At 60.2% G+C, this 115,343-nt stretch carries 95 protein-coding genes and 2 pseudogenes (1 of these 97 running past the window's edge); 40 read left to right on the top strand and 57 right to left on the bottom strand.

Features of this window, described 5'->3' with window-relative positions; all coding sequences use genetic code 11:
• Together BAC01S_RS33220 and BAC01S_RS30010 are read right to left on the bottom strand one after the other, a co-directional pair.
• Positions 1-1,296: the 5' portion of an N-6 DNA methylase gene (locus tag BAC01S_RS33220; RefSeq protein ID WP_245616471.1), read on the bottom strand. Its footprint begins 867 nt before the window's first position; only the first 1,296 of its 2,163 coding nucleotides appear in the window; its start codon is at positions 1,294-1,296; the stop codon falls past the left edge of the window.
• Positions 1,297-2,314: 1,018 nt separating this feature from the next.
• Positions 2,315-2,971 (bottom strand): DUF4865 family protein, encoded by a 657-nt coding sequence (locus BAC01S_RS30010; protein WP_052408672.1) that lies wholly within the window; start codon positions 2,969-2,971, stop codon positions 2,315-2,317.
• 615 nt (positions 2,972-3,586) lie between these two features.
• Here BAC01S_RS30010 and BAC01S_RS01545 point away from each other — a divergent pair.
• Both BAC01S_RS01545 and BAC01S_RS01540 read left to right on the top strand, forming a co-directional pair.
• Positions 3,587-4,453, top strand: coding sequence for a LysR family transcriptional regulator (locus BAC01S_RS01545; protein ID WP_027793180.1), 867 nt, complete (start codon positions 3,587-3,589; stop codon positions 4,451-4,453).
• Positions 4,454-4,558: 105 nt separating this feature from the next.
• Positions 4,559-4,855: pseudogene (locus tag BAC01S_RS01540) on the top strand (IS3 family transposase); the annotation flags it as partial.
• A gap of 85 nt (positions 4,856-4,940) precedes the next feature.
• Here the strand turns inward: BAC01S_RS01540 and BAC01S_RS30005 are convergent.
• Positions 4,941-5,198 (bottom strand): hypothetical protein, encoded by a 258-nt coding sequence (locus BAC01S_RS30005; protein WP_043200797.1) that lies wholly within the window; start codon positions 5,196-5,198, stop codon positions 4,941-4,943.
• A 193-nt stretch (positions 5,199-5,391) separates the two neighbouring features.
• Positions 5,392-5,586 carry a hypothetical protein gene (locus BAC01S_RS01530; protein ID WP_027793178.1) on the bottom strand — a complete coding sequence of 65 codons (195 nt, stop codon included), beginning with the start codon at positions 5,584-5,586 and terminating at the stop codon, positions 5,392-5,394.
• Between the two features lie 294 nt (positions 5,587-5,880).
• Between BAC01S_RS01530 and adh the strand changes: the two genes are divergently transcribed.
• Both adh and BAC01S_RS01520 read left to right on the top strand, forming a co-directional pair.
• Positions 5,881-7,401: an aldehyde dehydrogenase gene (gene adh, locus BAC01S_RS01525; RefSeq protein ID WP_027793177.1), complete on the top strand. Its 1,521-nt coding sequence runs from the start codon at positions 5,881-5,883 to the stop codon at positions 7,399-7,401.
• Between the two features lie 83 nt (positions 7,402-7,484).
• A complete protein-coding gene (locus BAC01S_RS01520) occupies positions 7,485-7,865 on the top strand; it encodes a DUF779 domain-containing protein (protein WP_043200940.1) in 381 nt (126 codons plus the stop codon).
• Between the two features lie 12 nt (positions 7,866-7,877).
• Here BAC01S_RS01520 and eutC read toward each other — a convergent pair whose 3' ends face one another.
• Together eutC and BAC01S_RS01510 are read right to left on the bottom strand one after the other, a co-directional pair.
• Positions 7,878-8,672: an ethanolamine ammonia-lyase subunit EutC gene (eutC, locus tag BAC01S_RS01515; RefSeq protein ID WP_027793175.1), complete on the bottom strand. Its 795-nt coding sequence runs from the start codon at positions 8,670-8,672 to the stop codon at positions 7,878-7,880.
• Positions 8,669-10,075, bottom strand: a complete 1,407-nt coding sequence (locus BAC01S_RS01510; protein WP_027793174.1) for an ethanolamine ammonia-lyase subunit EutB — start codon at positions 10,073-10,075, stop codon at positions 8,669-8,671. The genes eutC and BAC01S_RS01510 overlap by 4 nt, the downstream gene beginning before the upstream one ends.
• A gap of 157 nt (positions 10,076-10,232) precedes the next feature.
• Here BAC01S_RS01510 and BAC01S_RS01505 point away from each other — a divergent pair, with 157 nt between their 5' ends.
• Complete coding sequence (locus tag BAC01S_RS01505; RefSeq protein ID WP_027793173.1) at positions 10,233-10,712, top strand: AraC family transcriptional regulator; 480 nt, start codon at positions 10,233-10,235, stop codon at positions 10,710-10,712.
• 339 nt (positions 10,713-11,051) lie between these two features.
• On the opposite strand, the gene BAC01S_RS01500 is transcribed toward BAC01S_RS01505, so the two are convergent.
• Both BAC01S_RS01500 and BAC01S_RS01495 read right to left on the bottom strand, forming a co-directional pair.
• Complete coding sequence (locus BAC01S_RS01500; RefSeq protein WP_027793172.1) at positions 11,052-11,555, bottom strand: GNAT family N-acetyltransferase; 504 nt, start codon at positions 11,553-11,555, stop codon at positions 11,052-11,054.
• 103 nt (positions 11,556-11,658) lie between these two features.
• On the bottom strand, positions 11,659-11,895 hold the full coding sequence (locus BAC01S_RS01495; RefSeq protein ID WP_027793171.1) for a hypothetical protein: 237 nt from the start codon (positions 11,893-11,895) through the stop codon (positions 11,659-11,661).
• A 503-nt stretch (positions 11,896-12,398) separates the two neighbouring features.
• On the opposite strand from BAC01S_RS01495, the gene BAC01S_RS33560 reads away from it, so the two are divergent.
• The 5 genes from BAC01S_RS33560 (at position 12,399) to BAC01S_RS30000 (ending at position 18,813) form a co-directional block, all read left to right on the top strand.
• Positions 12,399-12,842 carry a hypothetical protein gene (locus tag BAC01S_RS33560; protein WP_084168124.1) on the top strand — a complete coding sequence of 148 codons (444 nt, stop codon included), beginning with the start codon at positions 12,399-12,401 and terminating at the stop codon, positions 12,840-12,842.
• 167 nt (positions 12,843-13,009) lie between these two features.
• Entirely contained in the window at positions 13,010-14,575 is a 1,566-nt protein-coding gene (locus BAC01S_RS01490) for a recombinase family protein (protein WP_027793170.1), read from the top strand.
• Positions 14,572-15,474 carry a plasmid partitioning protein RepB C-terminal domain-containing protein gene (locus BAC01S_RS01485; protein ID WP_027793169.1) on the top strand — a complete coding sequence of 301 codons (903 nt, stop codon included), beginning with the start codon at positions 14,572-14,574 and terminating at the stop codon, positions 15,472-15,474. The genes BAC01S_RS01490 and BAC01S_RS01485 overlap by 4 nt, the downstream gene beginning before the upstream one ends.
• Complete coding sequence (locus BAC01S_RS01480; protein ID WP_027793168.1) at positions 15,471-16,373, top strand: plasmid partitioning protein RepB C-terminal domain-containing protein; 903 nt, start codon at positions 15,471-15,473, stop codon at positions 16,371-16,373. Before BAC01S_RS01485 ends, BAC01S_RS01480 begins: the two co-directional genes overlap by 4 nt.
• Positions 16,374-17,697: 1,324 nt before the next feature.
• Positions 17,698-18,813 (top strand): replication initiation protein, encoded by a 1,116-nt coding sequence (locus tag BAC01S_RS30000; protein WP_245616469.1) that lies wholly within the window; start codon positions 17,698-17,700, stop codon positions 18,811-18,813.
• Positions 18,814-18,822: 9 nt separating this feature from the next.
• Here the strand turns inward: BAC01S_RS30000 and BAC01S_RS33555 are convergent, their stop codons facing one another.
• Entirely contained in the window at positions 18,823-19,038 is a 216-nt protein-coding gene (locus BAC01S_RS33555) for an AbrB/MazE/SpoVT family DNA-binding domain-containing protein (RefSeq protein WP_084168122.1), read from the bottom strand.
• A gap of 464 nt (positions 19,039-19,502) precedes the next feature.
• Between BAC01S_RS33555 and BAC01S_RS33215 the strand changes: the two genes are divergently transcribed.
• Positions 19,503-20,099, top strand: coding sequence for a hypothetical protein (locus BAC01S_RS33215; RefSeq protein ID WP_156954270.1), 597 nt, complete (start codon positions 19,503-19,505; stop codon positions 20,097-20,099).
• Positions 20,100-20,536: 437 nt separating this feature from the next.
• On the opposite strand, the gene BAC01S_RS01460 is transcribed toward BAC01S_RS33215, so the two are convergent.
• The 9 genes from BAC01S_RS01460 to BAC01S_RS01420 all read right to left on the bottom strand — a co-directional run bounded on the left by BAC01S_RS01460 (position 20,537) and on the right by BAC01S_RS01420 (position 33,364).
• Positions 20,537-23,995 (bottom strand): ATP-binding protein, encoded by a 3,459-nt coding sequence (locus BAC01S_RS01460; protein WP_027793167.1) that lies wholly within the window; start codon positions 23,993-23,995, stop codon positions 20,537-20,539.
• A gap of 5 nt (positions 23,996-24,000) precedes the next feature.
• Complete coding sequence (locus BAC01S_RS01455) at positions 24,001-25,257, bottom strand: metallophosphoesterase family protein (RefSeq protein ID WP_027793166.1); 1,257 nt, start codon at positions 25,255-25,257, stop codon at positions 24,001-24,003.
• A gap of 129 nt (positions 25,258-25,386) precedes the next feature.
• Positions 25,387-26,586, bottom strand: a complete 1,200-nt coding sequence (locus BAC01S_RS33210) for an HNH endonuclease (protein WP_052408670.1) — start codon at positions 26,584-26,586, stop codon at positions 25,387-25,389.
• Positions 26,587-26,633: 47 nt separating this feature from the next.
• A complete protein-coding gene (locus BAC01S_RS01445) occupies positions 26,634-26,909 on the bottom strand; it encodes a hypothetical protein (RefSeq protein ID WP_027793165.1) in 276 nt (91 codons plus the stop codon).
• Positions 26,910-27,731: 822 nt separating this feature from the next.
• A complete protein-coding gene (locus tag BAC01S_RS01435) occupies positions 27,732-29,570 on the bottom strand; it encodes a TniQ family protein (RefSeq protein ID WP_027793163.1) in 1,839 nt (612 codons plus the stop codon).
• Complete coding sequence (locus BAC01S_RS01430; protein WP_027793162.1) at positions 29,567-30,562, bottom strand: ATP-binding protein; 996 nt, start codon at positions 30,560-30,562, stop codon at positions 29,567-29,569. The genes BAC01S_RS01435 and BAC01S_RS01430 overlap by 4 nt, the downstream gene beginning before the upstream one ends.
• On the bottom strand, positions 30,559-31,485 hold the full coding sequence (locus BAC01S_RS34310) for a Mu transposase C-terminal domain-containing protein (protein ID WP_052408669.1): 927 nt from the start codon (positions 31,483-31,485) through the stop codon (positions 30,559-30,561). The genes BAC01S_RS01430 and BAC01S_RS34310 overlap by 4 nt, the downstream gene beginning before the upstream one ends.
• Positions 31,434-32,576 carry a hypothetical protein gene (locus BAC01S_RS34305; RefSeq protein ID WP_052408668.1) on the bottom strand — a complete coding sequence of 381 codons (1,143 nt, stop codon included), beginning with the start codon at positions 32,574-32,576 and terminating at the stop codon, positions 31,434-31,436. Before BAC01S_RS34305 ends, BAC01S_RS34310 begins: the two co-directional genes overlap by 52 nt.
• A complete protein-coding gene (locus BAC01S_RS01420; RefSeq protein ID WP_027793161.1) occupies positions 32,573-33,364 on the bottom strand; it encodes a hypothetical protein in 792 nt (263 codons plus the stop codon). The genes BAC01S_RS34305 and BAC01S_RS01420 overlap by 4 nt, the downstream gene beginning before the upstream one ends.
• Positions 33,365-34,230: 866 nt before the next feature.
• On the opposite strand from BAC01S_RS01420, the gene BAC01S_RS34300 reads away from it, so the two are divergent.
• The 10 genes from BAC01S_RS34300 to BAC01S_RS01375 all read left to right on the top strand — a co-directional run bounded on the left by BAC01S_RS34300 (position 34,231) and on the right by BAC01S_RS01375 (position 48,165).
• On the top strand, positions 34,231-34,533 hold the full coding sequence (locus tag BAC01S_RS34300) for a hypothetical protein (RefSeq protein ID WP_156954269.1): 303 nt from the start codon (positions 34,231-34,233) through the stop codon (positions 34,531-34,533).
• Between the two features lie 9 nt (positions 34,534-34,542).
• A complete protein-coding gene (locus tag BAC01S_RS01410; protein WP_027793160.1) occupies positions 34,543-36,342 on the top strand; it encodes an N-6 DNA methylase in 1,800 nt (599 codons plus the stop codon).
• A gap of 19 nt (positions 36,343-36,361) precedes the next feature.
• Positions 36,362-37,978: a type I restriction-modification system subunit M gene (locus BAC01S_RS33545; RefSeq protein WP_084168120.1), complete on the top strand. Its 1,617-nt coding sequence runs from the start codon at positions 36,362-36,364 to the stop codon at positions 37,976-37,978.
• A complete protein-coding gene (locus tag BAC01S_RS29980; RefSeq protein ID WP_084168118.1) occupies positions 37,975-39,276 on the top strand; it encodes a restriction endonuclease subunit S in 1,302 nt (433 codons plus the stop codon). The genes BAC01S_RS33545 and BAC01S_RS29980 overlap by 4 nt, the downstream gene beginning before the upstream one ends.
• A gap of 35 nt (positions 39,277-39,311) precedes the next feature.
• On the top strand, positions 39,312-42,605 hold the full coding sequence (locus BAC01S_RS01395) for a type I restriction endonuclease subunit R (protein ID WP_027793158.1): 3,294 nt from the start codon (positions 39,312-39,314) through the stop codon (positions 42,603-42,605).
• Between the two features lie 3 nt (positions 42,606-42,608).
• A complete protein-coding gene (locus BAC01S_RS01390) occupies positions 42,609-43,319 on the top strand; it encodes a YgjP family zinc-dependent metalloprotease (RefSeq protein WP_027793157.1) in 711 nt (236 codons plus the stop codon).
• A gap of 92 nt (positions 43,320-43,411) precedes the next feature.
• Positions 43,412-44,863 (top strand): hypothetical protein, encoded by a 1,452-nt coding sequence (locus tag BAC01S_RS01385; RefSeq protein ID WP_027793156.1) that lies wholly within the window; start codon positions 43,412-43,414, stop codon positions 44,861-44,863.
• 324 nt (positions 44,864-45,187) lie between these two features.
• Positions 45,188-45,865, top strand: coding sequence for an ABC-three component system protein (locus BAC01S_RS29975; RefSeq protein WP_245616467.1), 678 nt, complete (start codon positions 45,188-45,190; stop codon positions 45,863-45,865).
• The gene (locus BAC01S_RS33535) at positions 45,807-46,259 is read left to right on the top strand and encodes an ABC-three component system middle component 5 (RefSeq protein ID WP_084168114.1); all 453 of its coding nucleotides are present in this window, start codon (positions 45,807-45,809) and stop codon (positions 46,257-46,259) included. The genes BAC01S_RS29975 and BAC01S_RS33535 overlap by 59 nt, the downstream gene beginning before the upstream one ends.
• A complete protein-coding gene (locus tag BAC01S_RS01375; protein ID WP_027793155.1) occupies positions 46,246-48,165 on the top strand; it encodes a hypothetical protein in 1,920 nt (639 codons plus the stop codon). Before BAC01S_RS33535 ends, BAC01S_RS01375 begins: the two co-directional genes overlap by 14 nt.
• Positions 48,166-48,637: 472 nt before the next feature.
• Here BAC01S_RS01375 and BAC01S_RS34295 read toward each other — a convergent pair whose 3' ends face one another.
• A complete protein-coding gene (locus BAC01S_RS34295) occupies positions 48,638-48,859 on the bottom strand; it encodes a hypothetical protein (RefSeq protein ID WP_043200792.1) in 222 nt (73 codons plus the stop codon).
• A 350-nt stretch (positions 48,860-49,209) separates the two neighbouring features.
• Here BAC01S_RS34295 and BAC01S_RS33530 point away from each other — a divergent pair.
• Positions 49,210-49,358, top strand: a pseudogene (locus BAC01S_RS33530) (transposase domain-containing protein); the annotation flags it as partial.
• Positions 49,359-49,415: 57 nt separating this feature from the next.
• On the opposite strand, the gene BAC01S_RS33525 reads toward BAC01S_RS33530, so the two are convergent.
• The 5 genes from BAC01S_RS33525 to BAC01S_RS01350 form a co-directional block, all read right to left on the bottom strand.
• Positions 49,416-50,108 (bottom strand): DUF4145 domain-containing protein, encoded by a 693-nt coding sequence (locus BAC01S_RS33525; RefSeq protein ID WP_084168112.1) that lies wholly within the window; start codon positions 50,106-50,108, stop codon positions 49,416-49,418.
• A gap of 197 nt (positions 50,109-50,305) precedes the next feature.
• Positions 50,306-51,343: a hypothetical protein gene (locus BAC01S_RS01360; protein WP_027793154.1), complete on the bottom strand. Its 1,038-nt coding sequence runs from the start codon at positions 51,341-51,343 to the stop codon at positions 50,306-50,308.
• A 45-nt stretch (positions 51,344-51,388) separates the two neighbouring features.
• The gene (locus BAC01S_RS01355; protein WP_156954267.1) at positions 51,389-54,247 is read right to left on the bottom strand and encodes a TrlF family AAA-like ATPase; all 2,859 of its coding nucleotides are present in this window, start codon (positions 54,245-54,247) and stop codon (positions 51,389-51,391) included.
• 117 nt (positions 54,248-54,364) lie between these two features.
• Positions 54,365-54,727, bottom strand: a complete 363-nt coding sequence (locus BAC01S_RS34290; RefSeq protein ID WP_156954266.1) for a hypothetical protein — start codon at positions 54,725-54,727, stop codon at positions 54,365-54,367.
• A 31-nt stretch (positions 54,728-54,758) separates the two neighbouring features.
• The gene (locus BAC01S_RS01350; RefSeq protein ID WP_027793152.1) at positions 54,759-55,619 is read right to left on the bottom strand and encodes a hypothetical protein; all 861 of its coding nucleotides are present in this window, start codon (positions 55,617-55,619) and stop codon (positions 54,759-54,761) included.
• A 416-nt stretch (positions 55,620-56,035) separates the two neighbouring features.
• Here BAC01S_RS01350 and BAC01S_RS01345 point away from each other — a divergent pair, with 416 nt between their 5' ends.
• Entirely contained in the window at positions 56,036-56,989 is a 954-nt protein-coding gene (locus tag BAC01S_RS01345; RefSeq protein ID WP_084168110.1) for a M48 family metallopeptidase, read from the top strand.
• Positions 56,990-57,210: 221 nt separating this feature from the next.
• Here the strand turns inward: BAC01S_RS01345 and BAC01S_RS01340 are convergent, their stop codons facing one another.
• The 9 genes from BAC01S_RS01340 to BAC01S_RS01295 all read right to left on the bottom strand — a co-directional run bounded on the left by BAC01S_RS01340 (position 57,211) and on the right by BAC01S_RS01295 (position 67,616).
• A complete protein-coding gene (locus BAC01S_RS01340) occupies positions 57,211-58,461 on the bottom strand; it encodes a hypothetical protein (RefSeq protein WP_027793150.1) in 1,251 nt (416 codons plus the stop codon).
• A 519-nt stretch (positions 58,462-58,980) separates the two neighbouring features.
• On the bottom strand, positions 58,981-59,268 hold the full coding sequence (locus BAC01S_RS01330) for a hypothetical protein (protein ID WP_027793148.1): 288 nt from the start codon (positions 59,266-59,268) through the stop codon (positions 58,981-58,983).
• A 256-nt stretch (positions 59,269-59,524) separates the two neighbouring features.
• A complete protein-coding gene (locus BAC01S_RS33195) occupies positions 59,525-60,139 on the bottom strand; it encodes a hypothetical protein (RefSeq protein ID WP_052408665.1) in 615 nt (204 codons plus the stop codon).
• A gap of 84 nt (positions 60,140-60,223) precedes the next feature.
• Positions 60,224-61,426: a hypothetical protein gene (locus BAC01S_RS34285; RefSeq protein ID WP_156954265.1), complete on the bottom strand. Its 1,203-nt coding sequence runs from the start codon at positions 61,424-61,426 to the stop codon at positions 60,224-60,226.
• Between the two features lie 461 nt (positions 61,427-61,887).
• Positions 61,888-63,399, bottom strand: coding sequence for a TniQ family protein (locus BAC01S_RS01315; RefSeq protein WP_084168108.1), 1,512 nt, complete (start codon positions 63,397-63,399; stop codon positions 61,888-61,890).
• 1 nt (position 63,400) lies between these two features.
• The gene (locus tag BAC01S_RS01310) at positions 63,401-64,336 is read right to left on the bottom strand and encodes a TniB family NTP-binding protein (protein WP_245616466.1); all 936 of its coding nucleotides are present in this window, start codon (positions 64,334-64,336) and stop codon (positions 63,401-63,403) included.
• On the bottom strand, positions 64,326-66,287 hold the full coding sequence (locus BAC01S_RS01305) for a DDE-type integrase/transposase/recombinase (protein WP_027793144.1): 1,962 nt from the start codon (positions 66,285-66,287) through the stop codon (positions 64,326-64,328). Before BAC01S_RS01305 ends, BAC01S_RS01310 begins: the two co-directional genes overlap by 11 nt.
• Before the next feature lie 12 nt (positions 66,288-66,299).
• Positions 66,300-66,731 (bottom strand): hypothetical protein, encoded by a 432-nt coding sequence (locus BAC01S_RS01300; protein ID WP_245616464.1) that lies wholly within the window; start codon positions 66,729-66,731, stop codon positions 66,300-66,302.
• Positions 66,732-67,208: 477 nt separating this feature from the next.
• The gene (locus BAC01S_RS01295) at positions 67,209-67,616 is read right to left on the bottom strand and encodes a helix-turn-helix domain-containing protein (protein WP_043200911.1); all 408 of its coding nucleotides are present in this window, start codon (positions 67,614-67,616) and stop codon (positions 67,209-67,211) included.
• A gap of 1,496 nt (positions 67,617-69,112) precedes the next feature.
• Between BAC01S_RS01295 and BAC01S_RS33190 the strand changes: the two genes are divergently transcribed.
• The gene (locus tag BAC01S_RS33190; RefSeq protein ID WP_052408664.1) at positions 69,113-70,306 is read left to right on the top strand and encodes a sigma-70 family RNA polymerase sigma factor; all 1,194 of its coding nucleotides are present in this window, start codon (positions 69,113-69,115) and stop codon (positions 70,304-70,306) included.
• Position 70,307: 1 nt separating this feature from the next.
• The gene (locus BAC01S_RS29950) at positions 70,308-71,921 is read left to right on the top strand and encodes an NERD domain-containing protein (protein ID WP_043200789.1); all 1,614 of its coding nucleotides are present in this window, start codon (positions 70,308-70,310) and stop codon (positions 71,919-71,921) included.
• On the opposite strand, the gene BAC01S_RS29945 is transcribed toward BAC01S_RS29950, so the two are convergent.
• The 6 genes from BAC01S_RS29945 to dnaA form a co-directional block, all read right to left on the bottom strand.
• Positions 71,896-73,611: a hypothetical protein gene (locus tag BAC01S_RS29945; RefSeq protein ID WP_027793141.1), complete on the bottom strand. Its 1,716-nt coding sequence runs from the start codon at positions 73,609-73,611 to the stop codon at positions 71,896-71,898. The two genes, BAC01S_RS29950 and BAC01S_RS29945, sit on opposite strands and share 26 nt — an antisense overlap.
• The gene (locus BAC01S_RS01280) at positions 73,608-76,697 is read right to left on the bottom strand and encodes a C-terminal helicase domain-containing protein (protein WP_027793140.1); all 3,090 of its coding nucleotides are present in this window, start codon (positions 76,695-76,697) and stop codon (positions 73,608-73,610) included. Before BAC01S_RS01280 ends, BAC01S_RS29945 begins: the two co-directional genes overlap by 4 nt.
• A gap of 133 nt (positions 76,698-76,830) precedes the next feature.
• The gene (locus BAC01S_RS29940) at positions 76,831-78,504 is read right to left on the bottom strand and encodes a DNA cytosine methyltransferase (protein ID WP_084168102.1); all 1,674 of its coding nucleotides are present in this window, start codon (positions 78,502-78,504) and stop codon (positions 76,831-76,833) included.
• 597 nt (positions 78,505-79,101) lie between these two features.
• Positions 79,102-81,573 carry a DNA topoisomerase (ATP-hydrolyzing) subunit B gene (gene gyrB, locus BAC01S_RS01265; RefSeq protein ID WP_027793137.1) on the bottom strand — a complete coding sequence of 824 codons (2,472 nt, stop codon included), beginning with the start codon at positions 81,571-81,573 and terminating at the stop codon, positions 79,102-79,104.
• 114 nt (positions 81,574-81,687) lie between these two features.
• Complete coding sequence (gene dnaN / locus BAC01S_RS01260) at positions 81,688-82,791, bottom strand: DNA polymerase III subunit beta (protein ID WP_027793136.1); 1,104 nt, start codon at positions 82,789-82,791, stop codon at positions 81,688-81,690.
• Positions 82,792-83,071: 280 nt separating this feature from the next.
• Complete coding sequence (gene dnaA, locus BAC01S_RS01255; RefSeq protein WP_027793135.1) at positions 83,072-84,682, bottom strand: chromosomal replication initiator protein DnaA; 1,611 nt, start codon at positions 84,680-84,682, stop codon at positions 83,072-83,074.
• A 407-nt stretch (positions 84,683-85,089) separates the two neighbouring features.
• Between dnaA and rpmH the strand changes: the two genes are divergently transcribed.
• From rpmH to yidC, 4 genes are all read left to right on the top strand, one after another.
• Positions 85,090-85,224 (top strand): 50S ribosomal protein L34, encoded by a 135-nt coding sequence (rpmH, locus tag BAC01S_RS33515; RefSeq protein WP_026120950.1) that lies wholly within the window; start codon positions 85,090-85,092, stop codon positions 85,222-85,224.
• Positions 85,225-85,289: 65 nt separating this feature from the next.
• Entirely contained in the window at positions 85,290-85,820 is a 531-nt protein-coding gene (gene rnpA, locus BAC01S_RS29935) for a ribonuclease P protein component (RefSeq protein ID WP_084168098.1), read from the top strand.
• An 82-nt stretch (positions 85,821-85,902) separates the two neighbouring features.
• On the top strand, positions 85,903-86,133 hold the full coding sequence (yidD, locus tag BAC01S_RS33510; protein ID WP_027793133.1) for a membrane protein insertion efficiency factor YidD: 231 nt from the start codon (positions 85,903-85,905) through the stop codon (positions 86,131-86,133).
• A gap of 30 nt (positions 86,134-86,163) precedes the next feature.
• Positions 86,164-87,840: a membrane protein insertase YidC gene (gene yidC / locus BAC01S_RS01240; RefSeq protein ID WP_027793132.1), complete on the top strand. Its 1,677-nt coding sequence runs from the start codon at positions 86,164-86,166 to the stop codon at positions 87,838-87,840.
• Between the two features lie 126 nt (positions 87,841-87,966).
• Here yidC and BAC01S_RS01235 read toward each other — a convergent pair whose 3' ends face one another.
• A complete protein-coding gene (locus tag BAC01S_RS01235; protein WP_027793131.1) occupies positions 87,967-88,386 on the bottom strand; it encodes a transcriptional regulator in 420 nt (139 codons plus the stop codon).
• Positions 88,387-88,716: 330 nt separating this feature from the next.
• On the opposite strand from BAC01S_RS01235, the gene mnmE reads away from it, so the two are divergent.
• Both mnmE and BAC01S_RS29930 read left to right on the top strand, forming a co-directional pair.
• Positions 88,717-90,117 carry a tRNA uridine-5-carboxymethylaminomethyl(34) synthesis GTPase MnmE gene (gene mnmE / locus BAC01S_RS01230; protein WP_027793130.1) on the top strand — a complete coding sequence of 467 codons (1,401 nt, stop codon included), beginning with the start codon at positions 88,717-88,719 and terminating at the stop codon, positions 90,115-90,117.
• 265 nt (positions 90,118-90,382) lie between these two features.
• On the top strand, positions 90,383-91,405 hold the full coding sequence (locus BAC01S_RS29930; RefSeq protein WP_043200785.1) for a S1C family serine protease: 1,023 nt from the start codon (positions 90,383-90,385) through the stop codon (positions 91,403-91,405).
• A gap of 54 nt (positions 91,406-91,459) precedes the next feature.
• Here BAC01S_RS29930 and BAC01S_RS34280 read toward each other — a convergent pair whose 3' ends face one another.
• The 3 genes from BAC01S_RS34280 to BAC01S_RS01205 all read right to left on the bottom strand — a co-directional run bounded on the left by BAC01S_RS34280 (position 91,460) and on the right by BAC01S_RS01205 (position 92,646).
• Positions 91,460-91,624, bottom strand: a complete 165-nt coding sequence (locus tag BAC01S_RS34280; protein WP_156954264.1) for an Ac45/VOA1 transmembrane domain-containing protein — start codon at positions 91,622-91,624, stop codon at positions 91,460-91,462.
• Between the two features lie 64 nt (positions 91,625-91,688).
• A complete protein-coding gene (locus tag BAC01S_RS34970; protein ID WP_027793128.1) occupies positions 91,689-91,850 on the bottom strand; it encodes a hypothetical protein in 162 nt (53 codons plus the stop codon).
• 169 nt (positions 91,851-92,019) lie between these two features.
• On the bottom strand, positions 92,020-92,646 hold the full coding sequence (locus tag BAC01S_RS01205; RefSeq protein WP_027793127.1) for a LysE family translocator: 627 nt from the start codon (positions 92,644-92,646) through the stop codon (positions 92,020-92,022).
• A gap of 527 nt (positions 92,647-93,173) precedes the next feature.
• Between BAC01S_RS01205 and sap1 the strand changes: the two genes are divergently transcribed.
• A complete protein-coding gene (gene sap1 / locus BAC01S_RS01200) occupies positions 93,174-93,515 on the top strand; it encodes a surface attachment protein Sap1 (protein ID WP_027793126.1) in 342 nt (113 codons plus the stop codon).
• Positions 93,516-93,749: 234 nt separating this feature from the next.
• On the top strand, positions 93,750-94,304 hold the full coding sequence (locus BAC01S_RS01195) for a YaeQ family protein (protein ID WP_027793125.1): 555 nt from the start codon (positions 93,750-93,752) through the stop codon (positions 94,302-94,304).
• A gap of 27 nt (positions 94,305-94,331) precedes the next feature.
• Here BAC01S_RS01195 and BAC01S_RS01190 read toward each other — a convergent pair whose 3' ends face one another.
• Complete coding sequence (locus BAC01S_RS01190) at positions 94,332-94,742, bottom strand: VOC family protein (protein WP_027793124.1); 411 nt, start codon at positions 94,740-94,742, stop codon at positions 94,332-94,334.
• Between the two features lie 495 nt (positions 94,743-95,237).
• Between BAC01S_RS01190 and ada the strand changes: the two genes are divergently transcribed.
• From ada to BAC01S_RS01170, 4 genes are all read left to right on the top strand, one after another.
• A complete protein-coding gene (gene ada, locus BAC01S_RS29925) occupies positions 95,238-96,428 on the top strand; it encodes a bifunctional DNA-binding transcriptional regulator/O6-methylguanine-DNA methyltransferase Ada (RefSeq protein WP_043200782.1) in 1,191 nt (396 codons plus the stop codon).
• A gap of 53 nt (positions 96,429-96,481) precedes the next feature.
• Positions 96,482-97,471 carry a DNA-3-methyladenine glycosylase family protein gene (locus BAC01S_RS01180; RefSeq protein ID WP_043200899.1) on the top strand — a complete coding sequence of 330 codons (990 nt, stop codon included), beginning with the start codon at positions 96,482-96,484 and terminating at the stop codon, positions 97,469-97,471.
• A gap of 232 nt (positions 97,472-97,703) precedes the next feature.
• Positions 97,704-99,326 (top strand): glutamate--cysteine ligase, encoded by a 1,623-nt coding sequence (gene gshA / locus BAC01S_RS01175; RefSeq protein ID WP_027793122.1) that lies wholly within the window; start codon positions 97,704-97,706, stop codon positions 99,324-99,326.
• Between the two features lie 143 nt (positions 99,327-99,469).
• The gene (locus tag BAC01S_RS01170) at positions 99,470-99,934 is read left to right on the top strand and encodes a hypothetical protein (RefSeq protein WP_027793121.1); all 465 of its coding nucleotides are present in this window, start codon (positions 99,470-99,472) and stop codon (positions 99,932-99,934) included.
• A gap of 46 nt (positions 99,935-99,980) precedes the next feature.
• Here BAC01S_RS01170 and BAC01S_RS01165 read toward each other — a convergent pair whose 3' ends face one another.
• Both BAC01S_RS01165 and BAC01S_RS01160 read right to left on the bottom strand, forming a co-directional pair.
• The gene (locus tag BAC01S_RS01165; protein WP_027793120.1) at positions 99,981-101,543 is read right to left on the bottom strand and encodes a DHA2 family efflux MFS transporter permease subunit; all 1,563 of its coding nucleotides are present in this window, start codon (positions 101,541-101,543) and stop codon (positions 99,981-99,983) included.
• 149 nt (positions 101,544-101,692) lie between these two features.
• Positions 101,693-102,211: a MarR family winged helix-turn-helix transcriptional regulator gene (locus BAC01S_RS01160; RefSeq protein ID WP_027793119.1), complete on the bottom strand. Its 519-nt coding sequence runs from the start codon at positions 102,209-102,211 to the stop codon at positions 101,693-101,695.
• 15 nt (positions 102,212-102,226) lie between these two features.
• Here BAC01S_RS01160 and BAC01S_RS34275 point away from each other — a divergent pair, with 15 nt between their 5' ends.
• Both BAC01S_RS34275 and BAC01S_RS29915 read left to right on the top strand, forming a co-directional pair.
• A complete protein-coding gene (locus BAC01S_RS34275; protein WP_156954263.1) occupies positions 102,227-102,781 on the top strand; it encodes a hypothetical protein in 555 nt (184 codons plus the stop codon).
• A gap of 176 nt (positions 102,782-102,957) precedes the next feature.
• Positions 102,958-104,502: an efflux transporter outer membrane subunit gene (locus BAC01S_RS29915; protein WP_156954262.1), complete on the top strand. Its 1,545-nt coding sequence runs from the start codon at positions 102,958-102,960 to the stop codon at positions 104,500-104,502.
• 31 nt (positions 104,503-104,533) lie between these two features.
• On the opposite strand, the gene BAC01S_RS01145 is transcribed toward BAC01S_RS29915, so the two are convergent.
• From BAC01S_RS01145 to gspG, 8 genes are read right to left on the bottom strand one after another with little or no spacing between them, the layout of a single operon-like run.
• Positions 104,534-105,313 carry a type II secretion system protein N gene (locus BAC01S_RS01145; protein ID WP_027793118.1) on the bottom strand — a complete coding sequence of 260 codons (780 nt, stop codon included), beginning with the start codon at positions 105,311-105,313 and terminating at the stop codon, positions 104,534-104,536.
• Positions 105,314-105,357: 44 nt separating this feature from the next.
• The gene (gene gspM, locus BAC01S_RS01140) at positions 105,358-105,885 is read right to left on the bottom strand and encodes a type II secretion system protein GspM (RefSeq protein ID WP_043200778.1); all 528 of its coding nucleotides are present in this window, start codon (positions 105,883-105,885) and stop codon (positions 105,358-105,360) included.
• Complete coding sequence (gene gspL, locus BAC01S_RS01135) at positions 105,861-107,264, bottom strand: type II secretion system protein GspL (protein WP_027793116.1); 1,404 nt, start codon at positions 107,262-107,264, stop codon at positions 105,861-105,863. Before gspL ends, gspM begins: the two co-directional genes overlap by 25 nt.
• A gap of 34 nt (positions 107,265-107,298) precedes the next feature.
• Entirely contained in the window at positions 107,299-108,444 is a 1,146-nt protein-coding gene (gene gspK / locus BAC01S_RS01130) for a type II secretion system minor pseudopilin GspK (RefSeq protein WP_084168094.1), read from the bottom strand.
• The gene (locus BAC01S_RS01125) at positions 108,441-109,145 is read right to left on the bottom strand and encodes a PulJ/GspJ family protein (protein ID WP_027793114.1); all 705 of its coding nucleotides are present in this window, start codon (positions 109,143-109,145) and stop codon (positions 108,441-108,443) included. Before BAC01S_RS01125 ends, gspK begins: the two co-directional genes overlap by 4 nt.
• Positions 109,123-109,527, bottom strand: a complete 405-nt coding sequence (gene gspI, locus BAC01S_RS01120) for a type II secretion system minor pseudopilin GspI (protein WP_027793113.1) — start codon at positions 109,525-109,527, stop codon at positions 109,123-109,125. The genes BAC01S_RS01125 and gspI overlap by 23 nt, the downstream gene beginning before the upstream one ends.
• Position 109,528: 1 nt before the next feature.
• Positions 109,529-110,047 carry a GspH/FimT family pseudopilin gene (locus BAC01S_RS01115; RefSeq protein ID WP_062859416.1) on the bottom strand — a complete coding sequence of 173 codons (519 nt, stop codon included), beginning with the start codon at positions 110,045-110,047 and terminating at the stop codon, positions 109,529-109,531.
• Between the two features lie 16 nt (positions 110,048-110,063).
• Positions 110,064-110,552: a type II secretion system major pseudopilin GspG gene (gene gspG, locus BAC01S_RS01110; protein ID WP_043200775.1), complete on the bottom strand. Its 489-nt coding sequence runs from the start codon at positions 110,550-110,552 to the stop codon at positions 110,064-110,066.
• 170 nt (positions 110,553-110,722) lie between these two features.
• On the opposite strand from gspG, the gene BAC01S_RS01105 reads away from it, so the two are divergent.
• Positions 110,723-111,136 carry a general secretion pathway protein GspC gene (locus tag BAC01S_RS01105; RefSeq protein WP_027793110.1) on the top strand — a complete coding sequence of 138 codons (414 nt, stop codon included), beginning with the start codon at positions 110,723-110,725 and terminating at the stop codon, positions 111,134-111,136.
• 20 nt (positions 111,137-111,156) lie between these two features.
• Here BAC01S_RS01105 and gspF read toward each other — a convergent pair whose 3' ends face one another.
• The 3 genes from gspF to gspD all read right to left on the bottom strand — a co-directional run.
• Complete coding sequence (gspF, locus tag BAC01S_RS01100; protein ID WP_027793109.1) at positions 111,157-112,374, bottom strand: type II secretion system inner membrane protein GspF; 1,218 nt, start codon at positions 112,372-112,374, stop codon at positions 111,157-111,159.
• Positions 112,375-112,427: 53 nt separating this feature from the next.
• On the bottom strand, positions 112,428-113,951 hold the full coding sequence (gene gspE, locus BAC01S_RS01095; protein ID WP_027793108.1) for a type II secretion system ATPase GspE: 1,524 nt from the start codon (positions 113,949-113,951) through the stop codon (positions 112,428-112,430).
• A partial coding sequence (gene gspD / locus BAC01S_RS29910; RefSeq protein ID WP_043200773.1) for a type II secretion system secretin GspD occupies positions 113,948-115,343 on the bottom strand: 1,396 nt, incomplete at its 5' end. The genes gspE and gspD, both read right to left, overlap by 4 nt.

The following is a 115,343-nucleotide window of genomic DNA, read 5'->3' as shown; positions in this document are numbered from 1 at the left end:
TGCGATGTCCCCAGCGCCATCCATACCGAACGTTTCGATGTCGCAAAAGGCGATCGGGTACTTGATGTCGTCAGAAATTTCCTCCTCATCCTCCGTCATTCGCTGCAGATAAAGAACACTTGATCGAACGTTGATCTTGTTGGGACGGAATGTTTCATCAGGGAGACGCACTACTGCCAACAACTTAGCTTTGCTCAGAAGCCATTTGCGTATCGGCGCGGCCGTGTCGGTGTTCAGAACGCCCTCATCGATAACGGTGCAAATCTCTCCACCGCGGCGAGTAGAGAGGACCATCTTTTGCAGGAACAGAAGTTGGCCCTTCGCTGTTTGAATTTCGAACTGTTCTAGGTCCTTATCGGACAATGCACCGCTCTCGGACGTACCGAACGGCGGGTTAGTAAGAATGAAATCACAATCTGGATTTTCAATATTCCAGTTCTTTGCAGAATGCGCCAAGCTGTTTTCAGGCTGAATGTTCGAATGCCCGTCGCCGGCGACGATCATGTTCATTTTGGCCGCGCATGCCACGCCCTCGTTGGCATCGGAGCCAAAAAATACTTGCTGTCGGATTTTTCTAACCAGTTCGCTATGCGTCGCCGCGCTAATTAGTCGGTCTGCAAGTTTCTGATTCGCACTCTTGAGGCCATCCCCCATCAAATACACTAGAAAGCCACCCGTACCGCACGCAGGGTCAAGCACCTTCGGTGGCGTCGAACCAGACAGAAGGGCATTCATGATCTTCTCCTGTCCTACGAGTGCAGACATGAGGCGAACAAGGGGCCGCGGCGTAAAGTATTGACCGAGCTTCTTGCCCTTCAGCGTCGCGCGAACAAAGTATTCAAACGCGGCGCCTTTTGAATCTGTAGTGCTATCGGTGAAATTAACTGCTGCAAGTTGACGAACTAGATATAGAAACGTTTTTGCGACTTTCAGGTGGATCGGATTCGCTAAAACGTCGCCATAGGACTTGTCGGTGCGAATCTTCTTGATCATGTCCAGAATCGCGCTTTGGACTTGATCTGCTTTGGCGTCGGCCAACGTCGCCAGCTCGTGGAAAGTATAGCTGTAAGGTAAATTGAAGCCCTCTTCGGTATCGGCCTTCTCCTCTAGCAACTTGAGGAACAGCAGTTTGGAAAAGTCGTCAAAAACGTGATTCTCGTCCTTCTCGTTCTTGCGAATGGCGTCATGGCATCGGGAGAATAGTGCGTTCAACTGCCGCAACGGCAGGCTCGGCCGGAAAGGCAGTGCGGATGATCCGTCCAGCGGACCATCCTCCCCGGGAAGCTCGATGCGCACGGCCTGCGGGTCCGTCTTGAAATCTTTCAGGACAGACTTAAGTTGACTCTTGGCAGGAATCTTGGACGACAGCTTGCCATTCCACTGAATTGGCTCCCCCGTCTTCGCATTGTAAGAGCGGATTTCGGCTCCGTTGCAAACAACGACAAACGGAACGTCGTAGCCGTCAGCGCGCGCATATCCAAGTGCCTGCTTTTTGTCCTGCTCGGAAAGCTTCTTGGCAATCCGTTTTGCTTCGATCAGAAACGCAGGTTTACCCTTCGGATACGTCTTGTCGTTCGGCCAGACCAGAATATCAACAAATCCAGCCTCATAGCGGTCCGATGAAGACGCTGCAGTCTCGAAATGGAGGTCCGTCGCGATCTCATAGCCTCGCCTCTACAAATAGGGAAGGATGCGTTTGATGACTGTTTCGGTCTCGTTTGCGGACTTTGACATTTTTCTACCAATCCTAAGGTCGGTCCAGCCAGCGTGAGAATCGACGAACCCCACGCTTCGGCAAATCCGTCTGATTCTAGAGCACGGTCGCCTTTGTAGAACAAAAAAAAGCGGGTTCCTCCTTGGAACCCGCTCGGATGCAGCAGGACTTGAACACGTCCGTCAACACCATACCCATCAAGGCTATCCATCGAAGCAGCGAGGCCACATACCAACCAAAAATTGACATATTTGCTGGTTTTCCTCGCGCGTCGGCAGCCGCTCATCGTATCAACAGCGGACTAGGTTGATATTTTAGCCCGAGTCGAACGATATGGCCCAGTATTACATCATGCCTCGGACAACGCTGCGGCGCTTCAGCACCGGTCACGAATCCCGCTGCCAATAACCGAGGGGCAACCAATGGTGACGCGCTGCGTTGGGCGACGGACCCGTTTGCTGAGCCCCCCCGTACGGCAAACCTAGGAAATCGACTGGACAACCACTTTCAGCACGTCGTCGACTTTCGAACGTCCGACAGGTTGCCGCTTTGTGAACGGCACCGATGAAGACCGATTGACGCCACCCCGCTTTTCAAAATCTAAATCCGGGAACCACCATTCATGAGAGCAGCAGATGTCTTGACCGCGCGCTTCGTTTGCGTGTGTTCCGCAGCATCTCCGTCCGCCGCCGTCGTTCCGCGCCAGCCGGGCGCGGCCAGATACGCGATCTCGTAGCCGATTCCCACCTCGGGTTCGCTCAGCGGCGCCGCGCTGATCTCAAAGCGTACCAGCTTCCACGTCGTCACATCGATACCGACGATTGCGGCGATGTTATTCGGCTGCCCAGCGAGGCTGTCCGCACGGATCGCCTCCGACTTGCGCAGCGCGACTAGATCGGTGCGTTCGTCGAGTTCGAACTCGTGCTTGTAGATCGCGAGCGCGTGTCGATGCACGTCGCCGATCTGCACCGAGATCGGTAGCCAAGTGCGAATCGTGGGGCGTCCGAACGAATCGAGCACTGGCTGGAAGCGCGGACCGGTGACGAAATCGGCAGCTGCGTCCTCCGCTAACCAAAGGTAGATCGACGTATACGCATGATGCGGCGCGCCGTGCTTGCCGCGCTCGCGCAGAGCGAATGCCTTGAACGCGAGACCCTGCGCATCGTCCCATTTCGCGCCGCGCTCCCGACCGCGCGCGCGGATTTGGTCGATGTTGTAGTCGAACGGCAGGCGGTGTTCGTATTGCTTGATCAGCATGATCTGGCTCCTTTGCTCAGCAGAGTGTCGGACGACCACGGTAGCAAACGGCCTGCGCGCGCCTCAATTCGCGATCGCGTATTTCAGCGATGAAGAATTCGTATCGCTGTCGCACGCATGTCGTCTAGCGGCACGATGCAAGCGGCGCATTGCGGGCGCCGCGTACGCAATGCTGAGCAGTTGTACGCCCGGAGCACAGTTCGCACGATCGAGAGGCCTAGCCTCGTTTTCGTCACGTGTGAGCACCTCGAGCAGTGTCGCCTTGCGGCGTTTGCCGTCGGCGCGCTACGCGATCATGCCGGCGTAGCAGACGCGCTCGGCGCCTTTATGCTGCCGCTGGCATTGTCATTGTCGCAACCAGGTACCACGGGCATGTGAGCTATTGCGTGCGGGGCGAGCCGAGGAGAGCGGTAGCGAGCATGATGCCGGCCAGACGGCGCCCGCACAGTGCCCGGGTTGATAACGGATTCGGGCGGATACGCGTCGCGATTCCTTGCGCCAAGGGCGTGGCACCTGCTTGTCAAGGCAGTCGGATGACGCTAACGTGGCATTTTGTGCGACGGCAGAAAACGGGCCCTGCCGTGTCTCAACGGCGGCAAAAATAAACGAATCCCCATGAAGACACTCGATCTCGAAGCGGTACAGGCGTTCGTGCTGGTCGCCGATTTACGTAGCTTCACGCGCGCGGCCGATGTACTGGATAGCACGCAGTCGACGGTCAGTCTAAAGCTGAAGCGGCTAGAGGAGCGGCTCGGCCACCGTTTGATCGAGCGCACTCTGCGGATGGTGCGACTCTCGCCGAAGGGCGAGATCTTCCTGCAGGCCGCGCGGACTCTTCTTCAGGTGCATGACGACACGATCAGCGTGCTAATGCGTGAGCGCGCGACGCTGAAGGTCGGCATCAGCCATCACATTGTCGGGCCGGATTTACCGCTCCTGCTGCGGCACGTACATCGGGCCGACCCGGGGCTGCTGGTCGAGCTACGCGTTGCAAGCTCGCGCGATGTCGAGGCAGATTTCGACCGCGGGGCGCTCGACGCAGCGCTGGTGCTGCGCCACGATGATAGCCGCCGCGACGGCGATACGCTGCAGGCCGAGCCATTCGGCTGGATGGCAGCGCCAGGCTGGACCCAACATGACGGCGAACCGTTGCGTATCGCGACCCAAGCCGCACCGTGCAGGGTCCGCGCGATGGCGATCGGCGCGTTGCAGGCGGCCTGCGTTCCATGGGTCGAGGTCTTCGTCGGGGGCGGTATCGCGGCGCTCGCAGCAGCCGCACAGGCGGGCCTTGCGGTCGCGCCGCTGGCCCGCCGCGTTGCGCCGGTCGGCACGGAGGACGTCGGCCCGCGCCTGCGTCTGCCGCCTTTGCCGCCGCGCGACGTCGTGCTTTATTCTGCGACCCGCGACTTGCAGGTGCGAGCAGCGCTGCGTACGCTAGTCAGCGCGTTCAGGTCCGTGCCTGCGGCGAATGCCATGGCATAAAGGACGCCCCCGTCCGCGCCACCCGCAACCTCAGTGCACGTCGCGCGCGACCGGTTCCGCGACGATTGATGCGAGCGTGCCATTCGCCGTTAGTTCGCTCACTGGTACGCGAGTCACGAGTTCCAGCGCAAACTGGCCAACTACGGTATGCGCTGCTCGATGAGCCGCAAGGGAAATTGTTGGGACAACGCCCCGACGGAAAGCTTCTTCAACAGCTTGAAGAACGAGCGGGTTCACGCCACGCGCTATCGGACGCATCAGGACGCGAAGGCCGATCTGTTCGAATACATCGAAGTGTTTTACAACCGCAGTCGTCGCCATTCGTCTCTCGGCCTCGTTTCTCCCGAGCAGTTCCTTCGGGACTGGATCAAGGCTCAGCAGACCAAGGATGCAGTTGCATAACTCGGGACCCTTGGAAGGCGAAAAACCGAGGGAACCTCAGCAGGCTCAGCGCCGCTAGCAAAACCGACCAACAGCACCCGCGCACTCAAGCCAGCGCCCGAACCCGAAACGCCTTCTTTTCGCGCCGCGGCAACCAGCGGCCGCGCGCCTCGAAGCCGTCGAGCTGGCGCAGCAGCATGTCCACAGTGGCGAGCTGGACGTGTGTGAGGTGGTTCTGCTTGAGCAGCGTATAGAGTCGTTTGCGCCAGTACGAGACGCCCATTACCGGCGTTTCGAAGTCGCCCGTCAGCGACGGCGGCATCACATGCGCGATGTGCGCAATTTCCTGTTCGACGAATGTCATGGCTCACCCCGCGTGGCGACAGCGTAGTTTCTTATCGTATGGATCTACTTTAGATCGTCACGGTACGCGCACCAGCTATCAGGTTGAATAGGTAGGGTTGGCCAGCAGCTCGAACGTTAGCAATCCTTTGGTTGATCCGACCGCCAGCCACGCCATAGCGCTGGGCCGACGCAGCCCCGCAGCTGCACGGCACTCACAGGAACGGCTTGCCGTCCACCTGCTCGTAAACCACGTTGCCCTCGTCGTCCTCGAACTGTTCGAGGTAATTGCGCGCGCCGCATAGCGGGCAGCGAAACAGCGGCCCCTGGCCTTCGTTCTTGATAACCACGTCGCCCTGTTCCCAAGGCGTGCCGCACGACTGGTTGCGGCAAACGAACGATTCAGACATATAGCTCCTCCTGACGATAACGGCCGCAAAGCCTACAGCAAACGCGGCCGGCGCGCAGAACTTCCTGTTCCCGCTGTTCAGTTTTTGAGCAGCGCGCCGCAAAACTGTTCAGTTGCGACGCACCCCTCTCCCTCGCTCGTCGGCTCCCCTCACCGTGCATCGCCCGCCCAGGCGCGTTACGCCTCGGTGCGGCGCCGCGTCGCGCGCGTTGGCACGGTTCTCGCATTAGCGCCCCGTGGTTGCGCGGTGCGCCGCGCCCGTCCATATCGATATCGAGAACAGAGGAGCACGACGATGAATCACGCGGAAATGCAGTTCCTGACCACCGGATTCCCGTACAAGAAACAATACGGCAACTTCATCGGCGGCGAGTGGGTCGCGCCGCTCGGCGGCGAATACTTCGACAACATCTCCCCCATCACCGGCCATCCGTTCACCTCGGTGCCGCGCTCGCGCGAGGCCGATATCGAGCTCGCGCTCGACGCCGCGCACAAGGCCAAAGCCGCCTGGGGCAAGACCTCGTCCACCGACCGCGCCAATATCCTGAACCGCATTGCCGACCGCCTCGAACAGAACCTGCAGACGCTGGCCGTCGCCGAGACCATCGACAACGGCAAGCCGCTGCGCGAAACGCTGGCCGCCGACATCCCGCTCGCCATCGACCATTTCCGCTACTTCGCGGGCTGCGTGCGCGCGCAGGAAGGCGGCATCTCCGAGATCGATCACGACACCGTCGCCTATCACTTCCACGAGCCGCTCGGCGTGGTCGGCCAGATCATTCCGTGGAACTTCCCGATCCTGATGGCCGCATGGAAAGTCGCGCCCGCGCTCGCCGCCGGCAACTGCGTGGTGCTCAAGCCCGCCGAGCAGACGCCCGCCTCGCTGCTCGTGCTCGTCGAGCTGATTCAGGACCTGCTGCCGCCCGGCGTGCTCAATGTGGTGAACGGCTTCGGCCTCGAGGCAGGCAAGCCGCTGGCGTCGAGCCGCCGCATCGCCAAGATCGCCTTCACGGGCGAGACCACCACGGGCCGGCTCATCATGCAGTACGCGAGCCAGAACATCATTCCGGTCACGCTGGAGCTGGGCGGCAAGAGCCCGAACATCTTCTTCGCCGACGTGATCGATCGCGACGACGGCTATTTCGACAAGGCGCTCGAAGGTTTCGCGATGTTCGCGCTGAACCAGGGCGAGGTGTGCACGTGCCCGTCTCGCGTGCTGATCGACGAGAAGATCTACGACCGCTTCATGGAGCGCGCGGTGAAGCGCGTCGAGGCGATCGCCCAGGGGCACCCGCTCGACCCGAAGACGATGATCGGCGCGCAGGCCTCGCAGGAGCAGATGGAAAAGATCCTCTCGTACATCGACCTCGGCAAGCAGGAGGGCGCGCAATGCCTGACCGGCGGTGAGCGCAACAAGCTCGCCGGCGAGCTTGGCGACGGTTACTACGTCAAGCCCACCGTATTTCGCGGCCATAACAAGATGCGCATCTTCCAGGAAGAAATCTTCGGGCCCGTCGTTTCCGTGACGACCTTCAAGACCGAAGACGAAGCCCTCGAAATCGCCAACGACACGCTCTATGGCCTCGGCGCGGGTGTCTGGACACGCGACGGCACGCGTGCGTACCGCTTCGGCCGCGCCATCCAGGCCGGGCGCGTGTGGACCAACTGCTACCACGCTTACCCGGCGCACGCGGCGTTCGGCGGCTACAAGCAGTCGGGCATCGGGCGCGAGAACCACAAGATGATGCTCGACCACTATCAGCAGACGAAGAACCTGCTCGTCAGCTATAGCGAACAGCCGCTCGGCTTCTTCTGAGCGGGCAGGCGGGCGGGCGCCCGATGCTGTGCGCGCCGCCCGCCGTCTGCCTCCAGAATATCAACGCAAGGAACGAGGCCAGCATGGTTGAACGCGTCATCGCCACACCCAGCGCACTCGCGCTGATCGAAGGGCTTGCGCACGAGCACGGCCCACTGCTTTTTCACCAATCCGGCGGCTGCTGCGACGGCAGCGCGCCGATGTGCTTTCCGGCCGGCGAGTTCATGGTCGGCATGTCGGACGTGCGGCTCGGCGAAATCGGCGGCATGCCGTTCTACATGAGCGCGTCGCAGTTCGAATACTGGGAGCACACGCAGCTCATCATCGACGCCGTGCCCGGCAACGGCGGCATGTTCTCGCTCGAACGGCCGACGGGGCTGCGCTTTCTCACGCGTTCGCGTTTATTCGACGACGACGAAAGCGCATGGCTTGCCGCGCATCCGGTCGCGCGGGCAGACGCTTGAAGTACGGTGCATTCAATCGCGCTGCGCGGACAGCGGCGTCGACGATCCCGCTCGCGCATCGTCGAGCCCGTCGTCGCTGTCGTCTTTGAGGTTGACGCCCGTGAAGCCCAAAGCGCGCGCCCGCGTGAGCAGGTAGTGCAGCTTCGCGGCGGCGGCCGCATAGCCGAGCCCTTCCGGCCGCACGTTCGAGATGCAGTTGCGTTCGGCATCCGTGCGGCCGACCCGCGGCGCGGCGGTCAAATAGAGGCCCATGCTGTCCGGCGAGCTCAGGCCCGGGCGCTCGCCGATCAGCATCACGACGAACGCCGCGCGCAAACTCTCGCCGACCTCGTCGCCCAGCGCGACGCGCGACTGGCGTGCAACCACCAGCGGGCCAACTCGCCACCCTTCGAGTTTCGGCAGCAACGCATCGAGCAACGGCAGCGCATGCGTGGCGACAGCACGCGAGGAGAGGCCGTCCGCGATCACGAAGACGACATCGACGGGTCGCGTTAGCGCATCGCGCAGCGCTTCGAGGCTTGCCGCATCGAGCTTCCGGCCGAGATCCGGTCGGCGCAGATAGTGGTCGCGATCGAGCGCTGCGCTATGGACGTCGAGCGATGCCAGCCCGCGCTCGCGCAACGCCGCATGCAGCGCGGGGGCGTCGAGCGGCTGATGCACTGCGTCACGCGCCTGCGCGTGCGCGAGCTCGAACGCCAGCAGGGCAGCCGTGGGCAAACCGCTGCCCGCGCGGCCCAGCGCGATGCGCGCACGCGTATAGCGGCGCAAGGCGTCCCACGGATTCGCCTCGACGGGTCCCCGGCTCATGCGCCCTCCACCCAGTTCGTAGCCTGCGCCAGCAGCGGCGGCTCGGCCGACGCGCCCAGCAATGCGCCGCGTGCATCGACGATCTGCATCTGCGCGAGCCACGCCTCGAATTCCGGCGCGCGACGCAGCCCGAGCACGTCGCGCAGATAGAGCGCGTCGTGAAACGACGTGCTCTGGTAGTTGAGCATCACGTCGTCGGCGCCGGGCACGCCCATGATGAAATTCACGCCCGCCACGCCGAGCAGCGTGAGCAGCGTGTCCATGTCGTTCTGGTCCGCCTGCGCGTGGTTCGTGTAGCAGATATCGCAGCCCATCGGCACGCCCAGCAGCTTGCCGCAGAAGTGATCTTCGAGCCCCGCGCGGACGATCTGTTTGCCGTCGTAGAGATATTCCGGCCCGATGAAACCGACCACCGTATTCACGAGCAGCGGCCGGTAGCGCCGCGCGACGGCATAGGCGCGCGCCTCGCAGGTCTGCTGATCGACGCCGTGATGCGCGTTCGCCGAGAGCGCGCTGCCTTGGCCGGTCTCGAAGTACATGACGTTGTCGCCGATCGTGCCGCGGCCGAGCGCGAGCGCCGCCTCGTGCGCCTCGTCGAGCAGCGCGAGCGAGATGCCGAACCCCGTGTTCGCCGCCTGCGTGCCGGCGATCGACTGAAACACGAGGTCGACGGGCGCGCCTTTTTCGATCGCCGCCAGCGTGCTCGTGACGTGGGTGAGCACGCACGACTGCGTCGGCACGGTGTAACGCTCGCGAAAGCCGTCGATCATCTCGAGCAGGCGCATGATGGCGGCGAGATTGTCGGAGGCGGGATTGACGCCGATCACCGCATCGCCGCAGCCGTACATCAGGCCGTCGAGCATCGAAGCGGCGATGCCCCGCACGTCGTCGGTGGGATGGTTGGGCTGCAGGCGCACCGAGAGATGCCCCGGCAGACCGATCGTGTTGCGAAAGCGCGTAACCACGGGCCGCTTTCTCGCCACCGCGATCAGATCCTGATTGCGCATCAGCTTCGAAACGGCAGCCGCCATCTCGGGCGTGAGGCCGTCCGCGACCGCCGCGAGCGTGGCGGCCTGCGTGCTGTCCGCCAGCAGCCACTCGCGGAACTCGCCCACCGTGAGATGCGCGATGGGTGCGAAAGCCTGCGCGGAATGGCCGTCGAGGATGAGGCGCGTGACCTCGTCCATTTCGTACGGAATCAGCGGCTCATCCAGGAAGGCGCGCAGCGGCAGATCGGCGAGCGCGAGCCGGGCAGCCACGCGTTCCTCTTCGGTTGCGGCTGCGAGGCCCGCGAGTTCGTCGCCCGAGCGCTGCGCGCTGGCCTTCGCCAGCAGCGTGCGCAAACCGTCGAAGCGGTAGACGCGGATACCCAGGGTCTGGACGTGCGACTGCGCGTGGCTCATCGGGCTCGCTCCTGTGCCGGCGGCTGTCTTGCCGCCGGCTTCCACGATAGCGCCAAAAAAACGCAGCGTCACGCCAGTGAACGCCTCGCATACGACGGTGCTATCGTGGATCTCTTACCCGGCGGCCAGCGCCGCCTATCTTCATGGAGGCGCCACCATGCAACAGCGCGACGTCAAGATTGTCACCCTCGAACCGATGAACCTGCTCGCAGTGGGACACGTTGGCCCGTACACGAAAATCGGCGATGCCTTTTTCACGCTGGCGCAGTGGTTGGGCCAGCGCGGCGTGCCTACGGCGGGCGCAAAGCTGGTCGGCATCTTTTACGACGACCCGGATCGGGTCGAGGAGTCGAAGCTGCGCTCGAAGGCGGCCATTCACCTCCCGGACGCATCGAAGGTCACGCCCGCTTCACCGGTGGAATCCCTGCAGTTGCGCGGCGGCAAGCACGCGGTGCTGCTCCATGAAGGACCGTATGAAGGTCTGAAAGCCGCCTGGATGTGGTTTTACGCGGACTGGCTGCCGAAATCGGGCCATGAGGGCGATTTCAATGCGGCTTCGTTCGAGGTGTATCTGAATACGCCTGAAGAAGTCGCACCCGAGGCGTTGCGCACGGAGCTTTATTTGCCGCTGGCTTGAGTGCCTGGGTTGATGCGGTGTTGCCGGAGAAGGCTTCGACGCGCTTGCTCCGGCGTGGGCTTTAAGGGTTTTCTTGTTTACTTGTATATAAACGTAGTAATAGTTAACAAGATCGCGGGTTTCCTGTGGATAAGCGGGGAAAACCGTTAAGTAGTCAATGGCTTGGCCGTTTTATAACTGCGCGCGGCGCGCGTGAACAACGTAGGGCTGCCGATGACAACTTTTCGGGCCGCGCGGCGCGGCGTGACTTGTCCCCATTCCGTTCACAGATATTCAGCCGGGTTTTTCGGGGGTTATCCGCATGAGGGTGTGGATAGTCTGCCTGAGCGTGCTTTCGGCTCAGCGCGGCATGTCCGCAAGTAACGCCCAGCGCTCGTGATCGCGCCACTCGCCGTCGATCCGGAGATAGCGCGGCGAGAATCCCTCCTTCTGAAAGCCGATTCGGCGCACGAAGGAGATGGAAGCCACGTTGCCAGGTTGGATATTCGCCTCCAGGCGATGCAGACCGAGGTCGTCGAACGCGTAATTGACGGCGGCTCTCAACGCTTCCGTCATGAAGCCCTGCCCTGCGTACTGCTGCATGCCGTAATAGCCCAAATAAGCGCTCTGGAAAGCGCCCGCGACGATTTCGTTGATGTTCACGACAACTTCGTTCGCAGTCACCTCACGGGCCACGAGGCCGACATTCGGGCCGACCAGCGTGCGTGCGAACCAGGCGTCGAAGCCTGCCTGGTCGGTAAATGAGGTGACCCAAGGAAGATGGTGCGATTGACTCGCGCGATTGGCAGCGATCAGGTCTTCTGCGTCAGAGCGGGCTACGCGGGTTATGCGAACTCTGGGCATCAGTCTTTCCGGCAAAGACGGTTGTTTGGATCGGGATCTGCGGGGCCTTCGGTTTGCGAGGCATATATTCTCCTGGGGCGCATCATATGCCTTGAACACGAAATTACCGACAGCCACTCTGGTCCAGAGACAACTGGATCGAAAATTTTCCGTTAGCGTCAGGGTCGCGCTCCTCGGTCCACACGCCCCGGAGGTCCACGCCTTTGTAGATAAATGCCAGGTAGGCTGGCAATACTACCTTGGACATCAGGAGACCAAAGATCAATATCAGCGCTGAAGTCACCAGGCCAGAAACAACGCCCCAGATAATTACACCTGAAACCGTGGATGGATTGATCATGGTTTTTGTGGAAATTAGTCGCCGGAAACGACTGGCCAGTCAGACCGCGGACGGCATGAGACATCCGTAGAAAAACGCCCGGTTATACCGGGCGTGAATCTTCAAATGCGACTGCTTCTGTTCGTTATCTGTTGCGCTTGACGCTGTAGATGGTCGCATATCCGGAGAAACTGGCCCTTGCCAGATAAGGCTCCCCAGCCGGGGCGGATGCATAACGTGAGAAAAACGGACGCATAAGCCGAGAATTTCCGACCAGAGCCACGTCAAATACGGCGCGGTCGAAGCCCCAGAAACGAGCTCTCCCGTCAGCGGACGGCGGTCGCGCACGCGCGCCGTTTTCGAAAAACTGCGCTTGAAGTAAGGAAATTTTAGCGATTTTCGCGGGTGATGGGAATCTGCTGGATGTGCGCCGACGACCCTTCACTACCCCCTCTCAGGCCAGCGATTTCGCCGGTGGGTCAGCCGGTCGCGGGCGCCTGTCCCGACCCGACACGGAGGGGCCCATGAAATCGACCCGCCTTTGTCTTGCCTGCGGCAATGCGTTCGTGCCGCTTCTGCATGTTCCCCATCAGCGATATTGCTCCTCGGGGCCGTGCCAGCGCGCCCGTCGACGCGACTGGCAGCGCGACCGGCTCCGTGTCGACAGCGACTATCGCGACAACCAGGCTCGCGCACAGGCGAAATGGCGCGCGAGCCACTCGAGCTACTGGCGCGAATATCGAGCTGCTCATCCGGCGTATCGCGAGCGCAATCGCAGTATGCAGCGATTGCGCAATGCGCGACGGAGTCGCAAGCCGATTGCAAAGATGGATGTCATCAGGCTCCCACGGCCGCTCGGCTCTGGTTTCTACCTGCTGTCTCGCGCGAACGATGCCGCTGTCGCAAAAATGGACGCGTGGACAGTTCACATAGCCGTGCTGTCTGCACCGACAGCGCCGCCGACATGATTGCAAAGAGATGACCTGATACGCATTGGCGTCGGGCCTGCTACCTTTGCCTTGTCATCGTTCGTTTTCGAACGCGACCTTCTGATGTGAAGCCGCGACGCTCGCATCCGGCGCTCACTTGCGCCCGGTGTCTGCCGCGTGTCCGTCTCTGAGTTGCGGGGTGGAGCATGTCATTCAATAACGCGGATGCACCGGTCGCCGCCAGTTCGTCTGCCGGGCGCGCAGCAGAGTACGTGCGCATGTCGACCGAACACCAACAGTATTCGACCGAGAATCAGCGCGACCGGATTCGGGACTACGCTGCCCGCCGTGGATTCCAAATCGTCCGCACGTATGCCGATGAGGGCAAAAGCGGTCTACGAATTGACGGACGGCAGGCACTGCAAAATCTCATTTCCGATGTCGTCAATGGCAATGCCGACTTCAGCGTCATCCTCGTCTATGACGTGAGTCGATGGGGGCGATTCCAGGATGCCGACGAGAGCGCGTACTACGAGTACATCTGCCGCCGTGCTGGCATCCAGGTGGCGTACTGCGCCGAGCAGTTCGAGAATGACGGGTCACCTGTTTCGACTATTGTTAAAGGTGTAAAACGGGCCATGGCGGGTGAATACAGCCGGGAGCTGTCGGCGAAGGTGTTCGCCGGCCAGTGCCGTTTGATTGAAAAGGGATTCCGGCAAGGAGGGCCGGCTGGCTATGGACTGCGCCGCGTGTTGGTCGACGACCACGGTCTCATGAAAGCAGAATTGCGGCGCGGTGAGCATAAAAGCCTGCAGACGGACCGGGTAATCCTCATGCCGGGACCGGAAAGCGAAGTGCGGATAGTCAATTTAATCTACGACTGGTTTATCGACGGGTCGCTCGATGAATACGAAATTGCCGCTCGTCTGAACGGCATGCACGTGCGAACTGACCTTGACCGGGAATGGACTCGAGCCACGGTGCGGGAGGTATTGACCAACGAGAAATACATCGGCAACAACGTGTACAACCGTGTGTCGTTCAAGCTGAAAAAGATGCGGGTGACCAACCCATCGGACATGTGGATTCGAAAGGAAGGCGCATTTCAGGCCATCGTGCCGAGCGAGACGTTCTATACCGCTCAAGGCATCATGAGAGCGCGAGCGCGTCGCTATTCAAATGAGGAGCTAATCGAGCGCCTGCGCAATCTGTATCGCAGTCGCGGCTTTCTGTCCGGTGTGGTGATTGATGAAACCGACGGCATGCCTTCGACGTCGGTCTACGTGTACCGGTTTGGCAGTTTGATTCGCGCCTATCAGACGGTAGGTTTCACACCTGGCCGGGACTATCGTTACATCGAAACCAACCGGTTCCTCCGGCAACTGCATCCGGAAATCGTCGCGCAAACGGAGACGAAAATCGCGGATTTGGGTGGCACGGTGATGCGCGACCCGGCAACCGACCTGCTGACGGTCAATGACGAGTTCACGACATGCATCGTGCTCGCGCGCTGCCAGGCGCATGACAACGGTCGCAATCACTGGAAGGTGCGCTTTGATACCAGCCTTCTGCCGGACATCACGGTTGCTGTGCGGCTCGACCAGACGAATGAATCGACGCTGGACTACTACCTGTTGCCACATCTGGATTTTTGCCAACCACGAATTCATCTGGCAGACCAGAATCCCATCGAGTTTGAGAGCTATCGCTTCGATACGCTGGATTACCTCTATGGCATGGCTGAACGCGCCCGTCTCAGGAGGGTTGCGTGAATACGCGGCAGCAGCCCGGAGAAATCCGGATGGTCCCCGTCTCACAGATTGAAGTTATCAATCCGCGAGAGCGTAATGGTCGGGTTTTCAAGGAAATCGTCGACAACATCAAGACCATCGGCCTCAAGAAACCTATCGTGGTCACGCCGCGAGCCACGGCCGGCGGCATCGAAAAATATCTGCTCGTATGCGGCGAGGGTCGACTGAAGGCGTTCCGCACGCTCGGTGAAACGACTATTCCCGCACTCGTGGTGAGCGTCAGCGATGAGGACGCGTTCATCATGAGCCTGACTGAAAACATCGCGCGCAGACAGTGTCGTCCCATCGAACGGCTTGCCGGCATCCGGCAATTGCAGGAGCAGGGATATACGCCGAAAGTCATTGCCGAAAAGACGGGTCTGACGCAGACCTACGTCCACGGTATCCTCACGCTGCTGCATCAGGGAGAAGAGAGACTCGTCGTTGCCGTGGAGAAAGGTCTCGTTCCCTTGAATGCGGCCCTCACCATTGTGGGCGCCGGCGAAGACGACGCTGAAATTCAGGCTGCACTTCAGGAAGCCTACGAGTCGGGCAAATTGCGGGGCAAGCAGTTGATGAACGCTCGCCGCGTCATCGAACGCAGAAAAGCGCTCGGAAGAAGCACTGCTCGCAATATGACCAGCAAGGCTGTTGCTGTCACGACTTCGAGTCTCGTGCGCACGTACGAGCGCGAAGTGGAACGTCAGAAATCGATGGTCAGGAAGGCCGAATTCACACAACAGCGTTTGCTGTTCGTCGTCGGCGCATTGAGGCAACTGTTTGCCGATGAGAACTTCGTCAACCTCCTGCGTGCGGAAGGACTGGCCAGCCTCCCGAAATATCTTGCCGAACGCGTCTGGCCAAGCGGGAGCGTTACATGACTGGCGTCACCCTTGGATTCATCCCTGAGCCTCTGTCGGTGCCAGTCGGCAACATCTTGCCATCACGCAGAATACCGGCGCCCGTGGTCGAATCGCGGAAATACAAGCAGATAAGGACCTCCATTGAGGAGGTCGGTCTCATCGAACCGCTCTCTGTAACAGCTGCGGACCAGACCTCCGGTCAACACGTTCTGCTGGATGGTCATCTGCGCTTACTCGCCATCCAGGACCTGAGGCACGAGACCGTTGCCTGTCTCGTTGCGACCGATGACGAGAGCTACACGTATAACAACCGTGTCAATCGCCTTTCGACAATCCAGGAGCACTATATGATAAGGCGCGTAATCGACAGAGGCGTATCACCTGAACGACTGGCGAAAGCGCTTTCCGTGGACGTGTCGCTGATTGTAAAGAAGATGTCGCTCCTCGACGGTGTATGCCCAGAGGCAGCCGAACTCCTCGGCGACCGGCAGTTCTCGCCGGAACTTGTTCGCGCAATTCGTAAAATGAAGCCGACGCGGCAGGTGGAATGCGTTGAGCTGATGGTGGCCGCGAACAACGTGACAGTCTCATACGCCGAAGCATTGTTGGTGGCCACGCCTGCAGCGCTGCTTGTAGAGGGCAAGAAACCACGCAAATTGACGGGCGGTAGCCCGGAACAAATGGCGAAAATGGAGCGAGAAATGAGCAACCTGCAGGGACAGTACAAGCTCGTTGAGCAGACTTACGGTCAGGACGTGCTGAATTTAGTGCTTGCAAAAGGGTATCTCGCCAAGCTTCTCGAAAACGAATCCGCACGACAATACGTTGCCCAACGCCATCCGGACTTGATGGCGGAGTTCGAGTCCATCATCGCAACGATTTCTCTCGACCAGCAGCAATTCAGCGCGGTCGTCTAGCCGATTCCTGACATAGTGGCTGGACATATTCCGTATGCAATCGGCTGGCGTTTGAGCAGCAATTGGCCGAGGGCGCACCTGCCTGCTCATGCTCAATGGTCTCTCGGCGATAACCGTTCAAACACCTACTTGACCGGCAAGCCGGGCATCGAGGCATCGACCTTGATGGCCTCGTGCTCGCGAAAGTAGTCGTCGACCGCGTTTTGGGCAACGAAGGCGCAAAACAAAGGACGTGAATAGCGGGCAACCAGGATGAGATGACCGGGGGCGGGTCATTTAGTTTGCCTGACCGGCGGTGCGGCGCGGGACCAGTGCAGTTGACGGACGAGCACGCCGCCAACTCTCGTCCTGGCCAGCCGCTTTTTTTAGCTAATCCGCTTAGTCCACTTTGTCAAGGAATTGGCCGGCCTCATCGGTGACTTGTGCCGAGGCCGTTCGAAGCTGCCTTCGCCATGTGCGACACCGAGGGGCTCGCAACGATGCATACCGTCCAGGCAAGGAGCGAAATCGGACTCGTGTTTCGTGCCGCTCTGTCATCCAGAGAGAAATCGGAATTCAACCCTGAAACGGCGCCGCGCTATTTCTGACATCGCTCCCGCGTCACCAGGACGGGGCAATTCGGTGGTGACAGTACTATCTCCGAGTGCGGAGCCACCGCGCTGACCAAGGTCGACGATTGCGGCCGCAACATTTCCTGGGCAATGAGCCACGCAACGCTCTTCGATGGTCGTCTGTCCGTCTCACGACCAAATGCAAAGGAGCCCGGTGGCCGGTTATCGGCGAACTCGCCGGGACCCAAAGCTCACACTACGGAGCGGTTCGCCAGCTCTGGGTCATGCTGGCTCGCCTATCCCGATTACAGAGTCTATAAATACTATGGAACGCATCGACCAGCAATAAATCCGCGCGCCGCAGGTCATTATTCGCCGCGTCACTGGGAGTGAGCGATGCAGAGTACAAGCTAAAGCGATGCAGCGTACAAGTCAAGGCGATGCGGAGTACAAGCGGGAGCGATGCAGAGTACAAGTGGAACAGTCATTTGCCAAGCTAAATATCTGTTGCGTTTGCTACGACTTTTCAGATAGGCAATATTTTTTATTTCATGCCCGTCTTGCTCACATATACAGATACATCTCCACCTGCATGTGTTTGCAATGACCAGACCGCCAATGTCGACTCGCCGCGCTGCCGGCATCGCACAGCTTTCCACGCGAGCCATCAGAGCGCTTCGTGGCGCCGGCTTTCGAGAGTCACTTCAGCAGGCTTCGCTCACCCTGCGATGCCATCGCGATGAATCACGCCGTCCTGCCCACGGGGCATCAGCATGATGAGCTCGCAGACGTCAACGAATGCCGTGAACAAGGTCACTGAGCTTCGCGCGCTCGCAAATCTCACTGCGGAGGCCGCCCTTTCCGCCGCTCCGGGTCAGCAAGTGACGGTGCTGGAAGCGGCGGAGCAACTTGGTCGCTTCGCCGACGGCCTCGAACGTCGCGCAAATAATGAGCTGGCTGGACCAGCGGTTCTTGAACTGCCGTCAAATGCGACGGTGGAAGAGGTTCAGCAAGCGCGGCGCCGGCAGGCGGCACGTCGGGGTACGGAAGTGTACCTCCCGAGTTGGTCCACGATGGCCAGGGCGCTGCCGAATGCGTTTCTTCGCTCAGCCTTGTTCTCTGCCGGTCGCACTGTGCAGGCCGACAACGCAGGGGTGCTGTCAGGCGACCCGACTCTCCTGGTGGCCGGAAAGGAAATTGCCTCGTTCAAGAACATGACCTTGGTTTTTTCCGGGTACGAACTCTGTCAGTTCGACCGCATCGTCTACGCAACGTGTCTGGACTATTTCCGAGAGGTGCCGCTGTGTCCCGAAGAGAGCACACGCCACGTGCGGACGACCTTTTATGAGTTCGTGCGTCGCATCGGCAATGAATATAGCGTCAAGGCACATCGAGCCATCCGCGCCAGCCTGCTTCGTCTGAGTCTTGCGCAGATGCGCATGCGCTACAACCGGCTGAATATCGAAGTACCAAAGCTTTTGTCCGTGACATTTGAGGACGGCGGGCTTTCTGAGGATTTCAAGGGAAGTGATGTGCTTCTGCTGCGCGTGACGACATCCATCGCGGAACTATTCGGGCCGGGAAGCTGGACCGCTGTTGATAACGAGGTAGCGGGGTATGACGGGTTGAAGGGCTGGCTGGCAAACTTCTACGCGGGACACGCCGGTCCGCTGTGGTTGCCTATTTTGACGCTGTACCGCCTTTCTGGCTACGAGTCTCACATGCGCAATTTCCGGACAAGCCTCATTCGTGCGCTTGAAAAGCTCAAGGACCCTAGGACGCCAACGTGCTGTCACGTAGCGAAGTACTTTTTTTCGAAAGACGGCGAGAGGATTTACGTTGTTCGCTCCGAATGGGCTGCCACTGCCAACGATGCACCCGACGCGTAGATACGGTCATCAGTCCTCCCACGGATTCATGTCTCCGATGCTGACATGCCGGTCGGCCTCTAGCACGCCAGCGAACTCACGGATGGACCTCGATTTCGCGCGCACGAAGACATCTCCGTCGGGCGTGAGCACCCATGTCAATCGCGCGCCCGGTCCGACACCGAAAGCCTTACGAACTTGGGCGGGGACAGTAGTCTGACCTCTTGCGTTAATTCTTGATTCCATGACTGCAGTGCTCCCAGATGTGTGGCTCTATGTTGGCGCCAGGCGCACGTGACTGCGCATCAGTTGCCGGTGCATGGGCACTGGTAGTCGCGTAGCCTGCGGCGTGTGCGGACCGGTAGCGAACGACTCATCCCTGTTTGCAGCGTAGCCCTGCAAGAAGTATCAAAACCGATGATACTCCGTGATACCTGCTGTTCCGAACACCGGTCGCGAATGTCGCGAGGCGTCGACCTCTACGATTTTCGCACTTGTCGTTCGCAAGCTGGAGGCTATGGGGCACGAGCTTTAACGGTGAGAGACCAACATGCTCGATAATCGCCCCTCGTTTGAGGTCGCCCGTCGCTCGCTAACGGCTGCCTGAGGCGCGGGAGCGCGGGATTCGCCCCCTTACCAATTTCGGTTGACTCGGTTGACCTGCGCCAGCTTTGAGCTAGACTGGTATGGCACCACCATTGGAGTCACTCATGACTGGCGCCAAACCGAAATTCGCTGACCCTGTACCCACTGTTGTCACTGCGCGCGAAGCGGCGCTCAGCCGTCTCGCCACGTTCGTCCACAGGCTGGATGAGGACGAAGCCAATGCATTGAGCACGTTGTCCGATGATGAACTCGAGCATCAGTTCAAGTCCTGTCTGATGCAGGCTGCCTCGCACAAGGACAACCAGGGCCGACCGGGCTTCGAAGCAATCGTCGATTCGGACGAAGTCCTCCGGAGACGAGAGGCGTTAGTGCGTGAGGGACGTCTGATGAAACCGGCCACTTTCCTCCGGGGCCTAGGTGTTACCAAGCAGGCGCTGAGCAAAGCGGTCAAGTCTGGGCGGATGTTCAGTCTGGATGTCGGGCCTGCGACGTACTACCCGGCGTTCTATCTCGACCTGGAAGTCGACCGGAAGGAGCTTCAGAAGGTGACGCAGGCACTTGGGTCTCTGCCGGGCTGGAGCAAGTGGCAATTCTTCACTCAGCCCAAGGGGTCGCTCGGGCCGCGCACGCCGCTCGAAGCGCTCGCCGAAGGGATGGTGGACGATGTCAAAAAGGCCGCGAAGGCCTTTGTTGAGCGCTAGCCTGAGCTACGCCGCTCCTTCTTGAATCGATTGTGTTAGCACGGTTTCGTATGTGCATCGCAGGTTTGGGGGCACCATTTTTTACGTCATGACATGCGCGTGTCTGGCCGGAACATTGGGCCTCCCCATCAATTGTTGAGCTTCGGCGCCGGCATTGTTGCGACAGGCGTTGACGAGGTGCCGACCGTCAGCACACTGGGAAATCGAGGGGATGTCTTGAATACAGGGCGGTCGGCTTACTGTGCGCCAGCAATTTCACGAACGACTGGAAATCCAAGCTGACGGTATATGCCGTCATTGCGGGAATTTCACGATAGTTTGCATAACTAACGTGTTGCCACTTTCTGCAGCATCGATGATTTGCGCACGCTGTTCATCCAATGTGATTTTCGACATTGCAAGGTCCGCTGGTTCGTTGGCCGATGATAGTTCGTTGCTTACAGGTGTACGACATTGATGGCGTCGCCCAATGTGTCTCGAGCGAGCGCTTCCATGTGATGGTGGTGGGTCAAAAAAATCACCTGGGTCTGTTTGGCAAGGGACGCCAATGACCGTAAGCCCGCAGCCGACCGCGCATCGTCATAGTTGATGAACAGGTCGTCCGCTATGAAGGGGAGCTTGGACGCCTGCTCCAGGCGAATTTCTAAAGCGGCCAAGCGTAGTGCCAGGAATAGCTGGTCTCGGGTGCCGTCGCTCATGCCCGAGATACCGACATGCTTGCCGTCGGGACGGCGCCCCTCCAGCACCATGGGTTGCTTGTCGAAGTCCACGACCAAGCGCTCAAAGGAACCCTGGGTCAGTTCTGCAAATATTGTGCTGGCCTTGGCCAGCATCGGGCCTTGCTTATCCTGACGATAGCGGTCAATGGACCAGCGCAACAATCGGGCCGCAGTGAACACCTTCACGTAGCGCTCGGCCGCATCGGCCATCTTCGACAAAGCTTCTTGCCGCTGACCCTCTGCCTCCGCCGCCGCGTCCGAGCCGCCAATCGCCGTCAATGTGGACTCTGCGGTCGCCAGTTCTGCCGATAGCACTCCCTGGCGCTCGACGATAGTCTTGAGGTCGCCGGACAGCGCGGCAATCTCCGTGGCAATCTCCGGCAAGTTGGCCGCTGCAATCTCACCCTCAACGTCTTGTCTCGATTGGCCATCTCCGCCCGCCATCAGGTCGCGCCTTAGTCGAGAGGCTTCCTCCAGCAATCGACGCTTTTCATCGGATTGAGCGATGCATTCAGCCAAAGCCTCGCGCGTAGATACGCCGGCCCGCGCCTTCAAAGGCTCAATAACGGCCTCTGCCTCGTGCTTCGCGGTCTCCAACTCGACGACGTGCTGCTCCGCCGCTCTCAGCGCAGCGGTTAGCCGCTCTCGTTCACTTCGCGCTTCATTGGCTTGCCGCACCTTGACGACAAGCTGTTGCACTACCTCCGCGGGCTCCTGGCCGTCTAGGGGCACGGCAATAGCGCCGCACAACGCTTCAACATCCTCGGCAAACAAGGCGAGGTCGGACTTCATCGTATCGATGCGCTCCGCCTGAATTTGGCAAACCTTGCGTGCCTTTTCCTCGATTTCGCCAATCAGTTCCAGAGCGCCTTCGACAGTGCCGGTATCGTAGGCAGCGTCCAGTCCAGCATTCGACAGCGTGGACGCCCAATCGTCAGCCCACGAGGCCGCCTCTTTTCTGGCCGCGACCAAGTCATCTTGGAGCGCCAGGTAGATTTGGCGGGCCGTGGCCAATTGACCATTCAACGCGTCCCGTCGCCCTTTGACGCCATCCGCTTCGGAAATAAGATGCTCGGCTTGAATGCACAGGGCGTTCAAGTTCTCCGCGCTCACCGGAGCAACCCCGTTCTCCTCAAGGACCGTGAGCAGCTCCTGAGTCGCGTCCGCCAAGGCATTCAACGTGGACTGAGACTCCTTCTGGGCTTCAAGAAGCGCTTGGCCGCGCTCGAGCGCGACGTCCTTCTTGCGAATCCAGTCTAAAGCATCATCAAGCGGCAGACCGCCGATGCCCGCTGCCGCAGTTAGCGCACCCCATTCGGAAGAGAAAGTGTCCAGCTGTCCTCTGGCTGCTTCTAACTGGTGCTCAAGGCGGGTTTGGGCGTGTTGCTGTCTTTCGAGTTCATCTTTATGCGATTGAAGCTCCGTTACATCTTCGACATTACTCAAATGCGTGTCCGCCAGCGCATCTGCATCATGCATCGCCGATTCGAACTGTTCGACCTCAATCTCAAAATTGTCTGTCCGTTGTTTGACGGTCCCCCATTTCTCATCGCGCTCAGCGCGCGCTTGTTCCACCATCGCATAGGTGGTCGGATGTCTCAGTTCCGTGAATTGACTGACCCGAAGCTCTGCTTCTCCGACAGCAGAAATTTGTGTGGACAGGTCCTCGGAAAGCGACTTGACCTGAACGTCGAGATTCTGCCGTTCACGTAGTCGGTGTGCGATAGCCTCTCCGGATGGGAACTGAAGCTTTGACAGGCCCTCGATGTCCATGCGCCAAACGCCCAGCGCTCGCAAGGCCGTCTCAAGCCCGGTCTCAGCTTTTTCGACTTGGACACGTTGCTTTTCCCGAACCTGCGCGGGGTCGCCCAAGGATTGCGCCCTGCGCAAAGCCGCCCGTAGGCCAGCTGTTACCTTGACCTCGGCCAAACCGTCCAACTGGGCTTCAAGCGACTCAATATCGGCCTTCTTTGTACGCTCAGAAGAGTCTGCCGCCTTGAGGGATTGTTCAATCCCGCTAGCTTTCCTCGCAAGGTCTCCTAGCTTGCGACGAATCAACAACGACGGTAGCTTGAGCAGCAAGGCTTCTTCGGATTCGTAGGCCCATTTCAATTGGAGACAGGCACGGCGGAGCTGCCCCTGAAGCGCCTGAATTTCGCTTTTTCGTCGTTCGATGTCCCTTGCGTATGGCTCGTACCGGACGCGTCGCGCCTCCAGTTCGGCAATGCGCTGCTCGGCGCTCAGCAGGAATTCATCCACGGAAATCGCCGACAGCGATTCCCTGGCGGCTGTCACCTCGCCCTTGCGAATTTTCAGCACGGCTTCCGCGCGAGCGATGTCGCGTTCTGCCTGGCTCAGCGCTCGAGCCGCATCTTCCGGCAGGTCGGTCGCTTCTTTAAGGAGTTCCAGGGCAGAATCGTTTTGACCAAGCGCCTCAATAAGTGGTGCCAGTCGACGCACTCGTTCGAGCCGCGCGCGACGCATATCGAGTTCGCGCCAACGAGTCCGTGCTGCCTCCAGAGATTCTCGTAACGTCTCGACGGCGCTGTTTGCTTCGGCCCACACCTTCGTGCGAACCGAGGCTTTCTTGAGAGCGCTGTTCGCCTGCTCGAGTTGGTCAGCCGCCGCATAGTAAGTGCGCTCGGCCGATTTTCGGGGCGCCCAAAGCTTGTCGGCTTCTGCGGCCAGTTGGTCTCGCACTGTTCCCAGGCTCGCCACCCCCGCAGCAGACTGGAACAGGATTCGGCCGATGTCACTCTCAGCGTTCAGGATGTCATTGCCGCCCTGAACCAGTCTGAAGTGGTCCAGACCGAACATGCGGTCAAAGAAGTCTCTGTCGATACCGCCCAAAAACGGCTCAAGTGCCAAATCAGGCAGCACACCGTCCGCTGGGGTTCTGAGCGTCTGCCGTTGGGCCTTGATTCGGACGAAGTCCAGTGACGTCTTGCCATTGCTAACAGAAGCGCCCAACTTGAGTTCGTTCAACGGATGTAAGAACCCGTGCGGTGAGCGCACTGGAATGCCAAAGAGTAGGTCGAGAATCGCTGCTCTCAGCGTCGATTTGCCGGCCTCGTTCGGACCGACGATAAGATGAAAGTCAGTCGCCGAGCCGCGGAACTCAAGAGACCGTTCAGAGAACTTGCCGAACTTGAGCAGGTCGAGTCGTTGGAAGCGCATAGCCGTTACTCCGTCTTCTCAAGATGGGCCAGCAGACCAGCACGCGCCTCATTCACCAGTGCGCTCAGATTCCCTGATTTGATTTCGGGAAAGTAAGCAATCGTCTGTTGCAGCTCAGACGGTGCCTTGGCCACCAGGCCGAGCAGGTCCGCCTGAAGCGCTTTCAAGAAATCTTCGTCGCCCTCGGCAGTCGCCAGCAATTCACTGAGGTCGGACAATGCGTCGTGTCGCGCCTTAATGGTCTCCCCGTTATCTTTCATGGCGGTCCGAACCCGCACCTTTTCAATCCACAACCGTTCCGGTGCCAGCGATGCAGCGACTGCCAGTACTTCCTGGCGTAGTTGAGCCTCTTCCCCGAACAGGTCTCCGTGCGCCGCCGATTTTCCAACCAACGTCACCCTCATGGCATAGGTTAGGCCGCCACTGGCGCTATCCAGAAATTGGGTCAGCTCGCGTTCGACAGTTCGGATGGCCGCGACCAGCGATTCGCATGCGGAGACTTCCACGACCAGGTCGTGCCACCGTAAAACGTCAACATATAGGCGTTCAAGCGTTCGCTGGCCCGTGCTATCCACGCTCACCAGAACAGCGCCCTTGGCGCCTGTTTCCCGAATGTGCCGCCCCTGGAGATTGCCAGGAAACACGATAGTCGAAGGTCCCTCCCAGACCCGATGCTCGTGCACATGACCTAGGGCCCAGTAGTCGTAGCCCGTTGCATGCAACTCGTCCAAACTGCACGGAGCATAGGGGGCGTGCGCTGCATTGCCTTCAAGTGCCGTATGCAGCACCCCAATGTTGAACATGCCGCGTTCGGGCGCCGGATAGGTTGTGACCAGGTTTTCATACGTCGCCGCGTCCTTGAAGCTTCGACCGTGCAACGCCACCTTGAGATGCTCGATGTAGAATGTCGAACACTTCCTGGTCCCGAATCCGAAGACGTTGTCCGGTAGCTGGAGTTGCTTGGTCATCTCGCTTTCGGCGTCGTGATTGCCGAAGAGCAGATAAACCGGAATATTCGCTTTTTTCAGGCGTCCCATTTCCTTGGAAAAGTAAATGCCTGTGTTGTGGTCTTTCCACGGGCCATCGTATAAGTCGCCTGCAATAATCATGAAGTCGACTTGTAGCTCAATGGCCTCATTGACCAGATTGGTAAACGCGGCGCGCGTTGCGCCTCGCAGCAGGGCTGCTGGGGCGTCCTGATAGGAGCTGAGGCCGACGAGCGGACTGTCGAGGTGTATGTCTGCCGCATGGATGAATTTCAAAATTTTCTCCGTTTAGGCTTTTTCGATAATCGGATTCAATTTATTTGGTGCGGGAGGCCCCGACAATTGAAGGCGAATTGCAGTGTCCATGCGCTCGCGGTTCAGATGCCCCGGACAGACGGCCAACGTTCACTCATATCCGTGTTGCCGCCGGTGCGCCGACAGGTAAGCTTTATGCGGCTCGTGTATAAACCTCAATCTCGAATCGTCTCCGAGGCCAACCGCCCGCAGTTCCGGGCAAGGGAGAGCCTTGTGAAGTAGCTGGCCATCGTCGCCAAAAGCAATCAGGCCAGCATCGAAAAGCCGGTCAATCGACGCCGCAAGTACAAGTCCGTTGTAGACGTCGAGGCGCTCGGCGTTTGACGACGATGCCCAAGATTTGGCGTGCGAGGCGACCAGTACCGACGGGATGGAGCAGGCGGACACCGCGCATTGACCGCCCCATAGCCGAAGGAGCCGCTTGCGGTATCCGCCTTGGCCAATACGGGCATTGACCAACGCCGTGCGGGTCGTTTCGGAAATGCCCTGCGACTGCGGGTCGGCAGCCACTTCCGCCATCGCTTCGGCTAAGCCGGGTCCGGTGCATGGACTGTCGACATGACCCAATTCATGGAGTGCAGCCAACAGCGCAGGTCTGAGCTTCCACTGCCAGTGTCCATTTGCATCCGGGTTGCCGGGTTCGGCGAGAACCTCAGTGAAATTGTCCAGGTCGCCGATGTGCAAGTGGTCGGCAAAGAGCCGGCCCAACTTGCCGTACTGAATGTTCGCCGCCGAATAGTCGTCGTATTCGCCTAGCGTCGCGATGCCTAGCATTGACAGCATTGCGTCTTTCGCAGCTGCATGCCCGAAAAGCATCATCAACTGACGGTCCGTCGCGCGCGGCGACACCGCTTCGAAGGCCGCGACAAAGTCCTCGGCCGTGAGAGCGCTGGCCCGTCTGGACGCCTTTTCCTGGGCGCGGCCGCCAGATGGCGCATTGATTTCCGTTAGTGTCGCTCGCGGTTGGAGTGCCGCACCGACAGCAAGGTGACGGAATTCCGGAGCAATCCAATACCCCGGCACAGCCCGCTCGCCCAGCTTGAATGTTCCATCACGAGCCCGAGACCCATCAGCCTCGGACTTGGCGCGAATGCCCCATCCTTGGAAGAGGACTCCCCGAATCACTTCGCGAATATCGGTCGTGTAATGCCCGCCGGAGTGCCGGTCGTGCCCGTGCTCAGGCGTCGTCGCAGCAAAGCCATATCGGCCCGTCGACTGTTGCCGTTTCTGATATGGATACAGGACATCGCCATTGTCAGCCAGAAGTGCGAATCGTTTGTCGATTGTCATTATTGTCGCCAAGTTAAGTTCAGCCGCCCAGCCAGATGACACGAAATTCACGCACGGGTTGAATCTTGCAACCACGGCAGCGCCTGTAAGACGTCCAGAATGCGTTCGGCGACCTGGTTTCTCACGAAGCGCGAGTCCTGCGCTTCGTCGCCGGCGTAGAGCGATAGATAGGTCCAAACAAAATCGGCAGCATCGAATGCGATGGCGTGCGCTTCGTCGGACTGACTGAATTCTCCCGAGCCGCTGTCGAGTTCTTGTCGCAAACGTTGCGCGGCGGCGCCATGCCGGGCAAGCTTTTCAAGCAGATAGGTCGGAGCTGCCATCGTTATCTCGGGTTCAAGTTGAAGACGGTCGCATTCGGTCGCGGTGCAAAGCAGAGACTCGTGCGAGAAGTACAGTACTAAAACCTGCTCACTTCGTGCAAGCTGCCACCGGAGGTGCCCGGTCTGTCATGGCTGAATCCTCGTTCGGCACCACATGCTTGATTTCGCTCATTTGCCTGGATTTCCTTCGCCAAAGAGGATGGTATGAAGGTCGGGAAGACCCAGTCCTCGTAGTTATCTATGAGTTCACCCGACTCGGGATGGTATAGACCGCCTTCATTTGAGCGACGCTGAGGTCCTGCATACCGAAGTTAAACGTTTCATCGTTCCGTCAGCGAACTCGAACTCCGTGCCAGCAGGCGACCTTGCCACGAAACTACTGGTTATCCCGTTCAGTCTCGCTCGGCAACTGGCCGGCCGGCAAATTGTCCTGCCAAGCCCGCATAGGTAATCGGCGGGAATTTCATGGTCCTTTGTCATCGTCAGCTTCCCCGAACAAACCGTTCAGTGACGTCTGTATACGATGTCACATCGTACAGGTCGCACCACCTTTTCCAGACGTACTCCGCTTGAATCGACCAGCCTTGTTGGCCGACCAGCTCATAGATACGCCCCGTATGAGTCATCCCCTGCATCGTCGCCGCGTCGAACGCAACTATCGGCGAACTGACGCGGCCCGAGCGGTCAAACATATCGACGCCGACAAAGTGTCGGCTTCCGTCTGGCAGCTCGAAAATGCGCCACCGCGATAGCGGGATTCTCGGCAACTCCGACGTGGGGCGTGGACTCCAGATGGACATCATGGCCTCCGATGCAAAGAAGTTACGCGGCAGGCACGAACAGGTCCCGGCCCGCCCTCGCACCAAGCACGGCGAGTCGGCCGAGGTCAGCAATACGAACCAGCCCGCCTCGAGTGGCGCCGTCATGTAGACGCTGCGCTCCGACCAATTCAATGCCAGGCAGCAGTCGCGACAACGCGGATGACTTCGTGCCCATCGCGCGAGCGAGGTCAGCCAGTGGCACGTAGGTTTGCCGAAACGCGAGTAGTTGATTCGGCAATACGACACGGCACGGCTGCCCGCGAAGCTGAATCGACTCGGATTCGAGCAGGCCTTCGCCAATCCAGTGCGCGATGCTTTCCCATTTCCAACCGGTGGCTTTGGTCAGCTGCTGGATGGACATCCCGGATTCGAGCAGCGGTGTGCCGAAGTATTCGGAGACGTCCGAACGCCGGAATGCCATGTCGCCCAATGTCCGACCACGCGCGACAACTCTCACATGACCGGCGGCAATGGCCTGCATCAGGGACTGAATGGCCTGCTTGTCGCCCATCCTCCGGCTCGTCAGCTCTGACCACGCGAGCTTCGCATCTTCCGCGATAGCTGCTGGTTCCGCTGCCTGGCTCACGCGCGCATACAAATCCAGTACGGACTGTCGCTCGACCTGGCCAGCCTTGAAGAGGTCTTCTCGCCAGCGCACATCCGACAGGATGACCTGGGCTGCCATCATGTGGGCAAGTACCGACTGAGGTACGGCCGCCAGTTCGCATGCGTGCTCATTCGAAATCCACTGCGCGCGTCGCTGCTGAATACGAGCAACTTCCACACGAGGGATTTCGTAAATCTGCCCTCGGGTTCCAAGTCGGCGAGTGCGGAAACTGCACTCCCCGATTTCCATCGACTTGCGCAGACGAGATGCGCTGACGCCGATAGCCCTGGCTGCATCCGGCAATCGGACATAGTCCGTCGCATCTTCGGCAATTGACCTCGTCGCATCCATCCCAAGCACACCGTCGAACTTCTCCGCAGCAACTTCAACGACCACCTGAATAAACGGCTCGAGTGCAGTGTCTACACAAAGCAGGCGCAGGCTGGCGTACCAGGGGCCGAGTAGCGAGTTAAGTGTGCGGGCATCCTGCTTTCCAGCAGCGATGCGTTGCTCTGCGTGTTTCTGGAATCCGGCCGGCCAGTCCTGCAAAAGCGTTTCCAGCGGCGCGAGGAATTCGATTGCTTCGGTGACGGATTTCGGAAGCGCCGCACCGAGATGCGCCGCAGGAGCCGTGGGGTCTGCATGCAGGCACAGTGTTCGAACCAGCTTGGCCAGACTGGCGATGTCCACGTGATGCACCCCGGGCGCAACACCGCCGGACTGTTCGCCGGAGCTACCAATCAGCGTCGAAAGCCAATGCTGGGCCGGCGTCGACGCAACTCGCGGAAGCCGGCACAAGTCGGCGCCGCAATCGCACTGGTCGATGTGGTACCGATTCGGCGATAGATATTCCCCGCATTCGTGGCACTGGTCGACCAGATGGTTTCCGTGCTCTGGACAAGCCGTGACGTAGGTATGCTCCCAGTAGTGTCGCAGATAACGGTCTTCCGCCAGGCAGACTGGGCAGACCGCATCAGCCTGGGCACGATGCAAGCGTCCCCAGCTGCGGCACGCGGCATCCTGATGGCTCGCGAAATGCGTCCACGCGCTTTCGAGGCCGAGCCGTGATGCAACGAAATCGGCATGCCCGAGCAGTGCACTGCGATTGCGTTGTACGCCAGCAAGCCCTGCAAGTTCGCGCCAGTTCGACAGGACATTGTCCGCGACGAGCCGGCGGTAGTAGCCGAGTCCGGATTCGTCGTCTTTCGGTGCGTAGGTGACCGCGAGGCTCATTGCACGGTCTCCGGTTGGTTGTTGATGATGGGCACAGCAAGGTCGTTGTCGCGCATCACATTCAAAAATGCCTGGTGCAGTGCCGCGGGAGCGACTGCGTTTTCAACTGTATCTGGACTTTCGAATGCCGGAAAATTTGGAGAACCGGTTGCGGTGACTCCCTTGAGGGCCTCATGGCAATCAGCAAACGTCAGCGGGTGCGGGGCCTCGGCAGCCATCCTGTCTGCGAGTTCCTGCATGAATCGACTCACGATGCCTATCAGCCCGCCGCTCAGCAAATAGCACTGGTACGTGAGTGCGGCGGCCGATAACGCAATGGGAAATCCATGTTCAGCGAAGAGATTGGCGAAAGCGGCAACGCAAGAGTGAAATGCCCGCATGTCATCGGCGACACGGGAGTCGTAAGGCAGAAGAAGACGCGGGGCGGATGCGCGCAGACGCAACTGTTCGTTGTTATCGAACAGGATTTTCAGACGCGGCACACCAAACAGGAACAGAGTCGGATTCAGGTTTGGGGAATCGGCCAACGCCTTGAACCAGTCAGCGGCTGCTCGTACCGGAAAGCGCGAACCTTCTTCTACGAGGTGGCTGGCCTCTTCGAAGATAATCACCCGCGTACCGACCAGCTTCAACTGCTCGAGCATGCGGGTGCCCATGGCACCGGACGTGATATTGCGTTGAACAGGCAGGCCAAGTGCAGCAACCACGCTCTTCGGTAACTCCAGCGTTGTTGCGGGAGTGGGGACTGGAACGACGAGTACCGGGACTCGACGTCGCCCATCAATCTTCGTTTCGCCAAATTCGCGCACCAGCGCGTTGATGAGCATGCTCTTGCCCACTCGCGAAGGGCCCATGATTCGCTCGATGCGACTTGCACGGCCGGCCAGCGCATTTTCGATACGCTGCTTCAGTGGCTGAAAATGCTCCATGAAGTGCGGATGCGGAAGCTCGCACGTTTCGATGGCGACGAGCAGTTTTTGTGCGGGTGTCAAATCAACTCCTCCCCGCTGTTGCGGTTCAGCATGGCAAGTGGAGGTATGTCGGCAAACGACGCGGTAGCCGACGGCGCTGCAGATGGCGCGGTGTGCGATGCAGACGCTGACGGATGAGGCGGCGGCGTTGGCCGTCTGCTTGCGCGTTTGACGGCTTCGGCTTCCCTGGTGCGAGCCTTTGTTTCCAGATTTTGCTCACGCCGGCTCGGTCGCTTGCGCTTCGGTGCCAGTGCGTCCGACACAATCTCCTGGTGAAGGTCACGGTCGAACTTTTCAGCCTGGGGAGCTGGTTTAAAACCTGCCCTGTGCTTCTTGAGCTTGTCCCTGGCCTCTGCAAACGAGTACGCAGGCATCTCCGCTGTCGCGAGCTCGTTCTTGAGCTCGATGAGCGGAACGTCATCGCCTTCGTAGATGTAAACCTGGCGGAAATCGTCGCGGTTGTAGAGCACATGCAGGTGGCGCTGTTCACCATGCTTGTCAATCAGACCAGGCAGGTTCTCGCCCTTGAAATGGAACCCGTCAATCGTGATGCCAGTCTTGCGACTCAGTCTGCGTTCAACGTGTGAATAAAGTGCGGCGAGCCATTCGGCACGCGACGGTGGTAACGAAATCGCGTAGCAGGAAGATTCAAAATGCTTCCAGCGCTCGTAAGGCGTATCGCCTTCGAGCGATTCAGACAACACCACACCCCATTCCAGGCGTTCGAGCGGCCTGTGAATCCATTTCTCGTAGTACCAGCGGACAATCCAGCGTTCGAGCTCTTCCTTCGTCTTGAAGTGGTCCCCGAGCTTCACCGGGTCGCGCGTCCCGTCCTCATCGTCAAATCTCGTGCTGCCGATAAGCTTGCCGATGGCTTTCTTCAGCGAGAGATTCAGGCGTTCAATGAAAGGCTTTTCCTGCCCGGCCCGGCCCGGCCGCGGCAATATCGAATCTCCGTTCCGAGTTTCTCGAGGCTATCGATACGCGCCGATTTGTTTTCTGGACCGTTGTCGAAAACCAGGAGACCGGGTGTCCCGCATATGTTCATCTCATGGTCGACACCGAGCTCTTTGAGCTGTTTCAGCTTGAGCGGTGCCATGTACATTTCGATGCATGCGAGCGAATCGCGTTCGGTCGGCGACCCTACAACCAGGCGCCAGCCAAGTGGGTAGCTTGTCGCACAGTCAATGGCATGTATCAGCCAGAGGTCGCTGGTGTCCCCAACTCCCGTCGCGACATGGAACGGTAGATGCACGGCATCCTGTTCTACGCGCTGGAACGGCAGGTCAGCGATGATACGCTTCGCTGCGATGGATTTGCCCGCAATCGCGTCCTCGGGAAGCATCCGGTCGTGCTCAGGGTCGGCGGACAAATAGCGCTGAATGGTCTTCTGAACAAACTTGAGACTGACTGGGCGCGCGACTTTCGGGTGAAGCTCGCCATGCACCCGCATGTTCACTTCGTTCAGAACTTCCACCAGGGTCCACCGCGAGTGGGCGACCAGGTAGAACTGCTCGGCAACGGCGCAAATTGCGTTGACGACTTCGATGGGGTGCCGCAACGACCGGTTTCCCTGATTCGCCTTACCCCGCAGCATAGGTTCGCCGGCCAGGTCGCGTTCGCGATACCGGTACATCGTTGCCTGCCTGGGCAGCGGGCGTGAATCCTGTGAGGCGTTCTTCTGATACTCATCGGCCATCAACTGATAGGCATGCCGGAAGCTGACGCCGCGCTGTTTCTGAATCTCCTTGATTCTCCCCATGATTTTGCGGGCGAACTGATTGCTCTCGTGCAGCGCGGCATCATCAGCTTGCGCAGCAAGGCTGTAACGCGCCTTGCCTGCACGCAGCACAGTTATCTTCCCGCGATAAATTTTGTCATGAATTTGCGCGATTGGAATGTACCGGTCCTGCCTTTCGGTGGAGTCGAATACCTTGATGCACCCGCCGTGCGGATGCGGGTCCAGCACCTCCATGTACGCATCGTGATTTCGCGGTGGCGCGAGGCGGTCTCGCAGCTGCAAGGTGGTAATCATCCGTTCATCTCCTGCGCGTTTTCCATTTCTTCGAGGAGATACAGGTGCGAGAGGTCGCCATATGCCAGGCTGACTTCGAGCGTTGAGCAGATGGTGTGATGCGCGATGTCGCCCGCGATAATGCCGCCGACTAGCAGAACAGGAATCAGACCCGACAGGAGCTGAAGGTCCGCGCACAATGCACCAACCGATACGGGACCGCCTTCGCAGCGACGCGTGACGCGCGCAACGAGTTCATCGGTGAGCCAGGCATCGAGCCGGTGAATGGCTTGTTTCAGGACACCGGGGTTCATCCGGAGCGGATGCCTGCCGTTTTTGGGGACGACAACGCTGCGCAACGGATAGCCATTGGCCGCCAGAATGGGGCGCGCCCGCGCGATTTTGTCCCAGTAGACGTCGTCACCTTCATTGCCTTCGCCCTTGACTTCGATGGCTTGATGCAAGCCATCCGTCCAGTCGACGCTGAAGTCCGGCGTGTAGAACTTTGGGCCAGGAATTTCACGATGCTTGTACCAGGCCTCCCGAACCGCGTCGCGCGTGAAAAGCATGCGCTGCTCAATCAGGTCGACGGTGAACGGCTGCGGCTGGAACGCCTTGACACGTGGGTCGATGATGAGCAGATGCGCAACCAGCCGCTCGTTGTTGAGCTCGACCTTGAAATGTCCGCCGGCCTTCTCGCTGAACAAGCTGTTGCGCGGCTTGCCGTATGTCGGTGCGGTTTCGCGAACGCCGCTGTTCGCGGAATTCAGCCGCCCGCGGCGGCCGTAGGTATAGGTGGTGCGGGTCATCGCGCATCTCCTGCCGTCAGATGCAACCTGGTCAAGAAAATGCGACGGGCGGTGATGCGCGCAGCCATGCCGGCCAGTCGGAGGCGGTCTCGCGATATTGGGGTGCGATTTCGGTCGTACACGATGCAGTTCAACGAATGGGTAACTGCAGTGCTAACGACACGATTTTCGGGAAATTTATCGGCCGAACGGCCGGCGCGACAGACGTTACACGAGCAAAGTCTTGCCCCGCCGAGGAAGAGTCCCGCGAAATTTTTTTTCGCGTTACAGGCTTGTGCGACAGGCGTTACAGGCCCGTAACGCCGACGTGGCAAGTCTGTAGTGGAAACGTTACAGGCCCAATATTTATTTGAATTAAAACAATGAGTTGAGTAGTGTGATTCGGCGTGGCATAGGTACGCCAAGCGTGCTTTTCGGCTCGCACGCAGCGGGAAAGACGCTTGCTGGTGCGAAGACACATGGGCAGTGTCCCGACCTAGGATGGCAATCTCACGCACACCCAATATGGTGAAAAGCATGCAACCATTTTTCTTCACCATCCGCAGGACTAGGTCCCGCCGCACACCATCGAAAGTGACCCGCCTCATCGCTCGCTCCGACGTTTCGTACCCTCTCATAAATAGGGGCACATCCGCATTGGCGGGTCAGCATTGCGTTCGCAGGGCCATTCTCAAAACTGCTCGTCGGCATTGCACCGACGCCTGTTTACCGTAGTCAAGAGAGAAAGAACTTTCAAGCTGGGCGAATGAATGCGGGAATGTGCTCCCGTTCCCTGCCCGATTTACGCGTGGAACGAGTGCAAGAAAGTTCTTCCAATCTATTTCGTAGCGTGCTACGATTTAATACATGGCAAAGATGAGGTCGTGATGAGCGATAACAATCTTGGGTTTGAATCTGCACGTGACCGTCGTGCAGCGATGTCTCGACACGCAGACAAGCGCGCACAACAGCGAGGAATCGACAAGGTCGCGCTACCGCTACTACTGGCGTATGGCCAGCGCGAGTTCGACGGGCGCGGAGGCATCCGCTATCTCATGACTGCGGATGCGCTTGACTCCCTGCGCCGGGCGGTGGGTCGCACGAAACAGGTAGAAGCTCTCGCCGGAGTCTACGTCGTCGTTAGCGCTGACGACCAGACCGTCATCACGGTGGGGCATCGTCACAATTAAGAAGACGCCATGGAACCAATCGAATCACCCGCCGCCCGGGCTTACTGGAAACTGACCGACCTGGCGCGACTTGGCGGAATCTACGATGCGCAGCTCTTTGCGCTGACCTGGCTCGCCGCCGGCCGGATGGTCGTTACAGAACAAGTCAATGGCATCTCAACGATTGACCAGCTTGCCGAGCCGAATGCTTGGCGCTTGTTATTGAGCGCGGACTTCCCGAAGGAACTGTACGACGCAATTGCGACGCAACAGTCGCAGGCCGTTGCTTATAACGGAGGACGGCGGGATGCTGCTGCGGCTATCGTCTCTGAATTGGCGATGGAACTGGGTCAACATCCTTGGGACGTTTTGCCATGCATTACTGACGCGGGTAGCCGCAGAGATGCCGCAGATGGGACTGTAGTGCCGGAACTGGCCGCGTTATTGATGGATATGGTCGATGCGCCGGCAGACAGTGAGGTCTGGATTCCATTCGACGGCAAGGGACAGCTGACCGTAGAGGCATTACGCCGTGGGTGGCGCGTGCTTTCAGCCTCTCCGCTAACCGTCTCGCAAGTTAGCCGACAACTTTTGCTGATAATTGAAACTGGTCAGTGCCGCCCTTCGCGCGTCCGTACCGAAGTCGACCGAGACGTGCTTGGCCGACCGGTGCTGCGAGCAGACTATGCGCTTATCGTACCGCCAGTCGGTATGCGGATTAGAGACCACCATGTGTTGACATGGGGCATCACGGAAACGCGTACCCACGAGCAATACACTCGCAGTGAGTCTTGGGCTTTGTCTGAGTTTGCTGACCGAATCGACAAGCGAGCAGTTTTCCTGACCCCTCAGGGTGTCTTGTTTAACAAAGGCCAAGAGCAACGTTTGCGAGAAACTTTACTTCGTCGCGATGGAAAGGGCAGTCGGATAAAAGCGGTTATCACACTGCCGCCGGGCGTATTTGGGTCTACTGGTATCGCAGGTGCTATTACCGTGATAAGCAACGATGCCGCTAAAGACACTGTCTACATGGCCGACCTCGGGCATGGTCGACGCGCGCTTGTTGAGGCCGGTGACATTGTGTCGGCCGGCAGAGAAATTGCACTCGGCTTGCTCGAATCGGATAAGGCTTGCCACGTAGGCCACGACGAAATTGAAGAGAACGAATTCAGTTTCGCGCCGTCACGCTACTTACAGCGCATCGCGGATTTAAGAGATGCCGCCGTCAAGCTTGGCGACATCTGCGAAGCAGTCAGACCTCCTGCATCAACGAAAGAACCTACCCCTTATGAAATCACAGAGGTCGGACTGCCTGATATGCGCCAATGGCGGCCAATCAATCATGACATTGAGAAAACCGTCTATCTGAAATCGGCGCCGAAAACGTCAGCTTTGGTACAGCCCGGGGACATTGTCATCACCATTAAGGGTTCGGTCGGAAGGGTTGCGTTGATGGGGACGTCTGCGCATCGCCAACCAATCATTCTGTCGCAGAGTTGTCTCGCACTACGCTTACGCCCCAGTTTGGGAGACAAAAATCTGTCGCCCGAAGTTTTACTCATGTACCTGCGTTCGCCTCATGGCCAAGCTCAACTAACCGTACTTCAGGTCGGCGCTGGTGTTCAGCATATCAGTCCCGCCACACTGTTGGGGACGGTTTCTGTGCCGATACCATCCGAACAGGCTTATGTCGAAATTCGGCACGACTATGACCGGCTTTGCGAACTCGAAGACCAGATTACGAACATTGAGAGCGAAATCGTGAACATCTCCTCTCGGCGTTGGCCCGACAATAACTGTTCGGCTTTGAGTGTCAACGAAACAGCTTAACTAGACTAGAAATATCGACATGGCTAATCAACTTACCCTCGAAGCCCTGGAGAGTTGGCTCTGGGAATCCGCCAACATTCTGCGCGGCTCTATCGACTCGTCCGACTTCAAGAACTACATCTTCGGGCTCTTGTTCCTCAAGCGTTTCAACGACGTGTTCGAAGAGCGCGTCAACCAGTTGATGGCCGATGAAGGCTTGAGCCGTGCAGAGGCAGATGCCGAAGTCTGCGAGGACCAAGGCGCCTTCCCGTCAACTGCGCGCTGGGGCTGGCTCATCACACGCACCGAAAACATTGGCGAGGCGCTCGACAAGGCCTTTCACGACATCGAAGCCGGCGTGAAAGGCACCGACCTGCAGCACGTGCTCACCGCTACGCAGTATGGCGACAAGCGTGTGCTGTCTGACCACACGCTGCAACGCCTGCTGCGCCACTTCAACTCGTACAAGCTTGGCAATGCCGACCTCTACAAGGCCGACATGCTTGGCGATGCCTACGAATATCTCATCAAGCAGTTTGCCGACGACGCTGGCAAAAAGGGCGGCGAATTTTACACGCCCAAAGGTGTCGTGCAGTTGGTGGTGGGACTGCTCGACCCGAAGCCGGGCATGAGCGTGTATGACCCGACGTGCGGCAGTGGCGGCATGCTGGTGGAGAGCGCCCACCACATCGCCGAACTGCCTGGCGGCACTCTCATGGGCAAGCCCAACGTGCTGCTCTACGGGCAGGAAAAAAACTTGGGCACTTGGGCCATCGCCAAGCTAAACCTGTACCTGCACAACATGCGGGCCGAGATTGAGCGCGGCGACACGCTTGCGGAGCCCAAGCACCTAGACGGCGACTACCTGAGAACCTTCGACCGGGTCATTGCCAATCCGCCGTTTTCAGCCAAGGCGTGGTGGACTCCGCTGGAACTCGCCGCCGAAGCCGAGCAGGAGGGTGAGAAGAAAACCAAGGTGCCGAACTACAAACAAGTTAGCGACCCGTACGGCCGCTTTGGTTATGGCATTCCGCCGCGCGGCTACGCCGATTTGGCTTTCGCCCAGCACATGCTTGCCAGCCTGAGGGCCGATGGCCGCATGGGCGTTATCCTGCCGCACGGCGTGCTGTTCCGCAGTGGAGAGGAAGGCAAGATTCGTGAAGGCCTGCTGTTCGGCACCGATGCCGCCAGCGGCAACCAGCCGGGCGACTTAATTGAAGCCATCATTGGCCTACCCTCAGCTCTGTTCTACAACACCGGCATTCCGGCCTGCGTGTTGGTGTTGAACAAAGCAAAACCAGCAGCGCTCAAGGACAAGGTCATCATCATCGATGCCAGCAGAGACTATCTAGAGGGCAAAGCGCAGAACACACTGCGCCCGGAAGACATTACCCGCATCGTGACCGTACATAAGGCCGCATTTGACCAACAAACCGAGGTGGACAACTACTGCCGCGTAGTGACGTTGGATGAAATCCGCAAGAACGACGGCAACCTCAACATCGCACGTTACATCGACAACGGTGAGCCGGAAGAAACCGTCGATGTGGCGGCAACCTTGGCGCAGCTCGCGGTGCTGGCAGACGAAGAGGCGGAGATTGATGTGCAGCTGAATGGCTACTTGGTCGAGTTGGGGGTGTTGGAGTCCAGAGTATGAGCGTCGCGGGCAAAGCTGGATACAAAGAAACCTCACTTGGATGGTTACCCGAATCTTGGCAGTGCGTTCCGCAAGCGCAGGTTGCCACGTTTAACAACGGGAGAGCGTATAAACTCTCCGAGTGGGAATCCGAAGGTACGCCAGTTATTCGTTTGCAGAATCTGACGGGTTCTGGTGATGTCTACTATTACTCCACACTCAACTTGCCAGACCACCAATATGTAATGAAGGGCGACCTTCTTTACATGTGGTCTGCAACGTTTGGCCCTCGTATTTGGAAAGGAGGGAAGGCAATCTACCACTACCACATCTGGAAAATTGATTGCTCGGCAAAGCTTGACCGTTTGTACATGTTCCATGCCTTGTCACGATTTACTGATGAGATGAAGAGCAAGACGAATGGCTCAACCATGCTGCATCTTACAAAGGCTGGCATGGAGAAGGAAGCCATTGCTCTCCCCCCGTTGCAAGAACAGAGAAAAATAGCCGCGATTCTGACTACCGTGGACGACAAGCTAGACGTAATTGCCCGCCAGATTGAGGCCACCCAGACCCTCAAGCGCGGGTTGATGCAGATGCTGTTCAGCCGAGGCGTCGGTACGCAGGATGCCAATGGGCAATGGGTGCCGCATGCAGAGTTTCAGGATAGTGAACTGGGACAGATTCCAGCGGGCTGGGCAGCTGAAAAACTGAACTCCCATGTCACGAAGGTTGGTAGTGGCGTTACCCCCAAAGGCGGCAGTGACTCCTATGTCAGTGCTGGTATCCCGTTGATTCGGAGTCAAAACGTATTGGAGGGAAAGCTTTCACTGGACGATGTAGTGTTCATCGACCGCAGGCAACACGAGAAGATGCGTAACTCGGCACTAGCGCCGAATGACGTGCTTCTCAACATTACCGGGGCATCTATTGGTCGCTGTGGTGTTCTTCCTGCTGATTTTGATGAAGGGAATGTAAATCAGCACGTTTGCATCATTCGACCAGAGAAGTCTTTGAGCCCACATTTCTTGTGTCACTACCTCAATTCCGACATTGGCCAGAAGCAGATAAGTAAGTTTCAGGCCGGAGGAAATCGAGAGGGATTGAACTATCAGCAGATTCGAAGCTTCGATGTCCCCGTGCCGCCTGTTCCTGAGCAAGATGAAATCGCGCGAATTCTGGGATGCGCTGATGAAAAAATCGAAGTGCTGACGGAAAAACTGGAGCAGTACCAGACTCTCAAACGCGGCCTTATGCAAAAAATCCTGACAGGTGAATGGCGCGTCAAGCTGAGCAGCGTCGAGCCACTGGCAGCTTAAACACCCGGTACGACAAGAACAAAAGGAACGCAAAAATGGGTAGCGCAGAGAAGACCGGCGTAGAGATTCCAGCCATCAACTGGCTGGTCAAACTAGGCTACACGCATCTGCCGGGCAACGAGGTCGTGGTCGAACACCGCCACCTCGCCCCAGTGCTGGAAAACATTCTCAAGCCCAGATTGCTGATGCTGAACCCATGGCTGGCAAGCGCACCCGGTGGTGTGGACGCTGCACTCATCGAACTGCGGAAGCGAGTCAACGATGAACTGCTGCCCGCTAACAAGGCGTTCTGGGAGCAGGTAGTGCATCGAGCTGACATCCAAGTCAAGGATGCCGAGGGCAAACCGCGCAGTGTGCGCTTCTTTGATGCTGGCATGGTGACCAACAACGACTTCCACGTGGTGAACCAGTACGTGGGTCGCAATGCCGACGACGACGTGTTCCGCCCGGACCTGCTGCTATTCGTCAACGGTCTGCCCATGGCCATCATCGAGTGCAAAGCCAGCCACCATCGGCTGGACGAGGCTCTCGCACAACTGGACGGTTATCGGGCGACCTTCCCGGCCCAGTTTTTGTTCAATCAGGTCAGCGTCGGGTTGAATGGCCGGCAAGGTGTGTATGGCGCCATCTTCACGCCACCGGCTTTTTACGCGCACTACCGGCTGCAAGACGCCGAGCGTGCCGAGGTGATGGCTTTGCTGGGGGATGAACCGAGCGAACAGGACCAGTTGCTGTGGGCGCTGTTCGAGCCGACACGCTTTCTGGAACTCGTCACCCATTACGTATTGTTCGAAACGCGTGACGGAAAGACGGTCAAGAAACTGCCGCGTTATCAGCAGTGGCGAGCCGTACGCAAAACGGTTCAGCGGCTGACTGTGCCCAAGCCACTCGGTGGTGTCGTTTGGCATACCCAAGGCAGCGGCAAGTCGCTCACCATGGCCCTCTTGGCTCGCCTGTTGCGGGCCGAGAGCACAGGTCTGGACAACCCGACGGTGCTGGTGCTCACCGACCGGCGAGACCTCGACAAGCAAATCTTCGACACCTTCCACGCGGTGGGCATCAAGGCCATCCAGGCCGTGTCCGTTGATGGTTTGGTCAAGATGCTGTCGAATGATTACGGCAGCGTGTTCACGAGCACGGTCCAGAAGTTCCAGGAGAAGGACGAGGCAGATGCCGACGTGGAGGAGGCTTCGGCCGAACCCTCTGCAGATGAGGATGACACCATCCAGGCGACGCGCCACCGACGCGTGCGTGACGGCAAGGACTTCTTTATGGTCGAAGAGCGCAATGTCAGTTTTGGCCATTACGACGCGGACGGAGTGCTGCTATCGCCCAAGTGGGAAGAAGTCCGCCGCGAGAAGGTGAGCTTCCGCGTGCTTAGCACCAAACCCAACTTCTATGTGTTGGTGGATGAAGCGCATCGTAGCCAGTACGACTTTCTGGCCGCCTTTATGCGGGCCAGTTTGCCAAATGCCAAGTTCATCGCGTTTACCGGCACGCCTCTGCTGAACGATGACAAACATACCCTGGCCGAATTTGGCGGGGACGAATATATCGACGAATACCGGCTGCACGAGGCCGTGGCCGGCGGAGCCACGTTGCCCATCAAGTATCAGGATGCCTGGGTTGCGCTGGCACCCGATGTCAACCTCGACCAGGCGTTTAGAGACCAGTTCATAAACGAACCAGAGGCCAGGCAGCACGCCCTGAAGAAGGAACTGCTCACACGCTGGCGACAAGCCGGCGACCGTATGGAGAAAGTGGCCCACCATCTTGTGGAACATTTTCTGAGCAACGTGCAGGCCAAGGGTCTCAAGGGCATGCTGGTGTGTGACGGCCGTGAGATGGCCGTGCGATACAAAGACTTGCTCGACGCCATCATGACGGAGCGTGGGAAGCAAGGATTGCCCACCTTCGAGAGTCAAGTGGTGGTGTCGCTGACCAACATCACGGCTTCGCGGACCGGTGCATCTGAGAAGGAAGCTGCTGCCGAAAAAGGTATCGACGCCGGCAAGGTGCGCACCATCGAAGAGCGCGTGCGTGAGGAAATCAAAGCTGGCAAAGTACCGGTCGCCATGCCGCCGGAGCAGATTGCCAATTTCGTCAGCAAGCTGTTTCCTCTGCCCTATGGCGATGAAACAAAGGGGAAGGACGGAAAGGTACACGCCAACAACGTCGGGCTCATCATCGTATCCGACATGTTGCTCACTGGCTGGGATGCGCCGATTGTCGGCACTATGTACCTGGACAAGCCTCTCAAGGAGCACACCCTGCTACAAGCCATCGCGCGCGTGAACCGCACTCTGGCAGGCAAGAACGCAGGCTACATCGTGGACTACCACGGTGTGGTGGAGCACTTGGACCACGCTCTCAAAATCTACGGCGGCGAGGTCAAGGCAGCCCAAGTGTGGGAAGGCGTGGAAAGCGAGCTGCCCAAACTGCAAGCGACTCTCGAACGGATTCTCAAGCTCCTGCCGCGCAAGCATGACCCGGTCCGCCAGCGTGAGGCCTACAAGGCCGATGCTGAAACCTTCCTCGACCCGGCAGCCCGCCTAGATAAGGTGGAAGACTTTCTGGAGCTGGTCAAACAGTTCAACCGCAGTATCGACATCATCCTGCCAGACGTGCGCGGGGTAGAGTTCAAACCTTATTTCACACTGTTTGCTGAAATCCGCCTGATGTTGCGCGACAAATTGCCCGGCACGGCATATCGGGAACGCATCACCAAGCTCGAATCCGTGCTCCTGCAGCAATTGCTGGACGAATACATTAGCGCCAGCCCGGCCAAGAGCTTGCTCGGCAAAGAGGTGTCGATTCTCGATGCCTCAGACATGAACCGGCTCAAAAAGCTGGCCAGCCCCGGCAGTCAGGCGCTGGTGATGAAAAACCAGCTAAAACACACCATCGAGACGGGCCGCGACAAGGACCCGGTGTTTTTCGACAAATTGGCGGAAGAGTTGAAAAAGTTGCTTGAAGAAGAAAAGGCCGGCCGTATTACCCAGGCGAAGTTTCTGGAGCAGTTGGACCTCTTCGGGCAGCGCATCAAAGAGAAAGACAACACCGGCTTTTCAAGTCCGGCCCATTCCGCCGCGTTTCACTACTTGGAGTCGCATCTGTCGAGCGATGTGGCCCGGGGCGTGACAACGAAGTTGTTCGAGGACGCGGAGCTCAGCCACACCATGGCATCCGGCAACTGGAAAGCCATGCCCGATTTGCACCCGGAAATCAAGAAGCGCATCAGCAGCTTGCTGGTGCCCCTGGCAGGCTGGCAGCGCGCCGTCGCGCGAGACCACGCTAGTCACTTGCTGACCATTTTGCTGAAGAACTGAGCTATGCCGCGTTTGCATTATGGAGAGACCACAATCGAGTGGCAGTTTCGGCCAGACGCAGGGCTGAAACGCCATTATGTGACGGTCGAGCGCGGCCACCCAGTTTTGTTGCGCGGACCGTGGGTGGAGGCGCCAGAGCAAGAGGCGCTGGTGCGTCGGCGCGCCCGGTGGATACGTGAGAAGTTGGAGCTGGTCAACAAGCCGCAGCTCGAAGACGTCATCGTGACCGGCAGCCGGCTCAGGTATTGTGGGCGCAGCTATTTCACGGAGGTCCGGCACTCACCTGCTTTGACGACGCCACAACTGGCATTTACCGCGGCACGCTTCGTGGTGGAGTGTCCTTCGGGTAGCACTATCAAGCCCGAAGCTGTGGGGCCTCTGTTGGAAAGCTTTTACCGCGAGCGCGCGGAAGAAAAACTGCTGCCACGGGTCAGTCATTGGGAACGCGAAACGGGGCTGAAAGCCGCAGGGGCGTGCATCCGGCATTTTCAAAGCCGATGGGCGAGCTGCGACGCTGCGAACGTGTTGCAGTTCCACCCCAAGGTGATGGAGCTAGCCCGCAGCGTGCAGGACTACGTCATCGTCCACGAACTTTGCCACACTGTCGAGAAGAACCATACCAGTGCCTTTTGGGGCTTGGTCACACAGGTCATGCCCGGGTGGCGACGTGAGCACGAAGCATTGGAGAGGGCGATGTTTGGAGATGCAATCTAGCAGGGATGTGCGGTCGCACGTCTTTAAGCGTGGCTGGGAAAGAAAGTAGCTACATCATCCGGCGCAATAAATTGAAAGGGAGACTATCGCAAGTGATTTACTTCTCCGATGTGTTCGGAGTCGAGCCCAAAGTTCTCGACGCGCATGGCGCCTTCAACATCGCGCTGGTTAACGACTTGCCTCTGTTCATTGACCCTTTTCTCCTCTTCGATAGCAAACGCCCTGAACTGCGCGCTTTGCACGACGACATCATCAAGTACCTGATATTCGTGCGAGACCGAACTCAAGCCGCGGAACTAACGGAGGGTGCAATTTCCCAATGGCTGTATTTCCGTGAAGTCAAGCAAAACTGGCTTGGATTCAGCCAACAGGGGAATGGCGGCACGGGCCTCGGCAAGCATTTCGCCCAAGCACTCGCCCGGAATTTTCAAAGGGTATTTCGGGATTTCGGCGAGGAGACCCTCACAAGGGGCTCGCATCTGGAAAAGCTTGGTTTGCTCAGCGGTGGTGTAGGCCGAGACCATTTGAGCGACTTCACGACAAATCTCATCAAAGGCTATCTACTCAAATACACCGAGGACTTTGCCAAGCAACATCTCCAACCAAGCCAAACTAAACGAGTACATGTCGAGCGAGTCAGCTTCAACTATGAGACGCGGCGCTGGCAGTCAGGACATTTCACGCTGCCATGGCATGCCGACGACTACGTCATCCTCACTCCGTGTGAAATTCTGACGCGCGATGAGGCTTGGATAAACCAGGGCAACATGCTCAGCCAGTTTTTCCAGCTTCGGGAGTCGCTGCCCGACGAGCATCTCCGCGCTCAGGTTAACGACCATTTCTTGCAACAAATCAACGAACGCTCGACCCAGGACGAACGCAAAGCGGCCGCTCTACGAACCATTGAACAGTTCACTGTACTGATTGACCACTACATTAAATGGAAGGAAGACCATTCTTCCGAGGCGCACGTAGTCAGCAGCAAGAAGGTTCAGGAAACGCACACACAGTTCGTCGAAAATATCCGGGAGCTCGTGCTGAAGCATCTCGTAGGCACAGAATTCTATGAGAGAGGGAATTCGTACGAGGAGGCTCTACAGCGGGTGAAATATCTGAAACACGTCATCGAAGACAATGACGGGTATCGAGTTTTCTACGTAGACGGCAAACCCGTGAAGCGGGAAAGCGACCTTCACACCATGTTCCGCCTGACTTGGTCTGCGACGACGTTCGACGTAAATGCTGAGGTCAACAATGGCCGTGGTCCGGTGGACTACAAGGTCTCGAAGGGAAAGCAGAATGCTACCCTAGTCGAATTCAAGCTGGCGAGTAATTCGAGCTTACGGCGCAACCTTGAGAAACAGGTCGAAGTGTATGCCAAGGCCAGTCAGACGGACCGAGCCATCAAGGTCATCCTGTATTTTTCTGCAGGTGAGTTGGAGAAGGTCACGGGTATTCTTCGTGACCTAAAGCTACAAGGTAGAGAGGACATCGTGCTCATTGATGCGAGCCGCGATAACAAGACGTCCGGGTCGAAGGCGTGAATCCAGATTTCGTACGTTAACGGCTAACTTGGCTATATCGAAGTGCAGCCGCCAGGAATAGGCCGAATTGCCGTATGCCCGTTAGCGCCTTACAATCCCTAAAAGCAGTGAATACAGAGACCTAGATAGCGGGGAAGCCATGGATTGGTTGAAATACGTCGTTGCAGCCCTCGCGACCATCGCGGCTGGCTGGACTGTAAAGGTGGCAATTTCGAACCGGTCCAAGCATTCGAAACGCACAACCATCACATCACAGAAGAATAATCGCGCGGGCGGAGACATCGTCGGCGGAGACATGTACAAAAACAACCGCGAGTAGAACCCGTGTTCACGAGCCAAAGCCATAACGACGTCGGCGGCGACCTAGTTGGTGGCGACAAGGTCGACAACAGTAAAACGACCATCATTCAGGTCGTCGCGAACGGTGCGGCCGGGCAAGAACTCGCGGCGCTTTATGAGAAGCTCAAGGCCGACGGTGTTGGTGACCCGTCACATGGGCAGTTCTCAGCAAAGCTGCAGCATTACATGTCCACGACCACGGATGGCGATATTCGCGGCCTTGAAGCGAAGCTGCGTGATAGCGGGCGGGAGGACCAGCTTCAGACTGCAACAGACCTGAAGGAACGTGCGTTTAAGTCCATCATGCGGTATCAGACATCACGCACGGCACAGCGGGTCTACACCATTGTCCTGTCCGAGCTACAGGCGGCATTCACTCTGACAGTTACCCCGGTCATTCAACAGGGCGGAGACCGTATCGCCGTCGACCAGTGCATCAACGCTATCCTGCAAGCGACTAGGAACATGCTCGGGGAAAACGTCCTCGAGATTGATTCAATGGACCTGCTTGCACTCCTGTACTACCTCGGTGGCAACTGTCATGTAAGGTGGGACAAATGCTGTTTATCACCCTGCGTACGATGCCTATCACTGCGTGTTTCGTATGCTGCTCATTGCAGAGCACGTCAAAGATTTAGAAATAGAAAAGGCACGGCTTCTTGATTTCTATCTCGTATTTCCAGGAATGATTCGAACGGTGCGGTTGCCGGACTCACTCAAATCGTTACGTGCACAGGCGAAGGCCGCGGTAAACATCTATCGAGACCCGGTCAGTGCTCTTTCAACGTTTCGCGACATGCGCCATATCCAAGAGGCAGCACTGAAGTCGGTGGCCGCGTCTGGACTGATTGGTATCGAGCGATTTGAAAGCGGATTTGTCACTCGTACCGACATGCCCATGCCCTCGGCACTCAAAGAGAAGCTCAATGCCTTCACGTCAGCCAACGCTCCAGTGGCCGAAGGTGTTCTGACTGGTCTGTCACTGATTCCCTTGCTTGGGCATGACGGACTGAAACATCGCTCGCAACTTATGGAATATCGGTATGACCTTGCTTGAGCCGACATTACAAGTAAGCCGCCTTGTGGTCTTTCAGGGGGGGCACGTCGCTTTCGACTGTAAATTCCATGCTGGAGTGAACGTCATTCGTGGGCGGAACAGCTCCGGCAAGACGACGGTCATGGACCTGCTGGCATTTTCTCTCGGAGCAGAAAACATCCGATGGAAGCCGGAGGCGCTTCGCTGTACGGCCACCTACGTCGAGGTGCTCCTCAACGGTGCAGTTGCCTGCCTGCGTCGCGAGATTGACGAGGCTCTTCAGCGTCCCATGTCTATTTTTTGGGGCGCGATGGATGACGCTTTGAAGGCCGGCCAGCAATTGTGGGAGCTTTATCCGTTCAAACGAAGCGCACATCGCATCAGCTTCTCCCAAGCACTTTTTGACGCCTTGGACATGCCCCAAGCTCAAGGCGACGGGGCGTCAAATCTGACGATGCACCAGTTGCTGCGTGTCCTTTATGCCGACCAGCCCTCGGTTCATAGCCCGATTTTTCGACTGGATAACTTTGATAGTCCCTTGACTCGAGAAATGGTTGGCGGCTATCTCGGCGGTGTCTACGACGACGTACTGTATTCAGCCCAGTTGCGCCTGCGTGAACTGGATGCGCAAATCACCAAGCAGGAATCTGACCTTCGTAGCATCTTCAACGTGCTCGGACGCTCCGGTCAGTCTCCCGACTTGGAGTTTCTCAATACCAAGATTTTCGAGTTGGAGGAGGCTCGCAATGCTCTTTCGGCTTCCCTTACCAAGCTCAAGGAAGAACGGTCACTTCCCCGTAAAGAGGCAAACAAGGCGCGCGCCACGGCTGACGGGTTGCGGCAGAGCTTGAACGCTGCTCGGCAAGCGGAGTCTGCCGCGAAGGACGAGCTCGCTGCACTGGACCTCGATATTTCCGATTCGCATCTGTTCGTTAAGGAACTGGAGTCGCGTCTGCGTAGCCTCGACGAATCAAAAGAGACCCGTACTTATTTTGGCAATATCCAGTTCCGCTTCTGCCCGAGCTGCCTGAGTGAACTCCCCGAGGCACGGACCGACGCAGAACACTGCCACCTCTGCACGACTGCCCTTGGCGATGGTCGCGGGGATACGCAATTGCTGCGTATGCGCAACGAACTGAGTATCCAGCTTAAGGAGTCGAGGTCTCTCATTGAGTCGCGCATGAAGAAGGCGGATGAATTGCGCGTAAATATTCCCCTGCTGTCGCTGAGAGTGAGAAAGCTGGAACAGGATTACAACGCCGTGGCGAACTCCTGGTCCAGTGACGTCGAGGTCGCGCTGGAGGAAACTGCACGCAAGTTGGGGGCTCTCGACGAGGAGATTCGCCAGTCGTACGAGCGGCAGAAGCTCGCAAGTGTCATTTCCGACCTGCAGAAACGACGCGACGCGCTGACGGAAGAAAGCAATCGCCTAGCTGAGCGTATCGAGCAACTCGAACAGAAACAGGCACAGCGTAAGGTCGAAGTTGCCAATACAGTAAATGGCGCCATGATTCGGCTGTTGAAGCTGGACCTTCCGTTGCAACCCGAGTTTGTAAACGCGGAAACATCGAACTTTGACTTCGTCGACAATGCGGTCTATGTGAATGGCTCGCGGAATTTCTCGGAGAGCTCGGCTGTAGTCCTTCGCCACATCTTCCATTTGGCGCTCTTGACTGCTAGCGTGCAAAAGCCATTCATGCGAGTACCACGATTCCTGATGCTGGATGGCATCGATGATGGTGGGATGGAAAAGGAGCGTAGTCACCGTCTTCAGGAAATTATCGTCGAAGAGTGCTCCACATACGAGGTGGACTATCAGGTCATCTTCGCGACATCAGAAATCAATCCAAAACTGGAAAAAACGGAGCTTGTTGTGGGCCGCTCGTTCACACCAGCGGCGCGCTCCCTCGATGTCCGCGAGGCGTAGCTCTGAGTGAGTACTCGAGAGTCCTATCGGGCGTCGCCGACACACACGTTGCGGCGTGCAGCGTCGCGTCGACTGAAAAAAAGGCCACCTCGATGAGGTAGCCGTTTGTTAGTTTTCGGGCAGCGTGTACGATAAGCGCATTAATCCAAGCTATCGAAAACGCATAATCATAAATTTCTCACGTTATGCGTCCGTTTTTCTCAGGATATGCGTCTATCTACCGTAGGGCGCCATAGTTAATGCGACGGCGCACACTGAAAATCAAAGACTTACATGAAGCCGCGCCACAGAGGTTTTGTCGATTGCGACGGAGTTCGTGCGACTCGCCCACTGTCGCGCCAAAGTGGTGGCGCTTTGGTGCGACCCCAATTGCTGGCCGCAAAAATCGGGCGGCCGCATCGTGAGACAGAAAATCGGCGGATGTTGGGAGAGTCGAGCGTGGCGTCGGCGACTGGATTGTGGGGGCGCGGCGTTATGACTTGACCGGCGCAGAAATTTGACGACACTGAGCATAGCGATTTCGAATCACCGCAGTGCCGGGTTCGGTAATCAGGTCAATTTCGAGCACGTCGCCAACTTCCCACCCTTGGGCGACCAATTCGTTCCATAGCTCGTCGGGAAGCTGTAAAACGCCGTCGCCACTCGCATCGGCGGCGTCCTGCAGTTCTATGATCCAACGCTTCGGAGAAGGCAATTTACAACCTCCACTTGGCTGGCAGGGGGCAGCGGGAACCGACGGGACTCGATGCCCGAAATATTCGCCCCCAAAACGCTCCGATGTCGAATACGGCGGCGCGGAGCGCAATTGCATCCTACATCGGATTCGCGGCACTCTGACGAAGCTCAGGCGTCGGCAGCCGAGCAAGCGCAGCAGGCAGACTTGCTCGTCGAGTTCCAAGCCATCGTGGACACAATCGCCTAGGACCAGCCCGCGCTTGAAGCGTCAGTGCAGAAATTTTAGTTGGACAGACCGCCGGCTATTGGCGCCAAACGCTGTTAGGTGATCAAGCGTTCACTGAGCGACCCTTGTCAGAACGGCTTCGGGTTATGAGCCTGACCCGCTCCGCACAACTCAACGGACACAATCCGCACACCTATCTGCAGGACGTCCTGACACGTCTGTGGACAAACGGGCCGGCGACATTGCCGCGTTGCGGTGTCATCGCTGGCAGCTGATCACGGCCAAAGCCTGATCTCGCTCGTCAAGACAGGCTCACCGACCGCTCACGGTTCGTTCGATTGCACTCCGCTCAATCGACACTCTGGCTCGAGTTAGCAGTCGGTTTAAGCAGCAACTCCGCCTGTTTGGGCAAAATGTAAACCCCTTGCAACAGATACTCGATGACGTCGAACGCCGCACTGATCTGGAACTGGGCATGCAGCTTCATTTCATGGACGGCAGCGTTTCCCATGGATCTCAGGTGCTGAAGTATCGTGGCGCCGGATGAGGTAATTAAACCGGCTTCTGCAAGCTTGTCTATCTTGATTTTTAAATTCCGTCCTGCGATACCCTGATCCTTGCAAACCGCCTCCAGAATTGCCCGCACGCCAAATCCTGCCATGATGAGAAGTTCCGCGCATAGCGCGCTGTGCGCCTCCTCGTAGATACCGTAGACGTTCTCGGGCAATTGCTGGGCTTCTTCCATCATGGCGCGCCCAACAATACGATTCGGAAACAGACGCCTCTCTACTGGAGGATCACTTTCGCCATACATGATATCTGCGGAGCAAAGTGATTCCTCACAAAAAGAAATTGACAGGCATCCCTGGCACTGGACGATTTGATAGTCAATCCAGTTATTTACCTCGCCATCCCCATATTCCCAATGCACGTGAGTTTGCGCCAGAACCTTGTGTCGCGTGTGTCTGTTGCACTCGTCGCAGGCCGCAGTCAGGTGTTTGCCTTCAGGAATACTGGACTCGACGTTTAGCGGCTCATCCATCACTCACCCCGTAACCAAGATTGTTGGATAACGCTACCTTCTCTGGCTGCTTCAGAAATTGCCGAAGGCTAGGACCGTCGGAGAGTACACTGCGCTCGTTCCATGGAGTTCACCAGGTGTACCTCAAGCCGAAGAGCGGTGACGTGGATTATGGTCTCACTGCAGCCTCACGTCCCCCAAGCCGGGGGGGAAATAATTCATCGCTTAAGTTGCATGCGGTGACCGCTATTCGCTCCAAATTCGCACTTTGCGTGGGCGACGTAGGCAAGCGGGTGATTTACCAAGGCTCGGCCGCCTCGAATGCTAGCAATGGCCTGGTATGCTGCCCCTGCGAGCGAAAGCGCAGCACCCGTGTAGGCCTTAACATCGCCCGACGCCATTGCTTGTAGTGAGAGTCCTGCGCCGAAAAGTGGCGCTAGCGAGCCGAGGACTACTTTCCCAAAAGTGGGACGCATGGCGCCTTCGATCTCGGCGATGCTCTGTTTACTTTCCAGCAGGAACGCCTCATTGGCTTCGATGCGGTCATTCGGATCTGAAAGCGTGGCTACGTATGTGCAATGCGCTTCGACGCGAGCGCGTAGAGGCGGAAGAAGATGGCCGTATCGCCGTTTAAACAGCAGTAGCTTGTCCACCTGTACTGGCCCTGCGGGAGTCGGAAGAAGATGCCGCAGCACGACTTCACGGGACTTGTGCTGATGCAGCGTAGGTACCGACCGCTTTGGGTGGGACCGCAAGCCCGAGGCAAAAATAGCCTTGTCGGTTACCGGTGCGGCGTCAACCTCAGGAATGGCTCCCAGACACGCAGCAAGATAGGACATGAACTGGTTTGCGGTGGCCGTTTCCATGTCGTACCAAGCCCAATCGACCTGCTTGGCAAGACCCGACTCCACCAAAAACCTAGGTATTTCGCCCAGTTTCTCTGCATGGATTCGAGTGGGAACTCGTGCCGAAACCGGCGCAACGATGTGCTGATGGCGCTGTCTCAGCCTGCGCTCGACCAGTTCGATGAAGCTGTCGTCGAAGCGGCGTATCTGATGGATATGGTGAGCGGGTATCACCGGTTCCACAAGGCCCTCGGTCAGCAACGTCCGCATGAAATCGCTCATCTGTTCGGGACGTTGCAGATAATCCATCGGAACAATGGACGAGAGCTTGTCCCAATACAGCAGCGACTTTGCTGTCCATGTATCGTCTGGAAGTGCGATGTAGGGGAAGTAGAGGGCGTTGCTGCGCATGGTCTTGTCACAAATAATGGTTGCCTGATCCGTCGTTAGGCTTTCTTATTCTTGGACCGTCACTCTGAGCGGATTGGTTTCTCGGTGGTACTTTTGCTCACGCTGAATGAAGGCCATCACACCGCCTTCCATGATGTTCTGGATGTCTCGACGAACGAAACCATATTCGACCGGCCCAATGTGAGGTAACGACTCTGCCTTCGAAGCAACATTCGATTCGCGGACCGCGAGATCACCTCCTCGATTTTCCAGGGTGATCACTTGATCAGCGTCGCCGAGAACCGGAATATTCGCGTTGTGCGACACCACGACCAGTTGACGCCGCCAGCGGCTTGCACGGAGTTCACGAACAACGAGCCTCGAAATCCATTCCGAGTCGAGATCGTCCTCAGGTTGATCCAGGATCAATGGCTCATGTCCGTGATGGAGCACAAAGGCGAGCATCGCCGCAGTCCTCTGTCCCGGAGAACCCTCCGTGATCGGCTGCCAATCGGCTTCCTTCTCAGGGCTGCCCCCGTCGCGCAGGAAGTACATGGTCACAACATCGTCTGGCACCTCCGTTGCAAGCCGGTGCCTTATCGCCTCATCGAGCGTCGAGAGCCTTTGGATAAACGCAGGACGACCCTTGAACTCCTCCTGCCATTTGGAAAATTCGCCTGTCGCAAGTGCCGTGCGCCAATGAGCCCATCGCTGCTCCTTTTCTTCCGCATCGCCCGACCACAATGCATTTGCAAGACTAGCAACGTCGCCATGAAACGCGTCTGCGCGGAACCCGCAGAGTTCCCGCATGGATTCCTGCCAGCGGGTGAGATCGGAGAAGAGTGAAACGACGAACCGCAGCCGCCCGCTGCGCTGCTGAATTGACGTCAGTACCTCCGTACGTCTTACACGGCGCTCGCTCAACAGCGTCTTAATCGTTGTCGTCGCATTGGCTACTCGCTGCTTCGCATCAGGAAGGAGCTTTTCTTTAGCCTCCAGTTCCTTTACAGTTTCTCGTGTTTTTCTCAATCTCTCTTGCAGTTTCCCGAATTCGTCGGGAGACAGTCCCTTGCCCTTCAGCTCAGCCGTATATGACTTCAGGTCCTCTTCTGCCGCTGCCGCGTCCTTTCTCCACGGTGAGTCAGCGTCGGCCGCCCAATCAGCTATAGCACTATTAGCTGCTGCAACAGCCGCCCGCACGGTAAGGGTAAGCGTGGCCTCGATATCGCGAAGGGAAGTTGAGAGCCGAATGAAGTCCTGCCGAAATTCGCCCAGCGTCTCAGGTATGGCGGATTGGTCCGGCGAGCCAGAGGCTTCAATTGCGACCGGGGGTATAACCGCCTGGAGCCGTTCGATCAGTTGGGCCAACTGCCTCTCTCCCTCTTGCAGGAACAGCCCTTCGGCACGGCGGGCGTCGATGCGTGCAAGGCGAGCCTTGACTTCCGGGGCGGCAAAAGCATTCACTTGCGTTTGAACCGTGGTTACCTGTTCACGTAACTGCTTGAGTTGCGCCACGTCCTTCATCAACTCAAGATACGAGCGTGTCGCCTGCGCCCATTCTGAGCGTGCGTCTTCTACACGTCGGTGCCAGCTACCGACTTTTTCTTCTTCACTAGCGCCGAGGCCAATGTGATCGTCAAGGAGTGAGAGGAGGCTGCGCGACGGCAGAAATGGATCATCCTTGTCCCCAGATGCGCGTTCAAAGAGCTCCTTTTGGCTGATAACCGTGACAGGGAAATCGGTACGAAGGCGTTCGGACTGTACCTGCGTGGTACTTCCGCTGCCTTTTTCCCAGGTCGCCTGGAGTTCCTGCTGCGATTCAGGTAGGGCATAGCGGGAGCGAAGTGTCGCTTCGGAAAACACTGCGTCGACAAATGCTTCCACTTCGCCACGCAAACGATCTGGAAGGCTCTCGGTGTTGGAAAACAGCTGGCGGATAGCTGCGATCACTGTCGACTTTCCGCTTCCTCGCCCACCGATAATCACGTTCAATCCATAATGAAGCGGGACGCGAAGCGCCGTCCGGGAGTTGCCGAGCCGCCCGCCCAGCTCCAGTTCCTTTATCCAACCATGCCGAATGAGATTCGGATTCCTGTCAGGAAACTCGCTCAGCCTCAAGGACCAGTCACAAATGATGCGCGACTCGTGATCCAAAAATGCCTGACGCAGCCCTTCTATCGTGGGCTCGCCCATTCGGATCCAGCAGTAACGTCGACCAAGGCTATCAAGGTCATACGCGTCGGAGGTAGCAACGAAAGCTACGGTCTTCAAACGTGGAAAATTATCAAGTCGCCGTGCACGAAAAGCGGAACTGAAGGACTCCGTCTCCTGCGTCGAGCAATCCCCTGGGTCAACCGCCCCAAGACGGGGATGATGGAAAGACTTCCACCGTATGTCCCCTTTGACAGTCTTGCCCGATATCAGCCCATTCTCATTTAGAACGTGAGGCGCGAGGACGAGGTACCCTTCAGGGAGGTCGTCCAGGATCTGAATGACCGATTTTGACGAGGTTGCAGGCAACTTATTGCCGCCCTCATAGCGAAACGGCGTATGGTCGTGAGAATCAAAGCCCAACGGGCCGTAGATAAGGCGGTCAAAGTCCTGCGTTGTTTGATCCGTGTCACCGATTACAACCAGATGTACTCCATCGGCCCCGGTGTGCGACGTTATCTCACAGCCAGGGAACACGATGATCTGATGCTTCTTTCCAGCGGCGACAACGTCGTCGATCCAGTCAGCACTATTGTGGTCAGCCAGGGCGATAACCTCGATGCCACGCTCCTTGAGCTTCCCCATGTACAAATCGAGAAATTCAGCTCGACCGGCCTTATCCCCAAAGTCAAAACTTTGACCTGAGGGCAACGCAAACTTCCATGACGGCGTTGCCACCTGAAGGTCACATTTCCACCAGCGAGACGGTTGCATTGTATTCTCGTTCTCGGCATAAAGAGGTTCTGGATTATCGCCTATCCATGCGACAATCGGCGTCGGTCTGTCGACGCGCGTCAGGCGATGCCCGATACATATAACCGGGAAACCACGTTAATCAATGAGGCGCTCTTGCGGTGTTTTCCAACACTTGGGATGATCGAGCGCTGATCCTTCACCCAACAGTTTCCAAGGCGACTGGTGGCCCTCCGCCAGATGCTCACGAATCACGGGATCAAGCTTGGGCAGATCCGTTTCGACTTCGGACAGGAATCTTTCAATGTTTCGAGCCTCCGCCCACCATCCAATGAACTGAAGCAGATCTGCTTTGCTTTTGTTGCCATCGGTCCAACGAACCGCGTTGAGATCAAGTGCGTTACTGATGGACAAAACTACCGGCGGCTGCGTCCGGAAGTCATACATGGATAGCGAAGGAGGTTCGGAGAAACCGCCGACGAAGTCCTCGGCCTCTGGCAAAGACGCCCCTTCACCGCAGGAAGCTCACTGGCTATGGACTGGAAGGCGTTTCTTTACCTTCCCTATAAGGCTGCTGTTGGGGCGAAACAAAAATTGCCGTCGTTTTGTAGATGTCGTACATACAGAAGTTCAATACCGACGCTGTAATGGCCTGCCCATCAATCGAAAAATTCGCGTCGGCCCCGTCGATTACGCGATAGTAGAAGTACTCTTTCTGGTCGCCGATCGATTGGTCCCGATCGAACAGCGACTCGAAATACTCCAACTGCTTGGCGTCGTCGGGATGATACGTGGGCATCAAGAAATGCGGCGCCAGAATCACTTGGCCCACAAAACGCGTATTGAATGCCCAATAATAGAGTGCACGGGCTCCCAGGGAGAAGTAAGCGATAACCCTGTCTACGTCGATTTCCGTGGAAATCGTCTCCACCTCTTGGCCGGAAGGTAAGGTAGCGCGCACAGGCTCCGGGTTCTTCGTCGCCAGTGCATGAAGCGAAGACGGCACTAGACCCTCGTTCACGAGCGCATCCAACTCCTTCATCGCGGCAATCCCTTCCAGACCATCGAGCCTGCGTCGGACTTCCTCGACTTTCGCTCCATCCGGGTCGCCATTTTCCAGCCGGTCCAGCGAGCGCCCGAATGAACGCTCGAGCGCTCGTCTTGAGGTATCTCGCACAGACGAGACATGCCCGACACCGTGCGCACGAATGTCGTACATAAGCATTGTCCGGATGTACTCGTCGTCTCTCGATTTGTCCTGGTTATGCTTTTTGCATGCCGGAACTTCGATCAACCCGGAACGACGGCCGACAGGGAAAAACGACTCAGGAGGGAAGTGTTCCGGTCCGACAGCGGGCTCGCCGCAGCAGTAGCAAGTGTCGCCGAGTTGCATTTCAATCCTTTTCAAGATCGATAGACGTTATGCCAAGCCTCCGCAACGGCCGGGTACCGGGCATGGAGAGAACTCGTGATGGTAGCAAACGAGACAGGCAAAAATCCAGAGAAGGAGAAGCGGAACGCGACCTATGACGGCCAGGCGAGTCGATAGTCTTGCCGTTATTCGGCACACTGGTCCAAGGCGAAGAACGGCGCCTGCTTCGGGTCGCCACTGCATCGGGTCGACGCCACGGCAAGGTGGCGTCTCCGCTGTGAAATTCAATCGGCCGCTCCGTATGAAGCACCACCTGCGCCATCGTCGCCGAGCTCGAACCTTTAGGTGTCCGCAGCCGTTCCGGTCGCGCATGCTATTGCCTGAAGTTTCGGATATGCCCGCCGTTAACCTCTAAGACTAATTCCCCAAAAACCTACATGAAACGCATAAACATCTACCCGAAATTTGCCCGAAACATGCTGGCGGTGCTGTTTATTCTATTTGCAGCGTCCACGGCGCTTCTGATAGTGCAACAGAAATTTTCGCTTCCGCCCAACGCTGCTGCGTCCTTCGCCGCTATCGTATTCGTGTTTCTGGCGCTTCCCCTGATGTCGACCACGCAGTACCTTTTGAACATCAACGACGTGGAAGCCGATAATCGTTCGTTTCGGGACGCCGATAACTTGCGTGAACTCGTCGCGCCGCTGCTGATCAATCTAGACTACAACGTGAGAATCGGGCAGTACCCCTCCAACGACCTTAATGCGTTTGCGATTTCCTCCGTATTCGGGAAAACAGCCCTGATCGGCTTTTCCACGCAACTGGTGGACAAGGCATCGCGAGAAGTGCTGCTTGCGATCGCAGCACACGAAGTCGCGCATCTCCGGCACGGCGACACAAAAAATAACGCATATATCCTCGCGTTCAATCACGCGTTGAAGGTATATCCGTGGCTATTTGCCGAACTATCGCGGCGAAGTGTCCGGCAGGCAGCGATTCCTATCGGACTCATCGTGTTCGTCGGCTTCGTCGCCATCGCTCTGCTCAACGGATCGACCGAGGCCTTCAGTTTCCTCGGGTCGCTCACGCGAAGTCTTGCGCCTATCGCCTGGAGGGCAGGGCTATGCGTCGTGGCCTTTATCGCGCTTGATTACGTACTGCATCGGGTTTTCTGCAGCTATAGCCGTGAGCGGGAGTTCGCAGCCGACGCACGCGCGGCCGAGATGACCTCGCCCGAGGCCATGATCTCCGCGCTGGACCTGCTCACCGACCCCGGCACGGCGGTCAGCGTATTCGATTCGCACCCACCCATGGGCGAACGAAAGCGCCGCTTGCGGATGATTTCGTCCGGCGTACACGAACGCAAGAGCGATCTTGGTTCGTCAACGTGAGCGGTATGCGTCGGCGTTCGCGACTCGCGCCTGCCCCCCGCGGACGATCGACGCTGAGTCGCCGTCCGGTCGAACCCTCACCAAGCCCGACTATAAACGGATGACAGACGCGTGCAGGTCGGTGAGCTAGTGAAGGGCGTACACACGCCCCCGCGGGCTTCGACTGACGCACGTGGCACGCGCCGCCGCCCCAAGGCCAGACTGCCTGAGGGCACCTTGAGTCAGTCGGCCATGACTTTTGGCATCTTCGGCGATACCACGGCGTCGTCGGGGAACAGTGCATCGAAGTATACGGCGCATGCGGAGACGATGAGTCGATTCATGTCCCGCAACCCGCCAGCCCTGCCATCCCCCAGGAAGTCGGTGAAGATCTGACCTTCGACGCGACGCTCGTTTGCAGTCAGAGCAGGAAGAACGGACGGGTCGCCACTAATCTCGTCGATTACGACCCGATCGTGATTTCCCGGTTCGACGTCGAACTTTATCGTACAACGTACCGGCAAAAACTGGTATGAATTGGCCGACACTCGTTGTTTGACAGGCTTCATTTTCTCGAAAATTCTGTATCCGGCTTCACCGACGGAATTGCAGAAATCGATAAACGATCGAATCTTGTTTTCGTCCTCGCAAAGGAGTTCGAGCCGTCTCGCATGAATGGCCACCGCCTTGGCGAGACTGCCATGGAGTTCCCGGATATTTCCCTTGACGTCTAAGACAGTCATCTGCGGCGCATCAGAGTCCTGATCGATCCAGTCTTCGAGTTTATCCAACAGGGAAATAATGACGGACACGTCGTTCTCCGTCATTATTTTTGCCATGATTTCGTACTCGGCCGCATTTTCCTCGAGCGTCATGCGAATCAGATTTTTCAGAAAAAACACCGCATCGGGAATAAATTCATGCTCGTTTGGTATCGGAATGATCCATTTTCTGTCGATACGCGTGCGCTTAATCTCATAAAATGGAATGTTGAATCTTAAACGGTCCATGTCCCGAAGTTCGATCAGCTCTTTTTCGATGATGTCGAGAACCGACTTGCCCGTCTTCTTCTGGAAGGTATCCGTGTAGGCGGTGCCGGCCTGGATTTTGAAAACATCCTTCTTCTCGTCATGCCGGAGTGCGCTCCGAATCTCCGCCGCGGACAGCAGGAAGCGAATGTTATCGTCGCTGTCGCCCATGTGGATCAGGAGGAAAAAGCCGCGACGCGGTTGTCCGTCTTCGTCGAGCACATATTTCGCAGGAATCTCATGCGACGTGTTGCGGTCCTGGCAATACTTGCTCTGCACCGTACAGAGCCGTGGCGGGAGGGGATCACTGAATGTCTCGGTCTCGTACTGGAGCTGGACCAGAAAATCTGCTCCGTGAATGTCGACCTGCCTTTTCAGCACCCAGAACCTCTCGCTCAACAAGCCAGAGGTCCGTTCCTGGCCGGTGATTCCGTTTTGTTGAATCTTGTCAGTCTTCCTGCTCATGTCGTCGTTCCCCGTAACGCCATGCCGCCATTGTAAGTTGGATCGCCAACGTGCCCGCGTCGGGCGCCGGGCAACGGCTGGCCTGCCGCAGCACTTGCGATGAGGCAGAGGACTTCTAGCTAAGTGCAGACGGCGCAACGGGCCTGCATTGGCGCGACGTGCGGGCCATCTGCGCTTAGCTAAGAATTCTTTGAGCTAAACCGCTCCGCTGACGGTTGCGGTTAAAGGCGCTTCATCTCGCCTAGCATCTTCAGGCGGCTGGGCTCGTGCAGCGAACTGAGAACCTTATCTTGACGCAGAACGCATGGTGGATGCGACGGCCCAAAAAATGCAAACAAAACGTCCGGCTCCTCGAAGCAGCAGGGCTTGGTATCCGGGTCAAATTCGAGTACGTCGCCAGCCAGCCACCCTTGTGCCTCCGTCGCGCATGACCGACAGAGCATCAGAGCAGTCGGCAGAAATTGCGCAAGCACCATAAGCGACTTACATTTTGGTGAAGGGCCGTTCAATGCTAAAGAGCTAGTCTGTAGCGTCCACAGCCCGCGCGAGCGTCGCCTGCATCCAGGACAAATACTGCTCCCATATGTCCCAAGGAATCGCCATGCGCTCTTCCTCGACGAACTGCAGTGAATATTTTGGCGAGTCTTCCCGCACAAGTTCAGGCTGCGACCATAGCCACCCACGCAGAGAATATTCGAGTTCCAGCGGCACATCCATAAGACAAACCAGTTTCTCCCCATCAATATCGTGTGAGATCACCCCGATCGGGATACCGAACATGAGTGCACGCAATTTGTCCCGAAACATCTCTTACGCTCCCGTATTCTTGCGCTTACCTACACGCCGACACTACCCATAGAACTCTCAACCATCATCGTGCACGATTCTGAGACTGACGAGGTGACAGTCGATGGAAACTGGAATTCGCAGTCGAGAAACCGGTTCGTCGTTCTGGGTAGGACGAGCAGCTTGGCGGCTTCACAGTCAAAGGTCAGGTTACTTCTTACCTGACTAACTGGCGGCAAGTCAGGGTTTTCAATAGCGTCAGACCACCGCGGCGTCACTACCATTCGGCGCTGCGTGTTCCATCGACATCACGAGGCAAGCCCCGCTCTAGTTGATTGAGCCGATGCTCTACAGCGCGCACAAGATCGACGAACTCCGTCCAATTCTCGATCCTGTCAGAGCCCGGGAGGCGCAAGTAACCCTGTCGCACGCCCCTGGCAAAAAGCAGTTCCGCCAAGTCCTCCGGATCCTGCGCTTCGAAGGATTGACCGGTGGCTGGAACTTTGGCGCTAAGGCGCGTCGGCCCACCGTCGCAGAACAGATTGGCAATATAAGGCGGGACAGGTCGCAGGGACGCGATTTCTGGCTGATCGTACTCGGACGACACATCCATCGAAGCCATGCCCGCCTGAGCGCAACTGACAGCCCACAGATAGTTGGCTTTCGTGTCGGCACTGCTTTCCCCTACCAGCTCGTAGATTCTCCCGGACCCGGTCACTCCCCGGCGTGTCTCCAGGTCAAATTTCACGATGCTAGTGCTTGTCCGTCCGTTCATGGTCTCCATGTTGTGCCCGACGAAATAGCGAGTACCCTCATCTGTCTCCATGACTTGCCAGCGGGAAAGAAAGACAACGGGTTGCAATTCAACAGGGGGAGATTTCCGGATTCCCATATACGCTCCTGATAGCAGCACAGGGCTTACACGACCCACGAAAATAAATACTTCACGCTTGACGCGCGACGCCGCAGGAAATTTTCACGCCTGCCTGCGGATCCAGTACTGCCGTCCACCGTCGACTGATGGTCCGGTGACGACCTCAATGCCATGTCGCCCGGCCCAACCTGGCGCTTCGCGAGCGGAAATTCCCATCGCCTTTGCTACCTTGAACAGCGGCAGAAATTGCTCGGTAAACGTCAGCAGATCGTCGACGTCAATGACTCTAGCTGCCCGACGCCCTAGTTTGCCCATTCGACTCCTGATCAGCCTTTTGTTGATCAGCTGGTACATCACCTCTTGTTTGACGCGGAGCCGACAAGCAGCTTCAACCACGGAAATGCTGGCGCCTTCTTCACGTGGCGTGTTTACAACGGAGATCACCGCGCTTCGGTCAGCGAAAATTCCCCGCAGTGTTGGCACCTTTTCAGGCTTACGGACAAGGCGAATAGCACCGCTCATGAGTCGGTCGAAGAATGCAGCCGACGTATCAATGGGGACGTATAGGCGTAGGGCCTCTGCAACGGTAATTGGATCACGAAAAACTGGCGTGTCTCCGTCGCAAGCAACCTGAATTTTGCCAAGCAAACGATCGACGGATCCGATATTGATTCGGATTCCGGTTGAAGTGATCAGCCCCGCCTTTGTCAGTGCCTGCATACGCCTCACCGACATCCCGGCATGTGTAGCCGCCGCCTTCAGAGGAACCAGCGCACGCTGTCTCTTCCTCAGGTCCTGAAGATCGGCGTCACTGATCACGAACCGTTGCCGTCCAGACCGTGTTCGCCGCACGGGTGCCGTAGCCCCCGTTTGAGAAAGTGCAGCAAGAATGGCCGGCTTTCGTGCCCGCGGTCGCCGACGCGATGTACCGTCCGCCTGACTTCCAGCATGTTTCTGATCCCAGAGTAGCGTAGATCCAGCACGCGATGAGCGAGCAACGTACGCATCCAGCAGATTCAGCATCCAGTTTCGCGCTGCCTCGCTTAGTTGCTTACGCAGCATGGTAAGCAGTTGCGGAAAGACTTCCGATAGCAGGGGAACATTATTCGCAGCCGCCTGAGGAACACGAAGGCGATCAAGCAACTCGAGGCAGGCCGACTGATCTGCTATCAGCGACGCCCCGGTCGTCACCAGCGTTTGTTCGACATTATCCTTTTGACGTGAGGCCTTCTTCAGTGGCTTGCCCCGAAGTCCGTACTCGGACAGTGCACCGAGAAAGCGGGCAAGTTGCCATCGCTCCTCCACGGATAGCGCAACTGCATTCGAACCGCTTACGCTGCTGACCAGTTCCAGGAGTTCGGACGAAAATGTATCAACCGCAACCTCCTGCAGGAGTGCCCCGCACGAACAGTTCAGGAAGCTGACATGCTTCCAGCGCAGCCTGCGTTGACATGCACGGCATACAGCGGCAAGCCAGCACTGATGCGTCAGGCATGCTGACGGACCGGAGCACCAGTTCTCATGCCAGTATCCGTCCGCGCTGGCAAGGCAATGCGGACACCACCGAGCCATCCCATGAGTTTTGGGGAGACGGGAGTCCGTGCATTCCAGCCATCCTGGGTTGGAAAGCCCATTGGCGAATGCCACCCGCAAGCGGTAGCCGAGGAAGCTCTCATCGGGACGCACCGACGGACGCACCAGGAGCCGCCCCGCGAACAGGGACGCTCCCTGGGCGCGCCAACCAGTACCAGGGACCTGGTCGCCAATCATTCCGGAAGCAGCGAAAGTTGGCGAGAACAACTCTCACGGTGCCTGTGTTCTAACACCTGAATGCTCCGCAACTGATGCATTCGCGCAAGCGCCCTGTGATCAATATAAAACGCCGAAAGTCCGGGGCTCTCAAGACGACGGAAGATTGGAATTTTGCCAGCGACAAGTTCCTTCAGCAGTTCCTGAGCGGCTAGTCGTCGGTAGCCTTTCGCATAGATCCATTCACCAAACAAAGGATGCAAGTCGGCGGGCTTTGCGGGACAAGGGCGCGACACGTCATCCAGACGCCGACAGAGCTCGATCAGTTCAGTTTCCTTATACCAGGGACGTGAGATAAGCATCGTAGCCTGAAGCAATCCAGCACCAACCAATAGCTGATAGCTACGCCGATCGATGTGCAATGCCCGCATCACGTCTGCAGGTGTTTTGATTGAGTGACACCACTGGCGACACGCCTCTACCTCCTGTTGCGGAAGGAACGTGAAGCGCTTCATGCCGCGTGCCACGACCCTGACACCCGAAATCTTGTTATGGTGGATCAGATGGCGCAGGAGCCGTGGCCGGCATCCTATAAGAATTTCAGCCCTTTCGAGACTCACATAATCAGCTGGTTGAGCATCGCCAGGAAGTCCGCCCGGGGTTGGTGTCTCGGGGCCTTCAATGGCTGCCGCCAGAAGCCTGTCGCGCAAGCTCGCAATGGGCAAACTGGACAGGCACGTCGGCCTGCGCGTCTCCTCCACCAACAAACGACGCAGTTGCGCCAGTGCAGCCCGCCGATGCCCCGGTTCCGCGATCTGACCCAGTAGTTGGCGGATTCCTTCGAGGGTGGGGATGATCTTGAGTTTGTGCTTCGCAACGAACTCGGCGCGGTGCAGTGACCGCTGCGCATCGTTCGTGGGGTAGTCGACGCCATACCTTCCGGTTACCAAAGCGTCGAGCATCCTTTCGACAAATACGACGCAAGGCAGATTGTGGGCAACTCTTCCGATATCCCCTTCAAGAATTGCCTGTTCGAAGCTGGACCACAATCGTTCGACGTGCGCCCGCTCAATGGGCATGGGGCATACTGCGCCCTCCCAAAGTTGATTGTCGGTGACCTCAGTCAGCAGATGCCTGTTCCCCTGTCTATAGTTGGCGGTGATTGCCGGTTCGATCAGGTCGTCCTTGAGGCGAACATGATGAATCGTGCAAACCTCGAATGTTGCTAGGCGCCAGCGCGCGCGAATGTATCGTGATTGCTGCATACACGCCGGGCAGTACCGGATCTTGCTCGCCCGTCCGGTAACGCTCCATTTTGGCAAAATCGCACCACCCCAAACTGGGAAGCCATCCGGCCTGCTCATCGTGGTGGCGGGCAGAACAGGGCGATATAGTTCAATATCGGTTTGCCATGGACGGCGAACTCCATTGGCTCGCGCTACTCTGAACAGGTAGGTTTCGATCCACTCGTCCGGCAATAGCGCCGGACGGCAAAGTGGCAAGCGCCTTGTCGAATTGGAAGTAGTCATGTCAGCGCACGCTCGCGTAGGGTTCGTCAGCCTTCACCAGCGGCATCTCGTTGAATGCTTTATGGAAGGGATTGCGGTTATCCGGTGATCCGGGATAAATCGCCGTTCGAAATGCTTCGGCGAGAGCCGTGTCCGTCAAACTGGGATTGGCGCTTCCGTAAGCCACTTCTACGGCACGTACCATGAGTCTCCGGATGTCACGCAATCGCCCGTCAGTTGCAAATGCAAATAGTCGGGTAATTGCAGCGTCCGATATTTCGATGGACGGAAGATCGCGTAGGTATCCCTTGAATACCTTGAGGACACTGCGGAACTCACGCTCTGCAGATGCGTTGGCTACCGAAAACTGGTCTATCTCGATAACCTCCCAGAATCGTCCACGCAGCTGATCATTGGTCTGGAGCAAGCGAATGGTCCGTGGAATACCGGCGAGCACGAATGAAACCCGAGTTGCGTCGACCAGGCGTTTAAGCCAGTCGGCTGCGGTGTGTAACGTCTTTTCACCGCCTCGATCTATGAGATGATTAGCCTCGTCGATGATCACGACCCTGACGCGGCACTGTCTGACGAGAAAAATGAGACGAGCGGTCAATTCAACCTCTTTCCCGACTTGCCATTTAGGGTCCCCCAGCGCCCGTAGTAGCGTATTCGCCATGATCTTCGGCGTCGGAGATTGCCCGAGCGGCACATACAGTACAGGTACCTCCGTGAACTCGTCGTGCTCGATGACAGGGTGCTTCATCGAATACCATTCAAGCAGGGTCGATTTTCCAACGCCAGATTCCCCAACGATCACAATGTTTTCGGCCTCTTCGGTTGAGCAGTGGTACTCGTACATCCGGTCCAATGTGCTCAGTATTCTTCTCACATGAGGGAAGTGAACAAAATTTGATCTGATATCCTTAATAATTTTCGAGCATGCGCAGTCAATGTTCACGGCGCACCTCGTCATTGATCGATTCGACCTCAAAGTCCGGGAGTTCATCAGAATCACAAGAAAAAGTCACTGAAGAAATGTTGCCCGTCTGCGTGATTCCAGCAGGCTCTGAACGATTGGCCGACTTCGACGTGGTATGCCCCCGCCTGGCACCTTGCCGCCTTGTTTTCAGTTTTTTTGACCGCATTGCCTCGTTGGCCATGTCGCGGATCATTTCCTCGCCGTTTGCGCGGGTTCGCCGGTGAGGATCCGACTTTGCATACTCGAGACGGGCCGCTTTGGCCTGCTCAACGGTCAGATTGTGGTATCGCTCGTCGGTGTTTTCAGCACGAATGTATTTGCAGTCGATCGGATCCCAGACCCAGATAAAGCCCGCATTTTCATACGGTGCCTTTATCTGTACCTTCTGCTTCGGGGGGAGCATGCGCCGTAAAGTGAGCAACTCGGTGGACACGTACTTGAACGTGTGGAAGTCAATGCCGTAGTGTTGCAAAGCACACTCCGCGAATTCGCCGAATTCAATGCCGAGATCACCGGCATTGCACTTGAGCGTAGGCGGATACGCTGACGCACTTTCCTTCCACACGTCGATAGGGGCCCGGCCACTTAGCCCCCTGTGCGGTCGGACGTGGTATACCGACGTGATCCAGATGTGAATCATCTCGTTCAGCTTGTCGAACGTGAGACAGGCTTCGTCTTCCGATTTAAACCCTATGCGTTGGTGAATCTTCGCGAGAGTCGTTCCGGGGAGCTTGTGAATAAAGGAATAGTTGAATGTTTTGATAAAACGTTCAACGTGCGGTTTGTCGTTGGGTTCTCGCGATGCGGCGTACTCACAGATGATTCCGAGGTTTATCATCGCGTCAACAACAGAGCCGGCATGAAACTCCCGGCCGTTGTCCATCAGCAGGCGCTCCGGCCATCCGTGGCAAGGCCATTCCACGGATAACTCGGGGAAGCGCTCTCGCAGATAGCTCTTGGGCATCATCGAGTGCCGCAGAGCCTCGAACACCGCGTGCACGCCATATCCGGCTGAACTGATACAGAACCCGAGAACGCATCTGGAGAATCGATCCAGTACCACCGTGAAGACCGGACGATCGATGGCTTGCCCGTTGGCATCGGTATATATCAGGTCGATCGGCGTATGATCGATTTCGACGATCTCGAGAATTCTTGCTACCCGACGCGCGCAAAACTGGTCCGCGAATCTGCGTTGTGCTTCGCGTTCTCCGTAACGGGCTGCTACGCGTTCAAAAGCATTGATGCTCTTGATTCGCCGTTGGATCGTCCGGAGCGCCGGAGCAGTAAGCCACTCGGACTCGATGCGAGTTGTGTTTAGCCGCTGGACCTCAAGGAACACGGCGTTAAAGACATCTTCGGCGGTTCCGCGCCTGCTGTTGAGAAAAACGGTTTCGATTTTTTCCTGCACGATACCTTCGACGGTACGATCTATTCGTGCCTGTCCCTTGCCACCTCGCCGATTGCTCTGGTCAAACAGTGCGCGGACATCAAAGTGGGCGAGTTTGTACTGGGCACGCCAACGATACACGGTCGTCGCATGGGGCGGCCGTACATCGTTCAGATCCGTTGCGACTTTTTGAATTGCTTCTCGCAGCGAAGATCGGGAGCCTTCGAATGCATCCACGCGATCAAGCGCTACCAGATAGTTCACACGCCGGCGCGTTTCGAAATCGCCTTGCGTTGCTGATGAAGCTACGGCAGGCTTTGCACCGATGAAGGCGTTACGTACCGGTGGCCGTTGATATTGGCCACCGGCAGCCGTTCGAAGATACCCGCGCACATATTCTTCGAGGAGATCTGCTTCGTTGTGGTCGGAAAATTCTCCTGTCGCTATATTTTCTAGTTGAGCGATGTCCCCCTGTACACGAACAAGCCGGTATTTTCCTTCGCCGCGAAAGACGATCTGATCCTTGATGAAGTTAGCCATGGTCGGCCTCCGTTATCGAATTGGAACAGGCAACAAATCATCGGGATTTCGCCCCATGATCCGACCAAGCAACTCGTCGCACTCACGCTTAGCCTCTTCCCATTGCTGCTGGAGAGCGGCTGAGGGCTCAGTGCCGTTTTCTGGATCCCACAGGGTGCAGTCAATATCGGGGCGGTAGCGGTTACGAAGTGGCCGCTGTCTCAACAGGTGAGCCAGATGTAGTTGAAGATCGTTTGCAATGAGGTCACTCCGAAGGACGATATGCAGGCGCCCACTGTTTTGCCGCAGGTACCGAACAGCCGCTCTGATACGGACACTCGCTTCGGAGCGCGGACTCAGTGCCAAGTCATCCTTGACCTCTATAAATGACGTGCCGTGGTCAGTCGCGATCTTCACGTCAGGCGTGTAGCGACGCTTCTGCCACCCGTCGAGGTATTCGATCACTCCCGGCTGGGTAGTGATCGATCTGACTGAGGGCGCAACTTCCAGGAGCCTAAGCGTCATTTCTTCGATGAGGCTTTCGAACTGGACCGGTTTTGCGGACTTCCGGCTCGGAAAAAATCCGCGCACTCCACGGCCTGAGACGGTTACGATCCGACGCGGTTGGCGTGATGAAAGGGGAATTCCTGGTGATGTGGGCACGAGTTTGCTCCGTCGCGTCTGTACAGACGCTCAACGTTGAAAAACGCGCCCCCAATTCGACAACAATTCGTTGTCGAATTCGTACCCGAAAATGGGCGAACAGTATCGGAGACTCGACCAAAGATGATCGAATCCCGAGGGCGCACAAATCAAAGGGCAACAGAAAGGCTTGACGCTGAGGTCAGATCGGTAGAAACTCGGCTTTGTCTAGGAGTCGAGTTGTTATTGTTTCTGAATCCAAGAGCGCTGCATGCCTTATGGTGTGTGGCGCTTTTGCTTTTACATAGACCCTCCTTCGACATCAGGCGCCGCCACCGGGGCGGCCATGTTTCTATTGCGGGCTATCGCAGAGTGCACACTCGCAATAGTCTCCAGATCCATTTCAGTTAGCCTCACGTCCTCAACCAGCGCCGAAATCAACTGGTGTTTGCGCTCCGATAGTTCTTCGGGCAGGCGGAGGTAACGCTGCGAACGTCTCGAAGCGTCAACCAACTGACGCAATCCATCTTCGTCCAGGTCGAGTGCTCTACCCAGCGCCTCGCGGAAGGAACTACCGTCGGGAACCCTTCGGCCCGTTTCGACCGCGCTGATATACGCGTCATCTACGCCCATACGAAGCGCGAGCGCAACCTGTGTGAGGCAAAGCTCCTTGCGTCGATTGCGTACGAAATTGCCCAGAGCTGTCACGTTCAAGTCAACAACAGTTTGCGGATGAGAAATGTCCCCGCCAGCATACTGCGCTCTACTCCTGAGTGGCAAATTGCGAAAGAAATCGGAAAAATTTATAAGAACCCAGAAAATCTGTGATTTGTATTTGATTTATATATATTTAAAAATATTTTTTTGCTCCTGCTTAAATCAATTCTCTCGGAAAAATAATATTTATGCCCATAAATCGATGGACTCTGCTTCAGGGCAATTGGAACCGCTATTACGGTCTACGCTTTATGATTTTTTTCAATGAATATGGTTAGCGTCGTTTGATGCGGTGAGAACTGCTAGCTGTGTGCCCCCGGAGCGATGGCAAGCGCCCAGACTCCTGGTTAGGCAGCGTCGCCGATCTCGGCGACGTTACCCATTCCAATTCCAGCGTTGCCTGATATCCATCGAATCGTGTTCGTCCGTCTTAAAGCGCTTCCTGAACTGCGAAAGTTGCTCCATCGACCTGACTCTGTGACGGGGGAGGAACAACAATGTACTTTTGAGCACCAGATGTGCTCTCCAGCCGTTTCAAGATTTGCTAAAGCCTGGGTGCGTCGTTGATCACGAGACCCTTGAAGTCTGCTACAGGGATGTGCCGAACGTAGGCAACAGCGGCACTGTTGCGTAGATCCGATTCAACATGACGATCGGCGACGAATGTTACATGGACGCTTCGGCCATCCGCCAAATGTCGGCTGCCGCGCGAGGGAAAGCATCGGCTCCTTCACTGCCTATGCGCGGTGGAAATCCCAGAGGCGATTCGGCCGGAGTACAGTTCGCGAGCTTCCTCGGTTTGGTTTGAGCGTCGGCGCGACGCCGGCGAATACAATTGCCGTGACGCGACGCGTGGCAATCCCCGCTGCATGTTGCGAGTCGTCCAGATAGCTGCGCCGCGGCCGGTTGCCGTTCGTATCCACCGCGAGCGTAGGATCGATATCGGCGAATGATCGCGCTGAACGCCTCAGGACACCGCGCGCGCCTATCCAGAGCGAGTGACTATTGCAGGCGCGGCCAAGCCGACTTCGTTCACCCCGACCGCGTCGTATTTTGCCGCGAACGCAAAACAGTCCGACGAAGCCAAAAGCGTCAGTCACTACGAATGCATCGCCGGCGTGAAAATCTGGCGAACCACGGGCAAACGTTCTCAAAGATTTCGCGAGAGTGGTTGCGGGAGCTGACGAGAACGAAGCGGAGGTTTTGGTGAGTCGGAATTCCAGCAGTGTAACATATGCAAAATGCATAGAATTCGAGGTCGTGGCCTTAGGTCACTAATAAGTAAACGATCACTGATCGACCAGGCCTGCAGAATTCTGGATTCGGGACAGATATACTTAGGCCAATCATTGGTAAGATAATCCATCAATAAATCGACAATCTGATCCGGCGTACCGAGCTGGCATCGCTCTCTTGCCGGAACTGAAATACAGTCGTGCTTAACTGATCACTTGCATCAGGGGCGTGAGCTTCGGGGAAGGCGGATTGTGACAAGCCGCAGCACAGAGAATGACGAGTTCGGTGGCGAGTCATACGACGAGCGACACGATGACCTGCCTGATTTCGTGTCAACTGACGCCCCTGACGCGGCAGAAGGCATCGATGCCGTGCGCCCAGAAGTCGTCGACAAGGTAGTCAAGTCGCTTTCGGCCGATGCTCAGCGTGGCGACGGCTATTTACAACGCTCAGACATCAACCGCTCCTATCTACGCAAGCGATTGTCTATCGCCGAGTGCATGGCAGTTGAGGAGAGACTCATTCGTACCGGCTATAAGATTCTCGAGGATGACGAAGACGAGGACGAATCTCACAACGACTCCCGTGCACAAGCACGCCGTTACCTGAACGAAGCCGAGGAAAGAAATCTCGGCCGACGGATTCAGCTATCCCTTCGCCTCCCTCAAGATTTGGATGGGCTGGACCAAGCCTACGTCGAGCGCATTCGCAATGAAGCGCAACAAGCGCGGGCCACGCTCCTCGTCACCAACAGCCGGTATGTGCAGCAAATCGCACGGCGCTTTGGTGAACACCGTCATCTATTGCAAGAGGACATCGAGCAAGAGGGCTTTATTGGACTTCTTCATGCAGCCAACCTTTTCGACCCCGAGCGAGGCTTCCGGTTTAAAACATATGCTACATGGTGGATCGAGCAGCGAATCCGTCGCGCCATTGCGGACCTTGATCGGACGATACGGCTCCCGGTCCATGTGGTGGATAAGATGCTCCGAATCAAAAGAGCCGCCTCAAAGCTCAAGCAGTTGCGCGGTCGGGTTCCGACTACAGACGAACTGGCAGCCGCGACAGGGATCGAAACTGAACGCTTAGCCAAACTTTTATGGATGGTTCAAGTAACGGATTGCGCACAAGCCGATGCGTTAGTGTCAGAAGATGAGGCTTTGTTGAATTTGGTCCCAGACACAGCAAAAACACCGTTCGACTTGATTGTACAGCGCCAACTGCGTGAGCGGTGCCGCGAAGTACTCTCAACTTTGCAACCCCGTGAGGAGCACATAATCAAAATGCGGCTCGGTATGGATAATGATGAGCCATACACTCTCGAGGAACTTGGACAGCAATATGACCTCACGCGGGAGCGGATCAGACAGATTGAAGCAAAGGCGCTGGAGAAACTTCAGTTGCCATCGCGCAAGGACAGATTGAGCGATTTTCTGGATAACTAAAATGGCACGATACATTGGCTTGGGAACAGACGAGCCGACGGAGGATTCTGAGAAGCGGGTAGCTGCCGCTCTTCATCGGCTTCCCGACGACTGGACCGTCCTACACCATGTGAGCTGGCAATCGAAGCGGGGAGGCAGGCAAGGCGACGGGGAAGCAGATTTCATTCTGGTGCATCCGAAAAGGGGCATCCTGGTAGTCGAAGTGAAAGGAGGTGGAATCGAAATCGATTCGGGTCGGTGGTTTACGACAGACCGCCACCGACGTCGATTTGCGATTAGGAATCCATTTGAACAGGCTGTCGCTTCCAAGCACGCACTGGTCGGCTGGTTGAGTGACCATGGATTGGGAGCGAAGTCCCGAATCGGTCACGCGGTGGTGTTTCCGCACATGGAAAAGCTGCCACTCATCGGCCCTGCAGGAGCAGAGCAAATTAGTCTAGCGAAACGTGAGTTGGACAACGTGGAGCACTCGATTGTCCGGTGCTTCGACTATTGGCAGCTTACCTCGAGCATGACCTCAACCGAGGTGGAAAAAATTGTCTCGTTACTTGCACCAACCGTCTTAATTTCACCGAAGCTAGCAGGCAAGAGTACTGACGCTGAAGCTGAGCTTACTGTGTTGACGGCTGAGCAGGTTGAGGTATTTGCTGGGCTTCGGGCAAACCGCGGAGGTCTGATTCTCGGCGGAGCAGGCACGGGAAAGACGGTGCTCGCCGTAGCAAGAGCTCAACAGCTAACTAGGGATGGTTTTCGGACCCTGCTGGTTTGCTATAACGAACTGCTTGGCTGCGATTTATCAGTACGCGTGGGCAACACACAGACGCTGACGACATCCACATTTCACGCGCTGTGCCTGCAGGAAGCTCGCCGCGCGAAGCTAAAGATTCCTGCCGATCGATCGCGCGACTGGTGGGAGAATGGCGCGCCGGAATTGCTGATTGAAGCCTGCGCCATTAACGGTACATCCTATGACGCGATCGTTGTTGATGAAGGACAGGATTTCGCGCCTCTTTGGCTCGATGCCCTTCGATGCCTGACGGGTGCACAGAAGGACGCGCCTTTCTTCAATTTCGCAGATTCTCTGCAAGATATCTGGAGGCGCGACTGGCGCGAAGGGTTTCATGGTGAGTTCGTGTGGGAGCTGAGGCGCAATATGCGTAATACGCAACCGATCGCCGCGCGGGTCGCGGCAGCGGTGAAGATGACGTCGCCTACGCGAGGCATTCAAGGCCCCCCTCCGGTCTGGCGGATTTCTGACGATGAACCACGTGAAGGAGACGTCATAGCGGCGATCGAACTGCTGCTTGAAGAGGGGTTCGATTCGCGCAATATCGTAGTTCTATGCGGTTCAGCAACTCTGGTTAGCCGATTGCGTGAGCATTCGGTCGCGGGTGTGTCGCTTGGGCAATGGGGCGCTCGCGGCATTGCCACCGAGACAATCTCAAGGTTTAAGGGATTGGAGTCGCAAGCTGTTGTTCTCGCACTGTCATCGGTCAGACTCGCGGACGACCGTGTGGGAGCTTATGTCGGTATGAGTCGCGCGCGATCAATGCTGGTCGTGGTTGGTACGGACATTGACCGTGAATATCTTAACTGGCTTCCGATGCAGAACTAACGTCAAAATAGCCTTGCCCCCCGGCCAATGCCTTACGACTCAGCGCCGTGTTGAACATGGAACAGGACGGCTCGCCGAGATGCAGACATACGGCGCACGCTGCACCGGTGTCTTCGCATCCCGGATCGAGCGCGCAACGATGTTCGTCGTCCACCAGCGTATCCAGCAACATATGAAGCTCCGACTCCAGAAGTGCCTGCAGCCCCCCAAGCACAAAGCTTCCTCTTGCCGTCGCATAGACAAAAAACGAGAACGCCGTCGGCAGAATCAACTCGGACAGCGCACTACGCTCGATACCTGCGTACACTGCAGCGCGTTTTATCAGTGCGTGCGAGAACGAGTGAACCAGTTCGGTGACCTTTCGCGTGACTTCATTCGGTTGATCAATGGGTGCCATCGCACCAAGGATCGCGTGCGCCGCGCCAATGCTTCCCGCTTCCGCGTTTATCTGCTCGCCACTATCGATCAACCACCGCCGAATCATCTCCGGTCTCAATCGGAGCAGCAAGGCTTCGGTCTGGATCAGCTCACCGTAGATGGAATAGTCCCCGTTTGAATCGCGATAAGTTCGAAGCCGGCTGTCACCTGGTGTTGCCGGTCCTCGTGTATATCCGAACTGGGCAGTCAGGACGGGAAAGCGATCGATGAGCTCGACACGTTCCAACCCCGCCCGGGCAAGCGCTCGCGGGTATTCATGTTCGTACAGGTGTCTCAACGCGGGATTCTGCGCACGTTCACGCAGGTCCGTGAGTGTCACACGACTTTCATACGTTGCCAGTGCGATCTGTTTTGCCTGTCTTTCTGCATCGGCGCGCAACTGCGGATCGATGACCAGCGAGCCGGACCCGCCTATTCCCTGTGACGGTGTCATGGCGGCGAGCATCGCGTCGATTGTCGCCGCATCGAAGCCCCGATCTTCAAGCATCTTGCGCACCGATTCCGGGCTGCGGGCGGGAGCCGAGTCTGTGACGCGGCTACCTTTCATTCCGTCTAGCACCCATTGGAGCGCGCGTTCCCCGCCACCAGCCTGTTCGATCGTATTGAGGATTTCCCGCCGCGGCGGGTTGATCATACTAATACCACGAGGCTTGAAGACCGCGCCTGAGCGATGCACCGTGAACGATAGCCTTCCGCCCTGATCACAATCACACGCCGCAGCGAATCCTTGCTGGATGATTACGTTACAGACCGGGCAGTAAAAGACCAGTTCTGCCGCGGACGCCGTGCCCGGAAATCGAACCGCTCGTTGACCGTGCGTGCGGCACTTCGCAACGTAGGGCGTCTTGATTGCGCCACACAGATCATGAAAGCCCACGAACGGCAGTTGTCCTCTAGAGCGCTGTGAGCCACATTGGCAACGCCCCATCGGTTCATCATGTAGTCTTCTGCATGCCTGACAAAGGTAAAGCCGTGGGAACGGCTCACACCAGACCCCTTCTTCGGTATTAAGCGAACGCACTCGGACGGAACGCTGCGCATAAAGGTCATCGACGAAACCACCGTCCTGCTCGTGCTCTTTCCATGGATATGCCGCCCGGACGAGTTCCTCGCGCAGTGCGCTCACGTCTATCGCAGATTCCACCCTAGGATCGTTCCAGCGTTTTACTTTCCAGATACGGCCGTCAGCATCGACCGTCTGCTCAGGGAGGTGTCCGAACAGGATTTGTGAACCGCTTCTGTACTCTCTCATTTTGTACTGTCCCCCTTGACTGGCACCTGTTCTTCCACGTCGCGCAAAGATGTCATTGGATCGCCAGTAGGAGAAAGGTCGGACAGGAACTTCGAATCACTCGGAGGCTCAGTAAGGTTACGCGAGAATCCTTCGAACCACCTCGCTAGCTGTTCACGCATAAACTCATCTTCAGGCGACAGCCCGAGGGCGGACGCGATAGCCATCTCGTCGTCGGACAGTAGCTCCGGATTCTCCCGGACAAAACGATTCAAGGCCCGGATCGTTGTGAGGGCGGTAGGGGATTGTGGCTCGTGAATCATCGTTACTCGCGCCAGTTCGAGCCCCGAGATTGTTCGATCGAGCACTCGTCGACTCTTCCGAGTAATCGGAATGGGCTCCACGAACCGGTCACCGTGCGTGACAAATTCGGGAAAGGCACGATACACACTAGCATCCCGTTCGCGACTCATTTTCGGAATGACCAGTACCAGAGCTGGCCACCGGCGCCCGACACGCGCAGTCGCCTGGATGAATTCAGCAACCCCTAATGGAGCCGCCAGCATGATCATCACATTCAACCTGTCGATATCCACGCCATGGGACATCATGGACGACGCAGCAATCAAGTGCACTCGGTTCGCGAAATCGGCTTCGGGCGACTCCAGACGGGCGAGCGTTCTACGAACGTGGTCAAAATCGGTCCGGCCGGTGAGCGTCTCAACGTTGACGGACGGCTGCAGTTCGGCATACTGCGTCTCCGAAGAACGCACCACCGCGTCGATGTCCTGCAACGTATTGCCATAGACAACGTTGGTACCGTACAACTGCACGAGCATGGACGCATACGAGGGATCGATGCGCAGCTGTGCGCATATTGCATCCGGATGCTGAAGCAGGTTGCGGATCGCCGATTGCAGAGTGACAACCAGCCGGTCGATGACGAACTCGACTGTAAGACGACGCGGTGCCAAGGCCACATAGCGACGCATCAGATTTTCAGAATCGGTCGCCCAGAACCCCTTGCCATCTACGGGCGGCTGCTGCGGAAACACGCGAGCTTCGCGCCGGTAAAGCACGTCGACCTGCTTGGCGTACCCTGACAACGTCGCAGACGAGGCAAGTATCTTTGGCCTGCTGCCCGAGATTTCCCTCTGGATTTCATCCATGACGCATTCATAGTGTGCGTCGACAGCCCCGAGACTGTCTCGCAAAAGGTGCAATTCGTCCTGGAGGCGAAATGTCGGGGCGTAGTAGTGCTCTGCCATGGGCAGTGGCGCAGGATGCCCTCCGCGGCAATCGGGCACAAGGCAGCCGTTGGGAAAAACCGAGCGCGGTGCGTAGGTATAACCGTGCCTGTGGCTGTTGCATAAGCCTTTCGGGCTTCCCACCAAGCCTCGCATGCCAGTCTGGCGGGAAATGTTGGCGGCCTTGTCCAGTGTTCCAATCACAACGGTGGGCAGGAAACGCCAGATTTCGTCATCAACAACGTATATCGGCAAGGGTGCCCCAACGCTTTGGCAATCCACGTTATCGCAGGTATGGGTCAACCGCCAGCTTGCCCGATCAAATTGCGTCGAGACGCTTTTTTCGCGACAGAATGGACACTGGTCAAGGAGCTGGAAAGGATTGTCCATCTCTGCAATCGCGTCCGCATCCTCATGTGCCTTGGCACTTTCCTTCTTGATGCGATTCGGTGTCGATGTGCCCCCCACAAGGAAGCCTAGTGAGAACTCGTCCCCTTCGATCTTCTGTTGGCGTCTTACGACTTCAGCAGCAGCGAGCGCGTTTGCAAATCGCTGCGTCTGCTGGAGCGACAGCATTCGCAACGGGAACCGCGACCATGCCGTCACACCGGAAATCTTGCCGCGCATGCGATCAAGAAACGCGGCGGTCACAATGAGACCAAGGTAGGTTTCGGTCTTGCCGCCACCCGTCGCGAACCAGACTATGTCGACAATGTCACTCTCGATGGCTGGGTCAACCAGACACTCGAGGTTAGCCAGTAGGAAGGCAAACTGGAACGGTCTCCATTCTTGATACCGTCCGCGCGCCGAAAGACCCATCGATCGGTTCATGAGCTGAAAGGCGCGGCGCAATTCAGCATTTGCGCGAAGAAGCTCCGTTCCACGCCGGATGCGCTCCAGTTCGCCCTGAAACTCCAAACGCGCATCGGCAGCCTCCTTGCGCATGCCTTCGGACCACTGCTCGCCCTTTGCACGTTGTGCGAGCGTCTGTTCCGACCACACTTCCGATGCCCAGCTCTCGAACCGTTGCAAGAGCCTGAATGCACTGTCGCACGAATCTTGTGCGAGCGTATTGAAAGTCAAGTCCGTCGCTCTGCCCAACGATGCCCAGAAGTCCGGACGATACCGCGTCGCGTTTGGCCCGTCGCTTGTGCGCACGATATCGCCGTCGATCTCGATACCGCAATTTACCCCGTACGCCTGCACCTTTCGGTCAAACCGGAAACTGTCGGGGAGACTTTCAAGTTCGAACGGAATCCGGTCGAATCCACTTACCGATAGCGAAGCCTCAAAAAAGCGGCCGTCAGATAATTCCGGATTCTCAACGCTGTCGTTGACAAGCGTCACTTCAATCGCGCGTGCCGATGCGCTTCGTCCGGTCATCCGAACACGTATGCTTGCGGACAAACCCGTTGCGTTCAACGCACCCAGCGCCTCGTTAAGCAACGACTGACCGAATGTCTGGTCTCCCGCGGCCTCCCGAACAATGACCGGCGTTTGAACCTCTACAAAGGGGCTTTTATCGTATGCCCAACGCAGACCACTTTCGTCAGTCGATCTTCGTCTCCTCCAAAGACAGAAGCGCACTGATACCGTGAACGCCCAAGGACCTGCTTGTGCAGGTCGAAGTCGCAGGCCAATTGCACATGGCTCAAGACGGTCCCCGCGCTCGTCAGGTCGAGTAACGAAATCTTTTGGTCCGAGTCGTCCGAGCCAGTAGCGCCCCGTTGGGTCTACTGGAGAAGCCTGTTCCCGATCGCCACGTGCCTCCGCGAGAACGTCATTCTCGAGCCAGCGCACGAAGCGCTGAGCAGCTTCATACTGATTCTCCGGCGTTTGTTCCGGACCAAGAAATTCCATGTGCATGTGTCCGCCATACAGTGACTCGCGCCACATTTACGAAAGAATCAACGATGCGAGGACCATGGGGCTGGAATCGGACACATCGCAAAAACTACAGCCGGAAGTCGGAATTTCCTGCCTTTGCCGCCGCCTAGCCAGATGCTACTTCCTTCAAAGGCCGAATCGCCGTGTGCCTATGCGCGCGCAAACCGTCATTCGCACGGGCACCAACAAGTAGGCCCGCGAGAATTTGCGGGGCATTTCGCGCGAGTTTGTTCAGCCCGGGCAGCCTAGGAGCGTCCTCCCCATATTGATTCCAGATCGCACGTCCGACTAGTGTTTGAGCAAGCACGTCGTAGTGACCCAGTATCTTGCTCAGACGAGCGCCGCACTCGTCAAGTTGATCGAGCAACATAAAGGGACGCGTAAGGCCAACCCCGGAGTGACTCCAGATTCGCTGCATATTGCCTATGTCTGCACGATCCACAAACTCAGACAGGCGTTCGATTTCTGGACTGATCTCCTGGCGCAACTCCACAGGAATTTCTTCGCATATCCAATCATACAAGCGTCCATCAAGCGCCAGCGATTTGATGGATTTGGATGTCCCGAAATAGAAGGAGACCTCCCAAAGTGCATCCCCGTCAGATACGTTGTTCGCCAACTCAAAGCGCACACCGCTCATCAACCGCAAGCTGGGAATCGCAAATCGAAAGGTGCGGTTGCGCGTATAGCGTGACCCGGGGCGCTCAGGAGATGCATCAGTCGCCAACGGAACCGGGCTCTTCAGCGTTTCCAAATATTCAGTCAGCGGCTTTACATCGGCCGGCGCGCGGCTTTGCAGCGCATGCGCAACATAATACGCAAATGAGGGCGGAATAGCATTCCCGACCATGCGCAGCTTTTCACCATACGACTTGCCGTAGAATTGAAAAGTAATAGGGAACCCCTGCAAACACGCTCGCTCCCTAACAGTAAGTCTCCGATAACTCCCTGTTCGATTTGGGCTTTCAATGACAATACTTTCACGCGACACCCTAGTACATGTCGCTGTAATCGTTCTAACGCTCCGATCAAGTGAATCCGGAAAAGACATCGTGTTATAGACGGGATGGAGCATCTTTCCGGCTCTATTGATACGAACCTCCTCCTCATTTAGAGGCGACTCCTCGACGTGATCACTCACCTCTTGCCCGTCAAGATGGAGACCGTAAATAGGATCTCTAATCCTCTTTTCCGTCAATGCGCGCACAACCTGGCCAAGCGTTCGCTTTGGCACCTTCTTCGCGTAGGCGGCGAGCAGGGTAAAATCAAAGTTTCCGGCAATGCAACGTCGGCGGCGCTGCGGCAAGCCGAAATCCTCCATATTTACAACGTGCGGCACGAGGCCAAGGTGCTTGAATTCTTCAAGCAGGCCGCCCTGCCGGAGCTCTGACTCGAGTATTTTCGCCACCCTTGGAACGTTTTCCATTGCCCAAAACTTGGGCTTGAGGTGCTGAACGATAGTCAGGAATTTACGAATATCCTCAAGCCCATCTGCGATGTTACCGTTTCCACCTCGATTGGAAAAAGAGAACTCCGTACATGGAGGGCTACCAACGACGATATCGATGCACGAAGGCAGATCATCCAGAGAAAGTCGCCTGATATCGATCGTCTGAGCTTGATGTCGATTGTTTTTGAAGTTCGTCTCGTTGGCCAAATCCCAACGTTCGTAAGAAGCTACGACATCGATACCGGCCAACCGTAGACCGAGTGACCAGCCACCCACTCCAGAATACAGATCCACCGCCCGCAGCTTCGTTCGCGCCTTGACCGTCACCATCCCCGTTCCACGTTAGTTGCCGTCTTACGTCGAATTAGACAAGATCCTTGTGATGTTGGCAAGATCTTGAACGACCCTGCAACCGCCACGTCACTGTCAGAGGTGGATTTCTCGGTAGCACCGTGTGAACCATTACGCATAGCGAACCCCATTGCGTCCGGGGCGAATGGGGTTCGGAAACACGAAGCCCAGTTGTTGCTGATTTTGCTTCGGGTCCCGACTATCGCCGCCTCCTCACCAAGACCACCTCTCACACCAATGATCCGCAGATGATCTGGTCGCGTCGTTTTGAAATCAATCTTGTTAGCTCGCTCGGGATTCTTGCGCCCAGACAATATCAGATAAAAGACCACCTTTTGATGCCGCAGCCCGTGCGGCTATGGCGAAAAAAAAGCACCGCGATCACTCGCAAGTGCTTGTTTTTTCGACCGCTGAGTTCGTTGGGGAGGGCATGGGTCGCTCAAATATCGAGAATCAGCAAAGCAAGATACTCGGGCGCCCATTACGATATAGGTCCGTCGCGCTATCTTTGTCACCTAGTCGCAAAACTGTGGCGCCAGTCGCACTTACTCTGGCGCCCTACGTCTACAGACGCGATCAAACATCAATATTCCCCGCCCTAAGCGCATTGCTCTCAATAAACGCCCGACGAGGCTCGACCTCATCCCCCATCAGCGTAGTAAAGATCCCATCGGCCGCAATGGCATCCTCGATCTGCACACGCAGCAAACGCCGCACGGTCGGATCCATCGTCGTTTCCCAAAGCTGCCCGGGATTCATCTCGCCCAGGCCTTTATAACGCTGCTTGGACACATTTCGTTCGGCGTCCGAAATCAGCCACTTCATCGCGCTCTTGAAGTCGTTCACGGCCATGCTGCGCTCGCCGCGCTTGATAACGGCGCCCTTGCCGATCAGCCCCTTGAACGTATTCGCCGTGTTCACCAGCTGCTGATAATCGGCCGTGAGCTGGAACTCCTCGTCGATCACCGACACCTTCACGTTGCCATGATGACGCCGCTCCACGCGCAGCGAACGCAGTTCGCGCACCGCGTCATACTGCGGCACGACCGTTACTTCGGGCTTCAAAGGATCATCGCGCAGCTGCGATTCCAGCGCGCGCGCCGAAGCCTCGGTCGACTCTTCGCCCGAGAGGTCGATCGCCACGCCGTCCATGATGGCTTCCAGCGCACGCTCGTCATAGATGCGCGAAAGGCGATCCACCACGCCGCGCGCGAGCTGATACGAGCGCGCGAGTTCGCCCAGCGCGTCGCCGGCGATCGGCGTCGCGCCTTCGTTCGACACGAGCTCCGAGCCCTGCAGCGCGAGCCGCAGCATGTGCGCGTTGAGATCGGCGTCGTCCTTCAGATAGCGTTCGTCCTTGCCCGCCTTGAGCTTGTAGAGCGGCGGCTGGGCGATATACACATAGCCGCGCTCGATCATCTCCGGCATCTGGCGATAGAAGAACGTGAGCAGCAGCGTGCGGATGTGCGCGCCGTCCACGTCCGCGTCGGTCATGATGATGATGCGGTGATAGCGCAGCTTCTCGAGGTTGTAGTCGTCCTTGCCGATGCCGCAGCCCAGCGCCGTGATCAGCGTGACGATCTGCTCCGAGGAAAGCAGCTTGTCGTAGCGCGCCTTCTCGACGTTGAGCACCTTGCCGCGCAGCGGCAGGATTGCCTGGAACTTGCGGTCGCGGCCCTGCTTGGCCGAGCCGCCCGCCGAGTCGCCCTCGACGATGTAGATTTCCGACTTCGCCGGGTCCTTCTCCTGGCAGTCCGCCAGCTTGCCGGGCAGGCCCACGCCGTCCAGCACGCCCTTGCGGCGCGTCATTTCGCGCGCCTTGCGCGCGGCGTCGCGTGCACGCGCGGCGTCGACGATCTTGCCGCAGATGATCTTCGCGTCGTTCGGCGTTTCCAGCAGGAACTCTTCCAGCGCCTTCGCGACGAGTTCCTCCACCGGCGCGCGCACTTCCGAAGAAACGAGCTTGTCCTTCGTCTGCGAGCTGAACTTGGGCTCGGGCACCTTCACGGAGAGCACGCAGGAGAGGCCTTCGCGCATGTCGTCGCCCGACGTTTCGACCTTCGCCTTCTTGGCGATTTCGTTGTCGGCGATGTACTTGTTGATCACGCGCGTCATGGCCGCGCGCAGGCCCGTCAAATGCGTGCCGCCGTCGCGCTGCGGAATGTTGTTCGTGAAGCAGAGCACGCTTTCGTTGTAGCTGTCGTTCCACTGCATCGCCACTTCCACGCCCACGTTGTCCTTCTCGGCCTGGACGTAGAAGATCGTGGGGTGCAGCACGGTCTTTTGCTTGTTGATGTACTCGACAAAGCCCTTCACGCCGCCGCCGAATGCGAAGTCGTCTTCCTTGCCCGTGCGCTGGTCGGTGAGGCGAATACGCACGCCGTTGTTCAGGAAGGAGAGCTCACGAATGCGCTTCGCGAGAATGTCGTAGTGGTACTCCACGCTGCCGAAGATCGTTTCGTCGGCCATGAAGTGCACTTCCGTGCCGCGCTGCTCGGTGTCGCCCAGCAGTTGCATCGGCGAGACCTGCGCGCCGCGCTGCTCTTCGAGCACGCGGCTCTGCGGCACGCCGCGGTGGAACTCCATGAAGCGCTTTTTGCCGTCGCGGCGCACCGTGAGGCGCAGCCAGGAAGACAGCGCGTTCACGCACGACACGCCCACGCCGTGCAGGCCGCCCGAGACCTTGTAGCTGTTCTGGTCGAACTTGCCGCCCGCGTGCAGCTCGGTCATCACGATTTCGGCGGCGCTGCGCTTCGGATCGTGCTTGTCGTCCATCTTCACGTCCGTGGGGATGCCGCGGCCGTTGTCGGTGACGGAGATGGAGTTGTCCGCGTGAATGATCACGTGGATGTCGTCGCAATAGCCCGCGAGCGCTTCGTCGATGGAGTTGTCGAGCACCTCGAACACGAGGTGGTGCAGACCGGTGCCGTCCGACGTGTCGCCGATATACATCCCGGGCCGCTTGCGCACCGCCTCCAGACCTTCGAGGATCTGGATCGACGAGGCGCCGTAGCTGTTGTCGGGTTGCGAGTTGTTCGTATCAGTCATGGATTTTTTCCGGTTCTGCTGTACTGCCAGCGTTACTGCTCGGTGCTTTTCGAAAAGCCATAAAAACGCCAAAGGGGCGCTGCGCCCCCTGGAGTTCTTCTTCTGTCGCGCTTTTTAAATGCGCATTGGCATCACCACGTACTTGAATTCCTCGTTCTCGGGAATCGTGATGAGCGCGCTGGAGCTGGCGTCGCCAAGGCTCACTTCCAGCATGTCGATCTTCAGGTTCGCGAGTACGTCGAGCAGGTACGTGACGTTGAATCCGATGTCGATGGTGTCGCCCTGGTAGGCGATTTCCAGTTCTTCCTGAGCCTCTTCCTGATCCGCGTTCGTGGACATGATCTTGAGCTGGCCCGGCTCGATGATGCAGCGCACGCCCTTGAACTTGTCGGACGTGAGAATCGCGGCGCGCTGCAGCGAGCGCTGCAGTTCTTCGCGGCCGATCTGGAAGGTGTTCTTGTGGGCCTTCGGGATCACGCGCTGGAAGTCGGGGAACTTGCCTTCCACGAGCTTCGAGACCAGCTCGACCTGACCGAAGGTGAACTTCACCTGGGTCGAGCCGATGTCGATCTTCAGCACGTCGTCGATGTCTTCCAGCAGGCGCTGGAGTTCGAGGATCGTCTTGCGCGGGATGATGACTTCCTGGCGCGCGAACGAGCCTTCGATCTTCATCGAGGAGAACGCGAGGCGGTGGCCGTCGGTGGCGACCGCCATGAGCTGGTCGCCGTCCACGACGAGCAGCATGCCGTTCAGGTAATAACGGATGTCCTGCTGGGCCATGGCGAAGTACACCATGCCGAGCAGTTGCCGGAAGGTCTTCTGCGGGACCGAAAGGTTCGCGCCGAAGTCCTTGGCCTGGGCGACCGTGGGGAACTCGTCCGCGGCCAGGGTCTGGAGCGCAAAGCGGCTCTTGCCCGACTGCACGGTGAGGCGCTTGTCGGCCAGCGAGAGCGTGACCTGGCCGTCGGGCATCGCGCGCAGGATGTCGAGCAGCTTGCGCGCGGCCACGGTCGTGGCCACCTGGTCGTTGCCCACGCCGAAGTCGGCGTGCGTGGTGATCTGCAGCTCGAGATCCGTCGAGAGGAACGAGACGTCGGAACCGTTCTTGGTGATCAGCAGATTGGCGAGGATCGGCAACGTGTGGCGGCGTTCGACAATGCCACTCACCGTTTGCAGCGGCCTGAGGAGGTTATCGCGTTCGGTCTTGACCAGTTGCATAGAGTTCCTTCGTTGATGTGACGGCCCGCGCACCCCGTCCCGAAGCCGCTTCGGCGCACGCCGCTGCGTGCGCTGTTGCGTCATTCCGGACAGCCGCCCATGGCACTGGCCGCGTCGTGAAATCCGCCCGGGAACGCCGGGCGGTTAAACCCATATTGTGCCTGAAAACGGTCCACTTCCCTAAATTGGGGCTGATCCGCGAAATAAACAGGCGCGGCCGCCGGGGTTGCCGCGCGGGTGAGCCCCCGCTTCGGGCCGCACGGGCGACCCAATCCGCGCCCTAGCCCTTGAGCGTCTGCTCGAGGACGTGCAGTTCGTGGTTGAGCTGGGCGTCCTTGCCGCGCTCGTCCGCGATCTTGCGCACCGCGTGCAGCACCGTCGTGTGGTCGCGGCCGCCGAACAGCTCGCCGATTTCCGGCAGGCTCTTCTGCGTGAGCTCCTTCGCGAGGTACATCGCAATCTGGCGCGGTCGCGCGATGTTCGCGGGACGCTTCTTCGAATACATGTCGGCGACCTTGATGCTGTAAAAGTCGGCGACGGTCTTCTGGATGTTCTCGACCGAAATCTGGCGGTTCTGCACCGTCAGCAGATCCTTGAGCGCTTCCCTCGTCAGCTCGATCGAGATCTCGCGGCCGTGGAACTTCGAATACGCGAGGATCTTGCGCAGCGCGCCTTCCAGCTCGCGCACGTTCGAGCGCAGGTGCTTGGCCACGAAAAACGCGACGTCCTCGTTCAGGCTCACGCCCTCGGACTGCGCCTTGCGCATCAGGATCGCGACGCGCATTTCCAGCTCGGGCGGCTCGATCGCCACCGTCAGGCCCGAGTCGAAGCGCGAGATCAGGCGGTCGTCGATACCCGAGATTTCCTTCGGGTACGTATCGCTCGTGATGATGACCTGCGCCTTGTTGGCGACGAGCGCCTCGAATGCGTAGAAGAATTCTTCCTGCGTGCGCGACTTGCCCGAGAAGAACTGAATATCGTCGATCAGCAGCAGGTCGAGCGAGTGGTAGTAGCGCTTGAAGTCGTCGAACGCCTTGCGCTGGTAGGCCTTCACCACGTCCGATACGTACTGCTCCGCGTGGATGTAGCGGATGCGCGCGCCCGGCTTGTCGAGCAGGAGCTGGTTGCCGATCGCGTGGATCAGGTGGGTCTTGCCGAGGCCCACGCCGCCGTAGAGGAACAGCGGGTTGTACGAGATGCCGGGGTTGTCGGCCACCTGGATCGCCGCCGCGCGGGCGAGCTGGTTCGCCTTGCCGGTAACGAAGTTGTCGAACGTGAGCACCGGGTTCAGCTTCGAGCGCTCGTAGGTCGGATCGGCCTCGCTGCTCGAGGCGGCGGCGGCTGCACCCTGACCCGGACGCCATGTGCGGCGGCCGGCGGCGGCTTCGTTTGCGTCGAGGCTCGGGAGGTCGAGATCGGCGTCGCTGGCGTCCGCCGCGCCGGCATGAACGGTCTGGGCCGACGGAGCGGCGGCGGCCTGCTGCGGCTGCGTGATACCTGCATGACCTGCATGGCCCGCGAGGCTGGCGGCAAGCCCTGCGGACAGACTCGCGCCGGGGGCAACCGAGGCAACGGGTTCGGCGGCGCCGGGCGCGCCTGCGAGAGGCGCCCGGGGGGCGGCAGCGGCCGGCGCACGCATGCCGGCCTTCGGATCGAGGACGAACTGGACGTCGACCGGAGCCTGCCAGAAATCGCGGGCCAGATCGGAGATCCGTCCCGAAAACTGGCTTTTGACCCAGTCGAGCTTGAAGCGGTTGGGAGCGGCGATCTGCAGCGTGTTCGCAGCAGCGTCGAAGGCAACCGGGGCCAACGGTTTAATCCACGTCACGTACTGCTGGGGCGTCAGCTCGCGCTCCAGTAGTGCGGAACAGTGTTGCCAGAATTCGTTCATCGAGTTGCTGTGTTCGTTTTGTCTGCACGCGTTGCCGCCGCGCCGCTCTTGCTGCACCAGGAAACCGGCGCGGCGAGGCCCTGAGGGCCGACGACAAATGCTCCGGACGCCCGCGCGGCAAGGGTTTTGCGGCTGGCAGGCGGGCCGGAGAGGCATGCAGGATTCTTGGGATAGGCGAGATTCTAACGCCGAAATAGCCTGGCCAGGAAGTTATCCACAGGGACGGATCATCGCAAGGAGCGGTGCCCCGCCGAGCGGCGCCCGCGCGCTCCGATGCCCTAACCTATTGACGGCTAACAAAAATCAGGCTTAAATAGCGGGTTCCGCGAAAACCAATCCCTCGTACCACCGGCCATTGCTTTTTTCCGCGATGCTCGCCGCGGTCAAACTCAACAAGTGAGAGCAACATGAAACGTACTTTCCAACCTTCCGTTACCCGTCGCAAGCGTACCCACGGTTTCCGCGTGCGCATGAAGACCGCCGGTGGCCGCAAAGTGATCAACGCACGCCGTGCGAAGGGTCGCAAGCGTCTCGCCGTCTAAGTTGCGCAGGCTCGCCGTCGGCGAACCCACCCGCAGCGCCGCGCGCGCTCGCAGCGAAAGCAGGCATGGCGGACATGGCAGACGATAAGCACCCACTTTCGTCGCCGGAGCCGGCCGCTTTCCCGAAAGCCGCAAGGCTACTGAAAACGGATGAGTTCTCATCCGTTTTTCGTTTGCGCCCATGGCGCCGCTCGGCACATTTCGTCGTGTACGGCCGGCCGACAGGCGGCGCTGCGCGGCTTGGCCTCGTGATCGGCAAGAAGTACGCGCCGCGCGCGGTCACGCGCAACCTCGTGCGCCGTATCGCGCGCGAGGCGTTCCGGGTGCGGCGCGCGCAGTTCGAAGGCTTCGACCTGCTGCTGCGCCTGCATACGAAGTTCGACCGCAAGGCGCTGCCGGGCGCGTCGTCGCCACCGCTCAAGGCGCTGTGCCGCGACGAGATCGAGATGCTGCTCGGCAAGGCCGCGCGCGAAGTCGCACGCCGCAGCGCCGTGCCGCAGGCAGAGGCGCCGCAAGGCGCGCAAGCAGTGGCGGCGCCGGCGGAGAAGGCCGGCACGCCGCCGCTTCCTGGCACTGGCGCGCCGTCCGCATCATGAGTAGCGCGCGCAAGCCCGGCAACCCGCCGCGCGCGCGGCAAGACGTTCGTCCTTCGGAGCGGCGCAGTCCGGCCGCCACGCCATGCAAACGGTACTGATCGCATTACTGCGTTTCTACAAGCTGGCCGTGAGCCCCCTGCTCGGCAGCCGCTGCCGTTTTTATCCTTCCTGTTCGGATTACGCACGCGAGGCAATCCAGTATCATGGCGCCGCGCGCGGGACTTACCTCGCCGCGCGGCGGCTGTGCCGCTGCCACCCGTTTAGCGCGGGCGGCTTCGATCCGGTTCCGCCTGTTACCCCGAACAAGCGCTGATGCGCCATTCCATCGACACTGAGACCACGCATGGATATCAAACGCACCGTCCTATGGGTCATCTTCTTCGTGTCAGCTGTCATGCTGTACGACAACTGGCAACGCGACCATGGACGCCCGTCGATGTTCTTCCCGAGCGCGACGCAAACCCAAGGCGCCGCCAGCGCGACGCCTGAGGCCGGTACCACGGGCGCTTCGGGCGCCGCTTCCGACCTGCCGGCCGCCGCCGCGGGCCAGGCGCCGGCGGGCACGGCCCAGCCGGCCGAAGCCGCTGCGCAGCTCGTGCACTTCCACACCGACGTCTACGACGGCGAGATCGACACGCGCGGCGGCACGCTCGTGAAGCTCTCGCTCGTGCAGGAAAGCGACGGCAACAAGCCCGACCAGTACGTGACGCTCTTCGACCACACGAAGGACCACACGTACCTCGCGCGCACGGGGCTCCTTGGCGGCGACTTCCCGAACCACACCGACGTGTTCACGCCAGTGGCCGGCCCGCGCGACCTGACGGGCGACGCCAGCTCGCTCCAGATCAGCCTGGATTCGCCCGAAAAGGGCGGCGTGAAGGTCACGAAGACCTACACGTTCACGAAAGGCAGCTACGTGATCGGAGTGGATACGAAGGTGCAGAACGTCGGCAGCACGCCGGTCTCGCCCACGCTCTACATGGAGCTCGTGCGCGACAGCCAGCCGGTGGAAACGCCGCGCTTCTCGCACACCTTCATCGGGCCGGCGGTGTACTCGAACGAGCACCACTTCCAGAAGATCACCTTCGGCGACATCGACAAGAACAAGGCCGACTACGTGAGCCAGGCCGACAACGGCTGGGTCGCGATGGTGCAGCACTACTTCGCGACCGCATGGATTCCGCAGCAGGGTGCGAAGCGCGACATCTACGTCGAGAAGTTCGACAACGACCTCTACCGCGTGGGCGTCAAGCAGCCGCTCGGCACGATCGCGCCGGGTGCGACCGACAACGTGCAGGCACACCTCTTCGCCGGTCCGGAAGAAGAGCGCATGCTCGAAGGCGTGGCGCCGGGTCTCGAACTCGTGAAGGACTACGGCTGGGTCACGATCATCGCCAAGCCGCTCTTCTGGCTGCTCGAAAAAATCCACAGCTTCGTGGGCAACTGGGGCTGGGCGATCGTGCTGCTCACGCTGCTCATCAAGGCCGTGTTCTTCCCGCTTTCGGCGGCCAGCTACAAGTCGATGGCGCGCATGAAGGAAATCACGCCGCGCATGCAGGCGCTGCGCGAGCGCTTCAAGAGCGACCCGCAGAAGATGAACGCGGCGCTCATGGAGCTCTACAAGACCGAGAAGGTGAACCCGTTCGGCGGCTGCCTGCCGGTGGTGATCCAGATTCCGGTGTTCATCTCGCTGTACTGGGTGCTGCTCTCCTCGGTGGAAATGCGCGGCGCGCCGTGGATTCTCTGGATCCACGACCTTTCGCAACAGGATCCGTTCTTCATCCTGCCGGTGCTGATGGCCGTCTCGATGTTCGTGCAGACCCGCCTGAACCCCACGCCGCCGGACCCCGTCCAGGCCAAGATGATGATGTTCATGCCGCTCGCGTTCTCGGCCATGTTCTTCTTCTTCCCGGCGGGCCTCGTGCTGTACTACGTCGTCAACAACGTGCTCTCGATCGCGCAGCAGTACTACATCACGCGCATGATGGGCAAGGGGCGCAGCCAGGCCAAGGTGAGCTAAAGACACTCGCGCGGGCGGCGATAACGCCGGCCGTGCTGCCTTGTGCAGCAGCCATGAAAAACAAAGCCGCCCGGTTTGAGCCGGGCGGCTTTTTTCTTTGGTGCGATGATCAGCTATTGACGCGCATCAGCGCCGTTCGGCGTCGCCGTAGAACTCGGCAATCAGTTCCTGAACCAGATAACGGTGATGAGGGCTCAGTGCCTCGATCTTCGACGCGAGTTCGATCGACTCCGGCGAAAGCGGATATTGCTCGTCGCGGCGGATAGGCTTGGGCACCGGCGCCGACCCAGCCGGCGGAGGACCGTAATGCAGCCAGTGGACATCGATCTTGAACCACTCGGCCAAGGTGCGAAGCTTGTCGTCGGTGGGAATGGTGCGGCCGCTCAGCCACTTGTGCGCGGTCTGCGGAGAGACGGGATGCTCGCCGTGATGACGCAGGTTGAAGTGCAGGGCGAGGTCGGTGCTGCCACGCAGTTTCTCGGGTGCGCGCTTCATCGCGAACCTCAGACGTTCTGAAAAGGCGGCTTTTTCTTCGGGGGTCGGCATGACCGGGATTGTGCAATCGACTTTCGAAGAAGAAGACAACCATTCACGTCATATTTAGCGTAATTAAGCTATAAATGACTCATCCGGAGCACGGATTCGAGCCTGCTTGTTACCGGGGAGGCGCCCAGCGGATCCCTTTGTCTGACGGATTTATCGCCTATTTCACCCGGATATCCGGCGGATAAGGGTAGGATCAATCTTATCTAATTAGAGATAAATCGGGATCCGACCTGGAAGTCCGGCGGCCCAAAGCCCCTCCAGGGCCGCGATACAATGCCACGCACTTTGCGCCGGCCGTCGGCGCGTCGCTCCTCACCGTTTCAGTCCGCCATGCTCGCCACCGATTCCGATCCCATCGTCGCCATTGCCACAGCACCCGGACGCGGCGGAATTGGCGTCGTGCGCGTGTCGGCCGGCCGCGCCGGCGCGGCCGCCGTCGAAACGCTGATGCAGGCCCTGACCGGCCAGATGCTCGCGCCGCGTCACGCGAGCTACGTGCCGTTCCTCGACGGCAATGGCGAAGCGCTGGATCGCGGCATCGCGCTTTATTTCCCCGCGCCGCACTCCTACACCGGCGAGCACGTCGTCGAACTGCAGGGCCATGGCGGTCCGATCGTGCTGCAACTCGTGCTGCAACGCTGCATCGAGGCAGGACGCGCATTCGGCCTGCGGCTTGCCGAGCCGGGCGAATTCACGCGCCGTGCGTTCCTCAACGACAAGCTCGACCTCGCGCAGGCCGAAGCTGTCGCCGACCTGATCGAGGCGAGTACGGAAGCCGCCGTGCGCTCGGCGGGCCGCTCGCTCGAAGGCGCGTTTTCGCGCGACATCCACGCGCTCGTCGACGACGTGGTCACGCTGCGCATGCTCGTGGAAGCGACGCTCGACTTCCCCGAAGAGGAGATCGACTTTCTCGAAGCCGCCGACGCGCGCGGCAAGCTCGCCAGCATCCGCGCACAGCTCGATCATGTGCTCGCGGAGGCGCGTCAGGGTGCGCTCTTGCGCGAAGGCCTCGCGGTGGTGCTCGCGGGGCAGCCGAACGTCGGCAAGTCGTCGCTGCTGAACGCGCTTGCCGGCGCGGAGCTTGCGATCGTGACGCCGGTGGCGGGCACGACGCGCGACAAGATTTCCCAGACGATCCAGATCGAAGGCATTCCGCTGCACGTGATCGACACGGCGGGCCTGCGCGACACGGAAGACGAAGTCGAGAAGATCGGCATCGAGCGAACGTGGAGCGAGATCGGGCGCGCCGATGTGGTGCTGCACCTGCTCGACGCGCGCACGGGCATGAACGCGGAAGACGAGACGATCGCGGCGCGCTTTCCGGCCGGTGTGCCGGTGGTGCGCGTGCTGAACAAGACCGATCTGACGGGCGTGGCACCGGCGGCTGGCGCGCTTGCCCTGCCCGACGGCGGGGAGTTGCGCGAAGTGCGGCTATCGGCGAAGCAGGGAGACGGCATCGCGCTCTTGCGCGCGGAATTGCTGCGCATCGCGGGCTGGCAGGCCGACGCGCAGAGCGTGTATCTCGCGCGCGAACGTCACCTGATCGCGTTGCGCGAGGCGCGCGAACATCTGGCGCACGCGGCCGCGCATGCCGAGCAGAATGCGCAGTCGCTCGATCTCTTTGCCGAGGAGCTGAGGCTTGCGCAGGAAGCGCTCAATTCGATTACCGGGGAATTCACTTCCGATGACTTGCTGGGGGTGATTTTTAGCCGGTTTTGCATCGGCAAGTGAGTGGCGGCCAAGGCACCCGGCTCGACACGCGCATCACACACCAACAAAAAAAGCCGCGGCGACGCCGCGGCTAAAGAGCTTGCCACTACTACGCGGCGCGAGGGGACGTCGCCGCCGTCTCATTCTCATGGCTCGCGTAGCGGCCTTCAACGGGACAAGCGCGCTTTTGACAATTGTTAACCTTTCCGGCGCGCTCCCCGCTCCTCTTGAAAACGTCCTGCGCCCCCTGCATGTACCGTGCACTTTCCATCGGAGAAATCTGATCATGGGGCGCCGTCCTTCCTTTATCGACGATCTGTCTCGCGTCGCCGCCGACGGCCCTGCTCCGCGAGCAGATCCTGACGACGACACCCTCCTCGATGCTTATTCGCGCACCGTGATCGGTGCGCTCGAGCGCGTGCAGCCTGCCGTCGCCTTCATTGCCGTCGAACGCCGCGCGGCAGGCAACGCCCACGCGCGAGGCGGCAGCGGCTCGGGCTTTCTTTTCACGCCGGACGGCTATCTGCTGACCAACAGCCATGTGGTGCATGGCGCGAGCCGCCTGCGCGTGACGCTCGCGGATGGCGCGACCTACGCGGCGGACCTCGTCGGTGACGATCCGAGCACCGATCTGGCCGTGCTGCGTATCGGCGCGACCGAGGCGCTGCCGCACGCCGAACTCGGCGAGTCGGCAAAGCTGCGGGCCGGGCAGATTGCCATTGCGGTCGGCAGTCCGCTGGGTCTTGCGCAGACGGTGACGACCGGGGTGGTGTCGGCGCTCGGGCGCTCGCTGCGCTCGGACTCGGGCCGCATGATCTACGACGTGATCCAGACCGACGCCGCGCTCAACCCCGGTAACTCGGGCGGACCGCTCGTCAACTCGGCCGGACAGGTGATCGGCGTGAACACGGCGATCATTCCGGGTGCTCAGGCCATTTGCTTCGCGACAGCCATCGACACGGCCAAATGGGTCATCACGCAGCTCTTCGCCCACGGCCGGGTACGACGTGCGTACGTGGGTATCGCGGGCACCAGCGTCCCGCTTGCGCGCAAGGTGCAGCGCTACTTCGATCTGGGGGCGGCGAGCGCCGTGCGGGTCATGGAAGTCGTGAAGGAGAGCCCCGCCGCGCTCGGCGACCTGCGCGTGGACGATACGATCGTCGCCATCGACGGCGTGCCGGTGGACGGCATCGACGCGCTGCAGCGTCTGCTGGACGCCTCGCGTATCGGCCGGGAAGTGGAGATCGACGTCATCCGGCTCACGCGCAAGTTCACGTTGCGCGTCACGCCCATCGAGCAGACGGGCTGAGACTGCGCCGGGAGGGAAAGCAAAAGGGAACGGCGTAGCGCGCTCAGCGCCCACTTAAGGCCCGCGCTCACCGTCGTGCTGCTGCCTGGCGCCATCATGCGGCGTATCCGGGCCGTACCGGTGGCCACGAGAAGGCGAGAGCAGGCTCAAGGCGATCGACAGCACCACCAGCACGAAGAGCGAGACGAAGTACGTCATCCAGGGGAACTCGGCTTCCACGAGTGCCTCCTCGGTTCAACGCGTCATCGTGTCTCCGGGGTGCGTCGCGCCCGGACGGCATCCTTCAGTGGTGAAGGATGCTGCGCAGCGGATGGCGCCAGTCGATATGCGTTGCTCCCGCTTCCACGCGCTGCCTGTGCTCCTCGAGAATCTCGTCCGAAAACAGGAAGACGACGATCACAAGGGGAATCACCAGAAACGCGCCCAGTATTACGTGTTCGATCACGATAACCTCCTGGTTGTCAAGCGGTTGCGTTTCTATTGTAGCCGTTACGCGACAGCTTGCACTGTTTGCGAGTACTCACTTGCATTGTGACCCACGCACTCGCTCTGGCTACGGATATCGCAGAGCCCATGCCTGCCGCACCTGGCGCCGCTTGTCAGCGTTCCCAACCTCAAGTGGCGGTCTTTTTCCACGCCGCGGCGAACAGTCCGGCGCCAATCAGCAACGACCCGCCCGTGCGGTTGACGGCGCGCTGCACGCGCGGGTTGCGCACCGCTTTGCGCGCGGCGGCCGCGAGCATGGCATAGCCAAACGCGTTGAGCGTCGCGAGCGCGAGAAACGTCGCTTCGAAGACGACGATCTGCGGCAGCGCCGCCATATGGGGATCGATGAACTGCGGCACGAACGCCACGAAGAAGATGATGCTCTTCGGGTTGAGCGCCGTGACCGCATAGGCGTGCGCAAAGATGCGGCCGGTGCGCGTCTCGGACGTGTCGGGCGCATCGGCGTCCATCACGGGCGCGCGCCAGAGCTTGATGCCCAGGTAAATCAGGTAGGCCGCGCCGATCCACTTGAGCATCGAAAAGAGCGCCGCCGAGGCCGCGAGGATCACGCCCAGCCCGAGCATCGAGGCCGTCATCGCCGTGAAGTCGCCCAGCGCGACACCCGCCGTGGTCGCGAGCGCATAGCGTCGGCCATGCCCTAGCGCGTAAGAGACGACCAGCAGGACGGTAGGCCCGGGAATGGCGACAAGGATGGCCGAGGCGATCGCGAACGGCAGCCAGTGTGCGAGAGTCATGAGGGTTTCTCCAGAAGGAAATCCGATTTATCCACGAAGTGCCGCAGCGCGCAAGACATCCTGGTGGCGTTCGTCCGTTGAGCAGCACGGTACCCGCGCTGCAAGCTGGCATCGATTTTGTTCTGCAGTCGACGAATTAATCGCCATTTTCCAATCGGATCGATAGCGACTCGATTGTGACTTTATGTGCGCCGCGTCATCGGCTCGGGGCGTTGTATTAAACAGTTTAATTCGTCGGCGGTTTTTCGACCGATTAATCCGGCTGAAGGGGGCGTGCCTTGTCTGGCAGGGTCGGCAGCCTGTCCGAACGTTTCGGATTGCTCGCTATTCTCCCGGTGAGCGCCGCGAGGCAGGCCTGCTTTCCCGCTGCGGCATGCCGCGCATTGCCGGCGGCAACTTGCCGCTGTTGCAGTCGCACACGAGTTGTTCTTGAAGTCTCATCGCGTTCCTCTAGATTGAAAAACGCGTGTTCGAGGTGGAAGTTAAATACATAGCTAACCTGAGTAATTTCACGCAGGAGGCAGAACATGAAAATGCTAACCGCGATCGTTATCGCCACGGCAGGTCTGTTGTGCACCGCATCCGCGCTCGCTCAGGACGCCACCATCAAGCCGCAGCAAACCGTGCAGTTCAAGCCGGGCTCCTATGGCTGTTTGTCGAAAGACAATCTCGACGCTGTCGCCCAGCATGAGCAGGCCGGTGAGCAGCAGCAGATGCAGGAGTTCTTCTCAGGCTTCCAGTGCATCTCGACACCCGATAATCAGTCGTTTCGCGTGGTGCGCGTGGTCGGTCACGACGTCGAATTCGTGAACGCCGCCAATACCGACCAGCAGGGCCTCTGGACCAGCGACCGCTTCATCAGGCAGTGACGCGCGTCCAGCGCGACTCGCCTTGCACGACCCGGCACAGGCTCGCCGGGCCGCGGCATTTTCAGGCCTGCGAACGAAGCGGACGAGCGCCGCTGCCCCACCCGCTGTCAAACCGCCGTCACCTTCCCGACCCATTATCCGCCTGAGCACGGCGCGCCCGCGCGCTATCGGCATGCCACTTGCTCGCTGAAACTTCGCTATCATGTGCGGCTTTTGCGCGGCCCGGGAATCGGCATGGCACTCAAATCGACCATCTTCAAGGCGGAACTGCAGATTGCGGACATGGACCGGCACTATTACGCCGACCATGCGCTGACGATCGCCTGCCACCCGTCCGAAACCGACGAGCGGATGATGGTCCGCATTGCCGCCTTCGCGTTGTTCGCGCACGAGCGTCTGGAGTTCTGCAAAGGGCTCTCCGATACCGACGAACCGGATCTCTGGCGCAAGGACTATACGGGCGCGATCGAAACATGGATCGAAGTCGGTCAGCCCGACGAACGGCGCATCGCGAAAGCCAGCGGGCGCGCCGAAGAGGTCGTCGTGATCGCCTATGGCGGCCGCGGCTCGGACATCTGGTGGCAGGGCGTGCGCGGCAAGGTCGAGCGCTTGCGCAATGTGACCGTCTGGACGCTCGCGGAAGGCGTGGCCGAGGCGCTCGGCAAGCTCACCGAGCGCACCATGCGCCTGCAGTGCACGGTGCAGGACGGCGCCGCGTGGATCGGCAACGGCAGCAGTGAGCCCGTAGCCGTCGAGTGGGCCGTGCTCAAAGCGCCCGAGAAAGTCTGAAACGAAGCCCGCCGCCCGGCCCAAGGTTCAGGGAGACGCCGGCGGGCCTTTCAGCTCCACCATATTGCCTTCCGGGTCGAAAAGATAAAGCGAAGGCCCCAGGCCATCTGCGCCGTAGCGTTCCACCACCTCGCCCGGCCGCGCGCCGAGCGATTCCAGATGGGCCTTGAGAGCGTCGCCGTCGAACGGCTCGACGCGCAGGCACAGGTGATCCATGTTCCGGCCCGCCGGGTCGCCCCTGCCGGACTCGCGATCGAGCGGGCCGCCAATCGCCGCAAGATCGATCAGCGAGCGCCCGGCGCGCAACTGCACGAGCCCCAGCTCGCGCTGCTCCCGCTCCACCCGGCAGCCAAGCACGTCGCAATAGAAGCGCGTGAGCGCCGCAAGGTCGGCGGCGCGGATGACCACATGATCGATTTCGCGGATCTGGATCTGCATGATGCGCCCCTCCCGGCCGCAATGGCGATGGTGGTTTCGACTGCATCGTACACAAGCGGGTCGGCGTGCGTGCCACGAGCGGCGCGGGCGCGAAAAGAGGCGGACAATCGGAAGCCAACGGAAACAAGCGGGAGAACAGCGCGACGAAGAATCGCGGGACGAAAAAAAGCCCGCTACTGTGAGCGGGCTTAATCCATATCAGGAGGAGACATGGAGGAGACAGGAACCACTATACACAGCCGCCTGACGCGACGCAACAACTTTTTAAGGGAAAACCCGCAATGATGCCGTTTTGTCGCACCAATGCCGTGCGCAGCGACCAGGCTCAAAGCCGGGCTCAAAGCGGGACTCAAAACCGGGACGAAAGAGAGGGTCAAATCGCGGTACGGCACGCCGGGCGGACGCCGGAATGACAGAGCAAGATCCGGCGCGCGAGGGCATTGCCCTGCGGCTACAGTTGGAACCGTCGAAACCGTTCATTCCTGGAGTCACGTCATGACTGCCGCTTCGTCCCCGCTGCGTGCCCCGGCACCCGCCTTCGCCACCGACACCGAACGCTGGGAAGCCGTCGCCACGCGCAACACGACTGCCGACGGCGCGTTCTTCTACGGCGTCCGGACGACCGGCGTGTTCTGCCGGCCGTCGTGCGCGTCGCGGATGCCGCGTCGGGAAAACGTCCTCTTCTTCGACGATGCCGACGCCGCCCGCGCCGCCGGCCTGCGCGAATGCAAGCGCTGCCGCCCGGGCGGGCTGCCGCGCGAGCTGGAAATCGTGCGCCGCGCGTGCGCCGCGCTCGATGCGGATCCGCAGGCGCGCCTGACGCTCGCGGAGCTGAGCGATGCGGTGCACCTGAGCCCGTTCCACCTGCAGCGCCTTTTCAAGCGCATGCTCGGCGTTTCGCCGCGCCAATACCAGGCGGCCCGCCGTGGCGCGGCCCTGCGTGAGGCGCTCACGCAAGGCGCGGACGTTACGCGCGCCAGCGCCGACGCGGGTTTCGGCTCGTCCTCGCGGCTTTACGAGAGCGTGCCGGCCGAGCTCGGCATGGCGCCGTCGGCGTATCGCCGCAAAGGCGCGGGTCTGACGATCCGCTACGCGAGCGCGGCGACGCCGCTTGGCATCGTGCTCGTCGCCGCCACGGACCGCGGCATCTGCCGGATCGCGTTCGGCGACGACGCGGCCACGCTGGCCGCCGGCCTCACCGCCGACTTCGCGAATGCCGACCGTATCGAAGACGCCGCCGCCGTCGCGCCGTTCATCGCGCAGATCGATGCCTATCTGAACGGCCGCCGCGACCGCTTCGACCTGCCGCTCGACATCGCGCCGACGGCGTTCCAGCAGCGCGTGTGGGAGGCGCTCCAGCGCATTCCGTACGGCGAGACGCGCAGCTATACGCAGATCGCCGAAAGCCTCGGTGCGCCGCGCGCGGTACGGGCGGTGGCGAGTGCCTGTGCGTCGAATCCCGTGGCGCTCGCGATTCCATGCCATCGGGTCGTGCAAAAAGGCGGCTCGCTCGCGGGCTATCGCTGGGGGCTGGCCCGCAAGGCCGCGTTGATCGACGCGGAGGCGAAGGGCCGCGAGGGGCACGGCACCGCGCCGTCGGCCGACGAAGCCGCGGCGACCCGGACACGCCCATCGCGCGTCGGCCCGCGCCCTGCCCGTGCAGACGCGCCGGAGACCACCGCTTGAGCGACGCCAAACCGCGCATCCGTACCCGAGACCAGGACAGAGAGCACGCCCTGATCGAGACCGGGGAAACCGGCGAAGCCAACAAGGTCAACCAGAACGCCGGCGCCACGCTCGAACTGCCGTTCCGGGCCCCCTACGACTGGCCGCGCCTGCTGCGCTTTTTCGCCGGGCGTGCGACGCCGGGCGTCGAAACCGTCGAGGACGGCACGTGGCGCCGCGCCATCGATTTTCTCGGCGCCAGCGGCACGCTCGCGGTGCGTCGTCATCCGCGGCGGCGCTGTCTTGTCGTCGAAGTAGAAGGCCCGGTGAGCGCGCATGCGGCCGCACTTGCCGCGCCGCTCGCGCGCATGTTCGACGTACAGGCCGACTCCCTCGCCATCAGCGCGCACTTCGCGGTGGATCCGTGGCTCGCCCCGCTCGTCGCTGCCGCGCCCGGCCTGCGCGTGCCGGGCGCGTGGTCGGGCTTCGAGCTGGTGGTGCGCGCGATCGTCGGCCAGCAGGTCAGCGTGAAGGCCGCCACGACGATCGTCGGACGCCTCGTGCAGCGCGTCGGCAAGCCCATCGAGGGTCATCCGCATAGCGGCACCGCGTGGCGCTTCCCCGCGCCCGCCGACCTCGCCGCCGCCGATCTCGCGGGCATCGGCATGCCGGGCAAACGCGTTGCCGCGCTGCAGGGCTTCGCCGCAGCCGTGGCAAGCGGCGCGGCGGTAATCGAACGGGACCTGAAGAAAACGGCCGAACCGCAAGGCGCGACCCCAGACGCCTCCCGCGACCTCGACGCGATGCGCGAAGCCCTCCTCGCCCTGCCCGGCATCGGCCCCTGGACCGTCGAATACGTCGCCATGCGCGCGTGGCGCGACGCGAATGCCTGGCCCGCCACCGACCTCGTGCTGATGCAGGCCATCGCTGCCCGCGACCCCGCGCTCGTGCGCGCCACGCAGCAGCGCGCGCGCAGCGACGCATGGCGGCCGTGGCGCGCGTATGCGGCCATGCATCTGTGGAACGAAATCGCCGATCGCGCGGGCGCGGCGCGCGGCGGTTGAGCCGCCGGCGGTATGACGAAACCGGCCAGGCGCGGCTGACCATGGGGCGGCAGCGGCACGCAGATTGCCGGCTGAACCAGCCCGGAACCAGCCCGGAACCACCCCCTAAAGGTGGCCGAATCGGCCGCAAGCAGGTCTTACGGCGAGATGTTAAAGTGCCCGCTAACGAAAATTTCACGTTGGCGCGCGCAGGGGAACATGGCGCCGCCGGCTTGCGCCCCGACCTGCCTCAATGCCAGACACGACTTCTACAAGCACGCACGACGTTCTCGCACAGCGCCTTTCCGTGCTGAGTGCCGGGCCGCACCGCGACGCGCTCGCGCGCGGTCTGCGCGGCATCGAAAAGGAAAGCCTGCGGGTGACTCGCGACGGTCAGCTCGCCATGACGCCGCATCCGGCCGCGCTCGGTTCGGCGCTCACGCATCCGTCGCTCACGACCGACTATTCCGAGGCGCTGCTCGAGATCATCACGCCCGCCGAGCACGATCCGTCCATCACGCTCGAACGCCTCGACGAACTGCATCGCTACGTCTATGCCGTGCTCGCGCGCGATGGCGAAGTCCTCTGGAACGAATCGATGCCGGGTCTCTTGCCCGCCACCGACGAGGGCATTCCGATCGCCGAATACGGCGCCTCGAACATCGGGCGGCTCAAGCACGTCTACCGCCTCGGCCTCGCGCTGCGCTACGGCCGCACCATGCAATGCATCGCCGGCATCCACTACAACTATTCGCTCAGCGAAGACGTCTGGCAGGCGCTGCATGCGCATGAGCAATCGTCGTCCACGCCCGTCGACTATCAGTCGGAGCGTTATCTCGCGCTGATCCGCAACTTCCGCCGCACAAGCTGGCTGCTGATGTACCTGTTCGGCGCCTCGCCCGCGCTCGACGCGCGGTTTCTGCGCGGCCATCCGCACAAGCTCGAAACGTTGGACAACGAAACGCTCTACCTGCCGTATGCGACGAGCCTGCGCATGAGCGACCTCGGCTACTCGAACACGACGGGCCAGTCCGCGCTGCATGCCGACTACGACACCCTCCCCGGCTATCTTTCGGCGCTGGCCGATGCGGTGAGCCAGCCCTATCCGCCGTATGAGGCGATCGGCACGCACCGCAATGGCGAGTGGGTGCAGATCAACACGAACGTGCTGCAGATCGAAAACGAGTTCTACTCGACGATCCGGCCCAAGCGCGTGACGTATCCCGGCGAGCGCCCGTTGCATGCGCTCTTCGCACGCGGCGTGCAGTACGTCGAGGTGCGCTGCATGGACATCGACCCGTTCGAGCCCACCGGCATCGCGCTCGAGACGGCGCGCTTTCTCGACGCCTACCTGCTGGCCTGCGCGCTCGACGAGAGCCCGTTCCTGTCCGCGGCGGCCGGCGCCGAGGCCAACGAAAACTTCGGGCTGGTCACGAAAGAAGGCCGGCGCCCGGGCCTCACGCTCAAGCGCGACGGCAAGGACGTGCCCTTCCAGGACTGGGCTGCGGAACTCTTCGCGCGCATCGAGCGCACCGCCGCTGCTTTGGATGCGCTGCACGGCGGCGACGAACACGCGCGTGCCGTGGCGGCGCAACGCGCGAAGCTGGCCGATGCGTCGCTTACGCCGTCGGCCCGTGTGCTGCAAACGCTGCGCGACGAAAAGCAGACCTTCCTGCAGTTCGCGCTCGCACAAAGCCGCCGCCATGCCGACGATTTTCTCTCGCGCCCGCTCGACGCGGGAACGACCGCGCATTTCGAAGGGCTCGCACGCGCGTCGCTCGACGAGCAGGCCAAGCTCGAGCGCGAGGAAGTCGGCTCGTTCGATGCCTTCGTCGCGGCCTATCGCGCCTATACGCTCAATCGCTACAGCGTCTGACCGCTCATAGACCGAACATGGCGGGCATGTCGCTTGCTCGAAACGAACGCGCGCCCGCGCGGTCCAATACTTATACCCATGATCGTCGTGCCGGCGGCCTCTTCAGGCACCGTGCGCGGCGCGTGAAGGGAGGACTCCATACCATGAAACGAATCCTGCTGATCCTGCTTTGCGTCACGGCGGCGGCTTGCTCCACACGCGGCCAGGTGAACCCGGACGTCATGCAGATCGCGACCGCGCCGCTCACGTGCTCGGACAAGACACAGTGCGATCTGTGGTGGCAACGTGCGCAGGACTGGGTGCGCACCCATTCGAAGTACGAAGTTCAGACCGTGACCGACACGCTGATCCAGACGTCGGGCCCGGGCGGCGGCAAGCGGCTGCTTGCCTACGAGATCACGAAGACGGCCAACCCCGACGGCACCGCGACGATCGGCTTCGCGGCGCACTGTGACAGTTCGCTCGGCTGCAAGCCCAACCCGTGGGAAGCCGGCGCGGCCTTCAAGCAATTCGTGCGCACGGGCGTCGAGACGACCGTTCCCGGCGATGCCGACGAAGCCGCAACGAATGGCGGTGAACAACCCGCGCAACCCTCCACGTCACCCTGACTTCGGTTCGCCGGCGTGCTGATCGCGCCAGCTCCGCGCAGGACCGTCAATGACCCATCGACGGTCCGCCGCCCTTCTTCGGCTTCGTCATCCAGACCAGCACCGCCAGTGCGAGAAACATGACGCACGAAATGCGGAAGAAGTCGTTGGTCGCCAGCATGTAGCCTTGCTGCGTGACGATTTCGTTCAGCTGCGCCGTCACGCTCTGCCCTGCGAAGCCGAGGCTCGTAAGCGTGTCGCTGTATGAGTTGGTGTTCTGCGAATACTGGCTCACCGACTCCGAAAGCACAGCATGGTGATAGATCGCGTCGTCTTCCCAGAACGTCGTGCTCACCGCGGTCCCGATCGCGCCCGAGAGCGTGCGCAGAAAATTCGACAGTCCCGAGGCGCTCGCGAGCCGTTCGTCGGAGATGCTCGATAGCGTGATGGTCGTCATCGGCACGAAGAAGCACGCCACGCCGATCCCCTGCACGAGGCGCGGCTGGATCACGTGACTGAAGGGCACGTCGAGCGTGAAAGTCGAATTCCAGATCGAGACGAACGCAAAAATAAGGAATGCGAAACTTGCGACCATCCTCAGATCGAGTTTGTGCATGTTGCGCCCGATGAGCGGTGACAGCACGAGCGCAAGCAGCCCGACCGGGGCCGTCGCGAGACCCGCAATGCCGGCCGTGTAGCCCATCACCGTCTGCAGCCAGAGCGGGAAGATCACCACCGAGCCGAAGAACGCCATGAAGCCGAACGAGATGATCAGCGCGCCCAGTGCGAAGTTGCGGTCGCGAAACAGCGAGAGGTCGACGACGGGCTCCTTTTCCGTGGCCTCCCAGACCAGCATGAACGCAATCGACACCGCGGCGACGATGGCGAGCGTGACGATGAACTTCGAGTTGAACCAGTCGCGGTCCTTGCCGAGATCGAGCATCATCTGCAGGCACGACACGCCGATCACGAGCAGCGCAAGACCGACCGCGTCGATGCGCTGTCTGGTGGTTTTCGTCTCGCGTCCGCGCAGCAGCAGGTACGCGCATGCGCCCGAAAAGAGGCCGATAGGCACGTTGATGTAGAAAATCCACGGCCACGTGTAGTTGTCGGTGATCCAGCCGCCCATTACGGGGCCGAAAATCGGCGCGACGATGACCGTCATTGCCCACAGGCCGAGAGCGAGGCCGCGCTTTTCCAGCGGATACGAACGGATCAGAATGGTCTGCGAAAGCGGCACCATCGGCCCGGAAACGAGGCCTTGCACGAGACGGAAAAAGATCAGCGTCTCGAAGTTCGAGGCAAAACCGCAAGCGGCCGACGCGAACGTGAACAGCACGACGGAAAGCGTGAAGAGCCGCACTTCGCCCACGCGGCGCGCAAGCCAGCCGGTGAGCGGCACCGCGATCGCGGACGCCACCGAATACGACGAGATCACCCACGTGCCTTCGCTGTTGGCAACGCCGAGGTTGCCGGAGATGGTTGGCACCGCAACGTTCGCGATCGAGGTGTCGAGCACCTCCATGAAGGTGCCGAGCGCGAGGCCGACGGTAAGAAGCGCGAGCGTGCCGCCCTGCAGCGGCGCGGGCTCGGCGGCTGCGGCGTCAGGCGCCGCGGTGGAGGCGTTCATCGTTGCGGGATCCTTGTTCATCGAACCGTCGGCGCCGCTTGCTGCTCGCCGCCGCCGGTTCTTCTATCGATGCCCCGGCATTTTCTGCCCAGACAGTTATTAGCTCGTAAAAAAGGCGCTGCTCAGGCGCGCGCCGCCCGTTACGGGATTTAGCCTTCCGGATGCGGCGCCTGTACCGCCGGGCAAGCCAGTTCCTCGCTGCAGAGCGGTTCGGTCGCCGGATCGTTGGCAATGAAGCGCTGCAGCAGGCGCACGAGCGTCGCGACTTCGTCGGCGGCAAACCCGCGCAGCTGGTCGCTGAGCACCTGCGAGATCAGATCCGGCAGTTGCTGCGCCGCGTCACGGCCGAGCGGTGTCAGCGTCAGTTCGACGACGCGCCGGTCCGCAAGGCTGCGCTGGCGCACGAGAAAACCTTTCTTTTCCAGCCGGTCCAGCATGCGCGTCATCGATCCCGTGTCGTACGAGAGCACGCGCGACATCTCGTTCGGCGTGCGTGCGCGCTCGAACCACAGCAGCAGGATCACGCCGATCTGCGACGACGTGAGACCGAGCGGCGCGACTGCGCGGTCCATTCGCGCGGCCAGCACGTTGCGCGCCGTCGAAAGGAAGTAGCCGAGGCTCGAATCCACGCCGAGCTTCGCAGGGACAAAAGGGGCTTCGCTCGTCATGACGCGGGAATCCAGATGCATAGAGACAATCGGCGCATTTTAGCTGCTCAGGCAGATACGTCAATCGGGAATAAAGAAGTCATCGCCTGGACAAAAAACAACAGGAAGATTGGTGCGATGCAAATAAGTTTGTCAGTTGCTTGCTTAGTCAATATTATGTCAGGCAATCACTTCAATGCCACCACGCCTCATTACGCCTCAGATCGCGCCATGCCGTACCTGAAAAATGCGCTCGGCGGCTTTGGCCGCTCCGTTACCGAAACCGCCCGGCTCGCGCTCGCGCAAGCCAGCGCGGCGGGTTGGCGCAAGCTCGCGGTCTATGCTGCGGTGTTCGCACTGCCGGGCGGCTCCCTCGCGGTTCTGCTGTTCATGTGGGCACAACGCCGGCGGGCAAAGCGCGCATCGTCCACCCAAGCTGCCCAGGCCACGCTTGCGGCGCCGCTTTGCGCGGACCGCCGGGCCGCATGCCGCGCGGCTTGCGCCCAGGCGCGCGCGAATTACGCGCCGCGCACGCGGGCGGGCGCCTCCGCGCTCGACGCCCTGCGCCGCTGGCGCCGTAACCGCGCGTAATCGGCGCGGCACCGCTCGTAACACACCGCAAGGCAACCCTGCATTAACCTTACGCGTTCCGCGCCGCGCGCGGTGCGTGCGCTACCATTCCCGCGACACGACCAACCCGCCGCGCGGCCGGGCATCCGGTGCGCCTCGCGCACCTCATGGCCCCGGCTCTCGACAGGATTGCTTGCATGCCGCGTTCTTCCCACCACGCTGTCCGTCTGCCCGGATTCCCGAAGCGCCGCGCGCCCGCATGCGCCGCGGGTGCCGCCTTGCTCGCGGCCGCATTCCAGCTGGCCGGCTGCGCGGTCGGCCCGAACTATCAGCGGCCGTCCACGGCCGCTATCCCGGCGTCGTTCAAGGAGGCGCCCGAAGGCTGGAAGGTCGCGCAACCCTCCGATGCCGCCAACCGCGGCGACTGGTGGACGATCTACAACGACACCCAGCTCAACGCGCTGGAAGACCGGCTCGACGCGCAAAACCAGACCATCGCGCAATATGCCGCCGCGTACCGGCAGGCGCGCGCGCTTGTCGGCGAAGCGCGGGCCGCGTATTTCCCGGTGATCAGCGCATCGGCGTCCGGTACGCGTTCGCGCACGCCCACGCGCGTGAGCAACGCCAGCGGCAGCTTCCCGAGCGGCACGATCGACAACAACTTCAATCTCGGCCTCGACGCGACCTGGGAGCCCGACCTGTGGGGCAAGGTAAGCCGCACGGTGAGCTCGCAGGAAGCCAGCCAGCAGGGCGCCGCCGCCAATCTGGCCAACGCGCGCCTTTCCGCGCAGGCCACGCTCGCGCAGACCTGGTTCACGCTGCGCTCGCTCGACGCCCAGCAGAAGCTGCTCGACAACACCGTCGCGGCGTATCAAAAGACGCTCGCTCTCACGCAAAACCAGTACGCGCAGGGCGTGGCGGGCCGTGCGGACGTGATCCAGGCGCAGGCGCAACTGCAGTCGGCGCAGGCCTCGGCGATCGACAACGGCGTCGCGCGCGCGCAAAACGAGCACGCGATCGCCGTGCTGGTCGGCCAGCCGGCCTCCACATTCTCGATCCCGCCGTCGCCGCTCGCGGCCACGCCGCCCACCGTGCCGCTCTCGATGCCCTCGGCGCTGCTCGAGCGGCGGCCCGACATCGCCTCGGCGGAGCGCAAGGCCGCTGCCGCGAACGAGCAGATCGGCGTGGCGATGTCGGCGTTTTTCCCGTCGCTCACGATTTCGGCGTCGGGCGGCTTCGAGAGTTCGGTGTTGTCGCAGCTGCTGCAGATGCCGTCGCGCTTCTGGACGCTCGGCCCGTCGCTCGCCGGTACGATCTTCGACGGCGGCCTGCGCAGCGCGCAGACCGAAGCGGCCCGCGCCGCCTACGACCAGCAGGTCGCCACCTATCGCGGCACCGTGCTGGCCGCCTTCCAGGACGTCGAGGACAACCTCGCTTCGCAGCGCATCCTCGCGCAGGAAGTGGGCGTGCAGCAGCAGGCGGTGGAGTCGGCAACGCACGCGCTTACCATCGTCGTCAACGAATACAAGGTGGGCACGACCGATTACCAGAACGTGCTGTCCGCGCAGACCACCGCGTTCCAGGCCCAGCAGAAGCTGGCGAACCTCGCCGGCGAGCGCATGGTGTCGTCGGTTGGGCTCGTGAAGGCGCTCGGCGGCGGCTGGAGCGTCGCGCAGATGGATCGCGAAACCGGTGCGATGGGCGAAACGGCCAAAGCGGGCGAGGCCGCCCAGGCGGACTAACGCCCGAACGCCCGCGGCAAAGCGGGCGGGTTCAGCGCGCGAAGGTCAGCGTGACCGTGCCCGGGCCGGCGGGCCGCCCGAGCAGGTTCAAGAGGCCGGCAAGGTTATCGCGCTGATCGGGCGCCGCGCTCGCGGTGCCTTCGAACGATGTCGACGCGCGCGAGAACCTGCCGTGACCGTTCAGCATCAGCGGCCCTTTCTGCGTGGAAAGCGCGAGCGTCGACGACGCACCCTGCGCCTCGAGCACCACCTCATACGATCCGAGCGGCTTCACGAGCGAGACCCGCGAGCTCATGTCGGCGAGCGAGATGGTGAGCCGGCCGAAGGCGTCGTTGCCGAACGTGCGCCACGGGGTCCACGTCAGGCGCACGCTGCCGTCGAAGTCGAGCGTGTTGAACGGCGCGCCCAGCCCCGCGAGCAGCGAGGCGGGCACCGCGATCGAGCCGGCCGTCACGGTGGCGCTCCTCGGCGTCGCTTCGACCACGACGGGGTCGGGCATCGCCTGGGTCTGGCGCATCTGCATGCGCACGCGGCCCGTCAAGAGCGGCCAGAACGCCGTCTGCCATTCGATGCGGCCGGGCAGCAGGGTCGCCCCGGTGTCGTCATGGCCCGCCGCGAGCATCAGCGTGGCGGAGCCTTGCCAAAGCGAGCCGGCGGGATCGACGAGATTCACGTGGCCTTGCGTCGCGCGCGCGAATTGCGGCGCGATCCAGGCGGCCGGCAGGCGGGCAAGCAGCACAATGCCGCTCGACAGCACCCCAACCAGCAGCCACGGCAACACGGCGCGCGCGCGCCGCATCCAGTACGTCATGCGAGGGTCTCCGGTCCCATATCAAACTCAAACGGCCGGCGCATTTACCGCGCGCTCGCCGGCTGCAGCGAGGCGGTCAGGTCGACCTGGCCGTCGGTCTTCAGCGCGGTCATGTGCGCTTCGACCACCTGCACCTTGTACTGCTTGCGCGCGTCGTCGAGCCAGTCCGTAAAGGCCGGAAACGATGCGTTCTTCATTTGCAGCTGCACCGTGGTGCCGATCAGCTGCACCTGCGCGCCCTGCAAGCCGTGATCGGCCAACGAGGCCGTCAGTGCGTCCTTGAGTGCCTGGCCGTCCGGCGCGACGCTCGCCGCCGCGCCCGAAAGCGCGCGGGCCTCGTTGGCCTCGGCCGTCATTTGCGCGAGCTGCCGCTGCAGTCCCGGCAGGCTCTCGTGCAGGCGCGCGCGGCCGTCGGAGGCGGGCGCCCACAGCACCGACCAGCCGATCGCCACGGCCAGCAAGGCGCCGCCCCAGGTCAGCATGGTCTGCTCGCGCGGCGTGCGCGCCTCCCAGAATTCGGCCCACGCCTCGGTCAAAGCCGTTGTCTTCACGATGCGCTCCTGATGGTCCATTTGCCGCTGCTGCTGTCCTGCGTGCCTTCGAGGCCGTTGCGCGCCAGCCGCGCGGCAAGGCCCGCGTCGATGTTCGCGCCGGGCTTGAACGTCACGTCGAGGCGCCGGTCGTGATAGTCGAGCGCGGCGATGCTGTTCGGCGGCACCGGGCCCAGCGCGCGCGCAAAGCCGTCGGAGAGCGCGAGGAAGTCGTCGGCCGAGGGCTCGCCGGCCGCGACACGCAACTGCTGCAGCTGGCGCGCCATCTGGCCGGCGGGATCGAGCACGACCGTCGTCTTAGGGAAGGTGTTGAGCAGGAGCTCCGTCATCTGCGTTTCCATCGCGTCGCGCTGGCGCGAGAGCATCAGCCACTGCAGGTTCGCGCCGACGATCGCGATGACGAGCGAGGCCGCGAGGAGCGCGATCGGCAAGCGCAGGCGGCGCAGTGTCGCGCGGTCGAGGCGCCACGGCTGCGAGGCGAATTCGAACTGGCAGAGGTCGAAGCGGCAAGTCAGTGCGCGGCGCGCGAGCGCTTCGAACGCGAGCGGCTGCGCGCCGGGCAGCAGCCCGGCCCATGTCTTCGCTGCATTGCCCGCCGGTTCGCCCGGCAGTCCGGTCAGCGCGTAGAGCGTCACCGACGTGTCGCCGGCCAGCGCCTCGACGGTGGCGGCCGCGCTCGCCGCGGGCACGGCGAAACCCTGCGCTATCGCTCCCCGCACGATCGCAAGCTCGAGCGCGACGCCCGGCGCCGAGAGTGCAAGGTCGGGCGCGGTGCCTGCCAGCAGCGCGGGCGCGGTCGACATGACCGGGCCGAACACGCAGGCCGTTACCGGCTCGGCGGGCGGGGGCGCGGATTGCGCGGCAGCGGCCGATCCGGCGGATTCGGCGGATTCGGCACCTTTCCCGGCCTCGGCCGCAGTCTCGGCGGACTTGGCGGGCGTAACGGTCTCAGCCGTCTCCGGCACCGGCAAGCACCGTGCGACCGGCACGGCGCGCAGGTTGCGATGTCCGGCGGCAGCAAAGCCTTCGACGAGGAAGCGGAACCAGCCGCGATCGATCGCCGCGACCACGTGCCGGCCATCCGGCAGCGCCTGCGGGTCGAGCGCGAGGTGGCAGGTCTGCGCGTCCTGGATCAGTTGATCCTCGACGACGTTCGGCAATGCCTGGCGCAGCCGCGGCCCCTTGAGCGGCGGCACGGCGGTCGGAATCGTCAGCAGGTCGCGCGCGGCGACGAGCAGGATCGTGGCAGACCCGCGCGGCAGGAGCGCCAGCGCCGCGCGGCCCGCGCGCTGCGTGTGGCCCGTCTTGTCGAGCAGCACGAACGGCAGTTCCGGCAACTGCCATTCCTGCGAGTGGACCGCCGGGTCTCGCGGCGGCATCAGGACGATCAGCGTGCTCAAAGGCACCTCGTTTCGATGTTGGACTGAATCGGTTTCATGGGTTGTCGCTCACGCGCACGACGCGCGTCGTATGGGTGAGCGAGTCGCGCCAGACAAGCGTCGTGCGGTCCAGTTCGGCGCGCTCGTGTTCGACGCGCCCATGAACCAGAAAATAGCTCGTGTTGACGTCGCAGAGCGACGTATCGATCGCGGCCTGCGGCACGCCCACGCCCTGGAGCGCGAGCTGCACGTCGCCCACGTTGCGGAAAAACACGCTCTGGCGCCGGGCCACGAGCGCCTGTGCGCTCGACAGGCTCATGCCCGGCATGATCGCCGCGATCACTTCGGCACTCGCCGTGTTCATGTTGACGGGCGTCGTGGTGGGCAAGATCGTCACGAAGGGCCGCAGCCGCGCGAGCACGTCGGGCGTGAAGCCCGGTACGTCGAGCAGCCCGTCCACGCTCGTCATCACGATCGGGGCGGTGGCGCTGCTGTTTTCGGTGTCGTCGAGGCCCGGATTGCTGCTGAACGTCGCGCCGCCCGCCGCGCCTCCCACGACCTGCGGCGTCGTGGCCGCAGCGCCGGGTACCGTGGCGGTCTGAAAGCGCGTCGCGGAATAGGCGAGGCCCGCGCGCAGATAGACCGCCGTGCTCTGCGCGAGCTGGCCGTTCAGACCGAGCAATTGCAAAAGGCGCGCGAACGCCTGGATCTGCGTGAGGTTCAGCTGCAGGGCGCCGGGCGCGGGGCTCGACACCAGGTTGCGCAGGTTGAAGCGCGCCTCGGCGTCCTCGATGGAACCCGAGAGGTAAGTCGCCGCGCCCTGGGCCGCGCGCGCGTCGCCGATCTGACCGAGGAAGTCGGAGAGGCGCGTGCGCGCGAGCGGCACGCCCCAGGTGCCGCCGAGATAGGTGATGCCCGCCGTGGTGTCGGCTTCCGAGCGCAGCACGAGACGGGTCCAGTCGAGCGCGCCGCGCGCGACCCACTGTGCCTGCGCGATGAGCCGCTGGTTCTCGATGCGGCGTAGCTGCACCTGCTGCCGCCACAGGATCCCGGAAACGAGAATGGCCGAAAGCGCGACCACGAGCAGCGCGGTGATGATCGCCGCGCCGCGCTGGCTGTGCCGGTCCCGCCGGTTAACGGAACGGGTGGGCAGGGCAGGGCGGCGCAGGCGGGCCGCAAGGATGGACGCGCGCATGTTCATTCACCCACCAGAAAGACCCGCGTGATGGGCGATTGCAGCGACGTGGCGCCCACGCGTATCTGCAGCCCCGTCACGGAGCGCGGCATGGGCGCGTTGCCGAGCTGCGGCACCCTCATGCTGTTGATGTTGGCGGTGAGCTGCGCGCGCACGTCCTGCATGTTCGAGGTCCAGCCGACCTTCGGCACGTAGAGATCCGCGCTGATCGAACCCACGCCGCCCATCATCGGCAGCGCGCTCCAGTTGTCGCCTTCGCCGCCGCGCGTCGCGCGCCGCAGTTCGCCGAGGTTGGCGATGGGCGGCGAGGCATAGCGCACCACGCGGCCTTCGGTCACGCGATAGCGCACGACCTGCAGCCGCGGCGCCGCGCCGGGCGGCACGGCGAACGCACGCACGATCTGCAGCTCGCCGCCGTCGAGCGAGACCGCGGGCGCGCCGGCTTCGTCGTCGGAGGCGGCGCGCTGGCAGTCGATGCGCATCTGGTCGAACATCTGCGCGAACACGCGCTCGTCGACCATCTCGCGCGAGATCGTCTCGCGGCCGCGCATGATCTGGTCGAGCCCGCGCCACGACAGGATCGCCACCACGGCGAGGATCGCGATGGCGACAAGCAGCTCGATCAGCGTGAAGCCTCGCGCCCCGGCGCTGCGCGAGGCGCGTGCGGCACGCGCGCGGTCACGGTCACAGCGAGCGGTTCGTCTCATTGGCGACCACCGTGACGAGTTGCGCGAGATTGCCGGCGCGGCCGGGCGTCGTCACCGACACCTCCACGCGGCGAAAGACGGGATTGGGCGTAGCGCTCACGGTCTGCACGCAGGTAAGCTCGAGATTGCCCTGCGAGCATTCGAAGCGGCTCTCGCCGACGTCGGGCCACGCGTGCGCGAGATGCAGCTGCGCGAGGGCGTTGTCGGCGCTCCAGCCCGCGAGCAGGCGGTCGTGCAGATCGGCTTCGCTCGCGGCGAGGCTGCCCACCGCGCGCATGGAAGCGGCAAGCGCGATGGCGATGATCGCCAGCGCGACCAGCACCTCGATCATCGTGAAACCGCGCGCCGCGCGCGCGCCGGGCAGGCGTCGTGCTTGCCGCATGTCAGCGCACCTCGTAGCGGCCGCTGCCGGTGCCGACGATCGTCGCGCGCCCGGCTGCCGAAAAGAGCGTGACCTCGACCGGCACGTCCACGGCCTCGGTGCCGAACACGAGTCGGCTGGCCCCGTTGTCGTCGTCGCCGCCCGGATAACTGATCGCAACGCCCGTCACGCCGCCTTCCCACGGGCGCGGGCCGAGCAGGTCGTCGCGCAGCGGGCGCCAGCCGTCCTCGGTGCGCACGTCGAAGCGAAATCCGCCCTCGACCGGCTGCCAGGCGATGGGCCGCGCGCGCACCTGGGCTTCGTCGCCGGCCGATTCGAAGAGGAGCGCAAGACGCTGAGCCTCTTCGTTGAGGTCGGTGCGCGGATTGCGCGAGAGCGACAGCGACGCGAGCGAAACGAGGATCCCCGCGATCAGCAGCACCACGAGCATTTCGAGCAGCGTGAAGCCGCCCGCGCGGCCGCGCGAGAAGGCGCGCGGCGTCGAGCGGACGGCGTGACGAAGCGGGAAGGGCTGGCGCATGCCTCGCGAGAACCGGCTACTGCCAGGAGCCGATGTCGGCGTCGTTCCCTTCGCCGCCAGGCTTGCCGTCGGCGCCATAGCTGAACACGTCGATCTCGCCGTGCACGCCCGGATTCAGGTACTGGTACGGATTGCCCCAGGGATCGCTCGGCAGGCGTTCGAGATAGCCGCCGTCCTTCCAGTTATTCGGAACCGGATCGGTGGTCGGCTTCTGGATCAGCGCTTGCAGGCCCTGATCCTGGGTCGGATAGCGGCCGTTGTCGAGACGGTAGAGCTTGAGCGCCTGCATGACCGTGCCGATGTCCTGGCGCGCGGCGACGCGCCGCGCTTCGTCGGGACGGCTCATGATCTTCGGCACGATCAGCGCGGCGAGAATGCCGAGAATCGCGATCACGACCATGATTTCGATCAGCGTGAAACCGCGTTGGCGGCGAGCGCGCAGCCCTTCGATTCCGGCACGGCGCTGGTCCCGGCGCTGGTCCCACTTGGTGGTCCACATGGACATGGCTTGCTTCCCTCCTGGCAATGATTTCCCGCGGCGCCCGTCCGGGCGCCGCATCCGACCCTGCGTGTCATCGGGACACGTGGCGGGTCATTGTAATGTCATGCGGTGACGGCTTCCGGGCATACCCGCACGCCGTCGAAAAATTCACAATACTCCGTACAATGGAGCGCATGAACGCACTGCAAATCCGACTCCTCTCCCTCGCCGCCTTCGCGGTGCTCTGCGCCACGGCGACGTGGTGGGGTATCACGCTGGCCACGAGCCGCGCGGCTCCCATCGAAGCCGCCGCCGCACGCGCGCCCATTTCGCTCGACGAGGCCTCGACGCTGTTCGGCGGCAAGCTCGACCGCAGCGCGGTGCAGGACATCCACCTCTTCGGCATCCTCGCGCTTCAGCATGGCGCGGCCGCCATCGTCAGCATCGGCGGCGATCCGGCGAAAGCCGTCTCGCTCGGCGGCCCGATCAGCCAGGACGCCACGCTCGCCGAAGTGCGCCCGCGCTCGATCGTCATCGACCGCCACGGTGTGCACTCCGAAGTCTTCCTGCCGGCCAACGTCTCCGGGCCCACCATCTACGTTCGCTGACGCCGCCTCTGCCGTTACCGCTACTGCACGAGGTTGTTCAGCTCGATGATCGGCAGCATCACCGCGAGCACGATCACGAGCACCACGCCGCCCATCGCCAGAATCAGCAGCGGCTCCAGCAGGCTCGTGAGGAACATCGTGCGGCGCTCCAGCTCGCGCGCCTCGCCTTCGGCGGCGCGGTCGAGCATCGTCGTCACGTCGCCGGTCGCTTCGCCCGAACGGATCAGGTGCACGAGCACCGGCGGAAACGTCTTCGTGTTGCCCAGCGCCCGTGAGAGCGAGGTGCCTTCGCGCACGCGCACGATGGCCTCGTCCACATTCGTGCGCATCGCGCGGTTCGAGAGCGTTTCGCCCGCCGCCTGCAGCGCGCGCAGGATCGGCACGCCGGCCGCGGAAAGAATGCCCAGCGTGCTCGCAAAGCGCACCGTGTTGTAGCCGCGCACGAGCTTGCCCGCGAGCGGCGCGGTGAGCACCCACCGGTCGAAGGAAAGACGCGGCCCCGGTTGGCGCAGAATCGCGCGCACCGTCCACGCGACGATCGCCACGACGATCAGCACGGCCCACCACCAGTGCCGCACGAACCCGGAGAGCGCCATCATGACGATGGTGAGAATCGGCAGCTGCTGCTTCGTGCTGGCGAACACGTTCACCACCTGCGGCACCACGTAGCTCAGCAGGAACGTGACGATGCCGAACGCGATGATCGTGACGATCGTGGGGTAGGTGAACGCCAGCACGATCTTCTGCTTGAGCGCGTTGCGCTGCTCGATGTAATCGGCGAGGCGCGAGAGCACGATGCCAAGCTTGCCCGTATGCTCGCCGGCCGCCACCAGCGCGCGGTAGATGTCGGGAAAGTCGCGCGGATGCTGCGCGAGCGCGTTGGCGAACGAATGGCCGCCCAGCACCTCGGCGCGAATCGCCGCCATCAGCTCGCGAATGTAGTCGCGCTCGGCCTGCTCGGTGAGCACCGCGAGCGCTTCGCCCAGCGGCAGCCCCGCCACCAGCAGGCTCGCGAGCTGGCGCGTGAGGATGGCCTGCTCGCGCTGCGACAGGCGCCGCCCGAGCGCGAGGCGCTGCTGCCGCTCGCCGCGCGTGCGGCTGGCCGCCGGCTCGACGACGAGCGGCGTGAGCCCCTGGCCGCGCAGCTGCGTGCGGGCGCCGCGGGCGCTGTCGGCCTCGAGTACGCCCTTTTGCGCCTTGCCCGCGGCGTCGATCGCTTCGAAACGGAATGCCGGCATCTTGCTTAACGCCCTTGCTTAGTGACAAGCCATCGGACACATCGGACAGCTCATCATGCGCCGCCCGTGACGCGCAGCACTTCTTCGAGCGAAGTCGTGCCGGCCGCGAGCCAGCGATCGCCGTCCTCGCGCAATGTGCGCATGCCCTGCGCGCGGCCGGCCTCGAAGACCTCGGCGTCCGCGGCGTTGCGGTGAACCAGCGCGCGGATCGGTTCGTCGACGAGCAGCAGCTCGTACACCCCGCGCCGGCCCGCATAGCCCGACTGGCCGCAGCGCTCGCAGCCCACCGGATGCCAACGCTTGTCGCCGTTTTCTTCGGTGCGCTCTTCCTTGCAGTGCGGGCACAGCTGGCGCACGAGACGCTGCGCCAGCACGCCGAGCAGCGACGAAGCCAGCAGATAGGGCTCCACGCCCATATCGGTCAGACGCGTGACGGCCGAAGCCGCATCGTTGGTGTGCAGCGTGGCGAGCACGAGGTGGCCCGTGAGCGAAGCCTGCACGGCGATCTGCGCGGTCTCCAGATCGCGGATTTCGCCGATCATGATGATGTCGGGATCTTGACGCAGGATCGAGCGCAGCGCGCGCGCGAACGTCATGCCGATGCGCTCGTTCACCTGGGTCTGGCCGATGCCCGAGAGGTCGTACTCGATCGGGTCCTCGACCGTCATGATGTTGGTCGTGGCGGTTTCGAGCCGCGACATCGACGCGTAGAGCGTGGTCGTCTTGCCCGAGCCGGTCGGCCCGGTCACGAGCACGATGCCGTGCGGCTTCGCGATCAGCTGGTCGAACTTCGCGAGCGTGTCGGCGGCCATGCCGAGCGCCTCGAGATTCAGGCGCTGCGCGTCCTTTTCCAGCAGACGCAGCACGGCGCGCTCGCCGTGGCCCGTGGGCAGCGTCGAGACGCGCACGTCCACCGGGCGCCCGCCCACGCGCAGCGTGATGCGGCCGTCCTGCGGCAACCGCTTTTCGGCGATGTCGAGCTGCGCCATGATCTTGATCCGCGAGATCAGCGCGCCGTGCAGCGCCTTCTTCGGGCGCACGACGTCGCGCAGCGTGCCGTCCACGCGAAAGCGCACCACCGAGGCGTTCTCGAACGGCTCGATGTGAATATCGGAGGCCTGCTCGCGCGCGGCCTGCGTAAGCAGTGCGTTGATCATGCGGATGATCGGCGCATCGTCTTCGGACTCCAGAAGATCTTCCACTTCCGGAATGTCCTGCATCAGCCGCGACAGATCGACTTCGCCTTCCACCTCGCCCACCACTTGCGCGGCGCTGCCGTCGTGGCGCGCGTAGGCCTGGTTGATCGCCTGCGCGAGCTCGTCGGCGGGAATGCGCACGAAACTCACGGCGCCGAAATTGCGCGCGACCTCGGCGATCGCGGCGCCGTTCGTGCGCTCGCCGATCCACACTTCGAGACCGTCGGCGTGCTGCTGCGCAACGAGGATCTGACCGCTCTTCGCAAAGCCGTAGGGCAGGAGTCGCGCCGCGAGCGGCGAAGGCGCCTCGCGCGGCGCGGCCGCATGCGGTGCGCCCGCCGCGGCCGGCAACCCGCTACCCTGCGTTCGCGGCGTGCTCACTGCTGCGCTCCCGGCGTGGTCAGCAAAGGTTGCGCGGGCAACGTCTGCACGGGCACGGCCGGCTGCACGGGCTGCGGCTGCGCCGCGCCGTTGGTGGGCACGGCGTAGCTGTTCACGCCGCCTGCCGTGCCTGCGCTGCTCGTGCCGCTCGTTGCGCCGGCGGCAGCGGGCGCCGCGGGCAGCGTTCGCGTGGCCTGCTCGCGCCGCATCTTGTCGAGATCGAACAGGTTCAGCGTCGATCCGCCTTCGTTGGGACCGACCGGCATCGGCGGCACCACCGGATCGTCGTTGTCCTTGATCAGGTTGTTATCGGACTTGTAGGCGCCCGTCACACCCTGGATGTAGTCGTAACGGTTCGACGTCACCGCACGCGCCGTGTCGCTGTCGCCGATGATCACCGGACGCAGGAACACCATCAGGTTGGTCTTCGTGCGCGTCTTGTTTTCCGAGCGGAACAGCTGGCCGATCCAGGGGATGTCGCCGAGCAGCGGCACCTTGCTGTTGCTGACCTGGTAGTTGTCCTGCATCAGGCCGCCCAGCACGATGATCTCGCCGTTGTCGGCCAGCACGGTCGACTGGATCGAACGCTTGGTGAAATCGGGACCGGCGGGGTTGGTCGTCACGTTGGTCGTGCCCGTCACGATCGCCGAGTCCTCGGTGTACAGCGTCAGCTTCAGGATGCCGCCTTCGGTGATCTGCGGCTTGATGTGCAGCGTCAGACCGACATCGACGCGATCGTAGGTGTTGAACGCCGAGCTCGCCGTGCTGCTCGTGAGGTTCGAATACGAGCCCGTCTGGATCGGCACGTTCGTACCGACGACGATCTTCGCTTCCTGGTTGTCGAGCGTGATGAGGTTAGGCGTGGACAGCACGTTGGCGTCGCTCGTCTGCGACAGCGCCTGCAGCAACGCGCCGAGCCCCTGCACGCCGAAGAGATTGTGGACCCAGCCTACGTTCAAACCCTGCTGCAGGTTGCTGCCGGCGAGCGCGCCGGCCACGCCCCCGGTGGCGCCGGCGGCGAGCGCTGCCGACGTCACGTTGATGATGCTGTTGCCGTTGCCGGTGGCAAGATTGGTGCCGGCCAGCACGTTGCCGCTGCCGATCTGCCACTGGATACCGAGGTTGGCGTTCGTGTCCGAGTTCAGCTCGACAATCAGCGCTTCGATATAAACCTGCGCGCGCCGCGCGTCGAGCTGGTTGATCACCGACCGCAGATTGCGGTACACCGCGTCCGGCGCCGTGATGATCAGCGAGTTGGTGGCCGGGTCGGCCTGGATCATGCCGCCCGCCGGGTTGTCCTCGCTCTTGTCCTTGTTGTCGCCGAGGAACGGCGCATCGTCGTTGCCGGTGGCCGAACCGCCGCCCGTCATCGGGTTGCTCGACGACGTGCCG

This window comes from Paraburkholderia acidipaludis NBRC 101816 (genome assembly GCF_000684975.1).
Taxonomy (GTDB): domain Bacteria; phylum Pseudomonadota; class Gammaproteobacteria; order Burkholderiales; family Burkholderiaceae; genus Paraburkholderia; species Paraburkholderia acidipaludis.
Note: the sequence above shows the minus strand (reverse complement) of the source record. Positions and strands in the feature narration are given on the sequence as shown.

What these genes read in the sequence shown, in the direction of transcription:
- BAC01S_RS01360 (WP_027793154.1), bottom strand. Translation starts at nt 51,343, where the DNA reads ATGCGCAGCAACGCCCTCTACTTCCCCTACATCGCACTTCCAGACGAT.
- dnaN (WP_027793136.1), bottom strand. Translation starts at nt 82,791, where the DNA reads ATGCAACTGGTCAAGACCGAACGCGATAACCTCCTCAGGCCGCTGCAA.
- BAC01S_RS29915 (WP_156954262.1), top strand. Translation starts at nt 102,958, where the DNA reads ATGCCGCGTTCTTCCCACCACGCTGTCCGTCTGCCCGGATTCCCGAAG.
- gspF (WP_027793109.1), bottom strand. Translation starts at nt 112,374, where the DNA reads ATGCCGGCATTCCGTTTCGAAGCGATCGACGCCGCGGGCAAGGCGCAA.
- BAC01S_RS30010 (WP_052408672.1), bottom strand. Translation starts at nt 2,971, where the DNA reads ATGCTGATCAAGCAATACGAACACCGCCTGCCGTTCGACTACAACATC.
- gyrB (WP_027793137.1), bottom strand. Translation starts at nt 81,573, where the DNA reads ATGACTGATACGAACAACTCGCAACCCGACAACAGCTACGGCGCCTCG.
- BAC01S_RS33545 (WP_084168120.1), top strand. Translation starts at nt 36,362, where the DNA reads ATGGCTAATCAACTTACCCTCGAAGCCCTGGAGAGTTGGCTCTGGGAA.
- BAC01S_RS01305 (WP_027793144.1), bottom strand. Translation starts at nt 66,287, where the DNA reads ATGGCTAACTTCATCAAGGATCAGATCGTCTTTCGCGGCGAAGGAAAA.
- BAC01S_RS01280 (WP_027793140.1), bottom strand. Translation starts at nt 76,697, where the DNA reads ATGGAATTTCTTGGTCCGGAACAAACGCCGGAGAATCAGTATGAAGCT.
- BAC01S_RS29930 (WP_043200785.1), top strand. Translation starts at nt 90,383, where the DNA reads ATGGGGCGCCGTCCTTCCTTTATCGACGATCTGTCTCGCGTCGCCGCC.
- gspK (WP_084168094.1), bottom strand. Translation starts at nt 108,444, where the DNA reads ATGAACATGCGCGCGTCCATCCTTGCGGCCCGCCTGCGCCGCCCTGCC.
- yidC (WP_027793132.1), top strand. Translation starts at nt 86,164, where the DNA reads ATGGATATCAAACGCACCGTCCTATGGGTCATCTTCTTCGTGTCAGCT.
- BAC01S_RS33535 (WP_084168114.1), top strand. Translation starts at nt 45,807, where the DNA reads ATGCTGCTCATTGCAGAGCACGTCAAAGATTTAGAAATAGAAAAGGCA.
- sap1 (WP_027793126.1), top strand. Translation starts at nt 93,174, where the DNA reads ATGAAAATGCTAACCGCGATCGTTATCGCCACGGCAGGTCTGTTGTGC.
- BAC01S_RS01420 (WP_027793161.1), bottom strand. Translation starts at nt 33,364, where the DNA reads ATGACCCGCACCACCTATACCTACGGCCGCCGCGGGCGGCTGAATTCC.
- BAC01S_RS01490 (WP_027793170.1), top strand. Translation starts at nt 13,010, where the DNA reads ATGTCATTCAATAACGCGGATGCACCGGTCGCCGCCAGTTCGTCTGCC.
- BAC01S_RS01355 (WP_156954267.1), bottom strand. Translation starts at nt 54,247, where the DNA reads ATGCAACCGTCTCGCTGGTGGAAATGTGACCTTCAGGTGGCAACGCCG.
- BAC01S_RS34275 (WP_156954263.1), top strand. Translation starts at nt 102,227, where the DNA reads ATGCATAGAGACAATCGGCGCATTTTAGCTGCTCAGGCAGATACGTCA.
- gshA (WP_027793122.1), top strand. Translation starts at nt 97,704, where the DNA reads ATGCCAGACACGACTTCTACAAGCACGCACGACGTTCTCGCACAGCGC.
- BAC01S_RS01390 (WP_027793157.1), top strand. Translation starts at nt 42,609, where the DNA reads ATGCCGCGTTTGCATTATGGAGAGACCACAATCGAGTGGCAGTTTCGG.
- BAC01S_RS01460 (WP_027793167.1), bottom strand. Translation starts at nt 23,995, where the DNA reads ATGCGCTTCCAACGACTCGACCTGCTCAAGTTCGGCAAGTTCTCTGAA.
- BAC01S_RS29940 (WP_084168102.1), bottom strand. Translation starts at nt 78,504, where the DNA reads ATGGTGACGGTCAAGGCGCGAACGAAGCTGCGGGCGGTGGATCTGTAT.
- mnmE (WP_027793130.1), top strand. Translation starts at nt 88,717, where the DNA reads ATGCTCGCCACCGATTCCGATCCCATCGTCGCCATTGCCACAGCACCC.
- BAC01S_RS01145 (WP_027793118.1), bottom strand. Translation starts at nt 105,313, where the DNA reads ATGACGTACTGGATGCGGCGCGCGCGCGCCGTGTTGCCGTGGCTGCTG.
- BAC01S_RS01170 (WP_027793121.1), top strand. Translation starts at nt 99,470, where the DNA reads ATGAAACGAATCCTGCTGATCCTGCTTTGCGTCACGGCGGCGGCTTGC.
- BAC01S_RS01435 (WP_027793163.1), bottom strand. Translation starts at nt 29,570, where the DNA reads ATGAGCCTCGCGGTCACCTACGCACCGAAAGACGACGAATCCGGACTC.
- BAC01S_RS30005 (WP_043200797.1), bottom strand. Translation starts at nt 5,198, where the DNA reads ATGACATTCGTCGAACAGGAAATTGCGCACATCGCGCATGTGATGCCG.
- BAC01S_RS34305 (WP_052408668.1), bottom strand. Translation starts at nt 32,576, where the DNA reads ATGATTACCACCTTGCAGCTGCGAGACCGCCTCGCGCCACCGCGAAAT.
- BAC01S_RS01500 (WP_027793172.1), bottom strand. Translation starts at nt 11,555, where the DNA reads ATGCCCAGAGTTCGCATAACCCGCGTAGCCCGCTCTGACGCAGAAGAC.
- BAC01S_RS34300 (WP_156954269.1), top strand. Translation starts at nt 34,231, where the DNA reads ATGAGCGATAACAATCTTGGGTTTGAATCTGCACGTGACCGTCGTGCA.
- BAC01S_RS01510 (WP_027793174.1), bottom strand. Translation starts at nt 10,075, where the DNA reads ATGAGCCACGCGCAGTCGCACGTCCAGACCCTGGGTATCCGCGTCTAC.
- BAC01S_RS29950 (WP_043200789.1), top strand. Translation starts at nt 70,308, where the DNA reads ATGGCACGATACATTGGCTTGGGAACAGACGAGCCGACGGAGGATTCT.
- eutC (WP_027793175.1), bottom strand. Translation starts at nt 8,672, where the DNA reads ATGAGCCGGGGACCCGTCGAGGCGAATCCGTGGGACGCCTTGCGCCGC.
- dnaA (WP_027793135.1), bottom strand. Translation starts at nt 84,682, where the DNA reads ATGAACGAATTCTGGCAACACTGTTCCGCACTACTGGAGCGCGAGCTG.
- yidD (WP_027793133.1), top strand. Translation starts at nt 85,903, where the DNA reads ATGCAAACGGTACTGATCGCATTACTGCGTTTCTACAAGCTGGCCGTG.
- gspM (WP_043200778.1), bottom strand. Translation starts at nt 105,885, where the DNA reads ATGGACCATCAGGAGCGCATCGTGAAGACAACGGCTTTGACCGAGGCG.
- BAC01S_RS01160 (WP_027793119.1), bottom strand. Translation starts at nt 102,211, where the DNA reads ATGACGAGCGAAGCCCCTTTTGTCCCTGCGAAGCTCGGCGTGGATTCG.
- BAC01S_RS01545 (WP_027793180.1), top strand. Translation starts at nt 3,587, where the DNA reads ATGAAGACACTCGATCTCGAAGCGGTACAGGCGTTCGTGCTGGTCGCC.
- BAC01S_RS33560 (WP_084168124.1), top strand. Translation starts at nt 12,399, where the DNA reads ATGAAATCGACCCGCCTTTGTCTTGCCTGCGGCAATGCGTTCGTGCCG.
- BAC01S_RS33210 (WP_052408670.1), bottom strand. Translation starts at nt 26,586, where the DNA reads ATGACAATCGACAAACGATTCGCACTTCTGGCTGACAATGGCGATGTC.
- BAC01S_RS01340 (WP_027793150.1), bottom strand. Translation starts at nt 58,461, where the DNA reads ATGAGCAGGAAGACTGACAAGATTCAACAAAACGGAATCACCGGCCAG.
- BAC01S_RS30000 (WP_245616469.1), top strand. Translation starts at nt 17,698, where the DNA reads ATGATGAGCTCGCAGACGTCAACGAATGCCGTGAACAAGGTCACTGAG.
- BAC01S_RS01205 (WP_027793127.1), bottom strand. Translation starts at nt 92,646, where the DNA reads ATGACTCTCGCACACTGGCTGCCGTTCGCGATCGCCTCGGCCATCCTT.
- BAC01S_RS33555 (WP_084168122.1), bottom strand. Translation starts at nt 19,038, where the DNA reads ATGGAATCAAGAATTAACGCAAGAGGTCAGACTACTGTCCCCGCCCAA.
- ada (WP_043200782.1), top strand. Translation starts at nt 95,238, where the DNA reads ATGACTGCCGCTTCGTCCCCGCTGCGTGCCCCGGCACCCGCCTTCGCC.
- BAC01S_RS01195 (WP_027793125.1), top strand. Translation starts at nt 93,750, where the DNA reads ATGGCACTCAAATCGACCATCTTCAAGGCGGAACTGCAGATTGCGGAC.
- BAC01S_RS33215 (WP_156954270.1), top strand. Translation starts at nt 19,503, where the DNA reads ATGACTGGCGCCAAACCGAAATTCGCTGACCCTGTACCCACTGTTGTC.
- BAC01S_RS01520 (WP_043200940.1), top strand. Translation starts at nt 7,485, where the DNA reads ATGGTTGAACGCGTCATCGCCACACCCAGCGCACTCGCGCTGATCGAA.
- BAC01S_RS01190 (WP_027793124.1), bottom strand. Translation starts at nt 94,742, where the DNA reads ATGCAGATCCAGATCCGCGAAATCGATCATGTGGTCATCCGCGCCGCC.
- gspI (WP_027793113.1), bottom strand. Translation starts at nt 109,527, where the DNA reads ATGCGGCAAGCACGACGCCTGCCCGGCGCGCGCGCGGCGCGCGGTTTC.
- BAC01S_RS01495 (WP_027793171.1), bottom strand. Translation starts at nt 11,895, where the DNA reads ATGATCAATCCATCCACGGTTTCAGGTGTAATTATCTGGGGCGTTGTT.
- BAC01S_RS01125 (WP_027793114.1), bottom strand. Translation starts at nt 109,145, where the DNA reads ATGAGACGAACCGCTCGCTGTGACCGTGACCGCGCGCGTGCCGCACGC.
- BAC01S_RS29980 (WP_084168118.1), top strand. Translation starts at nt 37,975, where the DNA reads ATGAGCGTCGCGGGCAAAGCTGGATACAAAGAAACCTCACTTGGATGG.
- rnpA (WP_084168098.1), top strand. Translation starts at nt 85,290, where the DNA reads ATGGCGGACATGGCAGACGATAAGCACCCACTTTCGTCGCCGGAGCCG.
- BAC01S_RS01315 (WP_084168108.1), bottom strand. Translation starts at nt 63,399, where the DNA reads ATGACTACTTCCAATTCGACAAGGCGCTTGCCACTTTGCCGTCCGGCG.
- BAC01S_RS01480 (WP_027793168.1), top strand. Translation starts at nt 15,471, where the DNA reads ATGACTGGCGTCACCCTTGGATTCATCCCTGAGCCTCTGTCGGTGCCA.
- BAC01S_RS01165 (WP_027793120.1), bottom strand. Translation starts at nt 101,543, where the DNA reads ATGAACGCCTCCACCGCGGCGCCTGACGCCGCAGCCGCCGAGCCCGCG.
- BAC01S_RS01350 (WP_027793152.1), bottom strand. Translation starts at nt 55,619, where the DNA reads ATGCAACTCGGCGACACTTGCTACTGCTGCGGCGAGCCCGCTGTCGGA.
- BAC01S_RS29945 (WP_027793141.1), bottom strand. Translation starts at nt 73,611, where the DNA reads ATGAGAGAGTACAGAAGCGGTTCACAAATCCTGTTCGGACACCTCCCT.
- BAC01S_RS01235 (WP_027793131.1), bottom strand. Translation starts at nt 88,386, where the DNA reads ATGCCGACCCCCGAAGAAAAAGCCGCCTTTTCAGAACGTCTGAGGTTC.
- BAC01S_RS01115 (WP_062859416.1), bottom strand. Translation starts at nt 110,047, where the DNA reads ATGCGCCAGCCCTTCCCGCTTCGTCACGCCGTCCGCTCGACGCCGCGC.
- BAC01S_RS33195 (WP_052408665.1), bottom strand. Translation starts at nt 60,139, where the DNA reads ATGGGAATCCGGAAATCTCCCCCTGTTGAATTGCAACCCGTTGTCTTT.
- BAC01S_RS01105 (WP_027793110.1), top strand. Translation starts at nt 110,723, where the DNA reads ATGAACGCACTGCAAATCCGACTCCTCTCCCTCGCCGCCTTCGCGGTG.
- BAC01S_RS01445 (WP_027793165.1), bottom strand. Translation starts at nt 26,909, where the DNA reads ATGGCAGCTCCGACCTATCTGCTTGAAAAGCTTGCCCGGCATGGCGCC.
- BAC01S_RS01530 (WP_027793178.1), bottom strand. Translation starts at nt 5,586, where the DNA reads ATGTCTGAATCGTTCGTTTGCCGCAACCAGTCGTGCGGCACGCCTTGG.
- BAC01S_RS01410 (WP_027793160.1), top strand. Translation starts at nt 34,543, where the DNA reads ATGGAACCAATCGAATCACCCGCCGCCCGGGCTTACTGGAAACTGACC.
- gspG (WP_043200775.1), bottom strand. Translation starts at nt 110,552, where the DNA reads ATGTCCATGTGGACCACCAAGTGGGACCAGCGCCGGGACCAGCGCCGT.
- BAC01S_RS01505 (WP_027793173.1), top strand. Translation starts at nt 10,233, where the DNA reads ATGCAACAGCGCGACGTCAAGATTGTCACCCTCGAACCGATGAACCTG.
- rpmH (WP_026120950.1), top strand. Translation starts at nt 85,090, where the DNA reads ATGAAACGTACTTTCCAACCTTCCGTTACCCGTCGCAAGCGTACCCAC.
- BAC01S_RS01345 (WP_084168110.1), top strand. Translation starts at nt 56,036, where the DNA reads ATGAAACGCATAAACATCTACCCGAAATTTGCCCGAAACATGCTGGCG.
- BAC01S_RS01395 (WP_027793158.1), top strand. Translation starts at nt 39,312, where the DNA reads ATGGGTAGCGCAGAGAAGACCGGCGTAGAGATTCCAGCCATCAACTGG.
- adh (WP_027793177.1), top strand. Translation starts at nt 5,881, where the DNA reads ATGAATCACGCGGAAATGCAGTTCCTGACCACCGGATTCCCGTACAAG.
- BAC01S_RS01375 (WP_027793155.1), top strand. Translation starts at nt 46,246, where the DNA reads ATGACCTTGCTTGAGCCGACATTACAAGTAAGCCGCCTTGTGGTCTTT.
- BAC01S_RS01330 (WP_027793148.1), bottom strand. Translation starts at nt 59,268, where the DNA reads ATGTTTCGGGACAAATTGCGTGCACTCATGTTCGGTATCCCGATCGGG.
- BAC01S_RS33525 (WP_084168112.1), bottom strand. Translation starts at nt 50,108, where the DNA reads ATGGATGAGCCGCTAAACGTCGAGTCCAGTATTCCTGAAGGCAAACAC.